Consider the following 114052-nt stretch of genomic DNA (forward strand, 5'->3'; position numbering starts at 1 on the left):
CCCGCGCTCCCGCGCTCCCGCGCTCCCGCGCTCCCGCGCTCCCGCGCTCCCGCGCTCCCGCGCTCCCGCGCTCCCGCGCTCCCGCGCTCCCGCGCTCCCGCGCCCGCGATCTTGCACTTTCTGTGCCGACATAAGGGGCCAGGGGCGACAGAACGACAACCGAAAGTGCAAGATCGGCGGGACGGGGGACGGCGGAACGTGGGGGCGTGGTTACGCGGCGGAGAGTAGGACGCCGTCTCGGCCTTGGCGTTTGACCGCGTAGAGGGCCTGGTCGGCTCTCTTCAGGGTGCGGTCGGGGGTTTCGCCGGGGCGGGGTAGCGCCACGCCCACGCTGATCGTGCGGCCGACGCGTCGGGCCGCCTCGGTGAGCCGTTCGGCGATCCGGACCGCCTCCTCCGGGCGGCTCACCTCGATCACCGCGACGAACTCGTCGCCGCCGATCCGGTACAACTCGTCGCCGTGCCGCAGCGCCCCCTCCAGCGCCCGGGCCAACCCGACCAGCACCCGGTCGCCGGCCTGGTGCCCGTACGTGTCGTTAACGGTCTTGAAGCCGTCCACGTCGATCGCCAGCAGGGCCGTACGCCCGGGGGTGGCGGCAGCGATCCGCTGCCCGAACGGGCCGGTGTGCCGCAACCCGGTCAGCGGGTCGGAGCTGGCCTGCTCCCGCAGCCGGGCCAGCGTGCGTAGCCGGTCCACGCTCGTCCAGGCCTGCCCGGCGAGCAACTCCATCAGGCTGACAGTGGTCGGGTCTGGGCGTAGCGCGCGTTCGTCGGCGACCAACAGCACCCCACCGGCGTCCGTTGGACCGACCGGCACGGCGACAAGCGTGCGTACCCCAGCCCGGGTCAACGGCCGGTAGTCCTCGGTGGGGGGATGCCCCGCCTCGCCCAGCGTGTACCCGGCGCCGTACCGGTGTGCCCGCTCGACCATCCGGTCCAGGGCGGCCGGGCCCGCCACGGTCAGCTCGGCGCGGATCCGGGTCTCCAGGTCGCTCGGCGTCGCCGGGGACGGGCCGAGCTGACCGCCGATCAGCAGTAGTGCGGTGGAGAGGGTGGAGACCTCCCGGGCGGCGCGGGCGGCGGCCCCCATCACCTCTCCCTCGGTCGGCGCGGAGGAGAGCGCGGCCGCATGCCGGAGCAGCTTCTCGCTGCGGCTCTCCGCAGGTGGGCCACCGACGGCGGCGATCCGCGCGCCGAGCCCGTCGGCCAGCCGCTGCGCGGTCTCCCGCCACGGCTCCAGGTCGGTCGGCTCACTCCACTGCAGGTCGAGTACGCCGATCGCCCGGCCCGTCGGGTCCAGCACCGGTACGCACAGCTCGGCTGTCACATCCGGGCGGATTGGCAGGTAGTCCGGGTCGACTGTGACGTCCGGGACGACGGCCGGAGCGCCGGTCGCGTACACCCGGCCGACGATGCCGGTCCGCGCCGGCACTGTGGCGAAGACCTGCCAGGCCCCGGTCGCGGCGACGCAGCGCAGGCGGTCGTGGACCGCGAGCAGCACGGAGATGGTCGCCGGGGTGTGGCGGGACAGCGCGGTGACCGTCCACCGACACGCCTCCGGCGTGCTCGACGCCATCGGCAGGCGGACGGTGACGTCACGGATGACTCGCTGATGATCCACTCGCACGTCGTTCCAGGTAGGGGAGGGGCTCGGCCGGCGCCGAACCGCTCGATCAAGCGTACTCACGGTGGCTGGGACCGGCCGGGCTTCGTACACACGTGCTATCCACAGGCTGTGGACGCAGCCTGTGGACACGTGGCCCCGGAGGATGCCGCGACCGGCGATAGCGTGGAGCATCCCGGCGCCGAGGAGGCGAGCCCATGCTCATCGCCCAGCTCAGTGATCCGCACCTGACCACCGGCCTGCTAGCCGCCGAACCGGCCGCCGGGTTGCACCGAGCGCTCGGCCGGGTGCTGGCGTTGCGACCCCGACCGGACTGCGTGGTGATCAGCGGCGACCTGGCCGACCACGGCCAGCCCGACGAGTACGCGGCGCTGCGCGAGGTGATCGGCCGCTTCCCGCTGCCGGTGCACCTGACCACCGGCAACCATGACGACCGGGAGTCCCTGCTCGACGCGTTCGGCGGCACGCCGTGGCTCGGCGGCGGCTTCTCGACCTACTACCACGTCGATCACGAGGCGGCGTCCGTCGTGGTGCTCGACTCGCTCGTCCCCGGCAGCGACGGCGGCCAACTCGGCGAGGAACAGCTCGGCTGGCTCGACGGGGTGCTGGCCGGGCGGCCCGAGGCGCCCGCCGCGATCTTCCTGCACCACCCGCCGGTCGCTGTCGGCATCCCCGCGGCGGACTCCATCCGGCTCGCCGACGGTGACGCGCTCGCCGAGGTGATCGGCCGCCACCGGCACGTCGTACGGGTCGGCGCCGGCCACCTCCACCGCCCGGTCACCACGGCGTACGCGGGCACTGTCCTCACAGTGGCGCCCAGCACGTGGAAGCAGAGCACGCTGACCATGAGCGCCGACGAGCAGATCGGTTGGGTAAACGAGCCCACCGCCTTCCTGCTGCACTCGGTCGAGGCCGGCGGCTGCGTGACCCACACCGTGCAGGTGAGCCACTCCGCAGGGCAGATCTGCGGCTTCTAAGGGGTCGTCATGCTGGCCTGGTACGTCTCGTACGGCTCGAACATGCACGCCGCCCGGCTGGGCTGGTACATCGGTGGCGGCTGCCCGCCCGGCGGAAAGCGGACGTACCCGGGCTGCCGCGACCGGCGCCCACCCAGCCGATCGACGCCCGTGTCGCTGCCCGGCGGCATCTACTTCGCCGGCGAGTCCGGTGCCTGGACCGGCGGCATGGCCTTCTACGACCCACACCTGCCGGGCGAGGCCGCGGCCCGCGCCTACCTGGTCACCCTGGAGCAGTTCACCGACATCGCGGCCCAGGAGATGTACCGCCCGCCGGGCGACACGACCGAGCTGATCCCGGCGACCGGCGCGGCCATCGACGCAGCCGTCGCCAACGGACGGGCCACGCTCGGCCCCGGGCGGTACGAGACGCTGATCTGCCCGGGCAGCCGCGACGGTGTCCCGATGCTCACCTTCACCGCCCCCGAGGGGGCGTCAGCAGTGCCGTGCCGACCTCCCGCGCCGATCTACCTCGGCATGATCGCCCGAGGGCTGCGCGAGTCGCACGGCTGGCCCGCCGAGCGGATCGCCACCTACCTGGCGGCCCGGCCCGGCGTGGCGGGCGCCTGGCCACCGGACGCCGTCGCTGACCTGGTCGACAAGGCGCTGGCCGACGACTGACGGCCGGCACGCGCCTCGTCGGCCGCTGGTGCTGTCAACCGAGCAGGAACTCACGCAGCGCGGGGGCCAGCGTCGCCGGCGGCACGTCGTGGTAACCGCCGTCGAGGCTCACGGACCGGCCGCCCGGAACGGCCTCGGCCGCCGCCCGACTCGCGTCCCGCAACCACTGTGGACTGCCGGTGCTGTCCACCCCGAGGGTGGGCGCGGTGATGGCCGCCAGCCGCTCGGCGGGGAGTCGCCCTCCGGCGGTGACGATCGCGTCGTACACCAGGGTGTGCGCGACAGCCGTCAGCCCACCCCACATCGGTTGCGACCGCATCCCGGTGATCTGCTCGGCCGGCAGCCCCACCGAGGCGCTGAGGAAGGTCTGCACCGCGCCGTCCCGGTCGTCGGCGGCGATCAGCTCGATGAGCTGCGGGGTGATGTCCTTGCGGACGCCCACGTGTGGGCCGACCTGGAACGGTGGCTCGAACATGACCAACTTGGTCACCGGCAGGCCCTGCGCGGTGGCGAGGGCGGCCAGGACGGCCCCGGAGGAGATGCCGTAGACGGCGGCGGAACCACCCGCCGCCGCGATCAGGGCGGCCAGGTCGTCGATCTCGCGGCCGACCTCGTACGGTGCGGTGTCGCCGCTGTAGCCCCGACCCCGACGGTCATAGCTGAAGGCGGTGAAATCCGGTGCCAGCGCCCCACCCAGGTCGCGGGTCGCGTTGCGATCGCTGAACGCGCCGCCGACGAGGACGACAGCCGGCCCGGCACCGATCCGCTCGAACGCGATGGGTGTGCCGTCGACCGATCGCACCTGCTCCGTCACGGGTGTCGTTCCGCTCACGATGCCGCCCCCACTCCTCGTTGGCTGTCCCGTCCTTTCTAGACCCTGGGTCCGACGTTGTCCGGCAGACCGCGTTAAACGATGATCGATTTCGGCCTCGGCGTACGCGCTGCTCCGATGGGCTGCCCGGGTCGACCGGTGGGCGTCCGGATGAGAGGCTGTCTGGGCGGGGGCCATGCGCAACCACCGTCATCCGCGACCCTTTCGACGGCGTCCGTCGGCGGCCCCGGTCGACCCAGAGGCCAGGCACCGTACGCGCCGATTCTCACGAGGAGATCCATGTTCATACCCGGGATGCGTCGGGCCGCTGTCGGCCTGACCGCGCTCGCGGTGGCCGCTTTCGGCGCGGTCGCCACCAGCCCTGAGCAAGCCGACGCGCGGCCGAAGCCGGTCGACGTCACCCTGCTCGCCCTCAACGACTTCCACGGCAACCTCGAACCGCCGAGCGGGTCCAGCGGCACCATCGCCGGGCAGACCGCGGGTGGCGTCGAGTTCCTGGCCACCCACCTTGCCGAGCTGCGCGCCGCGGCCAAGAAGAAGAACACCATCACCGTCGCCGCCGGTGACCTGATCGGTGCGTCCCCGCTGCTCTCGGCCGCGTTCCACGACGAGCCGACAATCGAGGCGCTGAGCATGGCCGGGCTGGACTACGCCAGCGTCGGCAACCACGAGTTCGACGAAGGCGCCGCCGAGCTGCTGCGCATCCAGAACGGCGGCTGCCACCCGGTGGACGGCTGCATCGACGGCACCCCGTACCGGGGAGCCGGCTTCCAGTACCTGTCCGCGAACGCCTTCAAGACCGCGACCGGCAAGCCGCTGATGGCGCCGTACGCGATCCACAAGGTGCAGGGCGTCAAGGTCGGCTTCATCGGCATGACCCTGGAAGGCACCCCGCAGATCGTCAGCCAGCAGGGCGTCGCCGGCCTCAGCTTCGCCGACGAGGCGGACACCGCCAACCGGTACGCGCGCGAGCTGCGCCGCAAGGGCGTACAGGCGATCGTCGTCCTGCTGCACGAGGGTGGCACCCAGGCCGCGACCGGCGGAATCAACGACTGCGTGGGCATGACCGGCCCCATCGTGGACATCACCAACCGGATGGACCCGTCGATCGACGTGGTGGTCAGCGGGCACACCCACCAGGCGTACAACTGCGACATCAACGGCAAGCTGGTCACCAGCGCCAGCTCCTTCGGTCGCCTGGTCACCGACATCGACCTGAAGATCGATCGCCGGAGCGGGGACGTCATTTCCGCCGCCGCGAACAACGTCGTGGTCACCCGCGACGTCGCCAAGGACCCGAGGCAGACCGCGCTGATCAACCGGTACAAGACCGTGCTCGGCCCGGTCGCCGGACGCCAGGTCGGCGTGACCAACGAGGCGATCACCCGGACTCAGGAAACCCTCTTCGGTACGAGTCTGGGCGAATCACCCCTGGGCAACCTGATCGCCGACGCCCAGCTCGCCGCCACCGACGACGAACAGAACGCCGTCGCCGCCTTCATGAACCCCGGCGGGGTCCGGGCCGACCTCGACGCCGGCCCGGTCACCTACGAAGAAGCATTCACTGTGCAGCCGTTCGCCAACAACCTGGTGACACTGGACCTCACCGGCGCGCAGCTCTACTGCGTCCTCGAGCAGCAGTTCGTCACCGGTCGGACCCTGTACCCGTCGGCCACAGTGGGCTACGTGGTCGACCCGAGCGGCACCACCGGTACGGTCGCCGACCCGTGCGCCGGCACCCGCGTGGTCCGGGGCAGCCTCACCCTCGGCGGCACCACAGTCGACACCGCCGCCACCTACCGGGTGACTGTGAACAACTTCCTGGCCGGCGGAGGCGACGGCTTCAGCGCCCTCACCGGCGGCACGAACCCGGTCACCGGCCAGATCGACCTGGACGCCTTCGTCGACTACCTGACCGCCCAGTCGCCGGTCTCCGCACCGACGCTGGACCGGATCCGCACCACCGCCGAGGTCCCCGCCGCCTGACGGCCGACCCTCGCGACATCGGGCCCCGGAGCACCAGCTCCGGGGCCCGACCCGTCCCCGACCCCGTCTGCCCGCGCCTGCACTTGTCCGTGCCCCTCGCGCCACGCGGGCCTGCGCCTGCTCGCGCCTGCACTTGTCCGTGCCCCTCGCGCCGCGCGGGCCTGCGCCTGCTCGCGCCTGCACTTGTCCGTGCCCCTCGCGCCACGCGGGCCTGCGCCTGCTCGCGCCTGCACTTGTCCGTGCCCCTCGCGCCGCGCCTGCCCGCGCCTGCCCGCGCCTGCCCGCGCCTGCCCGCGCCTGCCCGCGCTGCTCGCGCCTGCCCGCGCTGCTCGCGCCTGCTCGCGCCTGCTCGCGCCCCGCGCCTGGCCGCTTGTGCCTGCCTGCCGGCGCCGCCCGCGCCGCCCGATCTTGGTCCGGGGCGTGATCAATGGCGAGGTTAGTGAGGTAGATCCGCGCAACTTCCCGGATGTTGCCGTCTCCCGCGCGCCCGAGGCGCCAACTTCCGGGAAGTTGCTCGGATCTTGGCGCGCTCGGCGCTCGGCGCTCGGGGTGCCGGGCGCGGGGTGCGGCGCTCGGGGTGCCGGGCGCGGGGTGCGGCGCTCGGAGTGCGGGGTCCGGGGTCCGGGGTGCAGGGCGCGGGGTGCGGCGCCCGGGGTGCGGGGTGCGGCGCCCGGGGTGCAGGGTGCAGGGTGCGGAGGGGGTGTTCGAGGTCAGGCGGCGGCGGGCGTGGGCGTGGGGGATGCCGGGGTGGTCGTCGCGAGGCCGTCCTGCTCCGTGGTGAGCAACCGGCGCAGGGAGAGCGCGACCAGCGAGGCGACCAGGCAGCCGCCGACCACCGTCGCCACCCAGACCATGCCGTTGGCGGCGCCGATGAGCGGGCCGGCGGTCACTGGGCCGATCACACCGCTGATTCCGAAGATCATCGAGCTCATCGCGTTGTACCGGCCGCGCAGCTCGTCGGTGGCCAGCGCGTTGGTCAGTGCGGGCATCACCGGGGACAGCATCGTCTCGCCGAAGCCGAAGATCGCCGAGCAGAGCACCACGCACAGGGCGGCGAGCACGGCGTTCTCGGCACTGACCAGGCCGGCCGCGCCGAGGACCAGCCAGGCAGCGGCGAACACCGCTCCCACCACTGCCAACGCCCGGGTGCGGCTGCGCCCCTCGATCCGGCGAATGACCAGCAGTTGCGCCAGCACGATCATCACGGTGTTGGCCGCGAGTGCCCAGGCCACTACCCGGGGGTTCACCTCGGCCACCCGCACCGCGTACGCGGCGAAGCCCACCTCCACCTGCGCGTAGCCGCAGGTGGTGAGGATCAGCCCGAAGATCACCAGTCGCCGGAACGGGCGGTCGCGGAGCACAGTCAGGTAGCCGCCGGGCGACGGCTCGTCGACGCCTCGACGTTTGCCGAGTCGGTGGCCCACGCCGGGCAGGGTGAGCAGGATCAGCGCCGGCATCAGGTAGGTCACCGCGTCCAGCAGGTAGATCGCCTGGAAGGTGCCGGGTCGGGCGGTGTCGACGATCGCGCCGGAGGTCATGCCACCGATGCCGATGCCGAGGTTGAGCAGGGCGAAGTTCAACCCGAAGACGCGTTGCCGCTCATCGTCGTCGGTCAGCGACGCGAGGATGGTGTTCTGCCCGGACCAGATCGCCGAGCTGCCGATGGCGATGACCGTCATCACCAGCAGGGCCGAGCCGGTCGAGTGGACCAGCGCCAACGACCCGGTGCCGATCGCCTCGATCAGCAGGCAGGGCACCACCACCCGGCGGGCGCCGATCCGGTCGATCAGCGTCCCGCCCAGCGGCGAGAGGGCCAGGGTGACCACGCCGTACCAGCCGATGACGAGCCCGGCGCGGGTGTCGGTGAGCCCGCGTACGTCGGTCAGGTAGATGAAGAGGAACGGCAGGGTCAGACCCCGCCCGATCGCCGACAGCAGTGTGCCGAGGAGGATCCGGCGAGCTTCCGAACGGCGGGGCAGGGCACGACGCAGCATGCCGGCATTCTGTTCGGTGGGTCTGACGCCGCGCGAACCGTTTTGGCCACGCCTCGCGGTAATCGGGGCCGACGGGTGACCAATCCCATGATGATCCACTCGCCGTGGTCGCGGTCGGTCGGTGTCCTCCGGGTCTGCGATGCTGGCGCGATGACCGGCACCTGGCGACATCTGCCCGCTACCGCCCGCGCCATCGCGTTGACCGCAACGACGGCCGTCGCCGCCGCCCAGGCACGCGACGGTCAGGCGTACGACGAGGCGGTCGGCGGTCTCGCCGCGGACGAGCGTTCCGGCCTGGTGCTCGGCGCGGTGGTCCGGTTGCTGCTGGAGGAGAGCCATCCGGACGGGTTGACCGGCGACGACATCCGCCAGGTGTTGACCCGCTGCGTGCAGGAGTCGACGCGGTGGCGAACGGATGTCGACCCGCACGTGGTGCTCGTCCTGCTGGCCGGAGCGCTGGGCGTATACGACCCCGAGGGCGACGAGTCAGCGCCGGACGCGTCGGCCCTGGCTCGACACGCTCCGCTGCTGGTGGCCGACCTGTTGGCGGCGACCGGCGCGCCGTTGGACGGCTACCTGGCGGCCGCGTTCGCCGAGATCGAGCGCACCGAACGACAGGACTGACGAACGGGGGCGGCCACATCGATGTGTGGCCGCCCCCGCATCCGGGTGGGTCAGGAGGCGGAGGCCGCCACCTCGAAGGAGTACCAGTTGGGGTAGTCGCTGATCGTGCCGTCGCCGCGTACGGCGTAGACGGTCAGGTCCACGTACCCGATGGCGGTCGGCGTCCAGGTGATCGTGGCCCGGCCGTTCGCGTCGGCCGGCACCTCGGTCGGCTCGGCACCGTTGAAGCTGTACTGGTAGGCAGTGGTGTCCGTCCAGCCCGGCGGTGGGGAGAAGGTGAAGGTGCCCTCGATCCCCACTCCGCCGACAGCCGAACCGTCCGGCGAGGAGTAGACGTCGGACTTCACCCCGGGGCCGGGGTAGAAGGACGTGGACCAGTTGCCCTCCGGGGAGACGAACCCGTTGTCACTGCGGCTGCGCACCTTGAGGTGGTGTCCGTTCGGGTTCGTGGCGACGAAGCTGAAGAAGGCCGTGCCGTCCTCCTGGGCGTCCCACGTCTCCGGCGTTCCCCCGTCCAGGGTGATCTGGTAGTCGCGGACGCCTGTGATACCTGGGGCCGGGACGAACTTCAGCAGCACTTCCTGCCCCCACTCGGGCGTACCGTTCTCCACCCTCACCTCGGGCTCGACCCGCGGCACCAGAGTGCTGTACTCGACGGTCTCGGAGACGTTGCCCGCGAGGTCGATCGTGCGGACGCTCAACCGCTGCGACCCGGAGCCGATCAGATCGATCGTCACGGTCGCCGTACCGCCGGGGGTGTTCGCCCGCACCGATCCTGACTGGGCCAACGGGTGGGTGCACTCCAACTGGCCGTACTCGCCAGTGGCCGAGCAGCCGTGGCCGCCCAGGCTGCGCCACGAGTATTCGAAACCGGCAACGTCCTTGTCGCCGTTCCCGGAGAAGGTGAAGACCGGCGACACGCCGGTCGGCACCGCATCGCCCGTGCTGTCCTGCGGGTAGTTGGCCGAGGTGATGGTGGGCTCGCCGGGAGCGCTGCGGTCGTGGGTGAAGAAGCACTTCTTCGACCAGGGCGAGTAGTCCGCACCGTCGGTCACCCGGGCCTGCCAGACGTAGGTCTTGCCGTCGGCGAGTGTGCCCTCGGGCAGGTTGACCCGGTTGGCTCGGCCGGTGAGGCCGTGCTCACCGGTGAACACCTGGCGAGCGTCCGGGTTGGCCTTCGGCCAGATGGCGACCTCGGTCTTGACAGCGCGCTCGTCGTACTCGTCGGCGTCGCTGCCGACCGCCTCCAGGATGCCGGCGAACCCGCCGATGCGCGGATACGGCGTCAGTTGGGTGCAGGGCAGACCACCGTTGTACAGGTGGGCGTTGTCGATCTGCGGCACCGAGTTGAACTCGACGTTCAGGTCGACGCTGCGGTACGGGTGCAGCCGCCGGCTGTAGGACGCGTCGCTCTCGTACTGCTCCGGCACCCGGATTTCGAAGGTGATGTGACGCTGCCGGTGTGCCACCGCATCCTGCACCGCCGCGCCCACGTCGAACGTGATGGTGGCTCCGGGGCAGAACTGCACCGGAGTGAGGACCTCGCCGAGCTTGGCGAGCGGTTCGGGTGCCCGGTTCCAGGTCGGCGTCGTGGTGACCGGCTTCGTACGCCAGATCTCGACGGCACGCTTGCTGCAGTCGGCGACGGTGCGTTCCTCGACGAACACCTTGCCGCCGTAGATCTTCTTGCCTTCGTAGGCGGCGAGGTCGAAGGTGGCGTACACCCGCGAGGTGTGGCTCTTGCCCTTGTCGTCCTGCCAGGTCAGGCGGGAACGGTGACCCGCCGCGCCACGACCTCCAGGTATTCCGCTGGAATCCGCACCGTGCCGTCGCTGGCCCGGTTGTGTGTACGGGCCAGCTCCACCAGGTCGGAGTGCAGCTCAGGTCGGCGCTCCTCGGGCAGTGTCTCGAACGCCTTCAACGTCGGCCCGTAGTTGGCCCGGAAGAAGTCGGCGAACTCTTCAGGGGTGCCGAAGCGGAAGACGAACTCCCGGAGTACCGCCCGCAGTTCACCCACGGCCACGCCGAGCAGTTCGCGGACCCGACCCTCGTCGCCCCACTCGACCGGCGGGCGCAGCCCCGCCGGTGGCGGCACATGCCGCCCCACAGTGCGGAACAGGTCGCCGATGAAGCCCTGCGGCGTCCACGACGCCAGCGCCACGGTGCCGCCGGGCCGGCAGACCCGGACCAGCTCGGCCGCCGCCCGCTCCTGGTCCGGCGCGAACATCACCCCGACGACGGAGAGGACCGCGTCGAAGGACCCGTCGGCGTACGCCAGGCGCTCCGCGTCGCCGGTCACGAACGCGACCGGAAGCCGTTCCGCGGCGGCGCGGGCCTGGCCGCGTTCCAACAGTTCGGGTACGTAGTCGACGCCGGTCACGACGCAGCCGCAGCGGGCGGCGGCGATGGCGGCGTTGCCGGACCCGGTCGCCACGTCGAGCACGCGGGCGCCGGCCGACAGGTCGGCGGCGGTCACCAGAAGCTCGGAGATCGGGTGGATGAGCGCGGCGACCGCGCCGTAGTCACCGCTGGCCCACGTAACCTGCTGGCGTGCCTTCACGGCGGTGAGATCGGGTGCGATGGTCATCGGTGGTCCCCCTCGGACGGTGTGGTGTGCCACTGACGCTAGGGGCGGCAGGCCCTCGGGGGATCGGTAGAAACACCTATATTCGCAGCTGAAGGCCGGCCAACGGGGTGTCATACGTGCCGGTGGTCGTCCCGGACGCGATCACTCCTGGTTCCAGGTGTTGGTAGCCGGTGTCCCCTGGGCGCCCTGCTTGGACACCTGGCCGCTGGCAATCGTCCCGCCGGCCGCGTCGAGCGCCTCCACGACGAGGCCCGCGCTGGGGCGGGGCACCTGCATGCCCGTCCCGGAGCCAGTGACGGCGCTCCGCGCCACCTCCTGCCCGTCGCGCAGGACACGCACGGTGGTGGCGGCGGCCGGCGTCACCACGAGCAGGGTCTGCTGACCCTCGCCACCGCCGTCGTCATCGTCGATGGACACGGCCAGCACGCCGGCGGGATCGGTCGGGTCGGTCGTCGCGGTGAAGGAGGTGCCGGTGCTGAGCACGCCGTCGGACCGTGGCTGATCAGGGGCGATCGACACCTCGCCGACCCAGTCGCCGCCCACAGTGGGAGCGGCCAGGACCGTCACCTGGCCGTCCTCCACCGACGGCTCTCCAGCGGCCGGCGACGTGTCGGCCTGGCCGGTAGACAGGCCAGCAATGTGGCCGCCCCACACCACGCTCGGAAGGGCGGTCAGGCGGTAACCTCCCGACTGGGCCCACTGGTACATCAACTCCCGGGCACTTTGCTGCTGGACACTGCCTCTCACGCGGGACATCGCCGTCGCGAACTGAGCGTCGGTGATCGGCTTGGAGGCCAACGAACCCGGCCCGGGCATTATCTGACGGGTCACCGCGCCGCAGTCGACCCGCCACCACTCGGGCCGGTGGGTCTTCGCGGTACGGACCAGATAGGACCCGGTCGGCTCCGGGGCCCACCGGAAGGTGTTTCCGTCGGGCAGCGGTGAGCTGAGGAAGACACATCCGGCCGGGGCGAGGGCCACGTGTGCCGCCTCCGCGTCGTCCACGGCCAGGCTCTCGTAGGGTTCCAGAGCGTCGCTGACCGACCTGGTGGCGGCGGTGCTGGCCAGTTCCTGGGCGCTGGCACCCTTGTCGGCGACCAGCCACACCGCGGCGCTGGGCCAGCCGGTGACCGGATCGGGCTGGTTGCGGACGAAGGCGGCGAGCGCGACCCGGTGGTCGTCCACGTCGTCGGCGAAGAGGATCCTGACCCCGCTCACCGGCACCGTCAGGCGGGAGAACTCTCCCCGGCGTTGGGCGGCCAACAACTCTTCGGAGAGCTGAGCCACGAAGCTGCTGTCCCCGGCGACGGCACCGCGCGGCGGCGACTGGAGGAGTCGGTCCGACCACATCAGCACTGGTGCGTTGGACTCGGTCGGGTCGGCCGGTAGCGGCTGGGTGGTCCGGCCCGGGCTGACGATGGCGAAAGCGGTGCTTCCCACGGAGACCACGAGGGCCAGAACCAGCCCGCCGAGGCGTCGCTGCCGGCTCCGTCGGTATCGCGCCCTCGCTCGGCCGTACGGGTCCGGCTGCGGGGTCAGTGTCCTGCTCAGCTCGGCCAGGGCCTGGCTCAGCTCATCGTCGACAGTCATGGCGTTACCCCCGTCATCTTCGTCGTCCCGGTCGGTGCTGGATCAGCTGACGCTGATGTCGGAGTCGGGCACTGTGCCGACGGCGGTGCGTCCGGTGCCAGCGCCAGGCGCAGGCGAGCCAGGCCCCGTGATGCGCGACTCTTTACCGACCCGACGGAGCAGCCGAGAGCGGCAGCAACCTCCGCCTCCGGCAGATCGACCACGTACCGAAGCACGATCACCGCACGGGTACGAGGTGTCAGCGTCCGCATCGCCTCGTAGAGAGCGCGGCGTTCGGTAACCGTCTCGGTCATGTCCCGGGTGGGCCGCTCGGGGAAGAACGCCGTCACCACCTCGTGCATCCGGTGACGGCGCCAGACGCTGATGTGCTGATTGATCATGACGCGCCGCAGGTAGGCCATCGGGTCGTTGACCCGCCGCCACCGACGCATCACCTTCACCAGCGCGGCCTGCACCAGATCCTCAGCATCCTGGGTCGAGCCGGTGAGGTGGTACGCCACGCGCAGGAGATCCATGTAGCGCGTCTCGACGAACTCTCGAAAATGCTCGTCGTCAGCTGCCATAAGCCCCCGCCTCGATTGGTTACCTCTCACGACTCCGTCGAGGGTCGAAAGGTTGAAGGCCGGCGGCAGGCGGCGAAACTGGCCGAGGGTCATCGAGGGTCGCCAGGGATGCGGTCGCAGTTGGGGACCTGGAGCCGCTGCGGACCGTAGATATGCCGGAGGGCACATCCATGAATCGGATGTGCCCTCTTGCCTCTGGTCGGGGTGGCCGGATTCGAACCGACGACCTCTTCGTCCCGAATTACGTCCGGTCACTCGATGGACCTCGGGTTCCCGCAACACGTGCAGGTCGTGCCGTTGGTGTGCGTTGGTCTAGACGCGACGCTGACGCCGCGTTTTCCTAGATCATCTCCCAAGATTCTCCCCGTAGTGGTCGGTCTTGCCGGCGAGACGAGGCTCTGCGCCCCCGCCTGCCGAGGCCGTAAGCCAGCAGGTTTTAGCCCATGAGTCAAGGCACGTGGCGCGATCTACTGTGTCTGCTGGCCGACACGCCGAAAACGCCTTGCCCGTCTCGCGGGCTGCACTTAGCCGGTCAGTTACGAGATGATGTCGGAATGCCCTCGAACCTTCCCGAGCCGGTCGGCGAACAGAAGAACGTCGTCTACCTCAGGGACAGCGGCCACGTAGTGGTGCTGGGCACGGCCGGCAGTGGGAAGACGACCATGGCGGTCACTAGGGCTATCTGGCTGGCGGACCATGCTCCTGAGATTGCAGGTCCAACGCTGCTAGTGACCTTCAACAAGGCACTCGTTACATACCTGCGGAAGACCGTGCAGGCGCGGAGCCCGAACTTGGTGGTAGAGAATTACCACTCTTTCGCGAAGGGCTACCTGGCTTACCGCAACCTCATGGGTCGCAGAGACATCGTCGACAGCGAACGACCTGCGATGATGGAGCGGGCGATTGCCGAGGTGCAGCGGCGGTATCCGGGCGTCGGGGTACTTCGGCGACCTCTACGGTTCTTTGAAGACGAGTTTCTCTGGCTTGCCGGCCACGGAGTGACCGACGAGCAGACCTACATCAAGGCAGATCGGATAGGACGCGGGCGTGCCCTAGGGCCGGCTGACCGTCCATACGTTTATGCCGTGCGAGAAGAGTACCGACGTCTGCGTCGCGAGGCAGGGAAGCGATACGACTGGGATGACCTGGCCCTTGCCGCCCGAAAAGCGTTCGAGGTAGACAACACCCCTCGCCGATACCGACACGTAGTGGTCGACGAGGGTCAGGATTTCACCCCGGAGATGATTCGTAGCCTGGCGGCGGCGGTTGGGCCGACCGGAACCTTGACGTTTTTTGGCGATTACGCGCAACAGGTGTATGGACGTCGGTTGTCCTGGAAGAGCCTCGGCTTGAACGTCCGGGGCGGCGGCGCCGTTCATTTTGAGCAGAATTATCGCAATACTCCCCAAATCGCCAGGCTTGCAGTAGCTCTCTCGAATATGCCGTTCTTTCGCGACGAGGTCGATCTGGTCGAGCCGAGGATTGTGAAGGCTGATGGCCCCCTTCCGGTTCTCCTGGAATATCCCGACCGACAAACGCAGTTCAGGGAGGCGGTCGAGCTCGCGCGGCGGCTCGGACGATCCATGACAGTGGCAGTGTTATTCCGTAAGCGTAAGCATGACGCGGAAGTCTCTGCTCAACTTCCACTCGCTACACGGCTCCATCGTCAACTATCGACCTGGCCGCTAGGGCCCAACGTCTTCTACGGTACGTATCACGCGGCGAAGGGTCTTGAATTCGACGCCGTCATCATTCCGTTTTGCGATCACGACTTGTTGCCGGACCCAGTTGAGGTAGCTGCGCACGGACCGGATGAAGCTATGTCTCGTGAGGCTCGCATGCTGTACGTTGCCGTGACTAGAGCCAAGGTTCGCTTGCACATCATGTACTCGGGCAAGCTGACACCGCTGTTGCCCTCCGATCCAGCCCTCTTTCAGAGGACAGCTCCGAGATGAGCGTCGCGAAGCTAGCCCGCCAACAGGGAGCCACGCGTCTATGCCACTTTACGCCAGCCCGTAATTTTGCACAGATGCTTACAAGCGGTCATATCGAGGGAACTGCCGAGTTGACCGCCCAGGGTGCCGCCTTCAAGCAGAATGATGAGAGAAGACACGATGGCGGGCTTTCTGAAGTGTGCTGCTCCCTTGAGTATCCGAATACCTGGTACTTGGACAAGGCCAGGGTGAGAGACCCGCATTTTCTTGATTGGCTGATCCTAACGATCGATCTAGCGGTGCTGGACCTCCCAGGAGTTGGATTTTTTCCGTACAACGCCTCTCGAGGCCACGGGAGCGCGAGAAAAACCGGTGTAGACGGCTTTATGGGGATGTTTGCGCAGACTGTGCACGGTCAGCAGACGCGGAGCCGGCTCAGAGCGCATCCAGCCTGGTGGCCCACTGACGACCAGGCAGAGATTCAGGTTCCGGGTCCCATCTCGATCTCTCTTGTCCAAGCGGTGATCTACAGGACAGACCAGCAACGGCTTACGGAAGTGGCGCGACATGCCATGTTGCGCCCGCTTCACCCTCTTCCGCCGGCTATCGTTGCACCGACGCTGTTCGATAAGCACGCGCTCAGTGCGTCCGTCCGGCGAGGTGAGCGCCCAGCCGAAAGACCGATCCCATGAGTGTCGGTGGTATCTGGCAGAGTGAACGTGTGGAGCACCGTCAGGAGTCGCGACTGGAGGGACTCCTGCTGGCCGTGGCCGTGGGGGACGCTCTGGGCTGGCCCTTTGAGCGTCGTGCCCGCCGGTTTGATGACAGCGAGGCCGCTCCGACGGGTCCCTTCATTCGGTGGGAGCGCGACGCTGGCAACAGGTTTCGATCGCTGCCCGAGGTGATCGAAGCAGGCGAGTACAGCGATGACACTCAGATGGTCATCTCTGTCGCGCGAGCGCGTGTAGCGGCTGGGCGTGACTGGCTGTCGTACCTTCGTGCCGTTGAGTTGCCGTTCCTCCTTGCCTACGAACGGGGAGCTGGCGCAGCGGTCAAGCGAGCCTGTAGGGCCTGGGCCGCAGGCACGCCGCCTTGGGAGACCGGCGCAAGCCTCGACTCTTATTTCAAGGCAGGGGCGAACGGAGCGGCGATGCGAGTTGTGCCGCACGTGCTTTGGCATCGGCACACGCGAAACTTCGATGACCTCGCTGGCGATGTGGCAGAAGATGCCATCTCGACACACGGCCACCCCCGAGCGATTATTGGCGCGCTATTGCACGCGTTCGCGCACTGGATAAGCGTCGCGCAGCCTGCCCCTATCCCGTACGGGTGGCTTCTCAGTGAATTGATTAGCCGGAAGAATGAATGGTCGCGGATCCCCAGCGCACTTGCACAGAATTCGGAATGGACAGAAGCGGCAGAGAAATCCACAGGCGGATACGCGGCCCTTTGGCGCAGCACAGTCGATGAAGCAGTGCAGATGCTTACAACTGCTGATGCTGCGACTGATCCAACTTCACTGGAAGCTCCAGCGGACGTTATGGCAGAGCTGGGGGTGTCGCGGGGGCGTGAAACAGGATCCGGAACTATCTCCGCTGTGGGAGCAGCCTATCTAGCAACATACAATGCGGCGGCCCCAGACACCGGCTTACAAACAGCAGCTCGACTAAAGGGTGCTGATACCGACACACTTGCGTCGATGACCGCTAGCCTACTTACTGCGGCAGTTGGCGCAGAGTGGATCTCGCCATACCGCCGCCAGGTCCAGGATGCGGAAATGCTGTACCGTCTTTCAGCGGACCTCCTTGAAGGCTCGCAGTCGCTGCCGATGCCGATACCTCCCCGGCGGGTATTAGTGCGAATGCAGGAACGCATACTGCGCGCAGAGAGGGGTCAAGTAGTCGAGATGCCCGGTGGTCGCGCAGGAAGAGTGTTAGAAGTACTCCAAATTGAAACCAAAAAAGGCGTGGCCCGGCGGTTAAAGGTAAGAGCTAACGACGGTCAGACGATGTTCTTTCTGTCTTGGCCGAAGGAACAGCCGATCGCTGAAGCGCGCCAGGACATATCCGTCGTGCGCGTCAGGCGTCGCAGTGCGGCGGTCATTCATGGGGTCGACATATTCGTGCGGGACCTTAGCCGTGCTCGGCAAGTGCTTGAGGAGCTATTGAATCTCCAGCCTGATGGGTCCACGCCCCGCTGGGTTCGCTATGGCAACACTGTCCTTAGAGGTGACCCCAACGTTGGAGACAAGGCCCCAACATTCAACTTGCGGGTTCAAGTATCGGCAAGCTCTGACCTCGCATCAGCAGCTGAACGAATCGGGGTTGAAGTGGAGCGGGACTTCGACCCGCAGGGATCAATTCGCCTCCGAATCGAGCCTGGTTTTGTGATAATCGTCAGAGACGTGCCGTAGCTACTGCGCCAGGGATCGAACGGTGGATCAATGAATCCCGCCTCAGTTGCAGGGCGGTGCTTGTCTGGAAGAACATCACCCGCGCCCCCGCCTCCGGAGGGGGGGGTGCCCCTCCAGCTTGCATACCGGCCCTGACCTGGGCCAGCACGCGCCATAGCGCGACGGCGCGGGCAACTTTGGCACGGATATGGCACAGCGGCTCACTCTGGCGGCTCTGCCGACCTGCTCGGTTGCTCGCGCCACTGCCCGCCGTCGGCGAAGATGAGCCGCTGAACCATGCGCCGCGCCTCGGCCTCACTGCCGAAGTTCCAGCGCCGCGCCTCGCCAGTCTCAGAGCTTCCCGACCTAGCCACGACGTGCCATCGAACCTCGCGAGCAAGCCAGATGTCACGACGCGTCAGCCGGCCCCATGATCCGTTCCACCACCGCCCTACCTGCTCCCTCACAACGGCAGATCGTACAGGCGTTCGAAGGCCCCACGAACCTTGATCGGCTTAGTAACCTCGGTGCCATGATCGCGCGACCCCGCCTCCCGCGCTCGTGGCCGGTACGACTCGCGATCATCTTCGCCCTTGTCGCCACGGGATGCGTGGCGGTGCCGGCGGGATGGGCAGTCGTGAAAACAGCACAGGCCGGCAAGGGTGAAGCCGACCCCATAGCCGCCGCAAACGCGTACCTACTGGCGGCTTTCGCCGAGTACGGAGACGGCTTCGGTATAGAGCGCTGCCTGTGCGATAGCCGCCGTGACGACCTGCTTGAAGAAACAAGACGGATGCGTGAACAGCTCGTGGCGACCGGCAGGAGTATCAAAGTAGAGTCGGCCGACTGGAAACAAGTCGACGGAGACGGCACCGTCTCGGCGAAGATAAATCTTCGCTTCTCCGAAGTTGATACGAGTGGTCGGCCCATATTCGTTGTCGGCAAGGGTCACGAATGGCGCTTTAAGACAAAGCAGGAGCGAGGCATCGATGGTGGCTGGAAAGTCTGCCGCATCGACGCCCCGCCGCTTTGTGGTACGCACATCCGCTGTTAATTGCGAGCGTACGGTTTGCCCATCGCAAGCAGTATCTTCCCTGCGGCACTATCAGGATCGGTGATCCCGGTGTCAATGCGCAAATCCGCCTCTACGCTTTCGGTGCTATCCCACACGCTCAATCGGGCGGGTACGTCCCCTGTGTTCCGTCCGCGCATCCGTTGTTCGGCTATGTCTCGGGCGCACCAGAGATGCACAACTAGCCAAGCGATGGAAAGACCCGCATTCTTCACAGCTTCGATAGCCGCGCTTTGTCCGAGGTGTAGCACCGGCACCCCGGAAGCCGAGTGCCTCGACAGGCCGGTGCGATCGACCGCGTAAACCGCACCATACCTACGGTTCTCCCAAACGATTTCGCCTCTACCGGCTAGGTCTGCCAGTTCCGATTCGCTGATCATTCGATAGCCCTCGGTGCGCCCACCGCCGACCTTCAGCCGCCTAAAGAGTGAGCAGCGCGTGTCGGCCCGGCGAAGAGCGTGCGTCACCGTGTCTTTGCCTGCGGCGGGCGGTCCGTAGAGGATGATGCCGGCCCTCACTGCTCGGCCTCTCCGCCCATAACCTCACGAAGAAGCGTCTTCGCCTGGGCCTTAAGCGGTGCACCAGAAATGCAATTGTTGATGAGCATGTGCGGGACTGATGGCCTGAAATCCAGATTGATCCGGCCAAGATAGCCATTCCAGTCGGCGAGCTTTGCTGCATCACGGGCAGCCCCCCGACGCCGGATATAGGTCTGCATGCTTCCTTCGTCGCAGTAGACCCAGACGAACGTGACGGCCGCGTTCTTGTCGACAAAGGATGACCGGGTGCGATCTAGCCAAGCTGGGTCGCCGAATTCGGCGATGAAAGGCGCGGTAATGATGGCGCTGTTGCCGCAAGCGACGTTTTCGGCTGCGGCTTCCATCAGGGCCTCGTATTCTCGCGGCCTCAACAGCTTTAGGTACTGCTCGGATTCCCGGTCATGCGGGGAGAGTCCAATAAGTTCTAGCGCAGCCTCTAGGACCGGTCGAGTCAACGTGTCCTTATCCAGCATCGCCCAGCCGGTTTCGCGAGCGAGTATCCGGCCCAGCTCGGTTTTGCCGCTGCCTGCGTAGCCTCCGACGATCAGAACGCGCGGAGATTGAAGGCGGATCTCGTTTTTCTTTGACTGTTCTGGAGCGTGTACCACGCGCTTAGAGCGAGATTTGCTAACCACTAGCCCTTCTTCGGCCAGTACCCGCATGGCTTCGGTAATGGTGAAGACGCTTACGCCCCACTGGGCGGCAAGCTCACGCGTCGAATCAAGCACCTGACCATCACGAAGCGCACCCGACTCAATGTCGTTGCGGATGGTTCGGGCCACCTGTTGATGCAGCGCCTCAGAGCGATCAGGGGTGGGCATGGCAGTCCTCTCGCGGGCAGGCAGGAGCACGGGAAGCCTACCAGCGGCCTATCAGATGGTAGGCCGCCTGCCCGCTGTTGTGGCAGCTCAGACGCGAGTTCAGCCCTAACAGTTGACCTGGATGCATATCAGTTGTTAGGTTGCCTACGTCACACCCCAGCTGGCGACTTCACAGCCGGCGGAGGCGGCTACGGCTGCACCGCTCGTGAATCTGTGGACCGCCGTGGCGCATGGCTCCACTTGAGAACTTCACAGAGGTCCGGGACGCAGGGAGATTCGTCTTCCTCATTGGTCCCGATGCATGCGACCTAGGGGTAGCTGCGGGTGTCAGCCGTGACGTGTCCGGCTGCAAGACGTGTCCGCTCGCTTGCTCAACCGAGGGTCGCCGGGCGTGCCTGCGTGGCACGCCGTGTTCGTCCGGGGAGCGCGGCCGGCTGCGGCGCGCTCCCCGGCTTTCCGTCCTTCATTCGAGCTGGAAGAGGTGAGCCGTCATGTCCGTGAGCATCGCCGCCGCCGTGCGGATTACGACCAAGAGCAACGCCGTGTGGCGCGACTGCCGCGCGTGCGGCTCTCTCGCCCCGCTGGCCCCTGACCAGGACTGCTGCCGCTCGTGCGGACAGTCCGCCACCGCCCGCCACCGCCCGGTGGCCGGCAAGCGCCGTTCCGGAAGGAACTCCAAGTGAGCTACGACCTTCACACGGACCCGCAGGGTCCGAGCCTCGATGACCTGGCAGCGATTGAGCGGGAGATGCCGCTGATCGACGCCGAGGTGCTGTTGCTGGACGCTGAGATCACGATCCTGTGCGCCGACCCGGCCCCGTCTGACCTCGACTGGCAGCGGGTACGCCGGGCGCGGCGGCAGGTGATGCGGGAAGCGCGGTCACTGCTGGCGGCTCGCGCGTCGACTGGCCGTGGTGCGCGGGTGGCCTGATGCCCCGCATCCGCGCCGCCTTTCACGATCCAGACGGCGTGCGGTACGGCATCCCCACCTACTGGTGGAAGGGTGCCCCGCCCGGCTACGCCACCCGCCGCCAACTGACCGCCGCCGGCCTGCGCCCCGGTGGTCAACCCGTCGCCGCACAGGTGCTCTGGCAAGGGGTCGGCGGCACCCGCCCCGCCTACCTCTACCGGGTCGACCTGGCCGCGCCGAAGCGCACCGCGACCCCCGCCCAGATGCGCGCCGTCCGCGCCGCCCTGCTTGGCCGCCGGACCTGCCCGACCTGCGGCACGGTCCGCCCCTACTACATCCCGCGCTCACTCGGTGAGTGCCTGACCTGCGCCGATCCCATGGAGGCAGCCGCATGACCCGCACCTACACCCATCCCAGCGTCCTGGCCGGCATCGCTGCCGGGGCGGGCTGGGCTGATCCGGAGATGGACCCGACCCGCATCGACTGGGCCGCCCGCCGGGCCGCCGCTGCGATCCCGTTCCCGCTTGTGGACGGCCGACCGGTCAACCCGTACGCGCCGACCGGCATCCGGTACGGGCGCAACGAGCTGGGCCACTGGGGCGAGGCCGTGGCCGCCGACGCGGTGGTCATGGTCACCTACAGCGGCCGACGCCGAATCCTGATGGTGGAGCGCGACGACGACCACGGTTGGGCGCTGCCCGGTGGTCACGTCGACCCCGGCGAGGACCCCACCGCCGCCGCGCTCCGGGAGCTGGCCGAGGAAACCGGCCTGGTCGCCGACCCCATCGACCCGTGGGTGAAGACGCTGCCGGCGCGCTACGTGCCCGACCCGCGCGCCTCGGATGAGGCGTGGATGGTCACCGTCCCCGTCCTGATCGACCTCGGCCCGGTGCCGTCCCTGCCGAAGGTTGTCGGCGCGGACGACGCCCGACAGGCCGCCTGGCTGCACGCCGAGTCCTACCAACACCTCGTCGAGTACCTGCGCCACTACCTCGACGGCGACGTGTTCCCCGCCCACCGCGACCTGCTCGCCGACATCCTCGACCACTGACCGGGAGGTCACCCCCGATGTTTCGTCGTACGCCGGAAGACCCGGCGATCCTGGCCGCCCGCGCGGCCGCCCAACGCGAATCCACCACCGCCGAGGTGGAGCGCGCCCGCCTGGTAGCGCAGCTCGACCGGGAGCAGCAAGAGGCCGCCGCCACGCACGCCCGCCGGCAGGCCGCCGCCGATGAGCAGGAGCGCCGCCGACGCGACGCCGCCCGCCGCGTGGAGCGCGCCGAGGCTCGGGAGCGGCGCCGCAAGGCGCGGGCCGAGTTCGCCGCGAAGCTGCGCCCGGTGCTGCCGCTGCTGCTGATCAACGGCGGCGCGGCCTACGCGCAGGCCGCCTACGCCTACTCGGAGATCGCCCCGGCCGCGTGGAACGGCCCGTCTCGGGTGGCGTTCGCGGTGGCGTTCTCCGCCGCGTTGGAGTCGATCGCCGTCTACGTCCAGTGGCACGCCCACGACGCGTTGATGCTCAAGGCCCACGCCACCGCCGCATCCTTGCGCCGGGCCGCGTGGGGCATCGCCGCCGTGGTCGCGGCCATCAACTACGCGCACTTCGCCAATGGCATCGCGCCCACGGCGGCGGCTATCGCGTTCGCGCTACTGTCGCTGCTCTCCCCGTGGCTGTGGGGACTGCACACCCGCCGCGCCCAGCACGTCCAGTTGCTGGCCGAGGACGCGAGCCTGATCGACGACGCCGGGGTGGAGTTCTCCCCGAAGCGCCGCCGCATGTTCCCGATCCGCTCCCTGATGGCCGCTCGCTGGTCGATCGAGCACAACGAACGCGACCCCCGCAAGGCATGGGACGGCTACAACGCCGAACGGGCCGCCCGCGCCGCAGCCCGCCAGGCCGACAGGACCACCGGCGCGACGAAGGTCACCGCGCCGCCGCAGACGCCCAACGGTCCGGCTGACCCTGCCGAGCCGGTCACCCCGGCCCCGGCGCTCCCGGTCGCGCCGGTTCGTGAGCCGGTTCGCCCGACGCGGGTCACGGCCCGGTCCCTGACCGCCAGTGAGCGGGTCATCGCTGCACACAACGCCGACCCGACCGCGTCCCACGGCCAGATCGCACGGGCCGCGAACGTCAGCGTGAGCACCGTCAAGCGCCACCGCCCCCACCCCGAGATCGGGTCACCATTCCGCCCGGACGCTGCGGCAACGCCGGTCAACGGCACCCCCGTGAAGGTGGCCGCATGACCGCCGAGGATTTCCAGGCGTTCCGCCGGTCGGGTCAGACCGGCAAGACCCGTTCGGTGAGCCAGCCCGGCAGCGCGGAGCAGGCCCGACGCGCGGCCGACGCGAAGCGGCAAAAGCTGCCGCGCGGTTCATCGGACACGTTCGAGGTCCGCAAGCCCCGCAAGAAGTAGCGCCGCCCGGCGGCACGGCCACCGGCTCGCAACCTGAGCCGTGCCGCCGGCCCACCCCCTTGAGCCTCAGCGACCCTCGGGAGATACCCCTCATGATCGCAGACCCCACCGGCGTGCACGCGGCGACGTTCGCCGCCGTGTTCATCGCTCTCTACGTCGCTCATCAGGTGGGCGACCACTGGATCCAGACGCAGCACCAAGCCGACTGCAAGGGCCTGCCTGGCTGGCCCGGCCGCATCGCCTGCGCCGCCCACGTCGCCACCTACACGCTCACGGCCCTGCTCGCATTGGTGTTCCTGGTCGCGGGTACGGGGCTGCGGCTCGACCCGTGGGCCGTCGGCGTAGGACTGACCGTCTCGGCGGTGTCGCACTACATCGCGGATCGGCGCACCCCGCTCAAGCGCATCGCCGAGGCCCTCGGCTCGGCCCGCTTCTACGCCCTCGGCACCCCGCGCCCCGGCCACGACGACAACCCCTCACTCGGCACCGGCGCGTACGCCCTGGATCAGTCCTGGCACATCGGATTCCTGTTCGTCTCCGCCCTGCTCATCGCGGCCTGACCGCCCCCGTCACCACCGGCTCATCACCCGGTGGTGCGCGGGGGCCGCCAGAACCGATCTGGACGGCACAACGGAAGGAACCACCGTGGGTAAGAAGTACCTGTTCAGCGAGGACAGCAACGGCCGCTCCCGTGAGATCAAGGTCGACCCGAAGCACCTCGACCGGCAGATCCGCGACGAGCGGGCCGCCGGGCGCACCCCGACCGTCATGGACGAGGACGAGCGCATCCGCTTCGGCCGGCTCAGCCAGCAGTTCAAGGGCCGCCGCTGATGGCGCACCGCTGCTGCGGCGCAACCGACAAGTAGCCCCGCCCGGCGGCACAGCCCAAATGGCCTGGTAACCAGTGCTGTGCCGCCGGTCCAACCCCTTCACCCGCATGGGATCTCGGGAGGACCACCAGTATGGCTGACCGTCAACTCCGCGAGCACCACGATCGGATCGTGGCTCGCAACCGTGAGGCCCGCGAAGCGCAGATGCGCGAGGCGCAGCGCCAAGCCGACGAGCGCAACCGCGCCCGCGCCGCCCGGCAGGCCGAGCAGGGCCGCAAGCGGTGAGCGCCGACCGATTCGCCGCCGCGTACGAGCGGTGGCGCGACACCGACGCCGCCGCGACCGCCACCGGCAGCAAAGCCGCCCGCGCTGAGGCCGAGCGGCAGCGCCAGGCCCTGCACGACAGCCGCGAAGCACAGCAGGCGCGGCGGCAACTCAACGGCCGCGCCGCACCCCGCGACCGCCGCTAACCCTTCCCCACACCCGGCACCGCTGACCGCTTCCGCCGCCACCGGCTCATCACCCGGTGGCGTCCGGTGGCCGCCAGACCCGCTGACGGCACAACCGAAGGGAACCCCACCGTGGGCCGCACCAACCGCGCATCCGGCAACGACCGCGTTGCCATCCAGGTCGGCGAGGTCAAGGGCAGCAAAACCCCCAAGCCCGCTCCGACCAGCAAGGACACGCCCGCCCAGACGGAGAACATCCGCTCCGGTAACGCCAAGGTCGGCCGGCAGGTCGACGAGATCCGGGGCGACTTCACCATCCGCTGGTAACCCCTGCCCGGCGGCGCGGCCACCTGGCTACCAACCCGCGCCGCGCCGCCGGCCCCCCGATCGATCTCCCGACCGTTGGAGGAACCCCCATCATGACCAGCGATCCCATCACCAACCCCACCGACCCGCCCCCGGACGACAAGGCCGCCCGGATCGTGGATCTGGCGCAGCGGCGCGCGGACCGGGCCGCCGCCGCGCAGGGCTTGTCCGCCGCCGACGCGACGGACGCCGAAACCGTCACCCCCGACCCGGTCGTGGTGGGCGGCCCGGTCGACCCGCCGGAGCGCCGCCCCGACCTGGCCGAGGTGCTGGACCGGCGGTCCGGGCCGGTGCTGCCGCTGTGGCTAACCGACTCCTACCAGCGTCGCGACATGCTGCGCCGCGCGGCGAGCGCGGCCGGGTATCACGTCGGCACGCACGTGGTGCTGTCGCCGGTCTACGCGGGAAAGGTCGCCTGGTACGCGCCCAAGGGCGCGGCGCGGCTGTTCTCGCGGGTGCTGGGCTGGACCAGCGCGGAAACGGGGAACTGGCACCTGCGCCAGGACGCGGCGAACCGCAACGACCCGAAGACATGGCTGGACCTCGACCGGCACCGGATGCGGCAGGCGTCGTGGCGGTGGTGGGTCACCGGCGCCGCAACCCTCACCACCGGTAGCGGCGGGATGCTGCTCGCCGCTGACGTGACGCCGTGGTCGGTGAAGCTGGCTGTCCTGGCCGCTGGCCTGGTCGGGTTGGCCCGCTACGGCCGACCGCTGGATAAGCCAATCCTGGTCCGCACCGTCGTGCGGCCGATCTACCGCAAGCTCACCGCGGAATTGACCCGCAAGGGCATCATGGCCACCGGTCTGGTCAAGCGGCCCGAAGACATCGTGTTCCCCGCCGGGGTCGGTGAGATCCGCCGTGACGGCCCCGGCTACCTGGCGATCGTGGATTTGCCCGATGGGGTGATCGCGGTCGACGTGGTGGAGGAACGGCCCAAGCTGGCCGGTGGGCTGCGCCTGCCCATGGATCAGGTGTGGCCGGAGGTCATGCCCCGCGAGCACCCCTCACGGCTCGCGCTGTGGGTGGCGGACCGTCCGGTGTCGGCCATGAAGCAGCCGCCGTGGCCGCTGCTACGCGGTGGGCAGACGGACTACTTCAAGCCGTTCGTCTACGGGTTCGACCCGCGCATGCGCCCGGTGGAGTACCGCATGGACGAGCGGAACAGCCTGTTCGCCGGGTTCCCCGGCTCTGGCAAGTCGCTGTCGGCGCGGGTGGTGCTCGCCGGCATGGCCCTCGACCCCCTTGCCCAGTTCGCCGTGTTCGACCTGGCCGGGCGCGGGGACTTCGACGCGTTCGAGCCGCTGTGCCCGCCGGACCTGTTCGGCTCGGGTGCGGACGAGGGAACCAAGGCCAACGCGTACCGGATGCTGATGTGGCTGCTCAAGGAGTGCGACGTGCGCGGCCCGCGTATCAAGCACTACGCCACGCAGGGCATGAACAGCGAGAACAAGCTGAACAGAGCCATTGCAGCGAAGGACGCGCGGCTGCGGCCGATCGTCGCCGCTGTCGACGAGGTGCAAGAGCTGATCACCGACCCGGAGATCGGCAAGTCGGCCACGGCCGCGATGACCAGCATCGTCAAGCGTGGCCGGGCGCTGGGTATTCACCTCGTGCTGATGACGCAGCGCATCGACAACCAGTCGCTGCCCAAGGGCGTCACGTCGAACATCGCCCTGCGGACGTGCCTGGCCGTCCCATCGCACGTCGAGACGGACCTAGCCCTGGGGACGGGCGCGTACCGGCAGGGTGCCCGGCCGACGCAGTTCGAGATCGGTGTCGACGCCGGTTGGGGCGTGCGGGTGGGCTACGGGCAGATGTCCGCCGTCCGCGCCGCGTACCTCGACCGGGCCGCCGTGGAGAAGGTCTGCGCCCGGGGCGTAGCCCTGCGCGGCGGCACCACCGGCCCGGCTGATCTGCCCGCCGCCCGGGACGTGCTCGACGACCTGCGGGCCGTCTGGGTGCCGGCCGAGCGCGGCCAGCACTGGGACACCCTGGCCGGCAGGCTGGCCGACCGGTTCCCCGAGGCATACTCCGCCGTCACCCCGGAGGCGCTGTCCGCGCTCGTGCGCGGCAAGGGCGTCGAGTCACGCAACGTGAAGTCCGGTGGCTCGACCCGCAAGGGCACGTACCTCGCGGACATCACCGCTGCCGCGCAACAGCGCGAGGGCGATGCCGGCTGACGCCGGTAGCGGGGGCGGGTAGCGGACCGATGAGGGGTAGCGGCGCCGCTACCCGGGCCGCTACCCGCCCCACCAGCACCGATCTTCACCGGTAGCGGTAGCGGCGCACCCCGCCTACCGCCGGTAACCCCCTGTTTGGAGCATCCAATGACGTTCACCGTGGCCGCTACCAGCACAAACACGTCCGGAATGTCCGCAGTCTGGTTCGCCGGATTTGCCCTGATCGTCGCTGTCGGTTACGCCGCAGCGTGCTACGTCAAGCCGTTCACTGCCTGTCACCGTTGCAAGGGCACCGGTGCTGCGCCGCCGCCAATGTGGCGGCGGCTGCTGCGGCGCACGAGCAGCCCTCGCGCTCTGCGCGGGCGGCATGACTGCCGCCGCTGCACCGGCACCGGACTGCGGCTGCGGATCGGTCGCCGCACGTTCAACCACTTCCGCCGGCTGCGCCGGCACGCGGGCCGATGAACCGCCGCGCCACCGGCCACACCGAGTGGTGCGGCATGGATCATCGCTGCAACCTCGGTGAGCACCGCTCGGAAGAGATCGTGGTCGACGTCGCCGGGCGCTCCCGCGCTGTGCTCGTGCGGGTGCGCACCGCCGCCGGGCGGGAGCACGCCGAGGTGCGCGTCCGGATCGCGCTCGCCCCGGGCGAGGTGGCGGCCCGGCGGCAGTTGGTCGGGCTGCTCGGTGACCTGCGCCAGGCCGTCGCTCGCGCCGCCATCGCCGGACGGCCCCGACCGAAGCGGGCTGCCTGATGCCCGGACCCCACGGTCTTGAGATCTGGCTCATCGGCACTCGTGCCGAGCTGGACACCGCCGCCGCCGTGTTGACCGACGCCGGGCACCTCGTCCAGCGCGGCACCCGCCACGCGCTGACCGGTGCCGACGCCGGCCGCTACCGGCTCTATCTGCGCCTCAGCGTCGCCACCGACCGGCAGCGACCCAACAGCACCCCGGACGCCTCCGGCGGCGCGCTGATCGACCTCACGGCCGCCCGCGCCGCCCGCCGTTCGGCCTGACCCATCCCCCCCGAGCCTTTGGGAGATGCCCCATGCCCGACCTTCTGGCCGCCGCGCTCGCGCATGCCGCGCGCGGCTGGCACGTCTTCCCCCTGCGTCCCGACGACCGACCCGACGACCCCGATGCGGCCAAGCGGCCCGCGTTTCCCAACCGCTGCACCGCCGAGCACTGCCCCCGCACCGACCCGCGCTGCCGCGCCGCCGGTCGCCACGTTGGCTGGGAGGAACGCGCCACCACCGACCCGCAGCGCATCCGCCGGGCGTGGTCGACCCGCCCCTACGGCATCGGCATTGCCTGCGGCCCCTCCGGGCTGGTCGTGGTCGACCTCGACGTACCCAAACACGCCGACGACACCCCGCCGCCGCAGTGGGCCGGGGCGTGTGACGGCCTCGACGTGTTCGCCACCCTCGCCGCCCGCCACGGCACCCCGCTCGACCCGTTCGACGGGGTCGGACCCGACGCGCCGCGTGGCGGTATCGACGCCACGTACACCGTGACCACGGCCAGCGGCGGCAGTCACCTGTACTACCGCCAGCCCACGGCCGGACCGTTGCTTCGCAACACGACCGGCGACCGAGGTGGGCTGGGGTGGAAGGTCGATACCCGAGCCCACGGTGGCTACGTCGTGGCCGCCGGCAGCACCGCCGCCGGCCACCCCTACGTCGTGGCGCTGGACTGCGACCCGGCACCACTGCCCGCGTGGGTAGCCGGGCTGCTCGCACCCGCCCCGCGACCTGCCCACCGGGCCGCTCCGGTGGCGCTGCCGCCTGATCGGCGCGGCGCGTACCTGGCAGCGGCGATCCGCCGGCAGGTCGCCCACCTCAGCGCTTCCGCCGAAGGGCAGCGCAATCACGCCCTGTTCGCATCAGCCGTGGCCCTCGGACAGCTCGTGGCCGGGGGTGCGCTCACCGACGCTGACGTTGCCGCCGCGCTGGAACCCGCTGCGTTGTCGCTCGGTCTGCCCGGTGGGGAAGTCGCCCGCACGATCGCGTCCGGGCTGCGGATCGGGGCGAACAACCCGCGCCACCTGACCAGCGTAGGGCGGGCAGCATGAGCGGGATCGGTGACAACCGAAGTTGTCACGGCGCGTCCCAGCTCCATGCGGCAACCAGTTTCGTCGCCGGCCACGCGACCGCGCTGGCTGCTGCGCAGACTCCCTCGGATGCTCTCGCGGTGCTGGCCACCTTGGAGGCCGCGTGCCGGGAGGCCCGGGAGTGGATTGCGGTCGACGCGGTGCTGATCGACGGGTGGTCGTATGCCGACGTGGGCCGGGCGATGGGCACTACCCGGCAGGCAGCCAGCAAGGCATACGCCGACGCCGTCAACGCCCGGATGCGGCGCACGGTGATGGGCAGGGACGACGCGGTGGTGATCGTGCCGTGCGGCGTGGCGAAGCTCGACCGGCCCGCGCCCGCCGGGCGCATGTACACCGGCAGCTACCACCGCGCATGCCGGCGGGCGGCGGACCGAATCGGCGGACGGCTGCTCATCCTGTCCGCCCGCTACGGGCTCGTCACCCCGGACACCGTGATCGAGCCGTACGAGCTGCGCATGGGCCAGCCCGGCGCGGTGAGCGTGCCGACCGTCCGCGCGCAAGCGCGCCGATTCGGCATCGACGTGGCCGACACTGTCACCGTGCTTGCCGGGCGCGACTACGCCGACCCCGTTACGGCCGTGTGGCCCCACGCCCGCCGGCCGCTCGACGGCACGCGCGGGATGCCCGAACAGATGGCCGTGCTGGCCGAGCTGGCGCGCACGCCGACAACTCCGGTTGTCGCCGAACGACCCACGGGAGGACTCGCCGCATGAGCACGCGGTTGCAGATCGGGTCCGGCCCCGAAACGATCCGCGTGCTCAAGGCCGCGCTGGTCGACGGGTTGCTACCCGATACCTATGTGTCCGCCGGGGCGCTGGTGCACATGGAGGCCGTGTCCGGTGGGCTGGCCACCGCCGCCGACGAGGATTCCCCGCTTCCGGTGTCCGCGAGCATGGTCAACCCCGCCGGGCTGGCCGGGCTGCTGGCCGAGCACGCTTACGTGTACCGGCTCAAGACCCGCAAGAGCGACACCGGAGATCCCGAGGTCTACGAAGACGAGGTGACCCCGCCCCGGGACATCCTGTCGTCCGTGCTGGCCGGGAAGACGTGGCCGGGGGTGCCGCCGCTGCGCGGGATCATCGGTGCCCCGGTGCTGCGCCGCGACGGCACCCTGTTGCAGCAGCCCGGCTACGATCCGGCGACCGGCCTCTACCTGGCGTCCAAGGTGGCGCTTCCCCCGGTGCCGGACGAACCGACCCCGGAGCAGGTCGACGAGGCGCGCACGTTCCTGCTCGGCCGGTTCCTGCGGGACTTCCCGTGGGCCAGCGCCGCTGACCGGGCCAACTACGTGGCGCTGCTGGCCACGCCGATCCTGCGGCACTTCACCCGCTCCCTGACGCCGTTCGCGCTGATCGACGCCACCATGCCATCCAGCGGTAAGACGATCCTCACCGCCGGGCCGGGAATGCTCTACGGGCAGCGGGTCATGACCTGGGCCTACTCCGATGAAGAGTTGCGCAAGTCCATCACGGCGGTGCTGGCTGAGCAGGTCGGCGTGGTCATCTGGGACAACCTGGCTGAGGGAACCGTCATCGACTCCGCCGTCCTTGCCCAGCTCGTCACCTCGGGTGTGTGGTCCGACCGGCAGCTAGGCGCGTCGCGCAACGTCGCCACCGTCAACGACCGGCTGTGGATGGCCACCGGCAACAACCTGCAAGTCGGCGGGGACATGGCGTCGCGAACCGTGCGGGTGCGCCTCGACCCGGACATGCCCCGCCCCGAGCTGCGCGACCAACGCGGGTTCGGCATCCCGCACCTTGACCAGTGGATCACCGACCCGGCAAACCAACTCACTGTCCTGTGGCACCTGTTGGTGCTGGTGCTCGACTGGACCCGGCAGGGAGCACCTCGGGTGTCCGGGTTGTCGATGCGGCAGTTCACCCCGTGGGCGCAAGCCCTCGGCGGTTTCCTGGCACATCACGGCATCGACGGGTTCCTGACCAACGCCGCCGATATCCGTGAGATCGATGAAGACGAAACGCGCTGGCGCGCGTTCCTCACCTGCTGGCACGACCGCCACGGCGGACGTGCGATGACCGCCGCCGAACTCCGCCAAGACGGCGAGCCCATGCACCTCGGCAGCGACGTCAACGACCCATGGGACGGGCAGTTCATCACCACCCACAACGGCCGCCTACCCAACCCCCTGCAACTCGGCCGACTGCTCACCGGGCAGGCAGGGCGGTGGCGCGGTGAACACGTCGTGCGTGCCGGCCGAAACGACCGAGGTGACCGGTCCGTGTTCTGGGTTGAGCATCACGAGGGGTGAAACCCGCTGAACCATCTCCGCATCTCCGCATCTCCGCACCGACCCCGCTCTATCAGGTAAAACACCCTGCGGAGATCAGAACCAAGAGGAACATCAATCTCCGCATCTCCGCAACCAACTGCGGAGATCCCACCTCTATGCGGAGATGACCCCTCACCACCCCGCACCATCTCCGCAAGCATTTGCCCAGCTCACAGCCATGTTTGCGGAGATGCGGAGATGCGGAGATGGTTCAGCCGCTCCCACGCAGGACAACCGGCCGCCCGCCGCCGACCCACCATCGCGACCCGCTGAGAGCCACACAGCCAGATCACGCGTGGTCTAACCCCAACCCATCGCGGATCTTGGCTGTACGCGGCTCTCAGTGGGCCGCGCTGCGCCGTTCTGAAGCGACGCCTTCCCAGCCCTCCACTTCCGACCGAAGTCGACCGGAAAGCCCTCACGATTCGTCTCAGCCGACCACTGCCCCCACGACTTGTCACTGAGGAGGCACGCGCGTGAAGCCGGACACCCCAAAGCTTCACCCAAAAAAGACAGGTTCTCCCGGAATGCTGTACCGCGCCGTCGAAGTCGCCAAGATTCTCCGCTGTTCGGAGTGGTGGGTGAAAGAGCAGGCCCGGAACGATCGGATTCCCTATAGCTGGATCGGAGGGAGCTACCGGTTCACTGACGAGCATGTCGCGGAGATTGTCCGACTGTTCGAACGCCGACCTGCTGCCGATCCGCTATCGGGACACCCCACGACTTCCGCCCCGCGCCGTAGTCGTTCAAGGAGCACCGATTCGACGGTCCAACTCAAGGCACGACCGCCCCGCCGCGCACGCTCCGGGGCCGAGCAACCCCCCATCGCCGCCTAGGCAATTCGTTCCGGTGCCGCCCGGCCCCTCTGGCGGGCGGCACTGTCCTATGGGAAGGAAACCGGTTTGGGATACGCCGAGAATCGTGGGAACTACTGGCGCGGCCGGTACAAAACAACGTCCGGCAGATACGGCACCGTCAGTGACGCGACCGGCGGAACCGTTCGCTTCCGCACCAAGCGTGAGGCCGAACGCGCCGCCAACGACGAGGAAGCCAAGGTGCGCGCCAGCCGCCTTCGTGACCCTGCGGCGGGCCGGATTACCTTCGGCCAGTACGTCAGCGGGTGGTACGCGGCTCAAGACCTGGCCGCATCGACGTTGCAGAACTACAGGCGACACATCGAAGAACATCTGCTACCTGCGTTTGAGCACGCGGCGATTGCCGACATAACAGCCACGGATGTGGCCGCTTGGGAAAAGAGGGAAAGGGCTCTCGGCTATGCCGAGTCGAGTATCAAGACATGGCGCGCCACCCTTCACCTCATCCTTGCCGACGCCGTCGAAGAGGGACTACGGGATTCCAACCCCGCCACCCGCCGCCGTGGACGAGGTAAGCGCGCAGGCCGTTCTAGGAACCGCGGCCCGGAGAAGGCCGTCACGGACCCGCTTGGCATCTTGCTGCTTGCCGAGCGCGCTGCGCTCTTGTCCGGTCGCGACGACGAATTCACGGCCGTTGTGCTCAAGGGGTACACGGGAATTCGGTGGGGCGAACTGGTCGGGTTGGAGACGCAGTACGTGCGTTCGACCACTCTGCGAGTGGAGTGGCAGCTATACGAACTCGACACCGGCGAACTGCACCGCTGCCCGCCCAAGGATGACTCCCACCGTACGGTCGATCTGCCGCCGTGGTTATTCGGGCTGGTGTCCGATCACATCGCGAGTACGCAACCTAAGCCGTGCTCGTGCCACGGACTCAAATATGTCTTTGGCGGCTATCGGGTCGCCAATGGGGCGGCACAACGACCAGGGCCGAAGCTGGTTGACGTAGCCCGTCGCGCGGGCGTATCGACCGGTACCGCCTCTGCGGCCATGAATCACTCAGAGGTCGTGCGGGAGGCGACGCGCGTCAAGGTGCTGGCTGCGGCCGAAGACCTCGGATACGTCCGTGGCGCTCGATCGTCGGGAGAGCTGGCGGCTCATTGGCGGCGCAACAGCTTCGCTACGTGGCTTTTCCACCCGTCGGCCACTGGCTGGTATCCGAAGAAGGCCCCGCAGGAGGCGCGACCGGTGCCGCTGCTGGCTGACCCATGGCCAGGTGTGCCCGCGCGTGGCCGGAACGGTGCCGCACGAGCTGATTCGTGTTGGCTGCCGATCGCGCCCGGTCTGACGCCGCACGGACTGCGGCACACGCACAAGACGGTCATGGTCGGCGCGGGCATTCCTTCGAAACTGATGGATGACCGGATGGGGCACGAGGATGGTTCGGTGCAGGCTCGCTATTCGCACGTCACGCAGGACATGCGGCAACGCCTCCTGGTCGCGCTCACTGACCTGTGGGAAGCGTCGCTTGCGGCCCGCCGAGAGATGTCGCCCGGCTCACCTGTGGGCGCGCTCGACCGGCTGTTGAAGGTGCCTACCTAGAGGCCCCTGGGAGACGCGTTCTTCAAGATTTTCTCCCAGAATTCTCCCACGGGCACTCTCGGGAGACAGTTCAGGGCCGGTCCCCTTTGCGGGAAACCGGCCCTGAGCTGGCCTTACCTCTGGTCGGGGTGGCCGGATTCGAACCGACGACCTCTTCGTCCCGAACGAAGCGCGCTACCAAGCTGCGCCACACCCCGAGGCGTGCCGACAAATAGTAGCCCACCCGCCCCGATGGTCAAACTCGGTACCCCCGCCGCCCCGACCCCGCTCGCGGTGGTCAAGATCCGCACAACGTCCGGGATGTTGCCGCCTCACGACGCGCCGAGGCAGCAACATCCCTGATGGTGCGCGAATCTTGAATCGGGCGGGGCGGGGCGGTGCAGCGGAGGCAGCGCAGCGGAGGCAGCGCAGCGGGACGGTCAGCGGGGGATGAGGGTCAGGATGCTGGCTTCCGGGGGGCATGCGAAGCGGATCGGGGCGGTCGGGTGGGTGCCGAGGCCTGCGGACACATGCAGCCAGGAGTCCGAGCCCGGCCACCGGTGCAGACCGCGCGCCATCGAGCGGGGCAGGCCGCAGTTGGTCACCAGCGCCCCGAAGCCCGGTACGCAGACCTGACCACCGTGGGTGTGCCCGGCCAGCAGCAGCCCGAAGCCGTCCGCCGCCATCTGGTCGAGCACCCGTGGCTCGGGTGAGTGCGTCAGCGCGATGGAGAGGTCCGCCGAGGATGACACCGCGCCGGCCACGGAGGGGTAGTCGTCCCGGTCGATGTGCGGGTCGTCGACGCCGACCAGGTCGAGCTGTCGACCGCCAGCCTTCAGCGTGGTCCGGGCGTTGTTGAGGTCCGCCCAGCCGGCACCGGTGAAGACCTGACGCAACTCCTCGTAGGGCAGCTCGACGCCCTCGGTGTACTCCCGGTCGGGCAGGAAGTAGGTGAAGGGGTTCTTCAGCACCGGGCCGGTGTAGTCGTTGGAGCCGAACACGAACGCGCCCGGGTAGTCCAGCAGTGGTTGCAGGGCCCGCAGCACCCCGGGCACCGCGCCAGGGTGTGCCATGTTGTCGCCGGTCACCACCACCAGGTCGGGATCGAGGGCGGCCAGCGATGCCACCCAGCGCTGCTTGCGGGCCTGGTCGGGCATCATGTGCAGGTCCGACAGGTGCAGCACGCGCAGCGGCTCCGCGTCGGCTGGGAGCACCGGCACGTCGTACCGCCGCAGGGTGAACATGTTGCGCTCGACGAGCGACGCGTACGCGAGGGTGGCCGCGCCGATCGTGGCGGTTCCGGCGGCGAGCCGGAATAGTGTGCGCTTTCGCATGGCGTTCAGGGTAGTTTGACCGTCCATGAGCACGCTGAAGGACCGCCTCACTGCCGACATGCGTACCGCGCTCAAGGCGCGCGACGAGCTGACCACCTCCACGCTGCGGATGGCCCTGGCTGCCGTCGGCACCGCCGAGGTCGCCGGCAAGGCCAAGCGCGAGCTCACCGATGACGAGGTGCTCGCGGTGCTGACCAAGGAAGCCAAGAAGCGTCGGGAGGCGGCGACCGCCTTCGCCGACGCCGGGCGCGCCGAGCAGGCGGCGAAGGAGAGCGCCGAGGGTGAGGTGTTGGACCGCTACCTGCCCAAGCAGCTCTCGGACGCCGAGCTGACCGAGCTGGTGTCGGGGGCGCTCGCCGCCGGCGGCTTCACCGGCAAGGCCCAGATGGGCCCGGCGATGAAGGCGGCCCAGGCCGCGGTGGCGGGCCAGGCCGAGGGTGGCCGGGTGGCTGCCGAGGTACGCCGACAGCTCGGTCTCTGACCCGGCGGGCTCAGCGGGGCGGCACGACGGATGTCGCAGCCGCCCACCGGCCCGGACAGACGAAACGGGCGGGCACCCGAGAAGGGTGCCCGCCCGTCGTGTCCTACTCGTCGGCTCAGCCGCCGGGGCGACCACCGGGTCGGCCCCCGGGCTGGCCGCCCGGAGTTCCGTTGGTGTTACCCGGCGTGCCGCCGCCGCTGCTGACCTCGATGGTGACCACGCCACCCTTGATCGTGCGCCCGTCCGGGCTGGTGCCGGCCGCGTCGCCCGCCTTGCAGGAGGACGGCACCTTCGCGCTGGAGACGACCGGCTCGAAGCCGGCGCCCTTGAGCCGGGACTTCGCCTGGTCCACCGAAACGCACTTCACGTCGGGGATGCTGCGCTGGTCACCCTCGGAGATCTTCTGGCCCGGCGCCTCGAACGAGATCTTCGGTTTGCCCTTCATGGCGTCCCGCAGCGTCTCCCAGACCGGCGGGTTGATGCCGTCCTGCTCCTTGTGCTTCATCTTCACGTTGGTCTGCGGCCAGTCCGGGTCGGCCATGATGCCAGCGACCGCGTACTGCTTGGTCATCGCGACCAGTGCGGCGGTCTTCTCCGAGTCGGTGGTGCCGGACTTGCCGGCCACCGGGTAACCGACGTCGCCACGGACGTTTCCGGCGGTCGCCCCCGTGCACCGGGAGGACGACGACTTGTCACCGACCGGGCACCGGGCCGCGTCCACCGCGGCGCGGGCCACCTCGGTGCTGAAACGCTTCTCGCAGCGCGGGTTGGCGATGTCCAGCTTGTTGCCCTCCGGGTCGCGGATCTCCTGCACCGGGATCGGTTCGCAGTACTTGCCGTCCGCCGCCAGGGTGGCGTAGGCGTTGGCCAGATCCAGCGGGGTGGTCTGCGAGACGCCGAGAGTGAAGGCACCCCACTGGTGCGCGCCCTTCTCCAGGTCCAGGTCTTCCTGGGACCGGAAGTTGATGCCCAGCCGCTTGGCGGCCTTGACCACGTTCTCGGCGCCGACCTGCTGTTGGAGCGGCACGAAGTAGGTGTTCACCGAGCGGCCGAACGCGCTCCACATGTTGTGGACGCCGGCCATGCTCTCTGTCGAGTTGGTGGGGCAGTAGAGGTTGGTCCCCGGGCAGGCGGCCGGGCCGGGCTGGATGATGTATTCCGACCGGAACTGCTTGGGCGCGTTGATGGTGTGGCCGAGCGGGATGCCCTTTTCCAGCGCCGCGACGATGGTGAACATCTTGAACGTCGACCCGGCCTGGTAGCCGGTGATGCCGTCACCGCCGGTGAGCAGCGGGTTCACCGTCGCCGGGTAGTTGCCCCGAATCTTCTTCTTGCTCTTCGCGGGATCGCTGGAGATCTTGTTCTTCGGGTTCTTCGGGTCGTCGAGCTTGAACTGCCTGTTGACCGCGAGCGCCCGCACCCGGCCGGTGCCCGGCTCGACCACGGCGACCATCGCCGCTTCCTTGCTGTTCACACTCTTGGCCTTACGGACCGCCTTGTCCGCGGCGCGCTGCGCCTGGATGTCGATCGAGGTCACGACGTTGTAGCCGCCGCTCTTCAGCCGGCGCTCCCGGTCGTACCTGGTCGAGCCGAACGTCTCCTGATCCATCCACCAGCGGTAGAAGTAGTCGCAGAAGAAGCCCCACTCGTTGACGTTGGCGGCGACGCAGCCGTTCGGGGTGCGCTTGTCCTTCACGACCAGCTTGGTCGCCTTGGCGGCGTCCGCCTCCTGCTGGGTGATGGCCTTGATGTCGACCATGTTCTGGATGACGTAGTTGCGCCGATCCAGCGCGAGCGGGTAGCCGAGTTCGGTGGTCGGGTCGTTCGTCGTCGGCGCCTTGACCATGCCGGCCAGCAACGCCGCTTCCTCGATCTTCAGCTTGCTCGGCGGCTTACCGAAGTAGACCTGGCTGGCGGCGTAGATGCCGTACGCGCCGTTGCCGAACGAGGCGAGGTTGAGGTAGCGGGTGAGGATCTCGTCCTTGGAGAACTCCTTGTCGACCTGGAGGGCCAGCCGCATCTCGCGGAGCTTGCGGGCGCTGGTGTCCTCGGTCGCCGCGACGACGTCCGCCGGGTGGGTGGCCGAGTAGGCGATGGCCAGCCGGACGTACTGCATGGTCAGCGTCGAGGCGCCCTGCCGGCCGGAGCCTTCGCTCTGGTTGTTGACGAACGCGCGGGCGACACCGTTGATGTCGACGCCGTTGTGCTTGTAGAAGTCATGGTCCTCGGCCGCGATGATGGCCTTCTGCATGGGCAGCGAGATGTCGGGGAGCTTCACGTCCCGTCGGTTCTCGTCGTACATCGTCGCGAGCGGTGTCTTGCCGTCCGATGCCAGCAGGTAGCTGATCTGTGGCGCGCGGGCCACCGTCAGCTCCGTGGGCAGGGCGCCGAATGTCTCGGCGCCGGCCTTCGCGGCCAGGCCGGACATCGCTACCGCGGGGAAGGCCGCCGCAGCGACCACCACGCCGGCCAGCAGGCCGCACACGAGTAGCGATGCGGCATTGGTCAGCACATTGTGGTCACGTTTCCGCATCCAGGTCACCTCGGCATGGTACGCGAGTAGGGAACGAGGGGCGCCTGGGCGTTGTTGGCCCATTTCCTGCGCGCGCTGCCCTCGTTGTGCTAAACGCACGACCCCCGGTGCTTGGTTGCGTGTGACCCGGCGTGAGTCTCCTCCGATTCGGTGAGGCGGCGCAGCGTTATCGCCGAGCTCGGCGGGGTAACCGGCGGTCGAAGGCCCGGGAAGCCGGGAGTGTCCGGAATGATGGATTTCGTCGACAACGTTGCGTAATCAGTCGACTACAGAGCATGATGGGGGCGGCGACAGCGCCACATGTCGTCCGTGCCGCCTTGGGGAAGGCGAGCGGGCGATCGGGGGGAATTGCCGGCTGGCGTGCATCGACGAGGTCGGTAGGTACTGCAAGGGGGGACGTGTACACATGGGCATGATCACTGACTGGCCGTCGCTGGCGGCGTGTCAGAACGGGGACCCGGACGCGTTGTTCGTACAGGGCGCCGAACAGAACGTGGCGAAGCGGATCTGCCGGAGCTGCCCAGTTCGGTACGAGTGCCTGGCCGACGCGTTGGACAACCGGATCGAGTTCGGTGTGTGGGGCGGCATGACCGAACGCGAACGGCGGGCGCTGCTGCGTCGACACCCGCAGGTGACGAGCTGGCGCAAGATGTTCGAAGCCGCGATGAAGAAGAACAGCAAGGACAAGGCTGGAAAGGACAAGATCCTCGTCAGTGCGACCAACTGACGACGGTCACGGCCGGCTGATCGCCGCGCCGATCGTCCGTAGCCCGTCGACGTCGTGCACGTCGGCGGGCTGCGCCGTCACCGACACCGCCGGCACCGCCGGGAACGCCTTGGTGAACCGCGCGGCTACCTGCTGCTCGCGTACCGCCTGGCGAGCCAACGCCGCGTGCGCCCGCAGCACGTCGGCGGTGGCCTCATGCCCACCCAGCTCGGTCAGCCGCTCGGCGGCGACCCGGCTCTGCTCGGCGTCCAGCTCCGGAACCGCCGGGCGGTGCACCCGGTTGAGCACCAGGCCGGCCAGCGGCATCCGCTCGTCCCGCAGCCGGCCCGCGAAGTAGGCGGCCTCCCGGACCGCGTCCGGCTCCGGCGTCGCGACCAGCAGAAAGGCCGTCTCCCGTGCCTGCAGGATGCGGTACGTCTGCTCGGCGCGCTGCCGGAAACCACCGAACATCGAATCGAGTGCCGCCACGAAGCCGGACAGATCGGTGAGCAGTTGCGCGCCGAGCACCTTCTGCACCACCTTCGAGAACATCCCGAACGAGGCCGTGACCAGGCTGAACATGCTCCGACCGCCGCTGCGCGCCGGGGCCAGCAGCAGTCGCAGCATCCGGCCGTCGAGGAAGCGGGAGAGCCGCGCCGGCGCATCCAGGAAATCCAGTGCCGAGCGGGACGGTGGAGTGTCCACCACGATCAGGTCCCACTCGCCCCGGGCGTGCAACTGGCCCAGCTTCTCCATCGCCATGTATTCCTGCGTGCCGGCGAAGGTCGAGCTCATCGCCTGGTAGAACGGGTTCGCGAAGATCTCCGCGGCCTTCGTCGGGTCGGTGTGTTGCAACACCACGTCGTCGAAGGTGCGCTTCATGTCCAGCATCATGGCGTGCAGCTCGCCGCCGCTGGCCTCGACGTCGATCCCCTTGACCTGGCGCGGCGTGTTGTCCAGCTCGGTCAGGCCCAGCGACTGGGCCAGCCGGCGGGCCGGGTCGATGGTGAGCACCACGGTGCGCCGGCCGTGGTGCTCGGCTGCCCGCAGCGCCAGCGCCGCGGCCGTGGTCGTCTTTCCCACTCCGCCGGCACCGCAGCACACGACGATCCGCACGCCCGGGTCGGCGAGGATCTGGTCGACGTCCAGCTGCGGCGCCGCGTCTTCGGAAGGCACCAATCGAGCGTATCGGGCCGGTGGGTCCGCGCGCCCGTGCTGCGCTCAGGTGTGAGTCATTCGGCGCGGAGGAGCGCCTCGGCCAGCGTCGCGAGCCCCGCCCGATCAACCCCGTCGGGCAGCAACGGCAGCTCGATCATCGGCAGCCCCAACTCCACCAGGTCGGCGCGGAGCGAATCCTCCAGTTCGCGCCGGATGAGCTGGTCACGCGCCTCATCGTGCAACCCGGCCACGATGTCCCGATCGGCAGGCAGCCCGGCGGCGACCAGCCCGCGCCTCAGCTCCGCGGCGGTGACCGCCGCTCCGGCGGGCAGCGGCGGTCGGACCCCGTTGACGAGCACCTTCCCCACACCGAAGCCGAGGGCGGTCAGGTCGGCGATCGCGTCGACCGTCTCCTGGATCGGCATCTCCTCCAGCAGCGTGACCACGTGCACAGCTGTCATCGGGGACCGCAGCAACGCCGCGACCCCCTCGCTCTGGGTCTTGATCGGGCCCACCTTGGCCAGTCGGGCGGTCTCTGCCGTCACGTTGAGGAACCGGCCGATCCGCCCGGTCGGCGGGGCGTCCAGAACCACCGCGTCGTACGCGCGCCGCTGCCCGGTGGTGCGGGTGGTGGCCTCCTTCACCTTGCCGGTGAGGAGGACGTCCCGCAGGCCGGGCGCGATGGTGGTGGCGAAGTCGATGGCGCCGAGCTTGCGCAGCGCCCGGCCTGCCGCGCCCAGTTTGTAGAACATGTCCAGGTACTCGAGCAGCGCCTCCTCGGCGTCCACAGCGAGCGCGCGCACCTCACCGCCACCCGGCGCGTCGGCGAGGTGCCGCTCCTCGTAGGGCAGCGACTCGATGCCGAACAGCTGGGCGATGCCCTGCCGCCCCTCGACCTCGACCAGCAGGGTGCGCCGGCCGCCGGCGGCGAGCGCGAGGGCCAGCGCCGCCGCCACGCTGGTCTTACCGGTGCCGCCCTTGCCGGTCACCACGTGGAGACGGGCGGGCCATCCGGTACCGGCCGGGTCGATCGGACGCTCAGCTGCACACACCCGTCGAGCCTATCCAGGCTGGGCGGTCAGGCGACCTCGCAGACCCACCAACCCGTCTTCTGCACCACAGTGAAGCGCAGCTCCTGGTCGGCCACCTTCTCGTCCGCGGTGGTCATCGTGAGCCGGGTGGAGACGGTGGCCCGTTCCCCGGTCTGGTTGTCCACCTTCGGGGTGGTCCACCGGAAGCGCGGGTTCTGGTAGGTGGAGGCGTACTTCTCCACCTCGGCAACCTTCGCGGCGATCTTGTCGTCGTCGCGGGAGGCGGCGCAGACGCGATCGGCCGCCTTTGCCGCGTCACGATCCTTGTAGACCGCGGTGAGGAACTCGTCGACGGCGACCGCCGGCTCCTTGGCGCCCTCGCCGGTCTCGGCATTGCGCAGGGTCAGGAAGGCCACAGCGCCACCCCCCACGCAGAGCACCATGATCACGACCAGGGCGATCGCCGCGATCAGCAGACCGCGCTTCTTCTTCGGCCCGGCCGTGCCCTGGTAGGGCGGATAGGCCGGCGGGGCCGGCGGAATGGACGAGGAGTTCGGGGCACCCGGCTGCGTCGGTGCGGCGGCCGAGGTGGGGCCGCCAGGCGCTTCCGGCTGCCCGGCACCGCTGGGCTGCCCGGGGAAGGTCGGCTGGCTGGGGCCGCCGGGCTGCCCGGGGAAGGCTGTTGAGGTGGGGGCGGCGGGAAGTGCCGGCTGGGCGGGGGAGGCGGGGAGAGCGAGCTGCCCGGGCTGCGGAGCGGGGGTCGGCTGGCTGGGGATCGTCGGCGCGGGCTGACCGGTGGGATCCGGGTGGGCCGGCGGGTGAGCGGGTGTGCCGGCCTGGTCGCCGCTGGGCGGGTGGGTCATGTCGTTCCCCCAGGGGTGCGGCGCCCGCCGCCACCCCTGGCGCCGAGCGTGATCGAGCGGGCGGCCGGGCGCAGCGCGACCGTCCGACCGGAAGGGTAGCGGTCGATGACCGGATCGGTGTCGCCCCTGCCTGCCGAGCGGCCCCAGCGATCCGGTGAGCGGTACCCGCGTCGGTTTCGGTGTCGTGCCCCCGACCTGCGGTGTGTCGCATATGTGACTGTTGGTGACCTCTTGTGCGCGTCCTGTTGGCGGGACCGCAGCCACAGACCTACCTTCGTCCCGGTGCGGGGGCCGGAACGGACGAACGGGTCCGGGCCGGAAGCATGGTCCGAGAGGTACGACCGGAGGCAGTGCATGCGCGACGCGGACAACATCCCTCGCACCCAGTTCCCGACGAACGACCGGCCCCGCCGGCTCGGGTCCGTGGTCGAGGCCGGCGGGCAGGTCACCAACCAGTCGATCAACGAACGGTCGTACCGCCGGATGCCGGAGCAGGCGGAGACGGCCCGGGTGCCGAGCCAGCCCGCCGAGCGGACCCGTGAGGACGACGAGCCGGGCTTCGTCATCCACCTGCCGATCCGGGTGCCGAATCTGGCGGCGGCGACCGTGCTGGCCGGCCGGGTCGCGGTGTCCCTGGGCTTCCTGCCCGAGTTGGACGCCGGTGAGACCACAGTCTCCAACGCCGACGATCAGAACAACCGGCACCGTGTCTTCTGCGACCTGCTGCTGCCCGACCGGTCCCGCTGCCCCCAGGGGTACGAGCACGAGGGGCGCTGCGGGGAGCTGCCGGCCGCGCCGGAGCAGCGTCCCGTACCTCGTCCGGCCAGCGGACCGTAGGCTGTCCCTCGAACAATTCCGCACCGAGAGGGAGCCCTTCAGCGATGCAGAAGTGGGAATACTCCACGGTCCCGCTGCTGGTCCACGCGACCAAGCAGATCCTCGACAACTGGGGCGAGGACGGGTGGGAGCTCGTCGCCGTGGTCCCCGGCCCGAATCCGGACCAGCTGGTCGCCTACCTGAAGCGGCCCAAGGCGTGAGCAACGGTCCGCACGCGAAGCTCGCCGAGCTGGGTCTCGACCTGCCCGAGGTCGTGCCGCCGGTGGCCACTTACGTCCCGGCCGTGCAGTCCGGCCAGCATGTGTACGTTTCCGGCCAGTTGCCGATGGCCGAGGGCAAGTTGCTGGCGACCGGCAAGGTCGGCGCCGGGATCTCCGCCGAGCAGGCGAAGGATCTGGCCCAGCGGTGCGCGCTCAACGCGCTGGCCGCTGTCGACTCGCTGGTCGGCCTGGAGAACGTGGTGAAGGTGGTCAAGGTGACCGGGTTCGTGGCCTCCGCGCCCGGCTTCACCGGTCAGCCCGCCGTGATCAACGGTGCCTCGGATCTCTTCGGCACCGTCTTCGGGGAGGCCGGCCGGCACGCGCGCAGTGCCGTGGGTGTGGCCGAGCTGCCGCTGGACGCCCCGGTGGAGATCGAGCTGATCGTCGAGGTCGCCTGACGCGTCCCCATCGCCCCGCGATCTTGCACTTCCGGCTCGGACGAAAGCCCTGAACCGGGATGAATCAGGGGTCGCATGTGCAAGATCGTGGGGTGTGGCGGGCGGGGTCGTACGATCGCAGCCATGAGCGGGCACGTGACGGGGGCGGTGGCGGCGCTTGCCGACGAGTTGCCCCGCTGGGTTTCACTGCTGCGTGCGCCGAACCCGGGGCCGATGACCCTCGACGGCACCAACACCTGGGTGCTGCGCGCCCCGGCGGCCGAGTCAGGCATCGTGGTCGACCCGGGGCCGGCGGACGAGGGGCACCTGACCCGAATCGCCGAGCACGGCCCGGTCGGGCTGATCCTGATCACCCATGGCCACCCCGACCACACCGAGGGCGCGGCCCGGCTGAGTGAGCTGCTCGGCGGCGTGCACGTGCTCGCCGCCAACCCGGCGCACACCATCGGCGGCGAGCCGCTGACCGAGCCGGGCGAGCACTTCGGCGGCTTCGGTCTGCACATCAGTCTGTTGCAGACGCCAGGGCACACCGCCGACTCGGTCTGTTTCCTCGTCGAGCACGGCGACGAGCGGGTGGTGCTCACCGGTGACACCATCCTCGGCCGGGGCACCACGGTGGTCGCCCATCCCGACGGGCACCTCGGTGACTACCTGAGCAGCCTGGAGCTGCTGTCCACGTACCGGGGGATCCCGGCGCTGCCTGGACACGGCCCCGCGCTGGCCGACTGCGCCGCCGCCGCCGACTTCTACCTCGCCCACCGCCGGGCCCGGCTCGACCAGGTCCGGGCGGCGGTCGCCGCCGGCGCACACACCCCCGCCGACGTGGTCGCGACGGTCTACGCGGACGTGGACCGCTCACTCTGGTGGGCGGCCGAATGGTCGGTTCGGGCCCAGCTGGAGTATCTGGGCGTCGACACCGGGGAATCCGCGCCCGGGGTCAGTGGGTTGGAGCACATGTGACCTGCCCCGTGTGTGGAACCGTTGCCGTTCCCGGCGCGCGGTTCTGCCACAACTGTGGCGCCGCGCTGCCGGCCGCCGCCACGTTGCCGGCGGCCGAGCGCCGGGTGGTGACCGTGCTCTTCGGTGACCTCTCCGAGTTCACCTCCTGGTCGGAGGATCTCGACCCGGAACGCGTCGGCGCGGTCACCGACCGGGTGCTCGCTGCCCTCGCCGGTGCGGTGAAGACGTTCGGCGGGCACGTCGACAAGCTGACCGGGGACGGCATCATGGCGGTCTTCGGCGCCCCAGTGGCGCACGAGGACGACGCCGAACGCGCCGTCCGGGCCGCCCTGTCCATGCAACGGGCCGTCCGCCGGGTGCTCGACGACGAGCGGGGCGGCGGCGCGCCGCTCGGGCTGCGGGTCGGCCTGAACACCGGCGACGTCATCGCGGGCATCCAGGCCGCTATTGAATACACGGTCATCGGCGACACTGTGAACACAGCGGCCCGGCTCGCCGACGCCGCCGCCGTCGGGGCCGTCTACGCCGGTGGTCGTACCGCCGCGGCCACCAGGCACGTCTCCTCCTGGCGGGCGCTGCGCCCACTGCGGCTCAAGGGCAAGCGTGAGCCGGTCGAGGCGTACGAGCTGCTGGGTCTGCTGGACGCGCCGGGCACCCGCTCGGGGCTCGGCGACGAGGCACCGTACGTCGGCCGGGAGACGGAGATCGGTCGGGTCGCCGGCCGACTCGCCGAGGTGATCGACCAGGGCGACCCACGGGTGCTGCTCATGACCGCCGAGGCGGGCATCGGCAAGTCCCGGTTCGCCGCCGAGGTGGAGCGCCTCGCCGCCGGGTACGACGTCGGTGCTGGCCGGTACGCGGCGCACACCGGGGCCCGGGTCCTCTCGGTGCGCTGTGCCGCGTTCGGGGAGCGGCGACGGCTCGCGCCCCTGGCCGATCTGGTGCGGGCCGCCGTCGGTCTGCCCAGCGACGCGTCCACAGCGCTGACCCGCCCGGCGGTCGAGGAGCGGCTGCGCCGGCTCGGGCAGCGGCTCGCCCGCTCTGGTGCGGAGACACCGCCGATCGCCACGGAGCAACTGCTGGCCCTGCTCGGCTACGCCGAACTCCCGGCGCACGGTGGCAGCGACAGCGGCGAGTGGGGCGGATCGGGCACTCCGGCCGCGGACGCCGAGGTGGTGCCGAACGCCGTCGCCGACCTGCTCAGCGGGCTCGCCTCGGAGGCGCCGCTGGTGATCGTGGTGGACGACCTGCACGATGCCACCGCCGAGACGATCGGTGCCCTCGGGTTGACCCTGTCCAAGCTCACCGGCCCGGTGCTGGTGCTGCTGCTCGGCCGCCCCGAGCTGGTGCGTACCGCTGGCGCGCTGACCAGGGTCGCGGACGCCGAGGTGCACTCGCTGCCGCCGCTGCGCGGTGCCGACGCGGCCCGGCTGCTCACCAGTTACCTCGGCGGCGGCAAGCTGCCGCAGGCCGACACCGACCGTTTGCTCGCCACCGCGCAGGGCAATCCGTTCTACCTGGCCGAGCTGGTCACCCTGCTTATCGAACGGGGGGCGCTCACCACCGAATCAGTGCGCGGTGCCGCCTCGACACGGGGTGCCGCAGTGGATCGGGCCGGCTCCGGCGAGCGGGAGCAGAGCGGGTCGACCGGCTGGCGGCTGGTGCCCGGCTCGCTGGGCAGTCGGCTGCTCTCCCGGGACCTCGCCGCTGTGCTCGCGGCCCGGATCGACGCGTTGCCGCCGGACGCCCGGTCGGTGCTGCGCGACGCCGCGGTCACCGGTGACACGGTGCCGACCGGCGCGCTGGAGGCGATGCGGGAGCAGCGCGGCGGTCGCGACGGTCGGCCGTCGGCGGTGGTCGCCGTCGAACTCGACCGGGCGGTCGAGGAGTTGCTGCAACGCCGCATGCTGCACCGCTCGCGCGCTGGCTACTCGTTCGCCACACCGCTCATGCGGGAGGCCGCGTACGCCGGGGTGAGCAAGGCCGAGTTGGCCGAGCGACACGCGGCGTTGGCCCGCTGGGCGGCGCCGGTGGACGAGACCACGGTCAGCACTGTGGGCGGGTTCACCGACGAGGCCCGGGACGACTTCGTGGCGACGCACGTCGAGCGGGCCGCCACGCTCGCCGACGCGGTGAAGCTGCGCCCGGACGCGCCGGCCCGGGCTGTGGTTCCGCTCGGCGTGGCCGCGCTCGGCCGGGCCGCCCGCCGGTCGCTCTCCGGCGGTGAGCCGGCAATGGCCGTCGAGTACGCCGAGCGCGCCACCGAACTGGCCCGCGACGGGGTGCCGGCAGCCGACCGGGTGGTGCACGCGCGGGCGTTGCTCCAGGTAGGCCGGGTCTCCGACGCGTTGGCGTACGCCGAGAAGATCGCCGCGAACGCGGGGGACGAGGTCACCCGGGTCAGCGCCCTGCTGTTGGCGGGGCAGGCCCAGGAGACCCTCGGTGATCAGGGCCGGGCGGTGACCGCCTGGCAGGAGGCGTTGCAGGTGGCCACCGAGGGGCGGCTGCCCACGCAGCGTGCCACGGCGATGCGCCGGCTCGGCATGGCCGACTTCGTGGCGGGCCGGCTGAGTCAGGCGAGCAGCCGGTTGGCGGCCGCGTACCAGGTCAGCCTCGGTGCGCAGGACCGACGCGGGCAGGCGTGGTCACTACAGAACCTGGCCTGGGTGACCACCACCCGGGGTGACTTCGCCGGAACCGACGCGGTGCTCGGCCGGGCCGCCAGGCTCTTCGCCGAGCTGAAGGACCCGTACGGTCGGGCCTGGCTGCGCGGCACCACTGCGTTCGCCCGGCTGCTCGCCGGTCGACTGCGCGAGGCGTGTCGGATGGCGCAGGTGTTCCTGCCGTTCGGCGAGCGGGTCGGTGAGGCGTGGGCGGTGGGCACGTTGCGCGCGGTGGCGGCGTTCGCCACGGCCGAGCTGGGTGACCTGGTCGAGGCTGACCGGGAGGCCCGGCGGGCGTACCGGGAGTTCGCCGCCGTGTCCGACGACTGGGGGCGCGGTTTCGCCCTGGTGGTCCGGGCGGTGGTGGCGCGCGGGTTGGGCGAGCCGGAGCACGCGGCGGACCTGCTCACCGACGCCCTGGCGTACGCGGAGCGCACCTCGCATCCGCTGCTCACCGGGATGGCCGGCACACTGCGCGGTTTCGTCGCGTTGGACATGGGCGACTGCGAGACTGCCGAGCGGGTGGCCCGCGCGGTGCTGACCGCCGTGGAGCCGCACAATCCGCAGGCCCCGGCGCAGGTGGCGCCCCGGGTGTTGCTGGCGACGGCCCGTCTCGCCGCCGGCGACTCGGCGACCGCTGTCGGGCTGCTCGCCCCGGTGGCCACGGCCGCCGCGAACGCACCGTCGCTGCTCTTCTCCCGTCGTCAGACGATGGCTCAGTACGCTGCGGCGCTGCTCGCTCATGGTCAGCGGGAGCAGGCGTTGGACTGGGCCCGCCGGGCGGTCACCGCACCGGCCGAGGACGTGCGCAGCCAGGTGATCGCGGCGAGTGTGCTGGCCGAGGCGCTGGCCGCCTGCGGTCGTCCGGCGGAGGCGCTGTCCTGCGCGCAGGAGGCGGTCCGCCTGGCGTACGCCACCGAGCAGCGCAGCGAACGAGCCGCAGCCGACGCTCTCCACACCCGCCTGACCGCCCCTGTCTGACCCCCTCACCCTCCGCTGTTGATCAAGAGGTTCGCGTCAGGATCCGGGCCGCCGGTGACCGAAAGCTCTTGATCAACGCGGCCCGGGGGGTGGGGTGCAGGTTTTGCCGGTTCTGGGGATGTGGTGGTCGGGGGGAGCGGCTAGCGTGTCACCACCGCGTACGGGTCCACAGTGGTGACCGTCGCCGTGCCTGGGGAGGCCCTTCATGAAGCTGCCGCGATCCATCGCGGGCTGGACCATCGCGGTCTTCGGCGTGTTGGCGCTGGTGATGGGCGCGGTTGGGCTGCTCTGGCCGGAGGCGCAGCTGCGCATGCTCGGGTTCGAGGTGCCCGCGACGCGGGCCGTCGGTGATCACACCGGGACGTTCCTGCTGGCGTCCTCGATGGCGGCCTTCAACATGGGCGTCTACTACCTGCTCGCCACGGTGACCGAGTGGCGGGCGTTCTACCGGTTCACTGTGGTCTTCCGGCTTGTCACGTTCACCGTGTTCACCATCGCGGTGCTGGCCGACATCGCTCCCGACCGGTTCTTCGGGGTGGCGGCGTGGGAAGGGCTGGGCGCCGTGGCCACCGCCGTCGGTCTGCGTCTGGACGCCCGGCGGGGCATCCCGCCCGGCGGGGTCGGATCGTCCGAGGGTTCCGGGTCGACTGCGGTCGCCGAGGAGGGTACCGGTCCCGCCGGTGCGGCTCCGGCGGACGCGGTGCGCTGAGCCATCGGTCGGGTTGGGTATTTTCGAGCGGTGACCGACACCCCGACCGGCGGCCTGCCAGTGCCGATCGTGCCCGGCCTGACTGATTTGCGGGTCTTTGCCCGGGGCGGGTACGCGACCGTCTACCAGGCCACCCAGATCTCGGTGGGTCGCGAGGTCGCCGTCAAAGTGGAAAATCGGACGCTGGACAGCGAGCGCGATCAGGCCCGCTTCCTGCGCGAGGCGCGGGCGGCCGGCCGGATGTCGTCCCACCCGCACGTGGTGGACCTCTTCGACGTGGGGGTCACTGTCGATCAGCACCCCTACCTGATCATGGAGCTCTGCGACGGCTCGTACGCCGAGCGGATGCGCACCTCGCCGCTCGGCCCGGTGGAGGCCCGCGACCTCGGCATCAAGATCGCGGACGCGCTGGCCCACTCGCACGCCGCCGGGGTGCTGCACCGGGACGTGAAGCCGGCAAACATCCTCCACTCGCACTTCAACTCGGCGGTGCTCGCCGACTTCGGGCTCGCCGTCCTCGCCGAGCACCGGGACGCCTCGGTCACCCTGGAGGTGCTCACCCCGGCGTACGCGCCGCCGGAGATGTTCAGCCACAGCCCGCCGTCGCCGGCCGTCGACGTGTACGCGCTCTGCGCCACCCTCTACGCGGTGATGCACGGCCGGCCGCCCCGCTGGCAGTCCGAGCGCAACCCGAGCCTGGTCACAGTGCTGGAGATGTTCAACCAGCCGCTCCCCGCCCTGCCCGGGGTGCCGGACGAGCTGATCGACGTGCTGCGCGTCGGCATGGCCAACGACCCGGCTGAGCGCCCCTCCGCCCTGGAGTTGCACGACCTGCTCAGCAACCTGCCGCTCGGCTCACCGGCGGCACCTGTCAGCGGCGCTCCGGTCAGCGGTGCCGCGACACTCTCCGGCCCGTACGCGGCCAGCCAGCCGGTGCCCCGATCGCCCATCGAGGACACTCAGCGAGCCGACCCCGCCGGTCGACGGTGGCGGCGTTGGCTCTTCGGCGGCGCCGGTGTGCTCGCGCTCGCCGCCTCCGCGACCGCCGGGGCCTGGGTCGCCGACCGGGCGCCACCAACCACCCCGTACCCGTCGGCCACCCAGATCGCCGCACCGGCGACCGGGCCGTTGCCCGGCTGCGCGACCGGCACCGGTGCGCCCACAGCCCTGCCCGAGGGTGCCCGGTGCCTGCCCGAGCTGGAGTGCTTCGGCCCGATGCGGATTCGCGGCAGCCGCGCCGAGGCGGCTCGGCTGTCCTGCGCCGGCCGACACACCTGGGAGACGTACGCCGAGGGCATCCTGCCGGTGTCGCTTGTCGGCGCCGACTATGAGGAGGTGGCCGCCGCCGAGCCGGTGCGACAGGTGTGCAGCACCACGACGTTCCGGGTGACCACCGGGATCGCCGAGCCGACCGGCTGGCACCTGGAGGTGCTACCGCCGATCGATGGGAGCATCGACAGGACCTACCGGTGTCTGGCGGGGCGCGGTGTGGACGCGCTCTCCGCACCCACGCTCACCGGCCGCTGAGCCCGTTCGACCCGCGTCGGCGGTCACGCACCGCACGCAACGCGTCCCTGGGGTCCAAGGCGTCGAGGGTGTCCGCGTCGATCCCGTACGGCATCAGCTCGGGCGGCCCGACGACTGCCGACCGGTCCGCCGGCTCCGGATCGTCGACCTGACGGGCGGCGGAGACCGCGACCCCGGCGACCATTGTCATCAGCACGCAGAGCAGCGCGAGAACCACGCCGAGGAGGTCCTGTCGGCGCCACACGACCAGCATGACCAGCGGCGCAAGGGCTCCCAGCGCCGCGAGCACCGCCACCGTGCGCGCATCGGGTCTGGACAATCGGCTCACCCGTCCAGCATGTCGTGACTACGCCGGCTGTCAACCGCAGAGCCGACCGCCGCGCCGATCGACGTCGATCCGAGCCGTCGACTCGGCAGGGGTCATCGCGCCCACACGGATTGGACAAGAACGGCTACTCTCGGTGTTCCGCAGGCCCTTCCGGTAGCGAGGTCGCCCATGAACTCACGCAGTTCGCAGTCCCGGCTCCGCTCGATCGCCTCGACGCTGGCGGTCGCTCTCACCCTCGTACTCGCCGCCGCGGCCGGTTGCGACAGCCGGAAAGAACCGGAACTGCCCTCAGTGCAGGAGAAGATGCGCGAGACGCACATCTACGGTCAGTCGAAGCTCCGCATCGGTGTCGCCACCAACGAGCCGCTGATGGGTGAGTTGCGAAACGGCCAGCACGTCGGGTTCGACGTCGAGATCGCCCGCTACGTCGCGGCCTCCCTCGGCTACGAGGGGGATCAGCGGCTGGAGTTCGTATCGGTGGCCACCGAGGACCGGATCCCGTCGCTGCAAGGTGGCACCGTCGACCTGGTGGTGTCCAGCTTCTCCATGACCGAGGACCGTAAGCAGTTGGTCAGCTTCGCCGGGCCGTACTTCGTCACCACGCAGGAGGTGATGGTGCCGGTTCGGCTCAAGGACAAGGTCCGCACCATCGAGGATCTGCGCGACCCGGCGTACAAGGTGTGCACCAGCGGCGGCTCCACCACCGAGGCCGAGTTGGAGAAGCACCAGGTCAAGACGTTCGTGGTCAAGGACGTCGGCGACTGCGTCGATGGCATCCGCAAGGGCCGGTACGACGCGGTCAGCTCCGACGAGTCGATCCTCGCCGGTTTCCTGGCCAGCTTCCCCAAGGAGTTCGAGATCGTGGACATGCCGTTCGGCACCAGCGAGTTGCTGGGCATCGGCGTGCCGATCGGTGATCCCGCGCTGCGCGACCTGGTCGCGTTCTTCCTGCAGAAGAGCTACGTGCAGGGCCGCGACGGCGACGCCAGCCCCTGGCAGACCGCGTACAACCGGACCCTGGGCCCCTGGCTGAAGGCCGAGAAGCGCCAGCCGCAGCCGCTGGAGGTACCGAAGCTCGTCGACTTCGACGACAAGGCGCCCGCGAAGTGAGCGCGGCACCGACCGCCACCAGCGGCGACGGGCCGGTCCCGCCACCCCGCACGTCAGTGCCCGGCAGCGACGCCGCGCCGGCAGTCGACGGTACGGCCGCAGCACCTCCGGCCGTCGATCGTTCAGCGGCCGGCGCAGGAGGTGACGTCGTCTGGCCGGCCGGAGTGCCGGTCGCCGAACCTGCCGAGCCGGTCGTCGCCGCGGTCGAGCCGGGGCGGGTCCGCTGGGATCCGGCGGAGCGGCGCGCCCGCGCCAGTCAGTCGTTCTGGACCGCAGTGGTGGGCGTACCGGCGATCTTCTCGGTGCTCCGCCTCGGCGTGGAGGCCGGCGGGGAGCTCCAGACCACGCTGCTGCTGGTGGCCAACGTCGGGCCGGTCAACCTGCTCGCCGGTTTCCTGACCACGGCGGCCCGGCTGCTCTCCACCGGGCTGGTCGCCGTCTTCGCGCTCGGCGCGGTACTGGCCGTCAGCGCGGATCGACTTCCGCCGGGCACCCGTCGCCGCCCGCTCTTCGCCCGCTGGGCCGACATCACCCCCGCCTGGGTGGTGCTTGCCAGCTTCCTCCTCGCCCTGATCACCTGGCCGTTGCTCTATCTGCCGTTGCTGTTGCCGGCGTTCGTGGCGGCGTTCCAACTGCGCCCGGGGCGGCTGCACGAGCGGGTGGTGCCCAGGCTGCTGCTGATCGGCGCGCTGCTCGCCGGCTACGGCTGGCTGATGCTGCCCACGATGCGCGAAGCGATGCGGCAGGGCGACGAGTGGCTGGCGCTGGTGCTCATCGTGCTACCTCCGCTGCTGGCCCTGTTCATCGCGGGGCCGCTGCCGGGCATGGTGATCCGACCGCTGGCGTCGGTGACCGAGGTGGCGGTGCTCGCCACCCTGATCTGGGCCGCCGTGCCGGTGATCACCACGCCGGTGTTGCCGCTGACAGTCACCACAGTGGGCCCGGAGAGTGGGCCCACCGAGGACGTACGCGGGCACGTGGTCACCACCGACGACGTCAACATGGTGATCCTTCAGGAGAAGGGCGGCGTCCGGTACGTCCCGGTCGGTCTGGTCCGCGCCCAGGTGCTCTGCCCGAGCGAGGAGGAACTGCCCCGCCACCAACTGCGCATTCACGATTTCCACGTCGAGGATTCGCTGTTGGAGGGCATGGGCCGTCGGGTCCGCCCGGTCCACCGCATCGACGCCGCCTGCCGTACCCCGGCCTGAGGGCCAGCCGAGGAGCGAAGCGGCTACCGTGCCCGGCGGTTGGCCCGTACGAGTGCGACGGTGGCCAGTGGCATGCTGACCGCGCCGAAGGCCGCGACGCCGGCGAGCAGGTAGGCGACGCGGTGGTTCTGCGGGGCGCGGCGGTCGGCGACCTCCGCCTCCGGGTCCTGCGGGTCGTAGACGATCGGGAGTTCGTCGCCCACCGTCGGAGCAGCACCGGGTGGCTCGTCGCCCTGACCGACAAGCGTCTGCGCCCGCCGCCCGTCCGGGGTCTCGAACTCGACGTGGATGCGACCCTTGTTGACCTTGACGACCTGGGCGGTGGCCTCCACCCCTCGGTCCTGCAGCGCCTGGTCATTGGTCCACACCGTCCAGGCGGCGATGGCGAAGCCGATGACGACGACGAGGCCGAGCCCGGCGAACAGTGGTGCCGGCGGGCGACGCGTTCGCAGCAGATCCATGCCGCTCCACATCTCCGGCGGGGCGGGCCGGTAAACACGACGCGAATTGCGGTGAGACGCGCTGCCGTATATACAGTCGGACGGTATATGCTGCGGCGATGGCGAAGGCTTCCATGCATGAGTCCACCTATCTGATCCTCACCGCACTCGTCGAGGCTCCACGGCACGGTTACGCCGTCCTCGAGGAGGTCCGCCAGATCTCCGATGGGCGGGTCGACCTGCGCGCCGGCACCCTCTATGCGGCCCTCGACCGGCTGCGGACCGAGGGCCTCATCGACATCGAGCGCGAGGAGCAGGTGCAGTCCAGGTTGCGCCGCTACTACCGACTCACGGCGTCGGGGGCGCAACGACTCGCCGAGGAGTCGGCGCGTCTGCGGAGCAACGCCGACGCGGCGAGCGTGCGACTGCGCCGCGCCGGTCTCATCGTCGACGGGGGTGCGGCATGACGTTGGAACACGGTTACCGGTGGCTGCTGGCCTGTTATCCCCGCGCCTACCGTCGGCAGTACGAGGACGAGCTGATCGGGGTGCTGCTGGACGACGCGTCACCGGGCCAGCGCAGGCCGGCGGCGCGGGACGTGCTCGCCCTGCTCGGCGGGGCGTTGCACGCGCATGTCCGCCAGGCTGGTGCGCGATTCTCGGGCGATGCGTGGCGGGAGGCGGCGCAGGCGCTCGGCCTGATCGCCGCGTTGATGTTGTTCGTGCGGGATGCGCGCGTTCCGGTGCTGCACCTCGCCATGTTCGCGGACGGCTATCCCGAGGGGTTGGGAGAACCGTTCGTCCTCTGGCCGGTCGGTTTCGTGGCGCTGCTGTGGCTCACCGTGGCGGTGTCGGCCGTGTTCGGGTGGGGCCGAGCGGCAGCCGCGATCGCCGTCTGTTGCGCGGCGTTCGAGGTGGTGCGGGTCGCCGAGGATTACGGGCAATATTCCACTGTGCGCAATCTCTGGCCCGCAGTGCTCGCCGCGATGGTTCCGCTGGTGCTCGCCGTCCGTGCTCCCCGTTCCGCCGCGGCTTCCCTCGCGCGCTGGCGACTCGGCACGCTGACGGCGGCGACGCTAATCAGCGTCGGTGCTCCGAGCATCGCCCAGGTGACTGGTGCTGATGACGCGACGACTCCCGTTTACGGCACGTGGATCTTCACCGTCGGCGTCGGCCGGATCGAGGCGATCCTGCTGACGGCGGGATACCTGCTCTTCGCCCTTGCCATCCTGTCGACGCCAGCGGTGTTGCGGCGGCGCCTGCTCGCACTTGTGGTTCCGGTGGGCGTCACGCTGCTGCTCACCCGGGTGGGGTTCAGCGCCACTGGGACGTTCCTGGGGCGTTCCACCCACGACGGTGTGCTCGCTGCGCTCACGCCCGCGCAGTGGCTGGTGTTGGTGCTGACGCCCACGCTGTTCTTCGGGTTGGCAGTGGCGATCCTGCACCGCCGGGAGCGGCCGGGCAGACAAGGAGCGTGAGGAGGCCGCGCCACGCAGCCTGAGCAGAGGATCGACTCGGTTTTCAGGAAGTCGGGGGGTCCTTGGCCCTCGGACCCCCCGACTTCAAGGAAACCGAGTCGATCTTGCAGGCAGGCAGGCAGGCAGGCAGGCAGGCAGGCAGGCAGGCGGGGCGGGCGTCAGTACGACTTGTCCTGGCCGAGGACGTGTTGGGCAACGAAGTTGAGGATCATCTCGCGGCTGACCGGGGCGATCCGGCCGGCCCGGACCGCGCCGAGCAGGGTCGCCACCCCGTACTCGGTGGTCATGCCGGCCCCGCCGAGCACCTGCACTGCGGTGTCCACGGCGAGCGCGGCGGCCTCCCCGGACGCGTACTTGGCCATGTTGCCGGCCACTCCGGCCTCCAGGTCGCGGCCGGCGTCGTACAGGGTGGCCGCCTTCTGAATCATGAGGCGGGCCAGCTCCACCTGCACCGCCGCGTGGGCCAGCGGATGCGACACCCCCTGGTGTGAGCCGATGCTCCGACCACCCCAGACCTTGCGGGTGGCCGTGTACTCGCTGGCCCGCTCGATGGCGTACCGGCCGGTGCCGGCACCCATCGCGGCCACCGTGATCCGCTCCGGGTTGAGCCCGGCGAAGAGCGCCGGCAGCCCGGCGTCCAGCGACTCACCGAGCAGCGCGTCGGCGGGCACCCGCACGTCGTCCAGGTAGAGCAGGAACTGGTTCTCCGGGGACACGATCTCCATGTCCAGCTTGGACCTGGTCAGCCCGGCCGCGTCGGTCGGAACCAGGAACAGTGCCGGCTTCAGCTTGCCGGTGGAGGAATCCTCGGTGCGGGCCACCACCAGCACGTGACCGGCCTCGTCGACGCCGGAGATGTAGCACTTGCGGCCGTTGAGCAGCCAGCCGTCGCCGTCGCGGCGAGCCACGGTGCCGAGCCTGTGGAAGTTGGAACCGGCCTCCGGCTCGGTGATCGCGAAGACGATCTTCTGGGAGCCGTCGGCGAGGCCCGGCAGGTGCCGCTTGCGCTGTTCCTCGGTGCCGTGCCGACTGAGCACCGTCGCCGCGATGGCGGGGGAGACCACCAGCAGCAGCAACGGGCAACCCGCCGCCGCCAACTCCTCGCAGACGATGGCCAGCTCGGTGATGCCGCCGCCTCCGCCGCCGTACTCGGTGGGGATGTTGACCCCCAGGTAGCCGAGCCGCCCGGCCTCCGCCCACAGTTCGGTGGTGTGTTCGCCGGCCCTCGCCTTCTCGACGAAGTAGGAGTGGCCGTACCGGCGGCCCAACGCCCGCACGGCGTCGCGCAGCTGATCCTGCTCGGGGGTGAGATCGAAGGTCATCGGGGGTCCTTTTCGTCGACAACGGCCAACACGGCGCCCGTCTGCACCTGACCGCCGGTCGGCACCGGCAGCTCGGCGACCACGCCATCGATCGGGGCGAGCACGGGATGTTCCAGCTTCATCGCTTCCAGCGTGAGCAGCAGATCGCCGGCCGTGACCCGCTGGCCTACCTGGACGTGCACCCGGGTCACCACGCCGGGCAGTGGCGCGAGTAGCGACCCGGCCGCCACCGCCGCGGTGGGCAGCGGGAGACGCGGCAGCTCGGCCAGGCTCGCCGCCCCGTCCGGGCCGTCCACGAAGACAGCGGACCCCACCCGGTGTACGCGGTACGCGCGCCGAACTCCGTCGACGTCGAGCACCACCCGGTCCGGGGTGACCTCGACCAGCGCCACGGCAGGTGCCGTCGGCCGCTCGGCGGACTCCTCGGCCGCAGAGGTGCTGGACCAGTCGGCGAGCCGGCCGGCCCGGTCCAACCGGTAGCGGATCTCGATCTCGTCGCCGTCCGGCCCGACGAAGCGGCTGACCTGCGGGACTGCGGGCACGTTGCGCCAACCGGAGGGGAGCCCGCCCAGCACCGGCGCGGTCGCCCGGCGGTGCGCGGCGCCCGCCAGCGCGGCGGCGAGGGCGGTGAGTGGGACCTGGTTGGCGGGGAGGAGCGGGGCGAAGACCTCCGGGTGCTGGTCCAGGAAACCCGTGTCGATCTCCACGGCGGCGAACGCGGGGCTGCGCAGCACCCGGACCAGCAGGTCCCGGTTGGTGGTCACCCCATGCAACTCGGACCGGGCCAGAGCGCCGGCCAGCAGCCGGGTCGCCTCCGCGCGGGTACGACCCCAGGCGATCACCTTCGCGAGCATCGAGTCGTAGTGCACCCCGACCACCGAACCGGCCACCACACCCGAGTCGAGCCGCAGACCCGGCCCGGCCAGCCCACCGAACTCGGCCGCCACCGCGCCGACGCTGAACCGGTACAGGGTCCCGGTGGCCGGCCGCCAACCCGCCGCCGCGTCCTCGGCGCAGAGGCGTACCTCGATCGCGTGTCCGGTGCTCTCCGGCAGGGTCGCCGGCAGCGGCTCGCCCTCGGCGACGAGCAGTTGTAGGCCCACCAGGTCCAGCCCGGTGCACAACTCGGTAACCGGATGCTCCACCTGAAGTCGGGTGTTCATCTCCAGGAAGAAGAACTCACCGCCCGGGGCGAGCAGAAACTCCACAGTCCCCGCGCCCAGGTAGTCGACAGCGCGCCCGGCGGCCACCGCCGCCTCGTGCAACGCCGTCCGCACCCGCTCGGACACGACCGCCGGCGCCTCCTCGACGATCTTTTGGTGGCGCCGCTGGATCGAGCACTCCCGGTCACCGAAGGCCACCACTCGGCCGTGGGCGTCACCGAAGATCTGCACCTCGACGTGCCGGCCGCGCTCGACGTACCGCTCGATGAACACGGTGCCGTCGCCGAACGCGGCAGCCGCCTCGCGGCGCGCGGAGGCGACCGCCTCGGCCAGTTCGTCGGCGGTCCGGACGATCCGCATGCCCCGGCCACCGCCGCCAGCGGACGCCTTCACCAGCACCGGAAAGTCAGTGATCTCGTCGGTGTCGGTCCAGCTCGGCAGCATCGGCACGCCCGCCTCGGCGAGCAGTGCCTTCGCCGCGAGCTTGTCGCCCATCGCGGCGATCACCTTGGGCGGCGGGCCGACCCAGGTCAGTCCCGCGTCGGTCACCGCCGCCGCGAACTCGGCGTTCTCGGCGAGGAACCCGTAGCCGGGGTGGACGGCGTCCGCGCCGCTGCGGCGGGCCGCGTCCAGGATCAGGTCGACCCGCAGGTATGTCTCGGCCGGTGAACTCCCCGGCAGGCGTACGGCCTGGTCGGCCTCGGCCACGAACGGCGCGTCGGCGTCGGCGTCCGAGTGCACGGCGACGGTCTGCACGCCCACTGCGCGGCAGGTGGCGAAGACCCGACGGGCGATCTCGCCCCGGTTGGCCACGAGCAGTCTGTTGATCATGGTGCCCTGAGCCTGCCTTTCGTTCGCGACTGCGGGACTCCGCTTCGCTGCGTTCCTCGCGCTCACGGTGCCTGCCTTGTGTTCGCGACTGCGGGACTCCGCTTCGCTGCGTTCCTCGCGCTCACGGTCTACATCCGGAAGACGCCGAAACCGTCGGCGCCCTTCACCGGTCCGCTGTGGATCGCCGAGAGGCAGAGCCCGAGGACGGTCCGAGTGTCCCGGGGGTCGATCACCCCGTCGTCGTAGAGCCGGCCGGAGAGGAAGAGCGCGCCGGACTGCGACTCGATCTGCTGCTCGACCATCAAACGCATCGCCGCGTCGGAATCCTCGTCGTAGTCGCGCCCCCGTGCGGCAGCCGCCTGCCGGGCCACGATCGACAGCACCCCGGCGAGCTGCGCCGGGCCCATCACCGCCGACTTCGCGTTCGGCCAGGTGAACAGGAACCTCGGCTCGTACGCCCGGCCGCACATGCCGTAGTTGCCGGCGCCGTAGGAGGCACCCAGGTTCACCGTCAGGTGCGGCACCGTCGAGTTGGACACCGCGTTGATCATCAGGGCGCCGTGCTTGATGATGCCGCGCTGCTCGTACTCGGTGCCCACCATGTAACCGGTGGTGTTCTGCAAGAAGATCAACGGGGTGTCCGAGGCGTTGGCCAACTGGATGAACTGGGCCGCCTTCTGCGCCTCCGCGCTGAACAGCACCCCTCGGGCGTTCGCCAGCACCCCCACCGGATACCCGTGCAACTCGCCCCAACCGGTGACCAGCGCGTCCCCGTACGCCGGCTTGAACTCGTCGAAGTCGCTGCCGTCCAGGATCCGGGCCAGCACCTCCCGGGGGTCGAACGGCACCTTCAGGTCGGCGCTGGTGATGCCGAGCAGCTCCTCCGGGTCGTACTTCGGTGGCTGCGGCACCGCCGTCCGCGGCGACGGGCCCTGCTTGCGCCAATTCAGTCGGCGGACGCACTGCCGGGCCAGCCGGATGCCGTCCCGCTCGTCGGCGGCCAGGTAGTCGGCGAGCCCGGACGTGCCGGCGTGCATCGCCGCGCCACCCAGCGACTCGTCGTCGGTGACCTCGCCGGTCGCCATCTTCACCAGCGGCGGACCGGCCAGGTAGACCTGTGACCGGTCCCGAATCATGATCACGTGGTCGGACATCCCCGGCACGTACGCGCCGCCGGCCGTGGCGTTGCCGAAGACCACGCTGACAGTGGGGATGCCGGCCGCCGAGAGCCGGGTGAGGTCACGGAACACCCGACCACCGGGAATGAAGATCTCCGCCTGGGTGGGCAGGTCCGCCCCGGCCGACTCCACCAGGTTGACCATGGGCAGCCGGTTGGCCAGGGCGATCTCACCCGCCCGCCGGGTCTTGGCGAGCGACCACGGGTTGACGGCGCCGCCGCGTACCGTCGGGTCGTTGGCGACGATCAGGCACTCCACGCCCTCGACCACCCCGATGCCGGTGACCACGCTGGCCCCGACCGGGAAGTCCGAGCCGTACGCGGCGACCGGCGACAACTCCAGGAACGGGCTGTCGGCGTCCACCAGCAGCTCGATCCGCTCCCGGGGGAGCAGCTTGCCGCGCGCGTGGTGCCGGGTCACGTACTTCTCGCCACCACCCGCCCGCGCCTGGTCCAGCGCGGCGTCCAACTCGGTCAACCGCTCCAGCAACGCCGCTCGGTTCGCCAGGTACGAGGGCGCGGACGGGTCGACTGCGCTGTCCAGTGTGGTCACCGTGCCTCCTTCGTTCGCGACTGCGGGGCTCGCAGACCCGGCTCACTCCTCGCGCTCACAGGCCCATGCCTTTCGCGATGATCTCGTTCATGATCTCGGTGGTACCGCCGCCGATGCCGAGGATCCGTGCGTCGCGGTAGTGCCGCTCCACCTCGGCGTCGCGCAGGTAGCCGAACCCGCCGTGCAGCTGCAACGCCTGGTCGACGACGTGGTCGCAGGCGGCCACCGCCACGTTTTTCGCCATCGCCACCTCGGTCACCACCGGCTCGCCGGCGGCCACCCGACCCGCGACCTGGTGCACGTACGACCGGGCGGCCTCGGCCCGGGTGTGCATCTCGGCCAACCGGTGCCGGATGAGCTGCCGGCTGGCCAGCGGACGCCCGAAGGTCTCCCGGTCCCGGCACCAGCGCACCGCCAACTCGACGCAGCGCTGCGCCGTCGCGTACGCCTGGGTCGCCAGCGACAGCCGTTCCGCCGCGAAGTGCTGCATGATCGCCAGGAAGCCGGTGTTCTCCGCGCCGATCCGGTTGGCGACCGGCACCCGCACGTCAGCGAAGGACAGCTCGGCGGTGTCCGAGCAGTGCCAGCCCAGCTTCTCCAACCGGCGTCCCACAGTGAACCCGGGCGACCCCTTGTCGATGACCAGCAGTGTGAGTTCACCGCTGCCGGGGAAGTCGGTACACACCGCAGTGGTCACGAAGTCGGCCCGGTGCCCGCTGGTGATGTACGTCTTCGACCCGTTCACCACGTAGTGGTCGCCATCGCGGCGTGCGGTCGTGCGGATGCCAGCCACGTCCGAACCGCCGTCCGGCTCGGTGATGGCCAGCGCGCCGATCATCGTGCCGGACAGCGTGGGTCGCACGTACCGTTCGATCAGGCTGTCGTCGGCCGGGGCCGAGACGCCACCGAGCCGACCGCCCAGCGAGCCGCCGGTGCGGGCACCGGCCGCCGCGACCATGTGCGGCAACGCGATTCCGTGCGTGAACAGGGCCGCCACCAGCCCGGACGAGCCACCGGAGCGGATCAGCTCCTCGGTCACGATGATCGAGTCGAGCAGGTCACCGCCGCTGCCACCTACCGACTCCGGGAAGCCGATGCCGAGCAGTCCGAGCTTCGCGGCGGTCGCGTGCAGCGCCCGGGGCACCTCGCCGGCCCGCTCCCAGTCGTCCAGGTGCGGCAACACCTCCCGGGTCACGAACGCCCGGGTCAGCTCGCGTAGTTGCCGGCGCTCCGGGGTGTCCACGATGCTCATCGGGATGCCCCGGTCGGTAGGTCGGCTGGCAGGTCGACGATGCGGGCGCGCAGCAACTCGCCGAGTGCCTTGGCCTGTGGGTCGAACCGGGTGGACGCGGCCACCCCGGCGCCGAGCAGACCCTCGATCACGAAGTTGACAGCGCGCAGGTTCGACAACTCGTAGCGCCGCACCGACAGCGGGGCGGTCTCCGGCACCAGCTCAGCCAGCCGTTCGACTGTCAACCAGGTCCGCAGCCACGCGTACCCGGCATCGGAACGCGCCCAGACGCCGAGGTTGGCGTCCCCGGCCTTGTCCCCGGATCGTGCGCCGACCACCTCGCCGAGCGCCCCGCGTCGGGTCGGGCCGTCGACCGCCGAGTCGCCACCCGGGGCTGAGTCGTCCGGCGAGGTGGGGGCGGTGCGGATCGGCGGGGCGATCGGCACCCGCTCGCCACCGGGTAGCACCGCGACGTGCGCCACCGCGTCCTGCGGCACCGCGTCGGCGGTGAAGACGCCGTACGGTGTCGCGTCACCGGGCAGTGTGGTCAGCGTGCAGCCGGGGTACGAGGCCAGGGCCAACTCCACAGCGGCGGCCGAGAACGCCCGCCCGACCCGCGCCTTGTCGCCGTCGCGCAGGTGTACGTGAAGCAGGGCGCTGGCCGCCTCGGTGTCGACGGCGTCCGGATGGTCGGTCCGGGCCAGCGTGAACTCCAGCCCGTCCTTGCCCACCGCCTCCTCGACCTGCCCCCGGACCAGTGCCGCCTTCGCCTCGACGTTCAGCCCGCAGAGGACGAACGTCATCGAGTTGCGGAAGCCGCCGAGGTTGTTGACGCCCACCTTCAGCGTGGCCGGCGGCGGTGTGCCCCGTACGCCGAAGATCCGGACTCGGTCCGCCCCGTCGGGGTGCAGCGTCACAGTGTCCAGTCGGGTGACCACGTCCGGCCCAAGGTACGCAAGCCCACCGATCTCGTAGAGCAGTTGGGCGGTGACCGTCTCCACTGTGACCGCGCCGCCGGTGCCCGGATGCTTGGTGACCACCGAGGAGCCGTCGCTGTGCACCTCGACGATCGGGAACCCGGGCCGGTGGCCGCCGTCGGGCAGCTCGGTGAAGAAGCTGAAGTTACCGCCGGTGACCTGCGCGCCGCACTCGACGAGGTGCCCCGCGACGGTGGCCCCGGCCAGCTCGTCGAGGTCGTCGCGGCCCCACCCGTACCGGGCGATGGCCGGGCCGACCACCAGCGACGCGTCGGTGACCCGGCCGGTGACCACCACGTCCGCGCCAGCGTCGAGGCAGGCGGCGATCCCGAACGCGCCGAGGTAGGCGTTGGCGCTCAACGCGTCCGGTCGCTGGATGGTGTCGCCCTCGACGTACCCGACCCGTGTCGGCAGGCCGAGCCGGTCGGCGAGCTTCTCGATGGCGGCGGCCAGGCCGGCCGGGTTCAGCCCGCCGGCGTTCGTCACGATCCGCACCCCCCGGTCGAGGGCGGTGCCGAGGCAGGTCTCCAGTTGCCGCAGGAACGTCTTCGCGTAGCCCAGGTCGGGGTCGCGCAGGCGGTCCCGGGCAAGGATCAGCATGGTCAACTCAGCGAGGTAGTCGCCGGTAAGCACGTCCAGCTCACCACCGTCGAGCATCTCCCGCCAGGCGGTGAAGCGGTCGCCGTAGAAGCCGGAGGCGTTGCCGATGCGGATCATGCCCGTACCCCGATCCCGCCGGCCGGCTGCCGGCCATCACCCGGCGGCCCGGCGAAGGCCTGCGCCACGTCGAGCCACTCGTCGGCGACCGCCCCGGTGGCGACCAGAGCGAGGTCCGCGCGGTGTCGGCGCTGGGTGACCAGCAGGCAGAAGTCCCGAGCCGGGCCGGCGACCCGGTCGGCGGCGTCCGTCGGACCCCAGCTCCAGGCCTCCCCGCCGGGCCCGACCAGCTCGACCCGGACCGGCGCCGTCGGTGCCTCCCGGCCGTGCGCGGCGAAGCCGTGTCCGAGGGTACGCACGCCCAGGTGCGCCACGTGCCGGAGTCGGTCGCTGTCGGGGCGGATCACGCCGAGGGCGTCGGCCACGTCCGCGCCGTGCGCCCAGGTCTCCATGATCCGGGCGGTGGCCATCGAGGTGGCCGACATCCGGGTGCCGTACCACGGCAGTCTGCCACCGGCCGGAACGGCAGCCAGTGCGTCGACGAGCGCGGTTCGCCCGGCCCGCCAATGGGTCAGCAGCTCGGCTGGCGGGGCGAGGAACTCCTCGGCGCCGACGTCGACGAGTCGGGTCACGTCCGGAGCGGCGGTGACCGTCGCGTAGAACGCCTCGGGATCGGTCGCGGCCAACAGCGCGACGTGGTCGGTCCAGGCGAGGTGGGCGATCTGATGCCCAATGCTCCAGCCCGGCGCGGGGGTCGGCCTCGCCCAGTCGGCCACGGGCAGGGGCGCCACCAGGGCGTCCAGCTGGGCGGACTCGTCGGCCAGGTCCGTGAGCAGGTCGCTGAGGTCGACCATGGTGCCTCCGGTCGGTGGTGGCCGGTGCGGCCGGCGGTCAGGGCGTGAGCAGGGTGGCGAGCTGGCGCTTCCAGGTGGTCAACAGGGCGGCCCGGCGGGCGGAGTCGTCGCTGAGCAGGTTGGCCACCCCGAGCCCACGGAGCAGATCGAGCGTGGCCTGCACCGCTTCGCGGACACCGGGTCTCCGCTCGTCGACACCGAGCAGGGCGACGGTGAGCCGGTGCATCTCCCGCCCGACCGTCGCCTCCAGCGGCACCAGGGCGTCACGCAGCTCCCGATCGGTGCGGGCGGCGACCCAGAGCTCCAGCGCGGCTACGAACAGCGGCCCGGTGAAGGCCACGGCGAGCAGGTCGACAACCCGGTCCAACCGCTGCGGGCCGGCCGGCAGCGCCTCGGCCTCGGTACGCAACTCGTCGGCCCGGCGCTCGGCCAGATGGGCCACGGCGGCCGTCACCAGCGCCGCCTTCGTCGGGTAGTGATGCAGCTGTGCCCCGCGCGAAACACCGGCCCGCGCCGCGACGACTGTGGTCGTGGTGCCGGACCAACCGTGCTCGATCAGGCAGTCGACTGTCGCCTCCAGCAGCCGGGCCTGGGTGGCGCGGCTGCGTTCCTGCTGAGGGACACGCGTCGATGAGGTGGGCACGGAGACAGCCTGCTGCCTACGAAACAAACAGTCAAGACTGACTTTTTCTGAGCTGGTGACGCTCCGGTGGCTCGCGGTGGGGTGAGGCGGGGCGGGGCGGGAGGTCGGCATGGGTGGCTCGTCGCGCTATGGAGCTGATGTCACAAACGAATCGCCCGTCGACCGTGCCCGTCGACGTCGTCCGACCGTGCCCGTCGACCTCGTTCGAGCATCGGCCTGCCGATCACCTACGGCTGATGCCGCAAACGATTCAGCTCCAAAGGCTCCCAGAGTGGCATTCCGCCGTCCGTCCGTCCGCCGTCCGTCCGTCCGCCGTCCGTCCGTCCGCCGTCCGTCCGCCGTCCGTCCGTCCGCCGTCCGTCCGCCGTCCGTCCGCCGCCCGGCTCAGTGCCTGCTCAGCGGCCGTCGCGGGGGCCGAAGGCGGTCAGCGCGTCGACGTCGCTGTGCTGGGAGCGCAGGTACTCGTCGGCCCAGGCGGCGGCGTCGGGGAAGGTCGACTCGGCCGCCACCCGGGCGCAGGCCGCGTCCACGTCGAAGGCGGTGCGGCGCAGTTGGACGCCTGGCCCGAGCAGCGCCCACCACGCGCCCGCGCCCCCGTACGGCATGCCGATGCTGCCCGGGTTGACCACCAGACGCCGGTCGACCAGCCGGGTGAACGGCATGTGTGTGTGGCCGCAGACCACCGTGGAGACCTCGGCGGGGAGACCGTCGAACACCTCCACCCAGCGCGCCATCCGGGAGTCGACGAGCACCACCTCCTCGTCGTCGCGGGGCGTGGCGTGACAGAACAGCGTCGGCCCGAGGCCGTCGATCTCCAGCGTCGCCGTCGCCGGCAGCCCGGCGAGCCGGGCCACCTGGTCGTCGCGCAACTGCCCGGCGGCCCAGTTCGACACCTCGATCGACGCAGGGCGGCCGGACCGGGCCTCGACCAGCTCGCGGTCGGCATTGCCGCCGACCCAGCACACCCGGTCGCCCAGGCCGGCGAGCACGTCCAGCACCTCGACCGGTTGCGGGCCCGCGGCGATGTCACCGGTGAGCACGATCAGATCGGCGGTGGCGACGTCCGGCTCGGCCAGTACGGCCTCCAGCGCCGGCAGGACACCATGGATGTCGGAGAGCACCGCTACTCGGTTCACCATGCGCCCCACCCTCACCGGGGGCCCCGCCTCCAGGCCAGCGATTCTGCGTCAGGCAGACGGCAAACGTCCCCGCCTACCGTCGGTGACGGCGGGCGGGGACGTCGGGTGCTGCTCAGACGCGGGCGCGACGGGCCAGGCGCTCCGGGTCCAGGATGATGATGCTCTTGCCGTCCAACCGCAGCCAGCCACGCGAGGCGAAGTCGGCAAGCGCCTTGTTGACGGTCTCCCGGGAGGCGCCGACGAGCTGGGCGATCTCCTCCTGGGTGAGGTCGTGGGTCACCCGCAGAACGCCGCCGTCGCGGGTGCCGAAGCGGCCCGCCATCTGGAGCAGGTTCTTGGCGACCCGGCCCGGCACATCCGTGAAGATCAGGTCGGCGAGCGAGTCGTTGGTCCGGCGCAGCCGCCGGGCGAGCACCCGGAGCAACTGCTCGGCGATCTCCGGGCGGTTGTTGAGCCACGGCCGCAGCGCCTGCTTACGCAGCCGCACCAGCCGGGTGTCGGTCACCGCGGTGGCGGTCGCCGTGCGCGGACCCGGGTCGAAGAGCGACAGCTCACCGACCATGTCCGACGGCCCCATCACCGCGATGAGATTCTGCCGGCCGTCCGCTGCGCGGCGACCAACCTTGATCTTCCCGGACAGCAGGATGTAGAGGCTGTCACCGGGCTCGCCCTCATTGAAAACGATCTCGCCCTTGCGGACCTCGATCGTCTCCATCTCCTTGGCAAGCGCCTCGGCAGCTTCCGGGTCAACACCCTGGAAGATCCCGCTGCGGGCCAGTACCTCGTCCATTGCGCACCTCCGGTTGCGCGTGCCGTCCGTCGGCCGGGGCCGCCGTCCGCTGATCCCCTCGCGCGCCGCCAAGTCTAGGCGCACGTGAGCATGAATCAGAGGTCGCCCCTGGAATCTTGATCGGTGGGCGTAACCTGCCCGACGTGCTGAGCGAGCCGACTCTGACCAGCCGCGCCGAGGACGGGCGGCGCGTCCCGCTGCTCGTCTGGCGCGCGGACGTGCCTCTGCGGGCGGTCAGCAGTGCCCCGCTGGGCGGTGGCATCGGGGTCCGGCGGTGGGTGTTGAACGCGACGGTACCGATGTCGTACGACCGGGAGGACCCTGCGGCCCACCTGGCCTCGCTCGCCGCCGAGCTTGCTCTCGACGGGCCCGGGATCGGTCTGCTGACCGGCGTCGATGTGACAGAGGTGATGGGGCGAACCGACGCCGGGGTGCGGGCCTGGGCGACGGTCGGGCTCGGCACGCCGGTGCCCGCTGCCGCTCCGGCGCCGGCCGCGCTCACCGAACGCGTCGGCACTGTCAACATCGTGGTGTACGTGCCGGCCCGGCTCGCCGACTCGGCGCTGGTCAACGCGGTGGCCACGGCGACCGAGGCGAAGACCCAGGCGATCGCCGAGCTGGGGGTGCCGGGGACCGGCACGCCCACCGACGCGGTCACAGTGCTCTGCCCGGTGGACGGGCCGGAGGCCGCGTACGGCGGGCCGCGCTCCACCTGGGGCGCTCCGCTCGCCCGAGCGGTGCACGCGGCGGTGCTCGCCGGGGGTTCCCGGCCGGTCGTGCCGTGGTCCGACCAGCTCAGCGGCGCAAAGTCCAACCGATCGGCTGTCGTCGGCGCGTTTGACGACCGGTAGGGTCGCGGGCGATGTATGCTCCCGCCCCCCTCGCGTCCCGCCCGCGCCGCCGCCGCCTCGCCCTCGCCCTCGGCCTCGCCGCGCTGCTGGCTGCCCTCCTCGTGGCCGGCTGTGCCGACTCCGGTGGTGAGGCACCCGTCTGGCAGCCCGGCGCTGGAGGTGGTGGCACCGGCGCGCCGGTCTCCACGGCTGGCCCGAAGGCCACCGCGCCCGCATCGTCAGGTCAGGGTGGCGCGATCTCGCTCTCGGCCACCGGCGACATCATCATGGGCAACGCGCCCAGCCGGCTGCCCGCCGCCGGCGGCAAGGGCTTCTTCAACTCGGTCACCGAGGCGCTCAAGGCCGACCTGGTGATGGGCAACCTGGAAGAGCCGCTGACCGTCGACACCGGCACCGGCAAGTGCGGGGCGAACTCCACCCGCTGCTTCCAGTTCCGCGCCCCGCCGGAGTACGCCGCCCACCTGCGCGACGCCGGCTTCGACGTGCTCAACCAGGCCAACAACCATGGCTACGACTACGGGCCAAAGGGCTACGAGAACACCCAGAAGGCCCTGAAGAAGTACGACCTGGAGCACACCGGCGCACCGAACGAGATCACGGTGGTCGACGTCAAGGGCGTCAAGGTCGCCGTCGCCGGCTTCTCGTCGTACGTCTGGTCCAACAGCCTCGTCGACATCGACAAGGCCAAGGCGGTGGTCGCCAAGGCCGCCACCATGGCCGACCTGGTAGTGGTGCAGGTGCACATGGGTGGCGAGGGCGCCGACAAGACCCGGGTGAAGCCGGGCACCGAGATGTTCCTCGGCGAGAACCGGGGCGACCCGGTGAAGTTCTCGCACGCCATGATCGACGCCGGCGCCGACCTGATCGTCGGGCACGGCCCGCACGTGCTGCGCGGGATGGAGTTCTACAACGGGCGCCTGATCGCGTACAGCCTTGGCAACTTCGCCGGCGGCGGCAACTCGCTGAGCAACGCCGGCCGCCTCGGCTGGGGCGGGGTGCTGAAGGTGTCGCTCAAGCCGGACGGCAGTTGGGCCGGCGGCTCGTTCACCTCGACGTACATGAACTCCGCCGGGAAGCCGACCATGGACCCGGACGACCGGGGCCTGGGCCTGGTCACCGAGTTGAGCCGCGCCGACTTCCCGAAGGGCGGCGCTCGCCTCGACGGGCAGGGAAAGATCTCGGCACCGACCGCTGGCTGACCCGACGAGGAGCGTCCGGGGTGCGACGTAGGCTGACCGTCGTGACCAGTAGCCCTCCCGGTGCCAGCGAGACCGATCTCGGGCGCAAACGCCGTGCCCGCAAGATCGGCCGGGTGCTGGCCGAGACGCATCCCGACGCGCATTGTGAGCTGGACCACTCCAACGCTCTGGAGCTGGCCGTCGCCACGATCCTGTCCGCGCAGTGCACGGACAAGAAGGTCAACGAGGTCACCCCGAAGCTCTTCGCCCGCTACCCGAGCGCTGCCGCGTACGCCGGCGCCGACCGGGGCGAGATGGAGGAGCTGATCCGGCCCACCGGCTTCTACCGCAACAAGACCGACTCACTGCTCAAGCTCGGTCAGGCCCTCCTCGACCGGTACGACGGCGCGGTCCCGGGCCGGCTCGTCGACCTGGTGACGCTCCCCGGCATCGGCCGCAAGACCGCCAACGTGATCCTGGGCAACGCCTTCGACGTCCCGGGAATCACTGTCGACACGCACTTCCAGCGGCTGGTCCACCGGTGGCGGCTGACCACCGAGACCGACCCGGTCAAGATCGAGCACGCGATCGGCGCGCTGTACGACAAGCGCGATTGGACCATGCTCTCGCACCGGATCATCTTCCACGGGCGACGGGTCTGCCACGCCCGCAAGCCGGCCTGCGGCGCCTGCACGCTCGCGAAGCTCTGCCCTTCGTACGGTACCGGCCCGACCGAGCCGGCGGCCGCCGCCAAGCTGCTCAAGGGCCCTCGGGCGCGCGACCTCGCGGTGGCTGCCGGAGTCGACCCGGAGTTGGTGCCGGCGCAGGCGATCGCGGCGGAGGTGCCGTGAACCGCCGACTCGCCCTCGCCGTCCTGCCGCTGCTGCTGGTCGTCACCGGTTGCACCAGCGGCCCCACCGACGACGAGCCAGCTCCCCGTCCGGCCGCGGCTGAGCGACCGTCCCCGTTCCGGGACTGCACAACGCTGAGCACGGCACCCACCGCCGCGCCGCCCGGCGCCGGCACGGCGGCCCCCGCAACGGCGACTCCCGCGTCGCCCGGCTCGGGGCCGACGGCCTCCGGCACGACGGCCCGCGCCGCTGGCGGGTCGGCGCTGCCCGAGCTGACGCTCTCCTGCTTCACCGGCGGTGCCCCCGTCGTGCTGCGGGAGGTGGCCGGGCCGGCGGTGATCAACGTGTGGGCTTCCTGGTGCCCGCCGTGCCGTAAGGAGCTGCCCGCCTTCCAACGCCTCAGCGAGCGGGCCGCCGGTCAGCTCCAGGTGGTCGGTGTCAACAGTCGGGACAGCCGGGGCGGCGCCCAGTCCATCGGTGAGGACTTCGGCGTCCGGTTCCCGATCCTGGTGGATCAGGGCGAGGCGCTACAGCGCGAGCTGAAGCGCAACGCCATTCCGCTGACCCTCTTCGTCGACGCCGACGGTCAGCTCCGGCACGTCGACGCCAGCGGTGCTCTCGACGACGCCAAGCTCGCCAAGCTGGTCCGCCAGCACCTCGGCCTGGCGGTGCCGGCGTGACCCGTCGGCCACCCGAGTGGATCGAGCCGTTGCTGACCCGGCTGGGCACCGCCCGCGCCGAGGACTTCACCAGGCTGACCACGCCGGCCGAGGGCGGTCGGGAGAGCGCCGTGCTGGTGCTGCTCGGCGAGCAGCCCGGCGCGGGTCCCGACGTGCTGGTCCTGCAACGCGCCGCCACCCTGCGCAACCACGCCGGCCAGCCCGCCTTTCCCGGGGGGGCGGCCGACCCGGAGGACGCCGACGTCCGCGCCACCGCCCTGCGCGAGGCGAACGAGGAGGTGGGCCTCGACCCGGGCAGCGTGACAGTGCTGGCCGAGCTGCCGAAACTGTGGATCCCGGTCAGCGACTTCGTGGTCACGCCGGTGCTGGCCTGGTGGCACGACCCGCACCCGGTGCACCCACGGGAGCCGGCCGAGGTGGCGCACGTCGCCCGCCTGCCGGTCAGCGAGCTGGTCGATCCGGCCAACCGACTGCGCGTCCGGCACCCGAGCGGCTGGATCGGGCCGGCGTTCTCGGCTCGCGGGATGCTCGTCTGGGGCTTCACCGCCGGGGTGCTCGCCACCCTGCTCGAGATGGGCGGCTGGGCTCGTCCGTGGTCGCGCGGCCGGGTGGTGGAGCTTCCGCCGACCGGGGCGACACCGGCCCCGTCCGCAGGCACCGACGAGGCAGACGAGAACGCCCTGCGCTGACCGCACGGTCACCATCCGCAAGCGATGGTCATCCGGTGGGCACACTGCCCGTACGCTTGACCCGTGTCCGTCGTGGATCTCGTCCTGCTGCTGCTCATGCTCGTGTTCGCGATCAGCGGATACCGCCAGGGTTTCGTCATCGGCGTCACGTCGTTGTCCGGCTTCTTCCTGGGTCTGCTGCTGGGTCTCCAGCTCGGGCCGCTGTTCGCCAGACAGTTCGTGGACGCCGGCACCCGTGTGCTGATCTCGCTGGTGGCCATCTTCGGGCTGGCGGTGGTCGGGCAGGCACTCGCCGGTTGGCTCGGCTCGCACCTGCGTAAGACGATCACCAGCGACGTGGGCAAACGGGCCGACGACGTCGGTGGCGCGCTCGTCTCGCTGTTCGCGGTGCTCCTGCTCGCCTGGCTGGTCGCCGTGCCGCTCGGCTCGTCCTCGGTGCCCTGGCTCGCCGCCTCGGTCCGCAACAGCGCGTTGATCACGGTGGTCAACCAGGTCCTGCCGGAGCAGGCCCACGAGCTGTCCACGGCGCTGGAGGACACCGTCGACACCGACGGGTTCCCGGACGTCTTCGGTGACCTCGCGCCCACCCGGGCCCGCCAGGTCGACCCGCCGGACCCGGCGCTGGCCGGCTCGCAGATCGTGGTCAGCGGTCAGCAGTCGGTCGTGAAGGTGCTCGGCTCCGCGCCCAGCTGCTCGCGCCGGATCGAGGGGTCCGGCTTCGTGTACGCCGACGACCGGGTGATGACAAACGCGCACGTGGTGGCCGGCACCCGTTCGGTAGCCGTGGAGCTGGGCGGCGAGCGGTACGACGGCAAGGTGGTGGTCTACGACCCGAACCGGGATCTCGCGGTGCTGCTCGTGCCCGGGCTGCCCGGGCCGTCCCTGCGGTTCGCCGCCGGCAACGCGGGCAGCGGCTCCGACGCCATCGTGCTGGGCTTCCCGCTCGACGGCCCGTACAACGCGCAGTCGGCGCGGGTCCGGGACGTCGACCGGATCAAGGGGCCGGACATCTACTCGTCCACCGAGGTGACCCGGGAGATCTACACGATCCGGGCGCTGGTGCGCAGCGGCAACTCGGGCGGCCCGCTGCTGTCCGCCAACGGCCTGGTGCTCGGCGTGATCTTCGCGGCGGCGTCCGACGACCCGAACACCGGCTTCGCCGTGACGGCGGCCGAGGCCCGCCCGGTGGCGTTGGCCGGTGCCGAACGCAACCGGCAGGTCGCCACCGGTGAGTGCACCTGAGCGTCGCTGCGGGGCCAGCTCAGCCCTGAGCCGGCAGGGCGCGACGCCTGACTGTCGGTAGCGTCGCCCGCCCCCACCGCAGGCCCCGGTCCAGCACCGCGCGGGCCATGATCGCGACGCACGTGCCGCCGTTGAGGAAGGACGCCACCACGTCGCTCGGGTGGTGCATCCCCCGGTACATCCGGGTCAGCGCCACGCCCAGCGGCACCATCAGCAGCAGTGTCCACCAGGTGACCTTCGCTCCGGTGCTTCGCGCCCGTAGCGCCAGCAGCACGGCGATGCCGACGTAGAGCGCCACCGACGCCGAGGTGTGCCCGGACGGAAAGCTCGACGTGGGTGGCGACACGTCCATGTGCTCCACCGCCGGTCGCTGTCGGTCGATCGCCAGCGTGGTCAGCAGGAACACCAGTGCCTGGGCGGTCACCGCCGCGCACAGGAACAGCGGCTCGCGCCAGCGCTTCAGCCAGAGCCGCAGCGTCAACGCCACCAGCACGGTGACCACGACGATCATCTGGGTGCTGGCCAGCGTGCTGAACACCAGCGAGACGTTGTTCCAGTCGCCGGTGCGGTCGGCGGCCAACTCGCGGTTCACCGCGTCCTCCACGGTGAACGGCCAGGTACTGGCGAACACCCGGGTGACCAGCACCCCGAGCAGCACCATGAGCCCGAGCAGGAGGGACACCGGCAGCAGCACCCGCCGGACGATCTGGACCACGGTCTCGGACATGGGTCGGCCAGTACCCGGCCGACCTCTCCGTCACTCCTCAGGCCGCTCCCGGGTGCCGCTCGACCTCGGGCGCGACGCCGTCGCGGGTCGGCCGGACCGGCCGCAGACCGGTGTGTGCCCGCCAACTGGTGAACGCGGCGGTGGTGGCCGCGACCACTGCCACACCCAGCAACCATCCACCCACCACGTCGCTCGTGAAGTGCACGCCCAGCGTCACCCTGCTCAGCCCGGTCACCACTGTGAGCAGGACCGCCGCCACCCAGAGCGCGGCCCGCGCCGCCCCGCGCCCGGCGTACGGCAGGAGCACCAGCAGCAGCACCCCGGCGGCCAGGGTGGCGTTCAGCGCGTGCCCGGAGGGGAACGAGTAGCCGGCGGCCCGGGCCACCGGGTCCAGCAACTCCGGCCGGTCCCGGCCGACCAGCAACTTGAGCAGCGGACCGACCAACCCGCCGACGACCATGGTGGTGGCCGCCCAGAGGGCCAGCCGGCGGGCTCCCCGGCGCAGCAGCCAGACCACCAGGAGCAGGGCGACGGCGCGCAGTGGCATCGGTGCGAACACCTCGGTCCAGACCCGCATCAGCACGACCCAGGCCGGGTGATCCTGGGCGTAGCCGTGCAGCGCGTCGGTGACCGCCGTGTCCAGCCGGTGCAGCGGTGCCCAGGCGCCGAGCACCAGCAGTGTGAGCAGCGCGAACGGCACCAGCACCAGGAACGCCGCAGTGGCGGCGAGAGTGAGTCGTAGACCCAGCGCGTGATCCCTGTCGAATCGGCGGTGTCGCCAGGACGGCTGGCCGGTGGGGGCGAGGGTGGGCGGCCGGTGCGTACTCATGCGTCCGTTCTACCCGGCCGGGCAGCCGGTCAGGCCTGCCGGTCGGCCTCGATCAACGAGTCCGCTGACGCAGCCGGCGCACCATCACTGCCGCACCACCGACCAGAGCGACGAGGAGCACGACAGTGGTCCACAGTTGCTTCGGAGCGGAGGTGTCCTGACCGCCCGCCGCCCGAGCCGTCCAGCGGCTCTGCTGACCGGACGCCGCGAGACCGAGTGGATCGGCACCGGCACCGGCCACCGGATCGTCGTCGACCGAGCCGGGCGCCGGACCGAAACCGGTCACGCCCGGCGACGTCTGGTCGTCCAGCGGGTTGGCGGTCACCGGCGGCACCTGAGCGGTCAACGCGGCCACCGGGTCGACCACCCCGTACCCGAAGCGGTCGTCCCGCCCGGTGGGGCCCAGGTCCCGGGCGGTGGCCAACAACCGGTTGACCACCTCACCGGCTGGCATCTGCGGATAGCGGGATCGGACCAGCGCGGCGGTCGCCGCCACCAGTGGCGCGGCGAAGCTGGTGCCCTGCACCCGCCAGTACCCGCTGGGAGGCTTGGCGCCGACCAGCCCGCTGGCGGGGGCGGTGAGCACCGTCGCCCGGCCGGTGATCGAGCCGGACCACATGTTGTCGCTGCTGCGTTCGAGACCGGAGACCGCGATCACGCCCGGCTCCCGCGCCGGATACCAGACCTTGGTGCTGGTGGAGGTGGCCAGGTTGCCGGTGCAGGCGATCACGACCACGTCCCGGACGAACGCGTAGTCCAGGGCGGCGGCCAGGGCCGGGCTGTCGCCGCTGCCGCCCAGCGACAGATTGATCACGCGGGCGCCGTTGTCGACCGCCCAGCGGACCCCCTGGGCGACGATCAGCGCGTCGTCGTACCGGTTCTCCTCATCGAGCACGCGGACCGGCAGGATCCGGGCGTCCGGTGCAAGGCCGACCACGCCCCGCTTGTCGTCGTTGCGCCCGGCGATCAGGCCGGCGACAGTGGTGCCGTGACCCACCGGATCCGGGCCCGGCGCACCACCGGGGCCGACCAGGTCCTTGCCGGGCAGCACCTGGCCAACCAGGTCGGGGTGGTTTCCGTCCACTCCGGAGTCGACCACCGCCACTGTCACGCCCCGGCCGGTCGAACTGCGCCACGCCGTCTCGGCCTGCAACTCGTCGAGCTGCCACTGCTCGTCGCGGACCTGGTCGGTGCGGGCGATGGCGTCACCGGGGGCGAACGCCATCGGCGCGCCGGCGAGCTGTCCACCGTTGGTGGGCGTGGCGACCGGCACGGCTGCCGCGGTCGGGGCCACGACGGCAAGCGCCGCGGCCACGCCGAGCAGCGCCCGGCCGGTCGCTCGTCGGGCCGCTGACGGACCGCTGTGCCGCACCCCAGTCACATACCCAGCCATTCATCCCGACGGAACCATGACGATCGGAGATTACCGGTTTCCCCACCCGTCACGGGAAGAACCGGCGAGTCAGGTCATTGCGGCGGCAGTTGCGCCAGCTGAACAAGGCGTACGCCCTCCCGCCGGGTGACCAGCCGACCACGCCCCGGCGGCAGCGGTCCGGGGCGCACCGGCCCGACGAGCGCGCCCTCCTCGGGGCTGCCCGCCATCACCAGGCCGGCCGTGGACAGCTCGCGCAGGCGCTGCACGATCGGCTCGTACTGTGCCCGGCTCGCCCCACCGGACCGGCGGGCCAGCACCAGGTGCAGCCCGATGTCCCGGGCGTGCGGAAGGTGCTCCTCCAGTGCGCGCAACGGGTTCGCCGGCCCCGCCGCCACCAGGTCGTAGTCGTCCACCAGCACGAACAGCTCCGGCCCGGACCACCAGGACCGGTCCCGCAGCTGCTGCGGGGTGACCTCCGGCCCGGGAGCCCGCCGCTCCAGGTAACCGGCGGCCGACTCGACCAGGTCGGCGGTGTGTGCCGCCGCGGTGCCGTACCCGATCAGGTGTGGCGTCTCGATGGCACCGAGCAGGCTGCGCCGGTAGTCGACGAGGATCACCCGGGCCTGCTCGGGAGTGAACCGGGTGATGATCGACGTGGCCAGCGCGCGCAGGAACGACGACTTGCCGCACTCCGAATCCCCGAAGACCACGAAGTGCGGCTCGGTGGCGAAGTCGAGCAACACCGGGCGCAGGTCCGCCTCCGCGATCCCGATCGGCAGCCGCAGCCCGGTCGTCGAGGCGAGGTCCAGATCGGCGTACGGCAGCACCGGCGGCAGGAGCCGCACCCGGGGCGCCGGAGCGCCCGCCCACCCGTCGGCGACCCTCTTGACCAGGTCGGCGGTGTCGCCGCCGGCGGTACCGAGCTGGGGCAGCGCGGTGAGGAAGTGCAGGCCCTCAGCGGTCACCCCCCGGCCGGAGCGCTCGGGCACGTTGGCGGCCGCGCGCCGGGCCACCAACGAGTCGGTCGGGTCCCCGAGGCGCAGCTCCAGCCGGGAGCCGAACAGGTCCCGGATCGCCGGGCGGAAATCCAGCCAGCGCAGCCCCGTGGCGACCACGTGCACCCCGTACGACAGGCCCCGGGTGGCGAGGTCGGTGACGAGTGGCTCCAGGTCGTCGTACTCCCCGCGGATGGTGCTCCACCCGTCGATCACCAGGAACACGTCGCCGTACGGGTCGGCTCCCGGCTGGCCTGCCGTCCCCGCTGCCCCTCGACGCTGCCGGTACGCGGCCATCGACTCCACGCCCAGCTCCGCGAAGCGGCGTTCCCGGTCGACCAACAGGGTGGTCATCTCGCCGACGGTGCGTCGTACGGCGGTCGGGTCGGCGCGGCCGGTCACCCCGCCGACGTGCGGAAGGTCGCGCAGCGCGGCCAACCCGCCGCCGCCGAAGTCGAGGCAGTAGACCTGCACCTCGGCCGGTGTGTGGGTGAGCGCCAGCGCGCAGATCAGCGTGCGCAGGGCTGTGGACTTGCCGCTCTGCGGCGCACCGACCACAGCGACGTGCCCGGCAGCGCCGTCCAGAGCCAGCCAGAGCAGGTCCCGGCGCTGCTCCAACGGTTTGTCCACCACCGCCATCGGCACGCCGAGTGCCCCGTGCAGCTCCGGGTTGCCGACTGTCAGCCCGCGTTTCGGGTGCACCTCGACCGGACCGAGCAGCTCGTCCAGGGCCGGTGGCTGGCCGAGCGGCGGGAGCCAGACCTGGTGCGCCGGCGGGCCCTGCCCGACGAGCCGGTCCACCAGCAGGTCGAGCAGCGTCCTGGTGCCCTCCTCCTCCGTGACGACGGGCACGACCGGGGCCGTCGGCTCGGGCACCGGTACGACATGGGTGGTGAAGGTGAGCAGCCGCGCGCCCCCCTCGGTGGCGACGCCGCCCGACGCGGCCCGACGGCGGACGGCACCGGAGACGTACGCGGCCTTGAAGCGGGCCAGCGGGTCGGTGCCGGCACGCAGGTAGCCGTGGCCCGGTGAGCGGGGCAGCTCGTGCGCGTCCGCCACGCCGAGCACCGTCCGGGACTCCAGCGCCGAGAAGGTGCGCAACCCGATCCGGTACGAGAGGTGGGTGTCCAACCCGCGGAGCCGGCCCTCCTCCAGGCGCTGGCTGGCGAGCAGCAGGTGCACGCCGAGCGACCGGCCCAGCCGACCGATCTGCACGAACAGGTCGATGAAGTCGGGCTTGGCGGAGAGCAGCTCCGAGAATTCGTCGCAGATCAGCAGCAACGACGGCAGCGGGGCGAGCGGGCTGCCGGCCGCCCTGGCCCGCTCGTAGTCGCGCACGCTGGCGAAGTTGCCGGCCCGCCGCAGCAACTCCTGGCGGCGCACCAACTCCCCGTTGATCGCGTCCACCATGCGGTCGACAAGGGGCAACGCGTCGGCCAGGTTGGTGATCACGGCCGCGGTGTGCGGCAGCCTGTCGAACGAGGTGAAGGTGGCGCCACCCTTGAAGTCGACGAGCACGAAGTTGAGCTGCTTGGAGCTGTGCGTGGCGGCGAGCCCCAGCACCAGCGTGCGGAGCAGCTCGGACTTGCCGGAGCCGGTCGCCCCGATGAGCAGGCCGTGCGGGCCCATGCCGTCCTGGGCGGACTCCTTGAGGTCCAGCTCGATGGCGCCGCCGTCCGCGCCCACCCCGATCGGCACCCGCAACCGGTCTCGTGCCGAGCGCGGCAACCAGCCCTGTTCCGCAGTGAAGCTCTCCGGGTCACCGAGGCCCAGCAGCTCGGGGAGGCCCAGGTCGGCCTGGAGCGGGGCGTCCGGCCCTCTGGCCGCGCCGGCGAGACGCAGCGGCGCCAACCGTCGGGCGACCGCTTCGGCGTCGGCCAGGTCCAACTGGTCGGCGGTGCCCACCTCGGCGTGCCCGTCGGACGACCGCGAGTGCAGCCGCCGGCCGTGCAACTCCAGCAGCAGCGCGTACCGGTCCAGCAGTCGGGGCGGCGGGGTGTCCAGGTCCAGCACTGTGACCGCGTCGATGCCGCCGTCGCCGGTCAGGTCACTTGCACCGGTCAGGTCGCCGCCGTCGAGGACCACCACCACGTGCGGACCGTCGGTGGCCGGGCCGGCCGGGCTGAACCGGGACCGGGTGGCCAGCACGTCGGCCAGCAGCGACTCCAGCTCGGCGGCCGAGCTGGTGACCAGGCGTACCGGGCCGAGCGCGTCGGTGCGGGCGGGATGGTGGGCGTGCGGGAGCCACTTCACCCACTCCCAGCAGGCGCGGCGCTCCGGCCCGGCGCAGACCGCGACGAGCAGCTCGTCGGGGGCGTGGAAGACCGCCAACTGGGTCAGCACGGCCCGGACCAGCGCCTGTGCCGCCGGGTCGCCGGTGGGTGGCCCGCCGGTGGTCGGGGTGGTCGCCCGGCCGCGGCCGGCGGATCGCACGTGCACCCGGGCGAAGCTGCGCAGCGACAGCGCCACCGGCAGGTCCGGAACCACGGAGTACGCGTCCAGGAAGCGGCGTAGCGCGCCGGCGGTCATCGGCTCGAGCTCCTCCAGCGGCCGGGTGACCGGTGGGACCAGTGGGGTGGCCAGTGTCTGCGGCCCGACGGCGACCCGCACCACAGCGAAATCGGGGTCGGCCGGGCGCCGCTCCCAGACCCGGTGGCTGTCCACGGTCGACCAGAGCCGGCCCGGATCCGGATGCCTGTAGAAGACCCCGGCCCGTTGCTGGCCCGCGGTCCGTCGGACCCGCCGCCGCAGCGTGGCCAGGTGGCGTAGGTACTCCCTGCGGGCGGCCATCATCTCGGACTTCTTCGGGGTGCCGGAGGCACTGCCCCAGGACGTCACGAGCATCGCCAACGAGGAGAGCCCGAACATGCCGCCCACCACGTACGAGTAGGCCCCACCGCCCCGACCGAACATCATCGCCATCGCGACCGTGCCGCCGAGCATGGGCAGCAGCATGAGCATCTGCTGCCACCGCCCGCCGGTCACCACGGGGATCTCCGGCGGTGCGTCGACCGACAGCTCACCGGCGGGAATCTCCGGCGCTGGTCGGCGCGGCGGGCGCTTGATGACGACGGTGGACACTCGGCCTCCTGACAGCGCTGGGTAACCCGAGCCTGGCTCATGGTAGGTAAAGTCCTGTCGTCCGCGCAGCCTCCGATCCCAGTCGATATGGAGACCAGTCGATGACTACCGGGCTGGCACGCGTCACCATCAGCGCGCCGCAACGACGGGTGGACGTCGCCCTGCCGGAGCAGGTGCCCCTGGCCGAGTTGCTGCCCGACGTGCTCCGGCACGCCGGTGTCGGGCTCGCCGACGACGGCGAGCAGCACGGCGGTTGGGTGCTCCGCCGCACCGACGGGGCGTTGCTGGTTACCGCACAGGCGCTCCTGCCGCAGGGGGTCCGCGACGGTGAGGTGCTGCACCTCGTGCCGGCCCGCGCGCACTGGCCCGAGTTGGAGTACGACGACGTCATCGAGGCGATCGCCGACGGTGCACGCCGCCGCGGCGGCGCCTGGTCGCCGACCGCCACCCGGGCAGCCGGTCTGGCCGGTGCCGCCGTACCGCTCGGGGTCGGACTGCTCGCGCTGCTCGCCGGTGGCCCGACGCTCCGGGTCGGTTGGCTGACGGCCGTCGCGGTGGCGCTGGTGCTCACAGTGGCCGGCGCGGTCGCCTCCCGTGCCAACGGGGACGGCGCCGCAGGGGCGACGCTCGGCGGCTACGCGCTGCCGTACGCGTTCACTGCCGGTGCCCTGGCCGTCGGCTCCGGCGACCCGGTCGGGCCGATCGGGCCGGTCCGCTGGGTGGGCGCTCCCGAACTGCTGGCCGGCTCGGTCGCGCTGCTGCTGGCCGCGTTGATCGGTCTCCTCGGGGTGGCCAGTCGGCTGCGGGTCTTCGTGGCCGGTGTCACTGTCGGCCTGGTCGGCGCGGCGGCCGCGCTCGGTGGGCTGCTGATGACCACGGCCGGTACGGCGGCGGTGCTGCTCAGCGCACTGGTCTTCGCCGTCGGCGTGATTCCGCTGCTGGCCATCCGACTGGGCAAGCTGCCCCTGCCGCCGATCACCCTGCCGGCCGCCACCTCGGCGGAGGAGCCGGAGCGGGTGCGGGATCTGCCGGACCGGGGTCGGGTGCACGCCGCGGTGATCCGCACCGAGGAGATTCTCACCGGGATGCTGATCGGCCACGCCCTGCTGGTGGCGGCCACCGCTGTCGTACTGGTGGTCGCCGGTGGCACGGCCGGCCGGGTGCTGGTGGCGGTCACCTCGGCCGTGCTGCTGCTGCGGTCGCGGCTGTTCGTGGCGCTGCGACACCGGGTGCCGACGGTGCTCGCCGGGCTGGCCGGCTACGCGGCGCTGGGTGCCGTGCTGGTCGCTCGGGCCGACGGGACCGGGCGGTTGGTGCTGGTCCTGGGCGGGGCTGCGCTGGCCCTGGTGGCGGTCGCCAGCGGCACCGGGTACGCCCGCCGGCCGGTCTCGCCGTACCTCGGGAGGATCGCGGACCTCACCGACACGGCCCTGGTGGTCGCCGTGGTGCCGATCGCCTGCGCAGTGCTCGACCTGTACGACCGGGCCCGAGGGCTGCTCGGTTGAGCGGCCCCCGGGCCCGGTGCGTCAGCGGTCGTCAGTGCATGGATTCGCCGCGGGCCTCGGCGTCCCTGGCTCGCTTGTAGGAGGCGTGGATCTCGGCCTCGGCCTCGGTGCGGCCGACCCAGGTCGCGCCCTCCACCGACTTGCCGGGCTCCAAGTCCTTGTACACCTCGAAGAAGTGCTGGATCTCCAGGCGGTCGAACTCGCCGAGGTGGTGGATGTCGCGCAGGTGCTCCTGGCGAGGATCCTCGTAGGGCACGCAGAGGACCTTGTCGTCCCCGCCCTTCTCGTCGGTCATCCGGAACATGCCGATGGTGCGGCAGCGGATCAGGCAGCCCGGGAAGGTCGGCTCGGGGACCAGCACCAGCGCGTCCAGCGGGTCGCCGTCCTCGCCGAGGGTGCCCTCGATGAACCCGTAGTCGGCCGGGTACTGGGTGGAGGTGAAGAGGGTGCGGTCCAACCGGATCCGGCCGGTCTTGTGGTCCACCTCGTACTTGTTCCGGTGACCTTTGGGGATCTCAACCGTCACGTCGAAATCCATCTGCACGCTCCCTCGTCTGCCCACGCTGGCTAACGGAACCACTGGCGACCCCTCCGGACAGGTGAATGCCCACCCGCCGACTCCGGCCGCCGCATAGTCTTCGGACCGAAGTAGTGTCACCCAAGCCGATTTTCGCTGGGGGAGGAGGGGGTCGTGGGGAGGGAAGATTCACACTACCGCCCGGACGGGGGCTCCGCGCACGGTACCGGACGATCCGGCTCCGGCAGTGCCAAGGGGCGGGTCCCGGTGCCGGAGGCGCACCTCCCACGGGCACCCGAAGCTCCGGCCCCGGCACCGGAAACGGTGCCCGAGCGGCCCCCGCCGCTGCCCTGGCGCCCGCCGGCCGGGCCGGCGTCGCCCGCTCCGAACGCGGGTCACTTCCCGGTAGCCGGCGGTGATCAACCGGTGAGCGGCCCGCCACGCGGCAGTGCCACGGTCCCGGTCAGCCCTGCGCCGCTCAGCCCGTCGTTCGGTCCCGCGCTGACCGCTTCCGGCACTGGCGGGGTCCCCCCGGTGGGCCCGCCGATCTCCGCGTTGCCGGCACCCGCCGACGCCGAGCCTGCGCCCGCGCCCGCAGCCGCCGAGACGCGCCGTCGGAGGCGGCTGCCGGTGCTGCTGGCCGCCGTGCTCCTGCTGGTGCTCGCCAGCGTCGGAGTCGTGATCACCCGTCCCGGCCCGGTCGCCGGGTGGCTGGGCGACGACGCCGGGTCCGGGCCGCAAGCGGCCGGCGTGACTCCGGAACCCGCCCCGTCGGACGTGCTGGGCGGCCCGGATTCGAACGCCCCGGTGCCCACCCCGGACGGGGTGCGGGCCGTGCTCGATCCACTGGTCGGCGTCGCCACCCTGGGCGACCGGGTGAACGTCTCGGTCGCCGACGTGATCACCGGTCAGACGCTGTTCGCCAAGGGGGCGGACGACGGCACCGTGCCCGCCTCGGTGACGAAGCTGGCGACCGCTGTGACAGTGCTGGCGGCCCGCGGGCCCGGCTACCGGATCCCCACTCGTGCCGTGGCCGGCGCGAAGGCCGGCGAGGTGGTGATCGTCGGGGGCGGGGACCCGACCCTCGCGATCAACAAGAAGGGCTACTACCCGGGTGCGGCGCGCCTCGACGACCTGGCCAACCAGGTGCGTACCGCGCTCGGAGGCACGCCCCCGACCAGTGTCACGGTCGACGGTTCGGTCTACTCCGGCCCGGTCTACGGCCCTGGCTGGGACGACGACATCCCCACCGGCGGTTCGGGCGGCGCGATGACCGCGTTGATGACCGACGGCGCGCGTACCGACCCGGGGGTCGAGCACGGGTCCGCCCAGCGGTTCGCCGAGCCGGACCTCGCCGCCGGCAAGGCGTTCGCCCGGTTGCTCGGGGTGCCGACCTCCGCCGTGAAGCGGGGAGCTGCCCCGCCGCAGGCGGCGACCGGTGCCAGCCCGGCACCGGGTACCGAACTGGGCGTTGTGCAGTCCCCGCCGCTGATCCGGCTGGTCGACGTCATGATCAGCGAGAGCGACAACCTGGTGGCAGAGGCACTCGCCCGGCAGGTCGCGTTGGCCCGCGGACAGCCCGCCTCGTTCGACGGCGGCGCCGCCGCAATGGACGCCGAGGTGGCGGAACTGGGCCTGCCCGCCGACGAGATCAGCGTCTCCGACGGCAGCGGCCTGTCCCGGCTCAACCGGATCAGCCCGTCGCTGCTGACCGATCTGATCCGCCTGGCCGCCAGTCCGGACCATCCGGAGCTGGCCGGCGTCTTCGGTGGTCTGCCGGTGGGCGGTTGGTCCGGGACTCTGAACGAGCGCTACCGCACCGCCGCCGGCACGGCCGCGGGCGCGGGCAGCGTCCGGGCCAAGACCGGCACCCTGACCGGTGTGCACTCCGTCGCGGGCCTGGTCACCACCGCCGATGGTCGCCTGTTGACCTTCGCGGTGCTCACCGACAAGGTGCCGGGTGACAGGGAGACCGCCCAGCCGGCACTGGACCGGATCGCCGCCGCGCTGGCCGGCTGCGGCTGCGGCTGACCGTCGCCGGTCCGGGGGTGACGCGGTCGCCATCGGCGTCGATCGAGGGCGCGAGCCCGGGCCGGGGTGTCGCGGCGCGGGTACGGTGGGTTCATGGCGCAGTTCGTGGACTGGGATCTGGCCGCCGCCACCGCGGGGGCGTTGAGCAAGTCTGGCCCCCGCGTGTCGTACGCGGAAGCCACCGACGTGGTCGGCGACCTGCGTCGGCTGACCGACGAGGCCGCCGGGCACGTGGCCGACTACACGGGGTTGCGGGCGCAGGTGTCGCATCCGCCGGTCCGGGTGGTGGATCGCCGCGACTGGGCCGCGACGAACATCGCCGGTCTCCGCGAGGTGATCACACCGCTGGTGAGTCGGCTCTCCGGCGACAAGCAACCGGGCGCGTTGACCGAGGCGATCGGGTCCCGGCTCACCGGGGTGCAGGCCGGGACGGTGCTGGCCTACCTCTCCGGCCGGGTGCTCGGCCAGTACGAGGTCTTCTCGGCTGACCCGGGCCAACTGCTGCTTGTCGCACCGAACATCGTCGAGGTGGAGCGCAAGATCGGCGCCGACCCTCGGGACTTCCGGCTCTGGGTGTGTCTGCACGAGGTCACCCACCGCACCCAGTTCACCGCGGTGCCGTGGATGCGGGCCTATTTCCTCAGCGAGGTGCAGGCGTTCGTCGACGCCTCGTCCAGCGGAAGTGAGCACCTGGTCGAGCGGTTGCGGCGCGGGGTGGCCACGTTGTCCGACGCGGTCCGTGACTCGGAAAGCCGCACCAGCGTGCTGGACATCGTGCAGACCCCGGCACAGCGGGCCGTACTGGACCGGCTCACCGCTTTGATGACACTGCTCGAGGGGCACGCCGAGTTCGTGATGGACGGCGTCGGCCCGCAGGTGATCCCGAGCGTGGAGCGGATCCGGGCGTCGTTCAACCGACGCCGGGAGGCGGGCAACCCGCTGGAGAAGGCGATCCGCCGGCTGCTCGGGGTTGATGTCAAGATGCGCCAGTACGCCGAGGGGCGCAAGTTCGTGCACGGGGTGGTGGAACGCGTCGGCATGGACGGGTTCAACTCGATCTTCAACTCGCCGTTGACCCTGCCTCGACTGTCGGAGCTGGATGACCCGGACGCCTGGGTCGCCCGGGTGCACGGCCCGGCCGGCACCATCCCGGCCGCTGGCTGACCACCCGCCGGTGGCCGCGCTCGCTCCGCCGGTGGCCGCGATCCGGGTGGCGGTCCGCCGCGCCCTGACCGGTGTGCCGTCCGGCGGTCCGGTGCTGGTTGCCTGCTCCGGTGGTGCCGACTCGCTCGCACTCGCGGCGGCCACCGTCTTCGTGGCGCCGCGGCTGGGCCGCGCCGCGGCGCTCGTCACCGTCGACCACGGCTTGCAGGACGGCTCCGCGGAGCGCGCCGAGGCGGTGGCCACCTGGGGGCGAGCTGTCGGGTTCGCGTCGGCGACGGTGGTCCGGGTGGAGGTGGCCGGGCGTCCCGGCGGGCCGGAGGCGGCCGCCCGTGAGGCCCGCTACCAGGCGCTGACCGAAGCGGCCCGGCAGCAGAACGCCGTCGCGGTGCTCACCGGGCACACCCGTGACGACCAGGCGGAGACGGTGCTGCTCGCGCTCGCCAGGGGCTCCGGCCCCCGAGGGCTGGCCGGGATGCCCGCCCGGCGCGATCTGGGCGGGGTGCCACTGCTGCGCCCGCTGCTGGAGATCGCTCGGGAACAGACGCGCGCCGCCTGCGCCGTCCTCGGGCTGAGCCCGTGGCAGGACCCGCACAACAGCGACCCGTCGTACGCCCGGTCGAGGGTGCGGGGCGAACTGCTGCCGGCGCTGGTGCGGGCGCTCGGGCCGGGCGTGGTGGACAACCTGGCGCGGACCGCCCGGCTGGTGGCCGCCGACAACGCCGCGCTCGACGAGTTGGCGGGGACGGCGCTGGCGGCGGCCCGGTGCCCCGACGGAGGGCTGTCCGTGCCGGCGCTGCTCGGCCTGGTTCCCGCCGTGCGCGGCCGGGTGCTGCACTCCTGGGCCCGTGAGTTGGGCGCGCTGCCCGGCGCCCTGTCGCACCGGCACGTCGCCGCCCTGGACGCCCTGGTGACCGATTGGCACGGTCAGGGCCCGGTCGACCTGCCCGGCGGTGTCCGGGTGCTCCGCCGCGACGGCCGGCTGGCACCGGTGCGCCCCGCCTGACCTGACCTGCCGGTCTCAGCCGCTGTGCGCCCGGTCCCGGAAGGTGGTCCGGTAGCTGTGCGGGGTGGCACCGACCCGGCGACTGAAGTGGTGGCGCAACGCAGCCGCGTCGCCGAAGCCGGACTGGTCGGCGACCGCCTCCACGCTCAACGGCGTTTCCTCCAGCAGCCGCCGGGCGAGCAGCACCCGCTGGTTGGTGAGCCAGTCGTGCGGGGTGGTGCCGGTCTCGGCGCGGAACCGGCGGGCGAACGTGCGGGGCGCCATACCGGCGCGGGCGGCCAACTCCTCCACTGTGATCGTCCGGTCCAGGTGACCCATCAGCCACTCCAGCACCGGTTCGAGGGTGGGTGCCTCGGGCGCCTTCGGGATGGGCGCCTCGACGTACTGGGACTGGCCGCCGTCGCGGTGCGGCGGGACCACCATCCGCCGGGCCAGCCGGGTCGCTGTGGCCGAGCCGTGCTCCTGGCGGATCAGGTGCAGGCACGCGTCGATGCCGGCCGCCGTGCCTGCGCTGGTGAGTAACCGACCGTCCTGGACGTAGAGCGAGTTGCACCGCACCCGGGCGCGCGGGTGCCGGCGTTGCAACTCGTCCACGTACCGCCAGTGGGTAGTGCACTCGCGGTCGTCGAGCAGCCCGGCCTCGCCGAGCAGGAAGGCGCCAGAGCAGACGCTGAACAGGTGCGCTCCGCGGGCGTCGGCCCGGCGGAGCGCGTCGAGCACCGGGCCGGGGACTGTGGTGCCCTGGCTGTGCGCGGGGATGGCCACCAGGTCGGCCTCGTCGACCGGGCCGAGGTCGGCGTGTGGGGTGAGGTGGAAGCCGGACGAGGTGCGCACGGGAGCGCCGTCCGGGCTGCACACCTGGAAGCGGTAGGCGGGGAAACCGTCGGCTGTCCGGTCGGTGCCGAACACCTCGGCGAGCACGCCGAGCTCGAAGGGAGCGACCTGGTCGAGGGCGAGGACGGCAACTGACCGCAGCATGTGACGAGGGTAACCCGACAGGTGGCAGTAAATCGATGACCACTGGCATTCCTGCCACTGTCCGGTCGCTTCGCGAGGTCGCAGACTGGTCTCAGTCCGGTGCGCACCGGCGGCGAAACCAACAGCAATCATGCGAAAGCGAGCGCCGCCATGGAGTTCCTGTTCATCCTCCTGTTCCTCGTCCTCCTCGCCGGTGCCTCGGCGGCCGGCCTCACCGTCGACAGCCACGATTCGGCCGACTGGAAGCCGAGCGACGATGGTCGCCGCTGGCGGTCACGCACCAACTGACGTGATTAGAGTCATTTGCCCGGAAAATCCTCGGCGGGACCGCGCCAAAAGGTGCGGCCCCGCCGACGAAGGCCATCCGACGTACGGCAGGCTAGGAGTCATGGCTGACGGCTCCTGGTACGACGCCGACATCGACCACGTGATCATCTCTGAGGCGCAGATCCGCGAGAAGACGGCGGAGCTGGCCAAGCAGGTTTCCGCCGACTACTCCCACGTGGGCGACGGGCTGCTGCTGGTGTGCGTACTCAAGGGTGCGGTGATGTTCATGGCGGACTTCGCCCGGGCGCTGGGCCGCAACGGCCCGCCGGCGGAACTCGACTTCATGGCCATCTCGTCCTACGGCCAGGGCACCACCTCCTCCGGGGTGGTTCGCATCCTCAAGGATCTGGACCGGGACATCGCCGGTCGGCACGTGATCGTCGTCGAGGACATCGTCGACTCCGGGCTCACGCTCTCCTGGCTGCTGCGCTACCTCGAGTCGCGCTCGGCGGCCAGCGTCGAGGTGGTCGCACTGTTCCGCAAGCCGGACGCGGTCAAGGTGCCGGTCGGAGTGAAGTACGTCGGCTTCGACATCCCCACCGAGTTCGTGGTCGGGTACGGCCTCGACTTCGCTGAGCGCTACCGGGAGCTGCCGTACGTCGGGGTGCTCAAGCCCGAGGTCTACGCCCGCTCCTGACGCCGGAGCGACCCGTCGCGACGGCCCGCCCGTCGACATGAGCCCTACTTGCATCGGCATCCATCAAGCCGACGTTCAGCGGGCTCTCAGCTGATGCGGTTACCGTGTAGCACGGTGGCCCGGAGGTTCCTCCGCGCTCGACCCTCTCGATCGCGTGACCGGGCGCTCGGGTGGCCGAGCCGGACTCCCCGCCACGCCGGCTTCCACCCGGACTCGCCGTACGTTGGCTGCGAGGCTGGTGGGCCTGCCCACGGTGCGTGTCGTCGATGTCGAGGGCGCGCAGAGTGCGGGGGCTCGCAGGTTCGCTGCTGGCGTACACGGTCTTTTGATGGTGCACCACTGCGGGGCTCGCAAGCTCACTCCTCGCGTACACGGTGTACCGTCGAATGACCGCGGCGCGGTAGTTTTCGCGCCTCGGGGTCGAGGCCGGCCCGCACGGCGGCTCCGGCCGCCGCTCAGCGCGGCGACACCATCAGACGGTCAGGACGTCGATCAGGAGGATGCGGGCGCCCCGGCGCTCGACAACAGTATGGAACGTACGCGTTTCTTCCGCCGACCGGTGGTCTGGATCATCCTGGTCATCCTCGGCGCCGTTGTGCTCAGTCAACTGTTCACCAGTGGTCCCAGCTACCACCGCGTGGACACTTCCGTTGCGCTCGATCAACTGCACACCGCCAAGATCAACAAGGTGGTCTTCCAGGACAAGGAGCAGACGCTCCAGCTGGACCTGGCTCAGAAGACCAAGTTCGGTAAGACCGAGACCAACAAGATCGAGGCCCAGTTCCCGTACCAGGCTGGCGACCAGATCTGGAACGAGGTGCTGGACGCCAAGGCGAACAACCGGGTCACCGGCCCGGCCGACGCCAAGGTCTCCTCGGACAGCATCTGGGTGAGCCTGCTGGTCAACCTGCTGCCGATCGCGCTGCTCGTGCTCCTGCTGCTCTTCTTCATGTCGCAGATGCAGGGCGGCGGCTCCCGGGTGCTCAACTTTGGCAAGTCCAAGGCCAAGATGATCACCAAGGACACTCCGAAGACGACCTTCGCGGACGTCGCGGGTGCCGAGGAGGCCGTCGAAGAGCTGTACGAGATCAAGGACTTCCTGCAGAACCCGGCCAAGTACCAGGCCCTGGGTGCCAAGATCCCGAAGGGCGTGCTGCTGTTCGGCCCGCCCGGCACCGGCAAGACGCTGCTGGCCCGCGCGGTCGCCGGCGAGGCCGGGGTGCCCTTCTACTCCATCTCCGGCTCCGACTTCGTGGAGATGTTCGTCGGCGTCGGCGCCAGCCGGGTCCGTGACCTGTTCGAGCAGGCCAAGACGAACGCCCCGGCGATCGTCTTCGTCGACGAGATCGACGCCGTCGGGCGGCACCGTGGCGCCGGCATGGGCGGCGGTCACGACGAGCGGGAGCAGACGCTCAACCAGCTGCTCGTCGAGATGGACGGCTTCGACACCAAGGGCGGGGTCATCCTGATCGCGGCCACCAACCGGCCGGACATCCTCGACCCGGCGCTGCTGCGCCCGGGCCGGTTCGACAGGCAGATCCCGGTGGACGCCCCCGACATGGAGGGCCGCAAGGCCATCCTGCGGGTGCACGCCAAGGGCAAGCCGTTCACGCCCGACGTCGACCTCGACGCCGTGGCCCGTCGCACCCCGGGCTTCAGCGGCGCCGACCTGGCCAACGTGATCAACGAGTCGGCCCTGCTCACCGCTCGTAAGGAGCAGCGGGCGATCACCAACGACTCGCTGGAAGAGTCGATCGACCGGGTGGTCGCCGGTCCGCAGCGGCGGACGCGCGTCATGAGCGACAACGAAAAGAAGATCACCGCGTACCACGAGGGTGGCCACGCGCTGGTCGCCTGGGCGCTGCCCCACGCCGCGCCGGTGCACAAGGTGACGATCCTGTCCCGTGGTCGCTCGCTGGGCCACACCCTGGTGCTCCCGACCGAAGACAAGTACACCCAGACCCGTGCCGAGATGATCGACACCCTGGCGTACGCCCTGGGCGGTCGCGCCGCCGAGGAACTGGTCTTCCACGAGCCGACCACCGGCGCTGGCAACGACATCGAGAAGGCCACCCAACTGGCCCGCGCGATGATCACCCAGTACGGCATGAGCTCCAAGCTCGGCGCGATCAAGTACGGCACCAGCGGGGACGAGCCGTTCCTCGGCCGCAACATGGGCCACGAGCGGGACTACTCGGACTCGGTGGCCGCCGAGATCGACGGCGAGATGCGGGCACTGGTCGAGCTGGCGCACGACGAGGCCTGGGAGATCCTGGTGGAATACCGGGACGTCCTGGACAACATCGTGCTCGAGCTGATGGAGAAGGAAACCCTCTCCACTGCCGACATGGCGCGGATCTGCTCCCGGGTGGTCAAGCGCCCGCCGCTGGCGCCGTACAACGGCTTCGGCAAGCGCCAGCCCTCCACCGAGCCGCCCGTGCTCACCCCTGCGGAGAAGGACAAGCTCAAGGCGCAGGCCCAGGCCGACGGCGCGCAGGCGTCGGTCGGCGGGATCGCGCCGTCCAACAACTCGGACGGCACGCACTGAGCAACGACCCGACGGCCAGCTCCCCACACCGGGAGCTGGCCGTCTCCGCGACCGAACCAGACGGCGACGACGAGCTGGACTACGTGGCCGCACGGCTGATCAGCGGCAAACTGACCGGCCGCCCCGTCGAGGACGCTGTCGACCTCGGCCGGATCGAGAAGGCCGTCCGCGAGATCCTGATCGCAGTCGGCGAGGACCCGGACCGCGACGGACTCCAGCAGACCCCGGCCCGGGTCGCCCGTGCGTACGCCGAACTCTTCGCCGGCCTGCGGGTCGACCCGGCCCAGGTGCTCAGCACCACCTTCGAGGCCAACCACGAAGAGCTGGTCATCGTCCGGGACATCGACGTGATGAGCCTCTGTGAGCACCACCTGCTGCCCTTCCGGGGCAGCGCGCACATCGGCTACATCCCGGGCCCCGATGGGCGGATCACCGGCCTGTCCAAGCTGGCCCGCCTCGTCGAGGTCTTCGCCCGTCGGCCGCAGGTGCAGGAACGGCTCACCTCGCAGGTCGCCGACCTACTGATGAGCAAACTCGCACCACGCGGCGTCGTCGTCGTGCTCGAATGCGAACACATGTGCATGGCGATGCGCGGCATCCAGAAATCCGGTGCCAAGACCATCACGTCGGCGGTACGCGGCATCCTGCAATCGGACTCCAAGTCGCGGGCCGAAGCGATGGCGCTGATCATCCCCCGCTGACACCTCGACGCCCCACGGCCGGCCGACACCCATCCGGGACGGCCGGCCGTTGCGTCTTCACCACCCGGCCGGCGTTGCTCCGACCGGGCGGCTTTCCGGCCCGACGGATCAGCCAGCGAGCAGCGCCAACAGCAGGCCCGCCGTGGCCAGCACCGCCGGCACCAGGCACACCAACGCGCCGAAACGCACAGTACGGTCCAGGCGCTCGGTGGGGCTGACCCGAAACAACCGGCCAATGCCAATCCAACCGGCGACGAACGCGACCGCCGGCATCGGCAGTCCGCAGATCAACGCCGCCACAGTGGCCGGTCCCACCCCCGTCGTTACGAGCACCACGACCTGGATCAGCGGCACCAGCAGCGCGAACGGCCCGTACACCAGGAGGTTGCGCGCCCGCGCGGGCCAGGACCCCGGTCGGAACCGGCGGCGCGCGGCCAGCGCCGCGTCCGCCGCCTCGGCCCGACCACGCGCGGTCCGCAGCGCCGCCAAAACGGCCGCCGGGCCACCCGCCATCGACCGGGCCGCCTCGGTCAGCTCCGGCGGTGACGGCACCAGGGAGATCGCCGGTACGCCCAACTCGCGCAGCCGTTCCTGTTGACTCGCCAGCCCGGTACGGACCACAGTCAACTCCTCCCGGGCGGCCTCCGCCGACCGGGCCTGCTCACCGGCAGCGGCAGCCGCGCCCCGGCGTACCCCGTCCAACTGGCGGGCGGCCGCAAGATACTCCGTCCAGGCCGTGCTGGGCTCGACCGCCCGCGGCGAGGCGTCCCCGGGCGCCGCCTCTGCCCGTTGCCGTCCCGGCCCGGTCACCGTCGCGATCGGATCCACCTCGACACCCTCCACGCGCGCCACCCGCTCAGCCGGCCTCGTCGGCGAACGGCACCAGGACTGTGCCCCGCTCGTCCGGGCCGTCCCAGAGCACCGCCCGGTCGGGGCGCACCTGCCACTCGACCGGCCGACCAAAGACCGCTGTGAGCTGCGCGACCGGCACGTCCAGCACGGCCACCGCCGCAAGCTTGTCGACCTCGCCCGCCGGCTCGAACAACGCGGCGAACGGCGGAACCGCACGCCACCAGCCCAGCAGATGCCGGCCCTCCGGCGGCCCGTCCCGTAGGAGCGACCGCAACCGGTCCACCGGCAGATCCCGAGGCCCCGGCCGGTCCAGCCCGAAGACCACCAGATACGTCGGCAGGTCGTCGGCCGCGTCCGCGAGCAGCGTCGGCAGATCCACCAACTCGGCCGCGTGCCGGGTGGCCAAATCCGCAGTCAACGCCTCCGCCAAAGCCCGCGCGCCCGGGTCCGGTGCCGCCACCAGGAAACGGGCACCGCCCGGTGCGTGGTGAGCCGACGTGCTCCGCGCCGCCGTCGCCAACAGCCCGCCCGCCGCGGTGCCCGACCCCAGCACCGCGAGGTTGCGCCCGGCCGCCGGACCCAGCGGCACAGCGACCGTCGACCGGGCCACGTCCACCGCCCGGCCCAACAGGGCGGCCGGTCCGTGTGCCTGTCCCGCCAGGGCCGCCCGGTGGCGCGGATCGTTGCCCAGCAGCGGCCGGGCGTACCCCGCGAAGACCACCGGCGGCACGGACCCGGCCGGACGCGCCGCCCACAACTCGTGGCGCAGCTCTTCCACGACCTCCGGATGATCCTGCGGATCCGGGTGACGGATCAACCGTTCGTGACCCCGGATCGCCCCCCGAGGGCCGCCGAGCCCGCCGGCAGTGTTCACCACCGCGCTGCCCACCGGCAGACCGGCCGCCGAGTCGTTCGTCGGCTCCAACACCGGGCTGCCACCCGGTAGCGCCACCCGTACCGGAAACTGCCCGAGCACCGAATCCCGATGACCAGCATCCGCGCGCGCACTCAACCCCAACTCGCCCGCGCCCGCCAAGACCAGGTGCACGCCGTACGCCCGACCCGCCCGGGCCAGCCCGTCCAACTGGGCGGCCACCTCGGCGGCCAGCCGATCCCGCTCGGCGAAGAGCAGCGGCACATTGTCCACCACACAGACGATCCGGGGCAGCGGCTGGTGCTGACGCAGCTCCGCGAAGCGTTGTCCTCCGGCCCGAGCGCCCGCCTCCGTGCGGCGCTGGACCTCGGCCGTCAACTCGTCCAGCAGATCCCGGACGTACTCCCGGTCGGCGGCCATCGCGGCCGCGCGCACCTGCGGAACCCACGACCGGTCCCGCTCGGTCTGCAAGAACTCCACGAAGGACTCGCCGTCGCCGAGATCCGCCAGGTAGAACGCCAGGTCGTCAGGGCCGTACCGGGCGGCCAGGCCGAGTAGCGCGGTGGTCAGGAACGCCGCCCGGCCCGCAGCGGACCGGCCACTCACCAGCCAGTGTGGGGTCAACTCGGTGAAGCCCAGCGGCACCGACCGGCCCCCGGCGTCGCCGACGGTAGTGGTCAGCCCGTCGGCCGAGTCCGACTCCCACAACCGCTCACCCGTTGGCGGCAGCAGAGCACCCAGCGCCAACCGGGAACCCGCCTCCACCTGCTCGGCGAGCCGCCGACACACCGCATCGACCAACTCGGCCGGCGGGTCCGACTCGACGAAGACCGGCGAGTTCAGACCGCCCGGTGGATCGGCGCCCGGCCCGGCGAACGAGGCCCCCGGCGGATCGCCGAGCAGCGCGTACGCATTCCGCAGCGCCAGCGAAGTCGTGTGCGGCAGTGGTGCCCGGGCCGAGTACGGGCCGGCGGGCGGCCAACCCGCCACCACCAGGTGCAGCCCAGCGGCCGGCCCCCGCTCGGCCAACGTCTCGATGCGCGCCAGATCGGACGCGCCGGTCGACTCCGGCAGCGCCGCCACCACCAGCAACAGCGTCCGATCGTGACGGCGTCGCCCACTCGCCCCCGGCGTCACCCACTGCTCCGCCTCGGTGAGCACCGCGCGCAGACCCGCCACGTCCACCGCCGGCGGCGGCAACAGGCCGGCATCCGCGAGTGCCCCGAACGGCGTCAGCACAGCTCCGGTGGCATCCACCGCGCGAATCAGCAGGGCACCCGCCGGTGCCGCACCCAACAACCGCAGGAGTACGGCCCGGAGCAAACCCGCCACCCGCGGCTCCCGCGCATCAGCGTCCACGCTGAGGTGACCGGTGCCGACAAGTGGCACCAACGCGGGGAAACGAGCGTCGTCCAACGGCGCCGCAGTACCGACCCGAACGAACGGCGGCGGACCATCACCCGCCGGCGAGTCCACGGTGAGTGAGTCCAGTGCCGCGCCCGACCAGCCCGGCGCCAGCAACGCCGCAGCCGTCCGTAACCGGTCGGCCACCTCGTACTGGCGGCGCTGATCGGCCGGAGCAGGCCGCGTCTCGTCCAGGATCCCAGCAGCCGCTGTCGCGACGGCCGCCGCCCGACGGTGCAGGGCTGCGGCGCGGTTCGTACGAGCCTTCGGACCGGCCACCGCGTCCACCCCCTCTACCCGAGGTTGGCAACCCCTCCCCAAGCAGAGACGGTATCCCAGCCGACGGTCCTCCTCCGGGAGGTGCCTCGGCGCTGCGCCGGTGTTGTCGTGGATCTCACCGGTGGGGAGGGGTCCGTCACGATCCGCTGGATCTGAGGCATTGGCTCCGGAGCGTCCAGCCGATAACTTCAGGAGGTGGAATCAGTGCAGCCCCCCGCCGGTTCCCAGGTCTCCCGCGTACCGGCCCAGCGGACACCGTCGGAGCAGCTGCCGCCCGCCCCGGCAACGCCGGCGCCGCAGCCGCCGCGCCGCCGAATGCGGACGGTGCTCACTGTCGTGGCTGGCGTGCTCGCCCTGCTCTGCGTCGGCGGGGTCGCGACCGCCTTGGTTTGGTACAACCGCGCCTCGACGCCCGACCGCAGCGCACCGGACGTGGTCGTGGACAACTACCTGCGCGCGTTCCTCGTGGATCGCAATGACGTAAGAGCTGACCAATTCACCTGCGAGAGTGGGTCGCAGTTGGACGCGTTACGCGCTCTGCGAACCGATCTACTCGAGCGGGAGCAGCGTTTCGGGACCACGATAACTGTTAGTTGGGGGACCCTGAACGTGCAGACGCAGGGTGAGACTGCTGCTGTTGAGGTTACGTTGATCATCTCGGCTCGGATCGACGGAATGAGCCAGAGCGACCGTCAGCCCTGGCAGTTCAATACTCGGCTAGCCGACGGCTGGCAGGTGTGTGGCGGTACGCGAGCCGGCTGAGGTCATTCGATCCACAGGAGATGGACCGGGACCTCCAGCGTGGTGGGTGACTGGCCGCGCCAGGCCCAGCGGTACCACTCCACCTCGGGTGTGACTCGCACACAGATGTCCCCTTCGGCCCCTGAGTAGGTCTCAGTGACCGCTCGAAGGTCACGATGCTCCAGGCCGTTCTCAACGTGCACCACCCGTCGACCGGTGACCGCGTCCGCTTCGAAGACCGGTGTGGGGGTCCGGTGCGCCGGGCCGTCCAGCGATACCAACCGGATGCCCGTGTCCCGGGCGTCGTCCACGTCCGGTCGACTGCCGACGGTCTCCACCCAGACCCGCTCCACCGGCACCAACGGCGCGAACACCTCGACCTGGTCGGCTTCGGCCCGGTACCACTCGTGCTCGGGGATCACCGGCACGTAGGTCCTGGCGCTCTGCACCACCCGGTCGTCCGCGCGCAGGTCCCCGCGCCAACCCATCCCGGGCAGCCCGACCAGCACCCGTCGACCGCGTAGCTCGACCCGCTCCGTCGCGGGGACGATGGTCAGCGGTCTCGGCGGCTGTGGAGCCCAGTCCGGCTGGTCGGCGAACGGGTCAGGTAACGGTCCGGTCATACCAGTGGTGGCCTCACTCAGCGGCGCGCAGCGGGGCACCCCGCTCGCGCATGAACGGGACCGGGTTCACCGCGCCGGACGCGTTGCGGTCGTTGCGCAGGTGCACCTCGAAGTGCAGGTGCGGGCCGGAGGAGTTGCCACTGCTGCCGACCTTGCCGATCACCTGACCGGCCGTCACGATCTGATCCTTCTTGACGAATGGCTGAACCACCATGTGGCAGTACCGGGTGATGTAGCCACCGGCGTGCAGCAGGTCGACGAACCAGCCGCAGCCCCCCTTGCCGGGGAATCCGTCCACGTTGCAGTCCTGCCGGAGGCGGCGGTCCTCGTCGCAGGTCGAAACCAACACTCGACCGGTCGCTGCCGCGCGAATCTCGGTGCCCTTTGCCGCGCCGATGTCGACTCCGTTGTGGCTGGGCCGGCTGGCGGTGCGGAAACCGGAGCCGACTCCGCCAGGGATCGGTGCGGTCCAACCGGAGGCAGCGATCTGGCCGCGCTCGGCCGCGTTGCACACCGCCTTGCCGTTGATCTCGACAGTGCGGGCCGCGCCACCAGCCAGCGCGTCCACGATCCGGCTGGCTATCTCTTCGTGTTTGGCGTACGCGTCCGGGTATGCGCTGATCTGTACCCGCTGCGCCACCACGGTCAGCGGTCGTTGTTGCCAGCTCCCCACCTTGACGAGCTTCTCGTAGAACTTGCGGGCCGCGTACGCGGGATTCAACCGCTCGGAGACACTGCCCCACCCCGGCCGCTGCTGGAACAGGCCCAGCGAGTCGTGGTCCGCGCCAACGCCCTCATGCGGCAGAGCCAGGGACTCGGGTACGCCGCTGTTGGCAAGGTTGCGTAGGGCGGACTCCTGCATAGCGGTGGCGAGGGCGACCACCCAACCTCGCGAAGGTACGCCCATGTCCTGGCCGACCTTGATGATGATCGCGGCATTGCGGACCTGACTGTCGCCGTACTGGGCGAATCGTGGCAGCTTGCCCGCGATGTTTACCGCTCGGACCGGCCCGCACTCCATGCCCGCCATGGTGTCGCCGTTCTCGGCGTCGTTGCCTCCGAGCCCGGTGAGGAAGAACGCCGCAGTGCCGCCGGTGCAGCAGAGCAACAGCAGCATCCCGGTGAGCACCGCGGCGACCACACCGAGCCGGAGGGGACCCCGGCGCGTTTTGGCGCTACCAACATCGCTCATGGCCGCTCCCAGTCCAGAACGTCGACCAGCCAACCACCATCGGAGGTGACCAACTCCAACCGGAGCCCGCCGGCATCAAGGGGTAGCACCAACTCGACGAACGTCTCGGTCCGCTCTCGCATGGTTGGAGGACCGGTGACCTTCTCGGCCGGCACGCTTTCGGGCTCGGCGCCGGTCAACTTCTCCCTCAGCGCTGGCGTGGAAAGTGGCCGCAGGCCAGCCTGCCACTCTTCGGTGGTCATCCCGGGACGGCCCAGCCAGGCCTTGGCGAAGCGGTCCGCGGTCTGTTCGGGCGTGCGGGCGCCGGGCGACGTCACGGGTGACGGCGGAGCCGCGCTGTTGAGCAGACCGTCGTCGCCAGCCGTCGGGTCCACGGTGATGATCGGCCCATCCGGACGGCTACTCAACCCATCGGCTGAATCGCCCGGGTTCGAGATCAGCCGGGCCGCCCCGAGCACACCGACGACCACCACCCCGATCACCAGCGCAACGCCCAGCCGGGACCGCAGCGCCCGAGTGAAGAGGAACTCCAACGCCCGTCGCATGACCGTCACCTCGCCTCTGAGCGCACCCGGGGTCCGGTGCGATCCGGTACTCGCTCGGTGGAGCCCGGGCGGTAGACCACGAACGACGGGTTCTCAGCCGGAACGTCCGGCTCGGTCCAGGTCGCTGGCTGTCGGCGTCGGGGTTGCGGGGCGGTCTTGCGGCTCCGATCCCTGCCCTCCTCCGCCGGGGCCTCTTCGGGCCGCTCTCGACCGTCAGGGCGTACCGCGTCCGCGCGCCGGCCGTCGGCCACTGCGGTCGGCACCGGGGCCGGGTCCTCCCGCCGCGCCTCGGGACGTAGCCGGGTCTGCGTCGCGTCGGGCGACCGTCGACGTCCACCCACCGGCTCGGCGGTGCCGCCCGGCTCGGCTACGTCCAGGCGAGCGGCGGTCCGCATGTCGCGGAAGAACCGGCGATGCCAGGACCCGGCCGAACTGACCGCCTCGCTGCTGTCCTTGCCGCCTAGTTGCGTGATCCGCCGGTACGGCCGCAACAGCAGCCATCCGACCACTCCGCAGAGCCACACCAGCACCACCTGAAGCCAACCCGGCAGGGCAGGGGTACTCATGATCAGGTCGACGGCGAACAGGTAGATGGCTGCGCCGGTGCCGAAGATGGCGATGTTGAACACCGCAGCGACCACTGCGTTCGCCAACCGTCGCAGGCCGGCGCTGGCCGGCCGGAGCAGGCCGATGGTGCCCAGGATGGGTGCCGCGATCACGGCCCACCGGAAGATCAGGAAACCCAGCAGGACCAGCACTGACGCGGTCAGGTCGAACATCGCGAAGAGCACGGCCGCGAGCACGGCGATGAAACCAGAGCCGATTCGGTCCATGTCGCGGGTGCCCGTCAGGAACTCGTACGCCTCCGGGTCCTCGGTCTTGATCTGCTCCGCGACAGTCATCCACTGCTGCTGCTTGGCCTCGATCGTCGCTGGCCGGGTGGCCGGGTTGGCCCGCAGCTTCTCGGCCTCTTCCCAGGAAAACGCCTTGGCGTCGTACAGGGCAGGGCCATACTTTCGGGCGGTCTCGCTATCCGCCGAGCCCAGCACTCCGCGCAGCCAATTGCGGTAGAGCATCGCCTCGGTGGCAGTGTCGCTAGCCCGTACGGCTGGCGGCCGTTTATCCACACAAGCGTCTGGGTTGGGAACGGCGCACTGATCCGGCGGGGTGTCCTTCGACGCCGGACCTATGGCGTCGTGTACGACGCCGAGCGAGGTGATCAGGGTGCCATCGGCGATGTTCGCCGACTTGACCGGCCAGGCCGCCAGCGCGGTGACCGCCACCATCACCAGTAGCGCCCACCCTGCTGTCGTCATCGCATTGCTCATGTCCGACTGGCGGGAGCGCCAGAGCAGGTAGAGACCCACCACGCAGAGCGTGACGATTCCAAAGACGCTGAATACTTTTTCGTATACGCCTTTGGTGGCTTTCTCCACCAGTGGGTCGGCCCAATTCCACATCGAGCGGGGATCCCAGGCTCGCTCTCGCAGGGCGTTCGAGGCGCCCACGACCGCCGTGGCGATCATGAGCTCACCGTTGGCGACGGTGGTGGTGAACTTGTAGTCCGGATGGAGGACGGTGGATGCGCATCCGCCCTCCACGTTATAGGTGTTGAAGCTGTAACCGCCGTAGCCGTAGTCGCTGTAGATGCCCTTTGGCCCGGGCAGCTTGGACGAGTCCGGGCGGGAGGCGAACCAACCAGCCAGGCCCGAATCCGGAGCGGAAGGCACAGGTGGCTTGAGGCAATCGATTTCTGCCTTGCTGACCTGCTTCAGCTTCGCCACGCAGGCGCGGAAGTCGGCTTGCCATTCGGCGGTCGTGCAGAGGTCGGCGCGGGCCTGCGCGGCGGGCGGTGCGGCGGCTGCGGCCTCCGCGCCGATCAGCGGCCAGGTGAGGGTGGCCCCGGCCAGTACGCCAAGGGCGAGCAGGAACGACGCGGTCCTTGCCCAGGCCCTAGCCATGTCACGCCTCCAGATCCGGCAGGGGGATGCTCGGCAGGACGCCGGCCGCCGCGGCGATCGCGGCGGGCGTCGTGTCGAGGTGGTCCAGCAGCCCTTCGACGTACGAGACGTCGACTCGGACCTTCTGCACCCGGCCGTCCACGTCGCGCATCACGAACTCGCGGAAGCCGAGCCGGCTGGACGAGCTGGTGTCGGCGGCGGAGAGCGAGGCGAGCGTGGCCTCGTACCCGTCGTTGACCGGCACCCGCAGCAGCCGTAGCGCCTCGGAGGCGATCTCGGCGTCTTCGGCGATGCGGCCGACGAAGACTGTGGAGACGAGGTTCTGCACGTCGAGGCCGAGGATGTCTTTGGGATTCTGGGAGGCGACCAGTGCGGCCAGGTTCCACTTGCGGGAGTCGCGGGCGAGTCGGACCAGGAAGGAGCGCCCGGACCGCCAGCCTTCCATGAAGTGCGCCTCGTCGAGGCCGACGAGTTTGCGCGATGACATCGAGCCGCCGTAGCAGCGCCGCACGGCGAGCCGGTGGGCGGTGTGCAGCATCGGCAGGGCCAGTGCTTCCTCGGCCGACCAGTACTCGCGTTCGATCTTGAGATCGGGCAGCCGTAGCCCGGCCATGGTGATCACGGTGAGTGCCGCGTCGGCACCGAGCAGCCCTTCCGGCGGTCGGCCGAAGAAAAGCATGGCCAGCGGCATCTCGGCGGTGTCGAGCAGGAGGTTGGCCAGTTCCTTGCCGGCGTCGTCGTCGAGCCGCCCGAGGCAGCTCACCACGTCGTCCAGGGTGGAGGTCTCCTCGGCGGGGACCTGGCGGACGGCGTGCCGGAAGAGGGTGGCGGTCGACGCCTCCCTGGCCACCTGCGGCGGGACGAGCATCATGCAGATGTCCTGGACCAGCATCCGCCGCTCGGCTCGGGCGTTGGAGACCGCGATCTCGAACTCCCGGTCACCGGCGGCCCCGGTGCCGAACTCGGAACGCAGCGGCGTCGGGATGAGTGAGTAGGGCGCCAGGGTGCCGTGCTCCGAGCCGGTCAGGTTCAACACCCGGGAGTACGGCCGCAGCTCGGGCATCGCGCAGAGGCGGGCCAGCGGGCCGGACGGGTCGAGCAGGGTCACCTGGACACCTCGGCGGGCGGCCAGATAGCCCAGGGCGCCGAGCAGTGTGGACTTGCCACCGCCCGGTTCGGCGACGAAGACCGCGAGCCCGGAGCGTTCCCGGACCTCCATGGGGAAGTGCAGGTCGAGGAAGACGGGACGGCGGCAGGTGCCGGCGGTTCGGCCGATCAGGTCGCCCCGCCGGTCGCCCACGTTGGATGCGGCCTGGGGGAGCGCGGCGGCGAGCAGCGGCACCGGCATGCGACGCACGTAGCCGGTGTTGGCGATCGGTTCGCCGGGGATGAACTCGCGGGCCAGCCAGTCCTGGTTCTTCGGGTGCTGCAGCGAGATGCGCAGCTCCCGGGAGTAGAGCTGGATGAGCCGGCGGGCCCGCTCCAGGCATTCCTCCCTGGTCCGGCCGCCGACCGCGATCCGGTGCCAGCCGTGCGCACGGGCCGAGTCGACCGGGAGGCCGGTGGTCATCTCGTCGCCGATCACCAGGGCGCGCTTGGCCAGTCGCTCCAGCTCCGGAGGCGCGTCGATGCCGTGTTCGGCGTAGTCGAGCTGTTGCGAGCGGATCATCCGCAGCCGGTGTTCCAGATTACGGAAGGAGTCGCCGGAGCCGAGGATGTCGACGCGGGTGGAGATCTCCATCGGCCAGGGCAGCCGCTCGTGGAAGTGCAGCCAGGGCTCGTGTCGTTCCGGGATCTCCAGCGGCTCCATCCGGCCGACCGCGAGCACTGCCACGTGCCGCTCCTCGCCGGTCATCCGGTTGACCAGCTTGACCGTCGAGCCGTACGGGGTGCGGTAGCGCTCGACCTGCTCGGTCATGGCGAGCAGGTCGCCGCGCTCCCAGCGCCCGTCGGTGACGGGGGAGAGGGTGCTCGGCGGCGACATGCACAGCGCCACCGAGCGGTAGAGGAGCCATTCCAGCTCCTGGGCGGTGACCCGCCGGCCGCGCATGCCGAACGCCCCGAGCACCTCGTCGAACTGTTCCACGGTGCGGCCCAGTTTGCGGCGTTCTCCATCGGCGGTGCCCCGGCCGAAGGTGCGCAGCAGCCGCTCGGTGAGCGAGTCGCCGAGGGAACGCCTGGCGAAGGTGACGCCCAGGTAGGTCTGGCCCTCGGCGTGGTTGACAGCCATCAGGTGGCGTTGGGCGGCGACCAGGTGGTCGGCCCAGCCGGTGGTGCCGGGGACGTCGGGGAGCGGCGCCGAGGTGTGCGTGTCGATCGTGCGCGCCCACTCGTCGGCCGGGAACGGCCGGGTGGTGCGGCGCAGGTGCAGTCGGAAGCCGGCCAGGCCGGCGTACTGCTCGGAGATCGCCGACAGCAGCGCCTCGCGCTCGGCGTCCGGCCGGAACGCCCAGCGGACCTCGGGCAGCCAGTACCACGCGGTGACGGTGTTGGGTGTGAAGGTCAGGTGGCCGGCGATCTCGGTGATGGCCAGCTCGACAGATGGATCCCGATCCCCGAATTTGATCTTCGGAGGGCGAACCCGGGTCGGCTTGATCGGTCGATCCGATCGGCTCGCCGTGCGCTGCCGCGGCGCGGCGATCTCCTTACCGGAGGCCGAGGTGCCGGTGCTCCGGGGTCGATCCGAGTCGGTGACCCGGCGCGCCGTGCTTTCGAGAGCCGGCCGATCCGCAGCCGTGATCATGGCCGGCTGCTCCGAGGGGGCCGTGGACCGGCCGGTGGCCACCGTCGGCTGGGGTGGCCCTTGAGCCGCCGGTCGGGCCGGCGACATCGCTGTGGGGCGGCCGCCCGGCACGGTGTTGCCGGGTCGGCGGACGGAACCTGTGGTCGCCGACGGTGAACCGCCGTCGGTGGGCAGGTCGGGCTCGTCCGGCGGACGCCGCATCGGCCGTCGATCGCCGGCTTGATGCGGCACCCGGGACTCGCTGGCCGGGTGGCCGCCGCCGTGTCGTGGCTCGACGGGTCGGCCGCCATTGCCCGGCGGGTCGGCCGGCGTCCACGGTGGCTCGAGCTCGGGAACCGCGCGGGCTGGTGCCGGGCTGGCGGTGGGTGGCGGCTGATGTGGGATCGCCGGCTGCTCGCGGGTGCTCGGGCCGGCGGTGACGGCTCGTGGCGAGGCGGGTCGCCCCCCGCCGCCGAAGAGGTCCAGGAAGGGGGAGTCGATGTCGGCGTTCTCGCCGGCCGACACGGCGGTGGGCTCGGCCGGTGGCGTCCGGCGGGGAATCGGCCGAGGTGCCTGGAACACGCCGACGGCACCGTGGCCAGGTGACGTCACCAGCGCGGGGTCGAGGGCAACCTCGTCCTCGTCCTCGGTGTAGTCGAATGAGTGCGCACGGTGACCGACTGGTGCGCCTGGGCGGCCTGCCGGGGAGCCCGGCGTGGAGGAGCGGCTCATGCGATCGCCTCGGTGACTGTCGGCAGACCCATGCCCGCGTCCTGCGACGGACCGTTCGACGTACGTCCGGTCATGCCAGCTCCTCCCGAATCCTGATCCGGCTGCCGACCAGGCGCGGATCGCGCTGCTCGACCGCCGGCTCCCGGGTGCGTCGCCAGTCGGTCAGCGCGGTGCGGATGACCACCCGCGCCGGCCGATCGGGGTCGACGTGCCGGAAGATGAACGACGTGGTCACGATGGCGAGCGCGATCTCCCAGGCTGGGAAGAGCTCGACCGTCAACGTGAACAGCCAGTGGATGAACATGTAGAGGGGGACCAGCAGCATGAAGAGCCCGTACTGGGCGTAGGGCAGGTGGACCGGAAGGGTGTAACCGGGCGGCCCGAGGTAGACCAGGCGGGCCCGGTAGATGTCGTCGTCGGTGCGCAGCCGCATCTGGTGAACGCGCCTATTCGAAGATCAGGTCGATCAGGTAATCGCCGACGAAGAAGAGTGTTGCCGCGCCCGCGATGAAGGCGAGCCCGACGATGGCGATCGCGGAGCTGGTCAGCACCTTGGAGATCTCACCTCGGCTGGCACGGCCGATGAAGATGACGCCCAGGACGGCGAGCAGGATCGGCGCGATCTTGCTGGCGAAGAAGGTGACGACACTGTTGGTGTCGATCCCCTTCGGTGCCGGCTCCGCGAGTGGAGTCGACGCCAGGGTGGAGAGCGCGTGGGCGACGCCGGACGACGCCGTCTCCATGAGCTCGAAGGCGATCACTGGAACCTCCCCATAGCGCGGCCGGCGATGCCGCGGCGGTGCAATAGGCAAGCCTGGCGGGAAAAGTGCTCCACAGGGCATGGCGTTCTTGACCCTGTGTTCGTTACTCACCACGGAGGGTGGCGAGGTTTGGGCGGTTTTCCCCCGCTTCGGCCCTCCCTCCAAGCTTCGCCATCTCGATGCTGGCCAATTCCAAAGCGTACGGGCCGCCCCGGATTGCGACAAGCCGCGAAGGGACTGCCCGATACTGCCCGGATGACCGATCGTACACCTGTTCTAATCGGCACGTCAGGGGCAGTGGTACGGGGCCTACCCGGGGTCGCTGGGCGCCGCTGCCGCGACCGGTACCGTCTAGTCGTGACCGATCTGGTGCGGGCTTCGGGCCCGGTGGTGATGGGCGTCCTCAACGTCACACCGGACTCCTTCTCCGACGGCGGACGGTACGCCGACCTGGACGCCGCCGTCGGACACGGCGTCCGTCTACGCGACGCCGGTGCGCACCTGGTCGACATCGGTGGCGAGTCGACCCGCCCGGGCGCCGAGCGGATCGACGCGGCGACCGAGGCCGAGCGGGTGTTGCCGGTCATCCGCGAGCTGACCGCCGCCGGTGTGGCGGTCAGCGTCGACACCAGCCGTGCGCGTGTCGCGGAGGCCGCCCTGGCTGCCGGCGCGGCGGTGGTCAACGACGTCTCCGGTGGCCTGGCCGACCCGGACATGGCCCGGGTGGTCCGCGACGCGCACTGCCCCTGGGTGCTGATGCACTGGCGTGGACACTCCCGTGCCATGCGCGAACTGGCCACCTACACCGACGTGGTGGCCGATGTCCGGGCCGAGTTGGCCCAACGGATCGACGCGGCGTTGGCCGCCGGGGTGGCCGCCGACCGCCTCATCGTCGACCCCGGGCTCGGCTTCGCCAAGACGGCCGCGCACAACTGGGAGCTCAGCGCCCGCCTGCCGGAGTTGCTGGATCTCGGCTACCCGCTGCTCTTCGGGGCTAGCCGCAAGTCGTACCTCGGTGGGTTGCTCGCCGCCGTGGACGGCACGCCGCGACCGACCGCCCAGCGGGAGGCGGCCACAGTGGCGACCAGCGTGCTGGCGGTCGCCGCCGGCGCCTGGGGCGTACGCGTACACGACGTGCAGGCCACCGCCGACGCGCTCGCCGTCTGGGCGGCGACCGGCAGGCCTCGCCTGGCCGTGCCGCCGCACGACAGGAAGCGAACGCAAGACGATCACGAGCATGGGGTACGGCGATGACGACGGACCGGATCCACCTGACCGGCCTGCGGGCGCGCGGCCGGCACGGGGTGTACGACTTCGAGCGCGTTCAGGGGCAGGACTTCGTGGTCGACGCCGTCCTGGAGCTGGACCTCGGCCCGGCCGCCGCCAGCGACGATGTCACCGCCACAGTGCACTACGGCGAGTTGGCCGAACGCCTGGTCGCCGTGGTGACCGGCGAGCCGGTCAACCTGATCGAGACCCTGGCGGACCGGCTCCTCGCGGTCTGCCTGGCAGACGTTCGGGTCGACGCCGCGACGATCACAGTGCACAAGCCCGAGGCTCCGGTACCGCACACCTTCAGCGACGTGGCCGTCACCATGACCCGGGCGCGTACCCGGTGACGCGGGCGGTTCTGTCGCTCGGCAGCAACCTGGGCGACCGCCTGGAGCACCTGCGTACGGCCGTCGCCACCCTCGGCGACGCGGTGCTCGTGCTCTCCGGGGTGTACGAGACTCCACCGTGGGGCGACACCGATCAGCCCGCGTACCTCAACGCGGTGGTGCTCGTGCAGGACGAGAGCGCGACCCCGCGCGACTGGCTGGAGCGGGCCCGAGACGCGGAGCGTGCGGCCGGACGGGTCCGTGACCCGCAGCGGCGGTTCGGGCCGCGCACCCTCGACGTGGACGTGATCGCGGTCTGGGGCGACGACGACGAGCCGGTGCTCAGCGACGAGGAGGAGCTGACCCTGCCGCACCCTCGGGCGCACCTGCGCGCCTTCGTGCTGCGTCCGTGGATCGACATCCAGCCGTACGGTCGGCTGCCTGGTCACGGCTGGCTGACCGACCTGCTGACCATCGGCCCCGCGGCGGACGAGGCGTTGGAACTGCGTCCCCGGCCGGAGTTGGCGTTAGAGTCGACGGCATGACCGAGCGGAACCGGCCGGCATGACGCAGGCGAAGCCCCCACCCCGCGGGTCGGGCCCGGACGGGTCGCGGATGGGCCCCACCCGGATCTCGACCCTGGTAGTGGCCGGCCTGGGTGCGGCGGCGGTGGCCTGGCTGCTGATCAGCACCCTCTATTACAGCGGCATTCCCCGGCTGCCCTGGCTGCCGGTGGTGACGCTGGCCGGGCTCGCCGTGCTGGAGGCGTACGCCGCGATCAACACCCGGGGCCGGATCGAGCGCAAGCCGGGTCGGGAGCCGGTCGATCCGCTGTTGGTCGCCCGCTTCGTGGTGCTGGCCAAGGCGTCGGCACTGGCCGCTGCGATCTTCGCGGGCTTCTACGCGGGGCTCACCGGCTGGCTCTTCGTGGAGACCACCCGCGCAGCCCTGGACGATCGACCGGCCGCCGGCGGAGGCCTGCTCGCCTCGCTGGCACTGGTCGGCGCCGCGCTCTGGTTGGAGCACTCCTGCCGGGTGCCGGAACGCCCGGACGACGAGCGCGAGCAGGACCCTCGGGAGAGCCGCCCCGGCCAGCGCTGAGCAGGGGGTTACGCCCGGCTGCGGGCGCGGGTACGGTGCCTGCGATCGGAGAGCAAGGGCCGCCCAGGGTCCGTCCGTGCGCCGGACTGGGCACGGTCGGCCACTGGGGAGGCGGCGTCATGGGTTACGAAGAAGCGGGCCGGGACCGGTCGGCCGAACCCTCGTCGGGGGTGCCGGCAGCCGTCCTGGACAACGTCTTCGACGATCCCACCCACGGTGAGCCCGGCCGGGATCGGATCGGCGTACACCTGGGGTGGGAGCTGCTGCTGCTGGCCGGGCTGGCCGCCGTGAGCTGGCTGCTCTGGCGGGAGGATCCGGCCGCGGTGCGCGACGGCAACCTGCGCACGCTGCTGATCAACGCGGTCGGGCTGGGGATGCTCGCCCTGGCCGCCGGGCTGAGTCTGCGCACGGCCGCGCCGAACCTGGCCGTCGGCCCGATCGCGGTAGCGGCCGCCCTGCACTACGCCGAGCAGGGTGACCGGGGCCTGCCGGCGTCGCTCGGCCCGGCCGTGGCGGTCGCCGCGGTGGGCGGGCTGGCGCTGGCGCTGGCCGTGGTGGTGCTGCACGTGCCGGGCTGGGCCGCCAGCCTGGCCGGCGCCGCCGCCGTGGTGGTGTACATCGAACGCCGATCGGCGCCCGTGCTGGTGCAGGGCGACTACGACCCCTCCAGCAGCGCCGGTTACCTCTTCGCCGGCTTCGCAGCGGTGGCCGTCCTGGGCGGGTTGTTCGGCGCGATCCGGGCGATCCGCCGGCTCGTCGGCCGGTACCGACCGATCGCCGACCCGGCCCGTCGGCGGGGCGCGGTTGCCGCCGTGGTGACCGCCGTCGCGTTGGTCATCTCCACGGTGCTGGCCGCTCTGGCCGGCATCCTGCTGGCCGCCAACGACCCCGGGCCGGTGGCACCCACCCCGGGGCTGGACTGGACGGTGCTGGCCATCGGTGTGGCAGTGCTCGCCGGCACCAGCGCGTACGGCCGGCGGGGCGGTGTGTTCGGCACACTGTTGGCGGTCGGCCTGGTCACGGTCTTTCAGGTGTACGCGCCGGAGCGCGGCTGGACGCTGAGCAACTGGGTGGTCGGCGGGGCCGCGCTCGGCGTCGGGTTGCTGGCCACCCGCCTGGTCGAGACGCTCGGGCGGCCCCGACCGGGCAGCACCGACCGGCCCGAGCCGGTCAGCGACGGCACGATCAGCTCGGGCTGGACCACGCCGCAGCCGCAGTCCGTCGACAACTGGCCTCCCACGCTGCCGACCCAGGCCGCGCCGCAACCGATCGACCCGTGGCGGGATCCGCGGTGGGAGGACGGCCCGCGACGGTGGGACACCGACGAGCGGTGAGCCGCGTCGCGTCCGCCGAGCCGGAGCTGATCTCGACCGTTAGGCTCGGCGACATGACCGACTCACCTGCCGCCACCCCGGGCGGAACCTCGTTCGAGGAGCTTGACGCGCTGTCCACCGAGGAGCTGCGGGAGCGGGCGTTCGCCCGGGCCCGGGAGCGTCGGGACGTGGCCTTCTTCTGGTCGGTGCTGCGCCACCTGCCGAACGCGGACGAGGCCACGGTGCTGGACGGCGCCCCGAACTCGATCGGCCCGACGATCGACGAGGCCAACGCGCTGTGGCGGGAGCTGACCGGTCACGGCTACGAGGAGTCGGCGCCGCTGCTGCGGGCCGCCTTCATCGACTACCTGATGAAGCACTGAGCCGCTCGGGGCAGCCCAGGTCCGCCCGAGCCACCGGTTCGGGGCCTGGGCGGATCGCGTCGTTCATGCACCGTTCCGGCCCGGTCAGCCGCTACGGCACGGCCGCCGGCACCGGCGCACTCGCCGTGTTGCTGCTGGTCGGCATCTGCGGCAGTCCGGCGTACACCGGCTGGGCCGTCACACTGACCGACCCGGAGTCGGCCGGGGCGTTCTACGCGCGCCTGCTCGCCTGGCCGGCCTGGCGGCTCGACGCGGACGGGCAGGCCGGCGGGTTGTTCGCCGCCGACCTGCGAGCCGTGCTGCTGGTGGTCCTCGCGGTGGCGCTGCTCTACCTGTTGCCCGCCGCCCAGGTCGCCCGGGTGCCCGGCCCGGTCAGCCAGTTCTTCTCCGGCTGGGCCGCGTACGTGCTGGCTGGCGGGCTGGCCGCCGTGCTGGCGGCGCTGCTCGGCCCGGCACCGTCACTGCTGGGGGCCCTACAGGACGCCAGCACCGGTGCCGGCTACGGCTTTCTCACCGGATGGATCATCGGCATCGCCAGCCTCGGCGGTCGCGCCTGACCCGACCGAGCGGGGTCAGGCGCGGCGGTCGCACGTGCGCCTCGGCCGGGGCGGGTCAGCTGGTCGGGCGGCCGAGGTCGAGGAGGCGCTGTCGGCTGAGCGCGCCCACCGGCCGGCCGGCGTCGGTGACGAGGAGCCGGTCCCGGCCCGAGGTGAGCAGGACCGCCAACGCGTCGTACGCCGAGCCGTCCACAGCGACGGTGGGCAGGTCCGGTGCGGCGTCCTCGGGCACCGGCTCCAGCGCCTCCCGGTCGAGCGGGGTGACCGCCAGCCGGCGGATGCCCCGGTCGGCGCCGACGAACTCGCGTACGAACGCAGTGGCTGGTGCCCCGAGCAGTGCGGCCGGCGTGTCGTACTGCTCCAGGTGACCGCCCTCGGAGAGGACCGCGATGCGGTCACCGAGTCGGACGGCCTCGTCGAGGTCGTGGGTGACCAGCACGATCGTCTTGCGCACCTCGGCCTGGAGGCGCAGGAACTCCTCCTGGAGGCGGGCCCTGACGATCGGGTCGACGGCCGAGAACGGCTCGTCCATCAACAGCACCACCGGGTCGGCGGCGAGCGCCCGGGCCACGCCGACCCGCTGCCGCTGGCCACCCGAAAGCTCGTGCGGGTAGCGACCGCCGAACTCCGCCGGGTCCAGCCCGACCAGGTCGAGCAGCTCGTCGACCCGGGCCCGGGTCTGGCTCTTGGGCCAGCGGAGCAGGCCCGGCACGGTGGCCACGTTGGCCCGCACTGTCTGGTGTGGAAAGAGACCGACGTTCTGGATCACGTACCCGATTCGACGGCGCAGTCGCACCGGGTCGACGTTCGTGACGTCCTCGTCGCCGAGTGTGATGCGACCGGCGGTCGGTTCGATCAGGCGATTGATCATCCGCAGCACCGTCGACTTGCCGCAACCGGACGGGCCGATCAGCACCACCAGCTCGCCGGCCCGGACCTCCAGGCTGAGGTCCCGGACAGCTTCGGTGCCGTTCGGGTAGCGCTTCTGGATGCCCTCCAAAGAGATCGACGCCGCGCGAGGGGATTGGGCCACGCCGGCAGCCTCCGGGGTAACGTCCACGTATGTCCTTCCGCCTGAGCTACCGGGCCGACCCGGGTAACCCCTGGTTCTCCTGGCAGTACGTGCGGGACAACTCTGACACGATCCTCGCCGCCGTGCGCGAACACGCCTCCCTCACCGGGCGAGCGGTGTTGATCGCGGTGCTGATCGCCCTGCCGTTGTCCGTGCTGGCGTACTGGGTCCGTCCGCTCGCCGGTCCGATCCTCGCTGTCAGCGGGGTGGTCTACACGATCCCGTCGTTGGCGCTCTTCGCGTTCATCGCCCCCTACCTGGGCACCGGGGCGACAACGGTGCTGGTCGGGCTGGTCCTCTACGCGCTGCTGCTGATCGTGCGCAACGTGGTGGCCGGTCTCAACCAGGTGCCTCCGGAGGTTCGCGAGGCCGCCGAGGGCATGGGTTACGGCCGCTGGAGGCGGCTGTTCCGGATCGACCTGCCGCTGGCGCTGCCGGGCATCGTCACCGGCGTACGGCTGGCGACCGTCTCGACTGTGGCGTTGGTCACGGTCGGGGTGCTGGTCGGGCACGGCGGGCTCGGGCAGTTGATCTTCGCGGGCTTCCAGAACAACCTCTACAAGGCCGAGATCATGACGGCCGCACTGCTCTGCGTGGCACTCGCTGTCGTGCTCGACCTGTTGCTCATCCTGGTCGCCCGACTGGTGACTCCCTGGTCCACCCGGAGGGCACGGTGACCGTCGCGGAAAACCCGATCGGGCAGGCCATCACCTGGATCAACGACCCACTGAACTGGACCAACCCCGGCGGCATGCTGGACCGGCTCGGCGAGCACCTGACGATCTCCGCACTGGCGGTGGCGCTCGGCTGCCTGGTGGCCTGGCCGCTCGGGCTCTGGCTGGGGCACCTCGGTCGAGGTGGCGGCCTCGTGGTGCTGATCTCCAACGCCACACTGGCCATCCCCACCCTGGCGCTGCTGACCATCCTCCCGGTGGTCTTCGCCAGCGGCTTCGGGAAGACACCGGTAGTGGTGGCACTGGCCGTCTTCGCCGTGCCGCCGCTGCTGGCCAACGCGTACACCGGGGTGCGGCAGGTGGACCCGGAGGCCCGCGACGCGGCCCGGGGGATGGGCCTGTCCGGCGGGCAGTTGCTGCGCCGGGTGGAGTTGCCGCTCGCGGTGCCCTATCTGGCGGCCGGCTTCCGCACCGCGGCGGTCCAGGTGATCGCGACAGCGGCGCTGGCCTCCTTCGTCAACGGCGGCGGCCTGGGCCAGATCATCCGGACCGGGTTCGGCATCGGTATCGCGGCCGGCGGCGGGCAGATCGTCGCCGGCGGTGTGCTGGTGGCCGGGCTCGCGCTGCTGGCCGAGGTGGTCCTCGGCGGCGTCGAACGGCTGGTCACCCCCAAACCGCTGCGGCGCGGGCGGCAGCGCCTCGGGCGGCCCCGGGCCGCCGACGCCACCGGAAGCGCTTGACCCGTCCGGGTGAGCCCGCGTCGCGCTGGCGACCCACGCCCGTCAAATCGGTGACGATGGGGTGACGAAGTCCATCCCAAGTTGTCGGTCGGTTCCGGAGCATGTTGGGTGGACATTCGCGGGCGGCCGACAGTCAGGATCGCCCGTCGGACACGCGGCCGGCCCGGGACGGGCCGCGCCGGGACACGGAAGGCGGGCACATGCGCGCACGTACACGTCTGGCGATCGGGGCGGTCAGCGCCGTTGCCGGGGCAGCACTCCTCACCGGCTGCGGTGACGCCGGCTCGTCCGGCACCGACGCACCCCAGACGAGCGCCTCCGGCGCCGGGTGCGCCCCGGTCGCCGGCCAGCAGCTCATCGCTCTGCAGGACGACAAGAAGCTCCAGAACTCCGACAACGTCATTCCCGCTGTCAACAGCAAGGCGGCCAACCCGCAGCTGATCGCCGCACTGGACAAGGTCTCCGCCGCGCTCGACACCCCGAAGCTGATCCAGCTCAACAAGGCCGTCAACGAGGACCGCAAGACCCCGAAGGTGGCGGCCGAGGAGTTCGCCAGCGCGAACAACCTCACCGCTGGCATCGCCAAGGGCCCGGGCGGCGACATCACTGTGGGCGCCGGCAACTTCGCCGAGAGCCAGATCCTGGGCGAGCTGTACCGGATCGCGCTCACCGCCGCCGGCTACCAGGTCAAGGTGCAGCAGATCGGCAACCGCGAACTCTACGAGCCGGCGCTGGTGAAGGGTGAGATCCAGGTCGTCCCGGAGTACGCGGCGACAATGGCCGAGTTCCTCAACACAAAGGCCAAGGGTGGCACTCCTCCGCCGATCTCCTCGCCCGACATCAACACCACGGTGACCGCGCTCAAGGCCGAGGGCGACAAGGTCGGCCTCACCTTCGGCACCCCGGCCGCCGCACAGGACCAGAACGCCTTCGCGGTGACCCAGGCCTTCGCCGACAAGTACGGCGTGCGGACCCTCTCCGAGTTGGCGGCGAAGTGCTCCGGCAGCGGGACAGTGCTGGGCGGCCCGCCGGAGTGCGAGCAGCGTCCGTTCTGCAAGCCGGGCCTGGAGAAGACGTACGGGCTGTCGGTCGGCAAGTTCTCCTCCCTGGACCAGGGCGGCCCGCTGACCAAGAGCGGGCTGCGCGACGGTTCGATCAGCGTGGGCCTGATCTTCTCCTCGGATGGCGCCTTCGCCACCAGCTGAGCCAGTTCCGCACGTGCTGAGAACGCCCCCGCCCCCGACCGGGCGGGGGCGTTCGCGCGTCCCGGGGACCCCGTTCCCTCCGGTGGATATCGTGGGTAGGCTGCACATCCATGCCAGCCCCGGCCACCTCTGACGCCCGGCGTCAACCACCGCTACTGACCATGCTCTTCTGGGCGGGCGTCGCTCTCGCGCCGGTGGCGGCGCTGATCCTGCTGGTGGCCGACGGCAATGGCCCGCTGCGTTTCGCCGCGGTGCTCGCCATCCTCGCCGTGGTGCTGATCGGCCTCTCCATCGCGTTGCGGCCCGACGGTGAGGGCGCCTCGGCGCGGGCCGACGAGTTGCTGGACGAGATCGAGGAGCTGCGTCGGGAGTTGCGCGGCGAGATCGTGGCCGCCGCCCAGCGCGGCAACCAGGCGCTCGACCAGGCGCAACGGGCGCAGGAGGGGATCGCCGCGGTGCGCCGCCGTCTCGACGCCAGCGGTGCCGCCCTCGCCGGTGCCGCCCCCACCGTCGAGCCGGCGGGCGCCGGACGGGCGCGAGTGGCTGCCGTCGAGCCGCCGGTGGACGACACGCCGGTGGCCCGTTCCCGGGGTGACGCGCCGGCCGGCCGCGTCCGCGTGTCCGGCCCCGACGACGCGCCCCGGTGGGGGCGCCCCGAGCACCCGGACGACGACGAGCCGGCATACGCCCGGGAGGCCCCCGAGCCGCCTGTCGCCGCCGGGACGTACGGCGGGGAACGGCCGGCCGCCACCGCGTACGGCTCAGCTCGCCCCCGCGAACACGACCGCCCCGAGGCGGCACACCGGCCGGGTGGCGTGGTCCGACACACCGAGACCGTGCACGTCACCACCCGGCACACGGTTGTGGACGGCGGCCCGGCCGAGCCGGCCGGGCACTACGGCGGCGGGTACGCCGGTCAGTGGACCGCGCCCGCGCAGGAGTGGACCCGGGGCGGTGACGCCGATCAGCCCCCTCGCCCGTCCGGCCGGGCGAGGAGCGAGCCAGCGCAACACCCCAGGGCCGGGTACGGCGACGAGCCGGGCTGGACGGGCCGCCGCGACGAACCGGAGTGGACGGATCGGCGCGACGCGTACGCCCAGCCCGACGAGCCGGCCCCAGCGGCCCGGTCACACCGCACCCCGGAGAGGCCGGCGGCGGAATCCCGGGACAGCTCGGACGATCGGGGCTGGTCGGAGCAGCGCGACCGGGCGGGCGCTTCGGCACCGCAGGCCGGGCCGCCGCTGCGAGCCGACGACACCGGCGAGTACTGGTCGCAGTTGCGGGCCGGTGACCGGTGGGCCGCCGTCCGCGACGACGAGAACGGTCGCGAGTTGCGCGTCGGCGAACGTCGGGCCGAGGTGCACGCCGACGCCACCGGCACCGAGTACCGGGTGGCCGACCGCTGGGCCGCCGTCCGTCACGAGGAGCCGCGCCGTCACGAGGAGCCGCGCCGTCACGAGGAGCCGCGCCGTCACGAGGAGCCGCGCCGTCACGAGGACGCCGCCCGCTACGAGGAGCCCCGCCGCTACGAGGACGCTGGCCGGTATGACGAACCGCGCGGCCACGACGGTGGTCGGCGGGCCGAGCCGGGACGGCCCGCGCTGCCGGTGGGTGGCGTGCCGGTGCCGGACGAGTGGCGCCCGCCGCGCCAACGTGGCCACCAGGCGGAACCCGAGCCGGAACGGACCGGCCGGCGGCGGGTCGACGAGCGCTACGGCTACCCGCCGCAGGACGACGTACCCCGTGCCGGCGGCGCGCCACCCGCCGACCGCTGGCGATGACCGGTCAGGCGACCCGCGTCACTTGTCGATGTCGCCGACCACGAAGAACATCGAGCCGAGGATCGCGATCAGATCCGGGACCAGGCAGCCGGGGAGCAGGGTGGCCAACGCCTGCACGTTCGCGTACGAGGCGGTGCGCAGCTTCAACCGCCACGGCGTCTTCTCGCCCCGGGACACCAGGTAGTAGCCGTTGATGCCGAGCGGGTTCTCCGTCCAGGCGTACGTGTGCCCCTCCGGCGCCTTGAGCACCTTCGGCAGCCGGGTGTTGATCGGCCCGGTCAGCCGGTCCACCCGGTCGAGGCACTGCTCGGCAAGGTCCAGCGAGGCGTACACCTGGTCGAGCAGCACCTCGAATCGGGCGTGGCAGTCCCCGGCGGTCTTGGTGACCACCGGCACGTCCAGCTCGTCGTAGGCCAGGTAGGGGTCGTCGCGGCGCAGGTCCAGGTCGAGCCCGGACGCGCGGGCCACCGGCCCGGACGCGCCGAACGCGGCGGCGTCCGCGGCGGACAGCACGCCCACGCCGACGGTGCGGGCCAGGAAGATCT

The 114052-nt window shown here is 71.1% G+C and carries 104 protein-coding genes, 1 tRNA gene and 1 pseudogene (1 of these 106 cut by a window edge); 64 read left to right on the plus strand and 42 right to left on the minus strand.

Annotated elements, in window-relative coordinates:
- Positions 1-210: 210 nt before the first annotated feature.
- Positions 211-1620 (minus strand): sensor domain-containing diguanylate cyclase, encoded by a 1410-nt coding sequence (locus tag AB0C19_RS11800; protein ID WP_357183184.1) that lies wholly within the window; start codon positions 1618-1620, stop codon positions 211-213.
- Between the two features lie 200 nt (positions 1621-1820).
- Here AB0C19_RS11800 and AB0C19_RS11805 point away from each other — a divergent pair, with 200 nt between their 5' ends.
- Positions 1821-2600, plus strand: coding sequence for a phosphodiesterase (locus AB0C19_RS11805; protein WP_357183187.1), 780 nt, complete (start codon positions 1821-1823; stop codon positions 2598-2600).
- A gap of 9 nt (positions 2601-2609) precedes the next feature.
- Positions 2610-3260, plus strand: coding sequence for a histone deacetylase (locus AB0C19_RS11810; RefSeq protein ID WP_357183190.1), 651 nt, complete (start codon positions 2610-2612; stop codon positions 3258-3260).
- A gap of 34 nt (positions 3261-3294) precedes the next feature.
- Here AB0C19_RS11810 and AB0C19_RS11815 read toward each other — a convergent pair whose 3' ends face one another.
- A complete protein-coding gene (locus tag AB0C19_RS11815) occupies positions 3295-4074 on the minus strand; it encodes an alpha/beta hydrolase (protein WP_357183193.1) in 780 nt (259 codons plus the stop codon).
- A gap of 297 nt (positions 4075-4371) precedes the next feature.
- Here AB0C19_RS11815 and AB0C19_RS11820 point away from each other — a divergent pair, with 297 nt between their 5' ends.
- Entirely contained in the window at positions 4372-6078 is a 1707-nt protein-coding gene (locus AB0C19_RS11820; protein ID WP_357183196.1) for a bifunctional metallophosphatase/5'-nucleotidase, read from the plus strand.
- A 710-nt stretch (positions 6079-6788) separates the two neighbouring features.
- Here the strand turns inward: AB0C19_RS11820 and AB0C19_RS11825 are convergent.
- Entirely contained in the window at positions 6789-8072 is a 1284-nt protein-coding gene (locus AB0C19_RS11825; protein ID WP_357183198.1) for an MFS transporter, read from the minus strand.
- 150 nt (positions 8073-8222) lie between these two features.
- On the opposite strand from AB0C19_RS11825, the gene AB0C19_RS11830 reads away from it, so the two are divergent.
- Positions 8223-8696, plus strand: coding sequence for a hypothetical protein (locus AB0C19_RS11830; protein WP_357183201.1), 474 nt, complete (start codon positions 8223-8225; stop codon positions 8694-8696).
- A gap of 50 nt (positions 8697-8746) precedes the next feature.
- Here AB0C19_RS11830 and AB0C19_RS11835 read toward each other — a convergent pair whose 3' ends face one another.
- The 4 genes from AB0C19_RS11835 to AB0C19_RS11850 form a co-directional block, all read right to left on the minus strand.
- A complete protein-coding gene (locus AB0C19_RS11835; RefSeq protein WP_357183205.1) occupies positions 8747-10420 on the minus strand; it encodes a hypothetical protein in 1674 nt (557 codons plus the stop codon).
- Between the two features lie 38 nt (positions 10421-10458).
- On the minus strand, positions 10459-11283 hold the full coding sequence (locus tag AB0C19_RS11840) for a class I SAM-dependent methyltransferase (RefSeq protein ID WP_357183207.1): 825 nt from the start codon (positions 11281-11283) through the stop codon (positions 10459-10461).
- Between the two features lie 141 nt (positions 11284-11424).
- The gene (locus AB0C19_RS11845) at positions 11425-12873 is read right to left on the minus strand and encodes a hypothetical protein (RefSeq protein WP_357183210.1); all 1449 of its coding nucleotides are present in this window, start codon (positions 12871-12873) and stop codon (positions 11425-11427) included.
- A complete protein-coding gene (locus AB0C19_RS11850; protein ID WP_357183213.1) occupies positions 12870-13529 on the minus strand; it encodes a SigE family RNA polymerase sigma factor in 660 nt (219 codons plus the stop codon). The genes AB0C19_RS11845 and AB0C19_RS11850 overlap by 4 nt, the downstream gene beginning before the upstream one ends.
- Before the next feature lie 461 nt (positions 13530-13990).
- Between AB0C19_RS11850 and AB0C19_RS11855 the strand changes: the two genes are divergently transcribed.
- The 4 genes from AB0C19_RS11855 to AB0C19_RS11870 all read left to right on the plus strand — a co-directional run bounded on the left by AB0C19_RS11855 (position 13991) and on the right by AB0C19_RS11870 (position 18816).
- Positions 13991-15391 carry a 3'-5' exonuclease gene (locus AB0C19_RS11855; protein WP_357183216.1) on the plus strand — a complete coding sequence of 467 codons (1401 nt, stop codon included), beginning with the start codon at positions 13991-13993 and terminating at the stop codon, positions 15389-15391.
- Positions 15388-16062, plus strand: coding sequence for a DarT ssDNA thymidine ADP-ribosyltransferase family protein (locus AB0C19_RS11860; protein ID WP_357183219.1), 675 nt, complete (start codon positions 15388-15390; stop codon positions 16060-16062). Before AB0C19_RS11855 ends, AB0C19_RS11860 begins: the two co-directional genes overlap by 4 nt.
- A gap of 29 nt (positions 16063-16091) precedes the next feature.
- Positions 16092-17783, plus strand: a complete 1692-nt coding sequence (locus AB0C19_RS11865; protein ID WP_357183222.1) for an ADP-ribosylglycohydrolase family protein — start codon at positions 16092-16094, stop codon at positions 17781-17783.
- 511 nt (positions 17784-18294) lie between these two features.
- Positions 18295-18816, plus strand: a complete 522-nt coding sequence (locus tag AB0C19_RS11870) for a hypothetical protein (protein WP_357183225.1) — start codon at positions 18295-18297, stop codon at positions 18814-18816.
- A gap of 532 nt (positions 18817-19348) precedes the next feature.
- Here the strand turns inward: AB0C19_RS11870 and AB0C19_RS11875 are convergent.
- On the minus strand, positions 19349-20194 hold the full coding sequence (locus tag AB0C19_RS11875) for a GntR family transcriptional regulator (protein ID WP_357183228.1): 846 nt from the start codon (positions 20192-20194) through the stop codon (positions 19349-19351).
- A gap of 679 nt (positions 20195-20873) precedes the next feature.
- On the opposite strand from AB0C19_RS11875, the gene AB0C19_RS11880 reads away from it, so the two are divergent.
- The 17 genes from AB0C19_RS11880 to AB0C19_RS11960 all read left to right on the plus strand — a co-directional run bounded on the left by AB0C19_RS11880 (position 20874) and on the right by AB0C19_RS11960 (position 34168).
- Positions 20874-21125 (plus strand): DUF6284 family protein, encoded by a 252-nt coding sequence (locus tag AB0C19_RS11880; RefSeq protein ID WP_357183231.1) that lies wholly within the window; start codon positions 20874-20876, stop codon positions 21123-21125.
- Positions 21125-21499, plus strand: coding sequence for an RRQRL motif-containing zinc-binding protein (locus tag AB0C19_RS11885; RefSeq protein WP_357183234.1), 375 nt, complete (start codon positions 21125-21127; stop codon positions 21497-21499). Before AB0C19_RS11880 ends, AB0C19_RS11885 begins: the two co-directional genes overlap by 1 nt.
- Entirely contained in the window at positions 21496-22155 is a 660-nt protein-coding gene (locus tag AB0C19_RS11890) for an NUDIX hydrolase (RefSeq protein WP_357183236.1), read from the plus strand. The genes AB0C19_RS11885 and AB0C19_RS11890 overlap by 4 nt, the downstream gene beginning before the upstream one ends.
- Before the next feature lie 17 nt (positions 22156-22172).
- A complete protein-coding gene (locus AB0C19_RS11895) occupies positions 22173-23348 on the plus strand; it encodes a hypothetical protein (protein ID WP_357183239.1) in 1176 nt (391 codons plus the stop codon).
- Entirely contained in the window at positions 23345-23518 is a 174-nt protein-coding gene (locus AB0C19_RS11900; protein ID WP_357183242.1) for a hypothetical protein, read from the plus strand. Before AB0C19_RS11895 ends, AB0C19_RS11900 begins: the two co-directional genes overlap by 4 nt.
- A 92-nt stretch (positions 23519-23610) precedes the next feature.
- Entirely contained in the window at positions 23611-24078 is a 468-nt protein-coding gene (locus AB0C19_RS11905) for a DUF3307 domain-containing protein (RefSeq protein WP_357183245.1), read from the plus strand.
- 85 nt (positions 24079-24163) lie between these two features.
- A complete protein-coding gene (locus AB0C19_RS11910) occupies positions 24164-24349 on the plus strand; it encodes a hypothetical protein (protein WP_357183247.1) in 186 nt (61 codons plus the stop codon).
- A 280-nt stretch (positions 24350-24629) separates the two neighbouring features.
- Positions 24630-24818: a hypothetical protein gene (locus tag AB0C19_RS11915; RefSeq protein WP_357183250.1), complete on the plus strand. Its 189-nt coding sequence runs from the start codon at positions 24630-24632 to the stop codon at positions 24816-24818.
- Positions 24819-24929: 111 nt separating this feature from the next.
- Positions 24930-25124 carry a hypothetical protein gene (locus tag AB0C19_RS11920; protein WP_357183253.1) on the plus strand — a complete coding sequence of 65 codons (195 nt, stop codon included), beginning with the start codon at positions 24930-24932 and terminating at the stop codon, positions 25122-25124.
- Positions 25125-25216: 92 nt separating this feature from the next.
- The gene (locus AB0C19_RS11925; RefSeq protein ID WP_357183256.1) at positions 25217-27346 is read left to right on the plus strand and encodes an FtsK/SpoIIIE domain-containing protein; all 2130 of its coding nucleotides are present in this window, start codon (positions 25217-25219) and stop codon (positions 27344-27346) included.
- Between the two features lie 147 nt (positions 27347-27493).
- Complete coding sequence (locus tag AB0C19_RS11930) at positions 27494-27811, plus strand: hypothetical protein (protein WP_357183259.1); 318 nt, start codon at positions 27494-27496, stop codon at positions 27809-27811.
- Positions 27808-28101 (plus strand): hypothetical protein, encoded by a 294-nt coding sequence (locus AB0C19_RS11935; protein ID WP_357183262.1) that lies wholly within the window; start codon positions 27808-27810, stop codon positions 28099-28101. Before AB0C19_RS11930 ends, AB0C19_RS11935 begins: the two co-directional genes overlap by 4 nt.
- Positions 28101-28364 (plus strand): hypothetical protein, encoded by a 264-nt coding sequence (locus AB0C19_RS11940; protein WP_357183265.1) that lies wholly within the window; start codon positions 28101-28103, stop codon positions 28362-28364. Before AB0C19_RS11935 ends, AB0C19_RS11940 begins: the two co-directional genes overlap by 1 nt.
- A gap of 32 nt (positions 28365-28396) precedes the next feature.
- Positions 28397-29419, plus strand: a complete 1023-nt coding sequence (locus tag AB0C19_RS11945; RefSeq protein WP_357183268.1) for a bifunctional DNA primase/polymerase — start codon at positions 28397-28399, stop codon at positions 29417-29419.
- Entirely contained in the window at positions 29416-30174 is a 759-nt protein-coding gene (locus AB0C19_RS11950) for a DUF6884 domain-containing protein (protein WP_357183271.1), read from the plus strand. Before AB0C19_RS11945 ends, AB0C19_RS11950 begins: the two co-directional genes overlap by 4 nt.
- Positions 30171-31730, plus strand: a complete 1560-nt coding sequence (locus AB0C19_RS11955) for a hypothetical protein (protein WP_357183274.1) — start codon at positions 30171-30173, stop codon at positions 31728-31730. Before AB0C19_RS11950 ends, AB0C19_RS11955 begins: the two co-directional genes overlap by 4 nt.
- Positions 31731-32653: 923 nt before the next feature.
- Positions 32654-34168: a LacI family DNA-binding transcriptional regulator gene (locus AB0C19_RS11960; protein ID WP_357183277.1), complete on the plus strand. Its 1515-nt coding sequence runs from the start codon at positions 32654-32656 to the stop codon at positions 34166-34168.
- Between the two features lie 120 nt (positions 34169-34288).
- Here the strand turns inward: AB0C19_RS11960 and AB0C19_RS11965 are convergent.
- A tRNA-Pro gene (locus AB0C19_RS11965) sits at positions 34289-34365 on the minus strand.
- A gap of 222 nt (positions 34366-34587) precedes the next feature.
- Positions 34588-35481: a metallophosphoesterase gene (locus AB0C19_RS11970; RefSeq protein WP_350856968.1), complete on the minus strand. Its 894-nt coding sequence runs from the start codon at positions 35479-35481 to the stop codon at positions 34588-34590.
- Between the two features lie 25 nt (positions 35482-35506).
- Between AB0C19_RS11970 and AB0C19_RS11975 the strand changes: the two genes are divergently transcribed.
- Entirely contained in the window at positions 35507-35962 is a 456-nt protein-coding gene (locus AB0C19_RS11975) for a GatB/YqeY domain-containing protein (protein WP_357183280.1), read from the plus strand.
- A gap of 115 nt (positions 35963-36077) precedes the next feature.
- On the opposite strand, the gene AB0C19_RS11980 is transcribed toward AB0C19_RS11975, so the two are convergent.
- Positions 36078-38495, minus strand: a complete 2418-nt coding sequence (locus AB0C19_RS11980; protein ID WP_357183283.1) for a transglycosylase domain-containing protein — start codon at positions 38493-38495, stop codon at positions 36078-36080.
- Positions 38496-38901: 406 nt separating this feature from the next.
- On the opposite strand from AB0C19_RS11980, the gene AB0C19_RS11985 reads away from it, so the two are divergent.
- Positions 38902-39222 (plus strand): WhiB family transcriptional regulator, encoded by a 321-nt coding sequence (locus AB0C19_RS11985; RefSeq protein WP_357183286.1) that lies wholly within the window; start codon positions 38902-38904, stop codon positions 39220-39222.
- A gap of 6 nt (positions 39223-39228) precedes the next feature.
- On the opposite strand, the gene AB0C19_RS11990 is transcribed toward AB0C19_RS11985, so the two are convergent.
- The 3 genes and pseudogenes from AB0C19_RS11990 to AB0C19_RS12000 all read right to left on the minus strand — a co-directional run.
- Positions 39229-40377: an ArsA-related P-loop ATPase gene (locus AB0C19_RS11990; RefSeq protein ID WP_357183289.1), complete on the minus strand. Its 1149-nt coding sequence runs from the start codon at positions 40375-40377 to the stop codon at positions 39229-39231.
- A 56-nt stretch (positions 40378-40433) separates the two neighbouring features.
- Positions 40434-41411 carry an ArsA-related P-loop ATPase gene (locus AB0C19_RS11995; protein WP_357183292.1) on the minus strand — a complete coding sequence of 326 codons (978 nt, stop codon included), beginning with the start codon at positions 41409-41411 and terminating at the stop codon, positions 40434-40436.
- Positions 41412-41437: 26 nt separating this feature from the next.
- Positions 41438-41926 (minus strand): annotated as a pseudogene (locus tag AB0C19_RS12000) (hypothetical protein); the annotation flags it as partial.
- 681 nt (positions 41927-42607) lie between these two features.
- Here AB0C19_RS12000 and AB0C19_RS12005 point away from each other — a divergent pair.
- From AB0C19_RS12005 to AB0C19_RS12035, 7 genes are all read left to right on the plus strand, one after another.
- Positions 42608-43090, plus strand: coding sequence for a hypothetical protein (locus tag AB0C19_RS12005; protein ID WP_357183295.1), 483 nt, complete (start codon positions 42608-42610; stop codon positions 43088-43090).
- Positions 43091-43134: 44 nt separating this feature from the next.
- Complete coding sequence (locus AB0C19_RS12010; protein WP_007466198.1) at positions 43135-43290, plus strand: DUF4177 domain-containing protein; 156 nt, start codon at positions 43135-43137, stop codon at positions 43288-43290.
- Positions 43287-43748 carry a RidA family protein gene (locus tag AB0C19_RS12015; RefSeq protein ID WP_357183298.1) on the plus strand — a complete coding sequence of 154 codons (462 nt, stop codon included), beginning with the start codon at positions 43287-43289 and terminating at the stop codon, positions 43746-43748. The genes AB0C19_RS12010 and AB0C19_RS12015 overlap by 4 nt, the downstream gene beginning before the upstream one ends.
- Before the next feature lie 123 nt (positions 43749-43871).
- Positions 43872-44708: an MBL fold metallo-hydrolase gene (locus AB0C19_RS12020; protein ID WP_357183301.1), complete on the plus strand. Its 837-nt coding sequence runs from the start codon at positions 43872-43874 to the stop codon at positions 44706-44708.
- On the plus strand, positions 44705-48352 hold the full coding sequence (locus tag AB0C19_RS12025) for an adenylate/guanylate cyclase domain-containing protein (RefSeq protein ID WP_357183303.1): 3648 nt from the start codon (positions 44705-44707) through the stop codon (positions 48350-48352). The genes AB0C19_RS12020 and AB0C19_RS12025 overlap by 4 nt, the downstream gene beginning before the upstream one ends.
- Positions 48353-48557: 205 nt before the next feature.
- A complete protein-coding gene (locus tag AB0C19_RS12030; protein ID WP_357183306.1) occupies positions 48558-49061 on the plus strand; it encodes a hypothetical protein in 504 nt (167 codons plus the stop codon).
- Between the two features lie 30 nt (positions 49062-49091).
- Positions 49092-50588, plus strand: a complete 1497-nt coding sequence (locus tag AB0C19_RS12035; RefSeq protein WP_357183309.1) for a serine/threonine-protein kinase — start codon at positions 49092-49094, stop codon at positions 50586-50588.
- Here AB0C19_RS12035 and AB0C19_RS12040 read toward each other — a convergent pair.
- Entirely contained in the window at positions 50575-50916 is a 342-nt protein-coding gene (locus AB0C19_RS12040; RefSeq protein WP_210780781.1) for a hypothetical protein, read from the minus strand. The genes AB0C19_RS12035 and AB0C19_RS12040 overlap by 14 nt on opposite strands.
- A 168-nt stretch (positions 50917-51084) precedes the next feature.
- Here AB0C19_RS12040 and AB0C19_RS12045 point away from each other — a divergent pair, with 168 nt between their 5' ends.
- Both AB0C19_RS12045 and AB0C19_RS12050 read left to right on the plus strand, forming a co-directional pair.
- The gene (locus tag AB0C19_RS12045) at positions 51085-52026 is read left to right on the plus strand and encodes a transporter substrate-binding domain-containing protein (RefSeq protein ID WP_357183312.1); all 942 of its coding nucleotides are present in this window, start codon (positions 51085-51087) and stop codon (positions 52024-52026) included.
- Entirely contained in the window at positions 52023-53234 is a 1212-nt protein-coding gene (locus AB0C19_RS12050) for a hypothetical protein (RefSeq protein WP_357183314.1), read from the plus strand. Before AB0C19_RS12045 ends, AB0C19_RS12050 begins: the two co-directional genes overlap by 4 nt.
- 23 nt (positions 53235-53257) lie before the next feature.
- Here the strand turns inward: AB0C19_RS12050 and AB0C19_RS12055 are convergent, their stop codons facing one another.
- The gene (locus AB0C19_RS12055; protein WP_357183317.1) at positions 53258-53695 is read right to left on the minus strand and encodes a DUF3592 domain-containing protein; all 438 of its coding nucleotides are present in this window, start codon (positions 53693-53695) and stop codon (positions 53258-53260) included.
- Positions 53696-53793: 98 nt separating this feature from the next.
- On the opposite strand from AB0C19_RS12055, the gene AB0C19_RS12060 reads away from it, so the two are divergent.
- Both AB0C19_RS12060 and AB0C19_RS12065 read left to right on the plus strand, forming a co-directional pair.
- Entirely contained in the window at positions 53794-54141 is a 348-nt protein-coding gene (locus AB0C19_RS12060) for a PadR family transcriptional regulator (protein ID WP_238682335.1), read from the plus strand.
- Positions 54138-55151: a hypothetical protein gene (locus AB0C19_RS12065; protein WP_357183320.1), complete on the plus strand. Its 1014-nt coding sequence runs from the start codon at positions 54138-54140 to the stop codon at positions 55149-55151. The genes AB0C19_RS12060 and AB0C19_RS12065 overlap by 4 nt, the downstream gene beginning before the upstream one ends.
- Positions 55152-55309: 158 nt before the next feature.
- Here AB0C19_RS12065 and AB0C19_RS12070 read toward each other — a convergent pair whose 3' ends face one another.
- The 9 genes from AB0C19_RS12070 to AB0C19_RS12110 all read right to left on the minus strand — a co-directional run bounded on the left by AB0C19_RS12070 (position 55310) and on the right by AB0C19_RS12110 (position 66488).
- Positions 55310-56473 carry an acyl-CoA dehydrogenase gene (locus tag AB0C19_RS12070; RefSeq protein ID WP_357183323.1) on the minus strand — a complete coding sequence of 388 codons (1164 nt, stop codon included), beginning with the start codon at positions 56471-56473 and terminating at the stop codon, positions 55310-55312.
- Positions 56470-58467: a biotin carboxylase N-terminal domain-containing protein gene (locus tag AB0C19_RS12075; RefSeq protein ID WP_357183325.1), complete on the minus strand. Its 1998-nt coding sequence runs from the start codon at positions 58465-58467 to the stop codon at positions 56470-56472. Before AB0C19_RS12075 ends, AB0C19_RS12070 begins: the two co-directional genes overlap by 4 nt.
- A gap of 128 nt (positions 58468-58595) precedes the next feature.
- The gene (locus tag AB0C19_RS12080) at positions 58596-60197 is read right to left on the minus strand and encodes a carboxyl transferase domain-containing protein (protein WP_357183328.1); all 1602 of its coding nucleotides are present in this window, start codon (positions 60195-60197) and stop codon (positions 58596-58598) included.
- A 55-nt stretch (positions 60198-60252) separates the two neighbouring features.
- Positions 60253-61449 carry an acyl-CoA dehydrogenase family protein gene (locus tag AB0C19_RS12085; RefSeq protein ID WP_357183331.1) on the minus strand — a complete coding sequence of 399 codons (1197 nt, stop codon included), beginning with the start codon at positions 61447-61449 and terminating at the stop codon, positions 60253-60255.
- Positions 61446-63122, minus strand: a complete 1677-nt coding sequence (locus AB0C19_RS12090) for an acyclic terpene utilization AtuA family protein (protein WP_357183333.1) — start codon at positions 63120-63122, stop codon at positions 61446-61448. Before AB0C19_RS12090 ends, AB0C19_RS12085 begins: the two co-directional genes overlap by 4 nt.
- Positions 63119-63916 (minus strand): TIGR03084 family metal-binding protein, encoded by a 798-nt coding sequence (locus tag AB0C19_RS12095; RefSeq protein WP_357183336.1) that lies wholly within the window; start codon positions 63914-63916, stop codon positions 63119-63121. Before AB0C19_RS12095 ends, AB0C19_RS12090 begins: the two co-directional genes overlap by 4 nt.
- 37 nt (positions 63917-63953) lie before the next feature.
- Positions 63954-64559: a TetR/AcrR family transcriptional regulator gene (locus AB0C19_RS12100; protein WP_210780790.1), complete on the minus strand. Its 606-nt coding sequence runs from the start codon at positions 64557-64559 to the stop codon at positions 63954-63956.
- 395 nt (positions 64560-64954) lie between these two features.
- Positions 64955-65698 carry a metallophosphoesterase family protein gene (locus AB0C19_RS12105; protein WP_238687058.1) on the minus strand — a complete coding sequence of 248 codons (744 nt, stop codon included), beginning with the start codon at positions 65696-65698 and terminating at the stop codon, positions 64955-64957.
- A gap of 112 nt (positions 65699-65810) precedes the next feature.
- Entirely contained in the window at positions 65811-66488 is a 678-nt protein-coding gene (locus tag AB0C19_RS12110; RefSeq protein WP_007466162.1) for a Crp/Fnr family transcriptional regulator, read from the minus strand.
- 143 nt (positions 66489-66631) lie between these two features.
- Here AB0C19_RS12110 and AB0C19_RS12115 point away from each other — a divergent pair, with 143 nt between their 5' ends.
- The 6 genes from AB0C19_RS12115 (at position 66632) to AB0C19_RS12140 (ending at position 71979) form a co-directional block, all read left to right on the plus strand.
- Complete coding sequence (locus tag AB0C19_RS12115; protein WP_357183340.1) at positions 66632-67339, plus strand: adenosylcobinamide amidohydrolase; 708 nt, start codon at positions 66632-66634, stop codon at positions 67337-67339.
- 11 nt (positions 67340-67350) lie between these two features.
- On the plus strand, positions 67351-68538 hold the full coding sequence (locus AB0C19_RS12120) for a CapA family protein (RefSeq protein ID WP_357183343.1): 1188 nt from the start codon (positions 67351-67353) through the stop codon (positions 68536-68538).
- Between the two features lie 41 nt (positions 68539-68579).
- Positions 68580-69368: an endonuclease III gene (gene nth / locus AB0C19_RS12125; protein WP_357183346.1), complete on the plus strand. Its 789-nt coding sequence runs from the start codon at positions 68580-68582 to the stop codon at positions 69366-69368.
- Positions 69365-70048 (plus strand): TlpA disulfide reductase family protein, encoded by a 684-nt coding sequence (locus AB0C19_RS12130; protein WP_357183349.1) that lies wholly within the window; start codon positions 69365-69367, stop codon positions 70046-70048. Before nth ends, AB0C19_RS12130 begins: the two co-directional genes overlap by 4 nt.
- Positions 70045-70737 (plus strand): CoA pyrophosphatase, encoded by a 693-nt coding sequence (locus tag AB0C19_RS12135; protein ID WP_357183352.1) that lies wholly within the window; start codon positions 70045-70047, stop codon positions 70735-70737. The genes AB0C19_RS12130 and AB0C19_RS12135 overlap by 4 nt, the downstream gene beginning before the upstream one ends.
- 63 nt (positions 70738-70800) lie before the next feature.
- Positions 70801-71979: a MarP family serine protease gene (locus tag AB0C19_RS12140; RefSeq protein ID WP_357183354.1), complete on the plus strand. Its 1179-nt coding sequence runs from the start codon at positions 70801-70803 to the stop codon at positions 71977-71979.
- A gap of 19 nt (positions 71980-71998) precedes the next feature.
- Here AB0C19_RS12140 and AB0C19_RS12145 read toward each other — a convergent pair whose 3' ends face one another.
- The 4 genes from AB0C19_RS12145 to eccCa form a co-directional block, all read right to left on the minus strand.
- Complete coding sequence (locus AB0C19_RS12145) at positions 71999-72706, minus strand: phosphatase PAP2 family protein (RefSeq protein ID WP_357183357.1); 708 nt, start codon at positions 72704-72706, stop codon at positions 71999-72001.
- Between the two features lie 37 nt (positions 72707-72743).
- Positions 72744-73535: a phosphatase PAP2 family protein gene (locus tag AB0C19_RS12150; protein WP_357183360.1), complete on the minus strand. Its 792-nt coding sequence runs from the start codon at positions 73533-73535 to the stop codon at positions 72744-72746.
- A gap of 52 nt (positions 73536-73587) precedes the next feature.
- Positions 73588-74928, minus strand: a complete 1341-nt coding sequence (gene mycP, locus AB0C19_RS12155; protein ID WP_357183363.1) for a type VII secretion-associated serine protease mycosin — start codon at positions 74926-74928, stop codon at positions 73588-73590.
- Between the two features lie 74 nt (positions 74929-75002).
- On the minus strand, positions 75003-78986 hold the full coding sequence (gene eccCa, locus AB0C19_RS12160; RefSeq protein WP_357183366.1) for a type VII secretion protein EccCa: 3984 nt from the start codon (positions 78984-78986) through the stop codon (positions 75003-75005).
- A 101-nt stretch (positions 78987-79087) separates the two neighbouring features.
- On the opposite strand from eccCa, the gene eccD reads away from it, so the two are divergent.
- Positions 79088-80491: a type VII secretion integral membrane protein EccD gene (gene eccD / locus AB0C19_RS12165; protein WP_357183368.1), complete on the plus strand. Its 1404-nt coding sequence runs from the start codon at positions 79088-79090 to the stop codon at positions 80489-80491.
- Positions 80492-80522: 31 nt separating this feature from the next.
- Here eccD and AB0C19_RS12170 read toward each other — a convergent pair whose 3' ends face one another.
- Positions 80523-81029: an inorganic diphosphatase gene (locus AB0C19_RS12170; RefSeq protein WP_099849144.1), complete on the minus strand. Its 507-nt coding sequence runs from the start codon at positions 81027-81029 to the stop codon at positions 80523-80525.
- A gap of 513 nt (positions 81030-81542) precedes the next feature.
- On the opposite strand from AB0C19_RS12170, the gene dacB reads away from it, so the two are divergent.
- From dacB to tilS, 3 genes are all read left to right on the plus strand, one after another.
- Positions 81543-83039: a D-alanyl-D-alanine carboxypeptidase/D-alanyl-D-alanine-endopeptidase gene (dacB, locus tag AB0C19_RS12175; protein WP_357183372.1), complete on the plus strand. Its 1497-nt coding sequence runs from the start codon at positions 81543-81545 to the stop codon at positions 83037-83039.
- Positions 83040-83132: 93 nt separating this feature from the next.
- Positions 83133-84203: a zinc-dependent metalloprotease gene (locus AB0C19_RS12180; RefSeq protein ID WP_357183375.1), complete on the plus strand. Its 1071-nt coding sequence runs from the start codon at positions 83133-83135 to the stop codon at positions 84201-84203.
- A gap of 10 nt (positions 84204-84213) precedes the next feature.
- Entirely contained in the window at positions 84214-85206 is a 993-nt protein-coding gene (gene tilS / locus AB0C19_RS12185; protein WP_357183378.1) for a tRNA lysidine(34) synthetase TilS, read from the plus strand.
- A 15-nt stretch (positions 85207-85221) separates the two neighbouring features.
- On the opposite strand, the gene AB0C19_RS12190 is transcribed toward tilS, so the two are convergent.
- Entirely contained in the window at positions 85222-86184 is a 963-nt protein-coding gene (locus AB0C19_RS12190; RefSeq protein ID WP_203121473.1) for a helix-turn-helix domain-containing protein, read from the minus strand.
- A gap of 99 nt (positions 86185-86283) precedes the next feature.
- On the opposite strand from AB0C19_RS12190, the gene AB0C19_RS12195 reads away from it, so the two are divergent.
- The 4 genes from AB0C19_RS12195 (at position 86284) to folE (ending at position 90397) form a co-directional block, all read left to right on the plus strand.
- Positions 86284-86472 (plus strand): hypothetical protein, encoded by a 189-nt coding sequence (locus AB0C19_RS12195; protein ID WP_357183940.1) that lies wholly within the window; start codon positions 86284-86286, stop codon positions 86470-86472.
- 100 nt (positions 86473-86572) lie between these two features.
- A complete protein-coding gene (hpt, locus tag AB0C19_RS12200; protein ID WP_357183382.1) occupies positions 86573-87148 on the plus strand; it encodes a hypoxanthine phosphoribosyltransferase in 576 nt (191 codons plus the stop codon).
- A gap of 529 nt (positions 87149-87677) precedes the next feature.
- A complete protein-coding gene (gene ftsH / locus AB0C19_RS12205; protein ID WP_357183385.1) occupies positions 87678-89696 on the plus strand; it encodes an ATP-dependent zinc metalloprotease FtsH in 2019 nt (672 codons plus the stop codon).
- A gap of 35 nt (positions 89697-89731) precedes the next feature.
- The gene (gene folE, locus AB0C19_RS12210; protein WP_091403265.1) at positions 89732-90397 is read left to right on the plus strand and encodes a GTP cyclohydrolase I FolE; all 666 of its coding nucleotides are present in this window, start codon (positions 89732-89734) and stop codon (positions 90395-90397) included.
- 108 nt (positions 90398-90505) lie between these two features.
- Here the strand turns inward: folE and AB0C19_RS12215 are convergent, their stop codons facing one another.
- Together AB0C19_RS12215 and AB0C19_RS12220 are read right to left on the minus strand one after the other, a co-directional pair.
- The gene (locus AB0C19_RS12215; protein ID WP_357183901.1) at positions 90506-91207 is read right to left on the minus strand and encodes a hypothetical protein; all 702 of its coding nucleotides are present in this window, start codon (positions 91205-91207) and stop codon (positions 90506-90508) included.
- Positions 91208-91253: 46 nt separating this feature from the next.
- Complete coding sequence (locus tag AB0C19_RS12220) at positions 91254-93815, minus strand: FtsK/SpoIIIE domain-containing protein (protein WP_357183388.1); 2562 nt, start codon at positions 93813-93815, stop codon at positions 91254-91256.
- Between the two features lie 195 nt (positions 93816-94010).
- Between AB0C19_RS12220 and AB0C19_RS12225 the strand changes: the two genes are divergently transcribed.
- Positions 94011-94568, plus strand: coding sequence for a hypothetical protein (locus AB0C19_RS12225; RefSeq protein WP_357183904.1), 558 nt, complete (start codon positions 94011-94013; stop codon positions 94566-94568).
- Between the two features lie 2 nt (positions 94569-94570).
- On the opposite strand, the gene AB0C19_RS12230 is transcribed toward AB0C19_RS12225, so the two are convergent.
- From AB0C19_RS12230 to AB0C19_RS12260, 7 genes are all read right to left on the minus strand, one after another.
- Entirely contained in the window at positions 94571-95170 is a 600-nt protein-coding gene (locus tag AB0C19_RS12230) for a hypothetical protein (protein WP_357183391.1), read from the minus strand.
- A gap of 13 nt (positions 95171-95183) precedes the next feature.
- Positions 95184-96362: a M23 family metallopeptidase gene (locus AB0C19_RS12235; protein ID WP_357183394.1), complete on the minus strand. Its 1179-nt coding sequence runs from the start codon at positions 96360-96362 to the stop codon at positions 95184-95186.
- A complete protein-coding gene (locus tag AB0C19_RS12240; RefSeq protein WP_357183397.1) occupies positions 96359-96916 on the minus strand; it encodes a hypothetical protein in 558 nt (185 codons plus the stop codon). The genes AB0C19_RS12235 and AB0C19_RS12240 overlap by 4 nt, the downstream gene beginning before the upstream one ends.
- Positions 96913-98868 (minus strand): MFS transporter, encoded by a 1956-nt coding sequence (locus AB0C19_RS12245; RefSeq protein ID WP_357183400.1) that lies wholly within the window; start codon positions 98866-98868, stop codon positions 96913-96915. Before AB0C19_RS12245 ends, AB0C19_RS12240 begins: the two co-directional genes overlap by 4 nt.
- A gap of 1 nt (position 98869) precedes the next feature.
- Positions 98870-102322, minus strand: a complete 3453-nt coding sequence (locus AB0C19_RS12250; RefSeq protein WP_357183402.1) for an ATP-binding protein — start codon at positions 102320-102322, stop codon at positions 98870-98872.
- A gap of 70 nt (positions 102323-102392) precedes the next feature.
- Positions 102393-102755, minus strand: a complete 363-nt coding sequence (locus AB0C19_RS12255) for a hypothetical protein (protein ID WP_053654782.1) — start codon at positions 102753-102755, stop codon at positions 102393-102395.
- Between the two features lie 13 nt (positions 102756-102768).
- Positions 102769-103083 (minus strand): hypothetical protein, encoded by a 315-nt coding sequence (locus AB0C19_RS12260; protein ID WP_074315118.1) that lies wholly within the window; start codon positions 103081-103083, stop codon positions 102769-102771.
- A gap of 357 nt (positions 103084-103440) precedes the next feature.
- Between AB0C19_RS12260 and folP the strand changes: the two genes are divergently transcribed.
- The 7 genes from folP (at position 103441) to AB0C19_RS12295 (ending at position 108035) form a co-directional block, all read left to right on the plus strand.
- Entirely contained in the window at positions 103441-104337 is an 897-nt protein-coding gene (folP, locus tag AB0C19_RS12265) for a dihydropteroate synthase (protein WP_357183406.1), read from the plus strand.
- Entirely contained in the window at positions 104334-104702 is a 369-nt protein-coding gene (folB, locus tag AB0C19_RS12270) for a dihydroneopterin aldolase (protein ID WP_357183409.1), read from the plus strand. Before folP ends, folB begins: the two co-directional genes overlap by 4 nt.
- Positions 104699-105226, plus strand: a complete 528-nt coding sequence (folK, locus tag AB0C19_RS12275; RefSeq protein ID WP_357183412.1) for a 2-amino-4-hydroxy-6-hydroxymethyldihydropteridine diphosphokinase — start codon at positions 104699-104701, stop codon at positions 105224-105226. The genes folB and folK overlap by 4 nt, the downstream gene beginning before the upstream one ends.
- Before the next feature lie 19 nt (positions 105227-105245).
- A complete protein-coding gene (locus tag AB0C19_RS12280) occupies positions 105246-105782 on the plus strand; it encodes a DUF3180 domain-containing protein (protein WP_357183415.1) in 537 nt (178 codons plus the stop codon).
- A gap of 119 nt (positions 105783-105901) precedes the next feature.
- The gene (locus AB0C19_RS12285) at positions 105902-107116 is read left to right on the plus strand and encodes an ABC transporter permease (RefSeq protein WP_357183418.1); all 1215 of its coding nucleotides are present in this window, start codon (positions 105902-105904) and stop codon (positions 107114-107116) included.
- Between the two features lie 53 nt (positions 107117-107169).
- Complete coding sequence (locus AB0C19_RS12290) at positions 107170-107478, plus strand: hypothetical protein (protein WP_357183420.1); 309 nt, start codon at positions 107170-107172, stop codon at positions 107476-107478.
- 65 nt (positions 107479-107543) lie between these two features.
- Positions 107544-108035: a hypothetical protein gene (locus tag AB0C19_RS12295; RefSeq protein ID WP_238687029.1), complete on the plus strand. Its 492-nt coding sequence runs from the start codon at positions 107544-107546 to the stop codon at positions 108033-108035.
- A gap of 55 nt (positions 108036-108090) precedes the next feature.
- On the opposite strand, the gene AB0C19_RS12300 is transcribed toward AB0C19_RS12295, so the two are convergent.
- On the minus strand, positions 108091-109068 hold the full coding sequence (locus AB0C19_RS12300) for an ATP-binding cassette domain-containing protein (RefSeq protein WP_357183424.1): 978 nt from the start codon (positions 109066-109068) through the stop codon (positions 108091-108093).
- 29 nt (positions 109069-109097) lie between these two features.
- Here AB0C19_RS12300 and AB0C19_RS12305 point away from each other — a divergent pair, with 29 nt between their 5' ends.
- From AB0C19_RS12305 to AB0C19_RS12320, 4 genes are all read left to right on the plus strand, one after another.
- Positions 109098-109784, plus strand: a complete 687-nt coding sequence (locus AB0C19_RS12305) for an ABC transporter permease (RefSeq protein ID WP_091403225.1) — start codon at positions 109098-109100, stop codon at positions 109782-109784.
- A complete protein-coding gene (locus AB0C19_RS12310) occupies positions 109781-110521 on the plus strand; it encodes an ABC transporter permease (protein ID WP_210780819.1) in 741 nt (246 codons plus the stop codon). Before AB0C19_RS12305 ends, AB0C19_RS12310 begins: the two co-directional genes overlap by 4 nt.
- A 200-nt stretch (positions 110522-110721) precedes the next feature.
- The gene (locus AB0C19_RS12315; protein ID WP_357183428.1) at positions 110722-111726 is read left to right on the plus strand and encodes a glycine betaine ABC transporter substrate-binding protein; all 1005 of its coding nucleotides are present in this window, start codon (positions 110722-110724) and stop codon (positions 111724-111726) included.
- Positions 111727-111836: 110 nt separating this feature from the next.
- Positions 111837-113507: a hypothetical protein gene (locus AB0C19_RS12320; protein ID WP_357183431.1), complete on the plus strand. Its 1671-nt coding sequence runs from the start codon at positions 111837-111839 to the stop codon at positions 113505-113507.
- Positions 113508-113525: 18 nt separating this feature from the next.
- Here the strand turns inward: AB0C19_RS12320 and AB0C19_RS12325 are convergent, their stop codons facing one another.
- Positions 113526-114052, minus strand: partial view of an NADH-quinone oxidoreductase subunit D gene (locus tag AB0C19_RS12325; protein ID WP_181539454.1) — the 3' end only. Its footprint extends 661 nt past the window's final position; only the last 527 of its 1188 coding nucleotides appear in the window; its start codon lies beyond the right edge, outside the window; it ends in the stop codon at positions 113526-113528.

Source organism: Micromonospora sp. NPDC048842 (assembly GCF_040649935.1).
Lineage (GTDB): Bacteria > Actinomycetota > Actinomycetes > Mycobacteriales > Micromonosporaceae > Micromonospora > Micromonospora hortensis.

Coding starts and splice junctions, on each gene's coding strand:
- AB0C19_RS12070 (WP_357183323.1), bottom strand. CDS start 56,473: ATGACCTTCGATCTCACCCCCGAGCAGGATCAGCTGCGCGACGCCGTG.
- AB0C19_RS11890 (WP_357183236.1), top strand. CDS start 21,496: ATGACCCGCACCTACACCCATCCCAGCGTCCTGGCCGGCATCGCTGCC.
- AB0C19_RS11810 (WP_357183190.1), top strand. CDS start 2,610: ATGCTGGCCTGGTACGTCTCGTACGGCTCGAACATGCACGCCGCCCGG.
- AB0C19_RS12075 (WP_357183325.1), bottom strand. CDS start 58,467: ATGATCAACAGACTGCTCGTGGCCAACCGGGGCGAGATCGCCCGTCGG.
- AB0C19_RS12030 (WP_357183306.1), top strand. CDS start 48,558: ATGAAGCTGCCGCGATCCATCGCGGGCTGGACCATCGCGGTCTTCGGC.
- AB0C19_RS12285 (WP_357183418.1), top strand. CDS start 105,902: ATGGGTTACGAAGAAGCGGGCCGGGACCGGTCGGCCGAACCCTCGTCG.
- AB0C19_RS12090 (WP_357183333.1), bottom strand. CDS start 63,122: ATGATCCGCATCGGCAACGCCTCCGGCTTCTACGGCGACCGCTTCACC.
- AB0C19_RS11980 (WP_357183283.1), bottom strand. CDS start 38,495: ATGCGGAAACGTGACCACAATGTGCTGACCAATGCCGCATCGCTACTC.
- AB0C19_RS12235 (WP_357183394.1), bottom strand. CDS start 96,362: ATGAGCGATGTTGGTAGCGCCAAAACGCGCCGGGGTCCCCTCCGGCTC.
- AB0C19_RS12055 (WP_357183317.1), bottom strand. CDS start 53,695: ATGGATCTGCTGCGAACGCGTCGCCCGCCGGCACCACTGTTCGCCGGG.
- AB0C19_RS11840 (WP_357183207.1), bottom strand. CDS start 11,283: ATGACCATCGCACCCGATCTCACCGCCGTGAAGGCACGCCAGCAGGTT.
- folB (WP_357183409.1), top strand. CDS start 104,334: ATGACGACGGACCGGATCCACCTGACCGGCCTGCGGGCGCGCGGCCGG.
- AB0C19_RS11955 (WP_357183274.1), top strand. CDS start 30,171: ATGAGCACGCGGTTGCAGATCGGGTCCGGCCCCGAAACGATCCGCGTG.
- AB0C19_RS12245 (WP_357183400.1), bottom strand. CDS start 98,868: ATGGCTAGGGCCTGGGCAAGGACCGCGTCGTTCCTGCTCGCCCTTGGC.
- AB0C19_RS12170 (WP_099849144.1), bottom strand. CDS start 81,029: ATGGATTTCGACGTGACGGTTGAGATCCCCAAAGGTCACCGGAACAAG.
- hpt (WP_357183382.1), top strand. CDS start 86,573: ATGGCTGACGGCTCCTGGTACGACGCCGACATCGACCACGTGATCATC.
- AB0C19_RS11895 (WP_357183239.1), top strand. CDS start 22,173: ATGTTTCGTCGTACGCCGGAAGACCCGGCGATCCTGGCCGCCCGCGCG.
- AB0C19_RS11925 (WP_357183256.1), top strand. CDS start 25,217: ATGACCAGCGATCCCATCACCAACCCCACCGACCCGCCCCCGGACGAC.
- AB0C19_RS11845 (WP_357183210.1), bottom strand. CDS start 12,873: ATGACTGTCGACGATGAGCTGAGCCAGGCCCTGGCCGAGCTGAGCAGG.
- AB0C19_RS12105 (WP_238687058.1), bottom strand. CDS start 65,698: ATGGTGAACCGAGTAGCGGTGCTCTCCGACATCCATGGTGTCCTGCCG.
- AB0C19_RS12020 (WP_357183301.1), top strand. CDS start 43,872: ATGAGCGGGCACGTGACGGGGGCGGTGGCGGCGCTTGCCGACGAGTTG.
- AB0C19_RS11950 (WP_357183271.1), top strand. CDS start 29,416: ATGAGCGGGATCGGTGACAACCGAAGTTGTCACGGCGCGTCCCAGCTC.
- AB0C19_RS11970 (WP_350856968.1), bottom strand. CDS start 35,481: ATGCGAAAGCGCACACTATTCCGGCTCGCCGCCGGAACCGCCACGATC.
- AB0C19_RS11935 (WP_357183262.1), top strand. CDS start 27,808: ATGAACCGCCGCGCCACCGGCCACACCGAGTGGTGCGGCATGGATCAT.
- AB0C19_RS12150 (WP_357183360.1), bottom strand. CDS start 73,535: ATGAGTACGCACCGGCCGCCCACCCTCGCCCCCACCGGCCAGCCGTCC.
- AB0C19_RS11825 (WP_357183198.1), bottom strand. CDS start 8,072: ATGCTGCGTCGTGCCCTGCCCCGCCGTTCGGAAGCTCGCCGGATCCTC.
- AB0C19_RS11985 (WP_357183286.1), top strand. CDS start 38,902: ATGGGCATGATCACTGACTGGCCGTCGCTGGCGGCGTGTCAGAACGGG.
- AB0C19_RS11805 (WP_357183187.1), top strand. CDS start 1,821: ATGCTCATCGCCCAGCTCAGTGATCCGCACCTGACCACCGGCCTGCTA.
- AB0C19_RS11860 (WP_357183219.1), top strand. CDS start 15,388: ATGAGCGTCGCGAAGCTAGCCCGCCAACAGGGAGCCACGCGTCTATGC.
- AB0C19_RS12295 (WP_238687029.1), top strand. CDS start 107,544: ATGCACCGTTCCGGCCCGGTCAGCCGCTACGGCACGGCCGCCGGCACC.
- AB0C19_RS12120 (WP_357183343.1), top strand. CDS start 67,351: ATGTATGCTCCCGCCCCCCTCGCGTCCCGCCCGCGCCGCCGCCGCCTC.
- AB0C19_RS11900 (WP_357183242.1), top strand. CDS start 23,345: ATGACCGCCGAGGATTTCCAGGCGTTCCGCCGGTCGGGTCAGACCGGC.
- AB0C19_RS12085 (WP_357183331.1), bottom strand. CDS start 61,449: ATGAGCATCGTGGACACCCCGGAGCGCCGGCAACTACGCGAGCTGACC.
- AB0C19_RS12060 (WP_238682335.1), top strand. CDS start 53,794: ATGGCGAAGGCTTCCATGCATGAGTCCACCTATCTGATCCTCACCGCA.
- AB0C19_RS11885 (WP_357183234.1), top strand. CDS start 21,125: ATGCCCCGCATCCGCGCCGCCTTTCACGATCCAGACGGCGTGCGGTAC.
- AB0C19_RS12045 (WP_357183312.1), top strand. CDS start 51,085: ATGAACTCACGCAGTTCGCAGTCCCGGCTCCGCTCGATCGCCTCGACG.
- ftsH (WP_357183385.1), top strand. CDS start 87,678: ATGGAACGTACGCGTTTCTTCCGCCGACCGGTGGTCTGGATCATCCTG.
- AB0C19_RS12190 (WP_203121473.1), bottom strand. CDS start 86,184: ATGCTGCGGTCAGTTGCCGTCCTCGCCCTCGACCAGGTCGCTCCCTTC.
- AB0C19_RS12180 (WP_357183375.1), top strand. CDS start 83,133: ATGGCGCAGTTCGTGGACTGGGATCTGGCCGCCGCCACCGCGGGGGCG.
- AB0C19_RS11870 (WP_357183225.1), top strand. CDS start 18,295: ATGATCGCGCGACCCCGCCTCCCGCGCTCGTGGCCGGTACGACTCGCG.
- AB0C19_RS12290 (WP_357183420.1), top strand. CDS start 107,170: ATGACCGACTCACCTGCCGCCACCCCGGGCGGAACCTCGTTCGAGGAG.
- AB0C19_RS12320 (WP_357183431.1), top strand. CDS start 111,837: ATGCCAGCCCCGGCCACCTCTGACGCCCGGCGTCAACCACCGCTACTG.
- AB0C19_RS12305 (WP_091403225.1), top strand. CDS start 109,098: ATGTCCTTCCGCCTGAGCTACCGGGCCGACCCGGGTAACCCCTGGTTC.
- AB0C19_RS11850 (WP_357183213.1), bottom strand. CDS start 13,529: ATGACCCTCGGCCAGTTTCGCCGCCTGCCGCCGGCCTTCAACCTTTCG.
- AB0C19_RS11875 (WP_357183228.1), bottom strand. CDS start 20,194: ATGCCCACCCCTGATCGCTCTGAGGCGCTGCATCAACAGGTGGCCCGA.
- eccD (WP_357183368.1), top strand. CDS start 79,088: ATGACTACCGGGCTGGCACGCGTCACCATCAGCGCGCCGCAACGACGG.
- AB0C19_RS11855 (WP_357183216.1), top strand. CDS start 13,991: ATGCCCTCGAACCTTCCCGAGCCGGTCGGCGAACAGAAGAACGTCGTC.
- AB0C19_RS12255 (WP_053654782.1), bottom strand. CDS start 102,755: ATGCGGCTGCGCACCGACGACGACATCTACCGGGCCCGCCTGGTCTAC.
- AB0C19_RS11945 (WP_357183268.1), top strand. CDS start 28,397: ATGCCCGACCTTCTGGCCGCCGCGCTCGCGCATGCCGCGCGCGGCTGG.
- AB0C19_RS12315 (WP_357183428.1), top strand. CDS start 110,722: ATGCGCGCACGTACACGTCTGGCGATCGGGGCGGTCAGCGCCGTTGCC.
- AB0C19_RS11940 (WP_357183265.1), top strand. CDS start 28,101: ATGCCCGGACCCCACGGTCTTGAGATCTGGCTCATCGGCACTCGTGCC.
- AB0C19_RS12145 (WP_357183357.1), bottom strand. CDS start 72,706: ATGTCCGAGACCGTGGTCCAGATCGTCCGGCGGGTGCTGCTGCCGGTG.
- AB0C19_RS12065 (WP_357183320.1), top strand. CDS start 54,138: ATGACGTTGGAACACGGTTACCGGTGGCTGCTGGCCTGTTATCCCCGC.
- AB0C19_RS12110 (WP_007466162.1), bottom strand. CDS start 66,488: ATGGACGAGGTACTGGCCCGCAGCGGGATCTTCCAGGGTGTTGACCCG.
- AB0C19_RS11820 (WP_357183196.1), top strand. CDS start 4,372: ATGTTCATACCCGGGATGCGTCGGGCCGCTGTCGGCCTGACCGCGCTC.
- AB0C19_RS11930 (WP_357183259.1), top strand. CDS start 27,494: ATGACGTTCACCGTGGCCGCTACCAGCACAAACACGTCCGGAATGTCC.
- AB0C19_RS11830 (WP_357183201.1), top strand. CDS start 8,223: ATGACCGGCACCTGGCGACATCTGCCCGCTACCGCCCGCGCCATCGCG.
- AB0C19_RS12280 (WP_357183415.1), top strand. CDS start 105,246: ATGACGCAGGCGAAGCCCCCACCCCGCGGGTCGGGCCCGGACGGGTCG.
- AB0C19_RS12005 (WP_357183295.1), top strand. CDS start 42,608: ATGCGCGACGCGGACAACATCCCTCGCACCCAGTTCCCGACGAACGAC.
- AB0C19_RS12095 (WP_357183336.1), bottom strand. CDS start 63,916: ATGGTCGACCTCAGCGACCTGCTCACGGACCTGGCCGACGAGTCCGCC.
- AB0C19_RS12230 (WP_357183391.1), bottom strand. CDS start 95,170: ATGACCGGACCGTTACCTGACCCGTTCGCCGACCAGCCGGACTGGGCT.
- mycP (WP_357183363.1), bottom strand. CDS start 74,928: ATGGCTGGGTATGTGACTGGGGTGCGGCACAGCGGTCCGTCAGCGGCC.
- AB0C19_RS12010 (WP_007466198.1), top strand. CDS start 43,135: ATGCAGAAGTGGGAATACTCCACGGTCCCGCTGCTGGTCCACGCGACC.
- AB0C19_RS11905 (WP_357183245.1), top strand. CDS start 23,611: ATGATCGCAGACCCCACCGGCGTGCACGCGGCGACGTTCGCCGCCGTG.
- AB0C19_RS12250 (WP_357183402.1), bottom strand. CDS start 102,322: ATGAGCCGCTCCTCCACGCCGGGCTCCCCGGCAGGCCGCCCAGGCGCA.
- AB0C19_RS11975 (WP_357183280.1), top strand. CDS start 35,507: ATGAGCACGCTGAAGGACCGCCTCACTGCCGACATGCGTACCGCGCTC.